Raw genomic sequence first — 115,343 nt, forward strand, 5'->3', positions numbered from 1 at the left:
TCCATCCTGAAGGTTTATCCGCTCGCGCTGCTGCGCTACAGGTGCCCGTCTAATCATGGCAGAATACACCGTTGAGACGTGATAATTCCTGAAGATCATTGGAGGTTTATATGTGCTTTCTACTATGGGCATCGAGCGGTGTAAGGTTTTAGAACTGTAAATGAAAGAAAAATTCGTTATGCATGCATAGTATAAATTTGTAATTTTATCTCAAAATTTGAAAAATGTACAAGAAGAGTTTTGAAATAAGGTGGAGTGATATCGATGCAAACAGGCATTTGGCCAACACTGCATATATAAATTTTATGAGTCATACCCGAATGGGTTTTCTAATGGAAAACGGGTTTGGACAAAAGGAAATGGCGCAGCACAACCTGGGGCCGGTGGTATTTTATGAACATATCTCCTACTTCAAAGAAGTTTTTGCAGGTAAGCCGGTAACCGTTACTTTACAATTAAAAGGCATTTCGGAAGACGGAATGTATTTTGAATTTATACATGATTTTTACGATCACAAGGGCAGGAACTTTGCCAGCTGTGAAATGATGGGCGGCTGGATAGACTTAAAAGAACGAAAATTGACTGGTCTTCCTAAAGAGCTGTTTGACAATATCAATCATCTTTCTCATACCGAAGATTTCAAGATCCTTACCCGTGAAGATACCAGGAGGTATGGTAAGAAGCCAAAAGATATTGATCCGGCTATATTGCAGGCTTAGGTTTAGGCTTTCGGGTTACCATATAAACCCCTGCAAAGACTAGAAGTGCCGCCACTATTTTGAGCATATTCAGGGAATCGGCCCCGGTTGAAACTGCGTAAATAATCGCAATAAGGGGCTGTAAGTACACAAAAGCGCTTATGGTGGAGGCGCTTAGCTGTCTAAGTGCATATACGTTAAGCAGGTAGGTGAGAAAAGTGGTTCCCACAACAACAAAGCTCATCCCTAAAATGGCTTCGGTAGGCAGGCTGCTCCATTCAACTTGGGTAAATTCCTTCAGGGTGAATGGCAAATTGATAATAACCGCCAGCGAAAAAAGCCATTTCATTAAGGTGACCGGGTGATACTTACCCGTAAGTGGCTTTACCAGGATGAGGTAAAGTCCGTAAGAAGTGGCATTAATGAGCACCAGGAAATTTCCCAGCGGGATATTACTGGCGTTCCTTACTTCGCTACTGCTAAAAAGTATGAGGCCAAGTGCCCCGGCAAGCCCTGTTATTATTCCTATCGTTTTTAGCAGGGTTATCTTTTCTTTGATAAGAATGGCAGCCAGCACCAGCACAATAATTGGCGTGATGGTGGTGATCACCGAGCTGTTGATTGGGGTAGTGAGATTAAGGCCTTTGAAGAAAAACAGCATATTAATACACATTCCCAGCACAGCGCAGCCAAGCAGTCGCGGCCAGTCACTGGTGGCGATTTTCTCTTTGGGTCCCAACGGACTAATAAGCCAGAAAAGAATGGCGGCTCCGGTTACCCGCAGCAGGATAAAACCAAATGGCTGGATGTAAACAGGCATCAAACCTTTGGCTACCGTGTGGTTAATACCATAGATAGTGCCGGCACCAATGGCTGCGAGAATTGCCAGCAGCCTCTTATTCACTTAGCGCAGCTTTTGCGGCAGAGACTTCCTTTTTGGAATTGCCAATAAAGATTTTTTGTCCGTTAATAATTACCGGCCGCTTAAGAAAAGTATAGTGTTCTAAAAGGAGGTTTTTGCAGTCCTCTTCCGAAAGTTGTTTATTCTTTAAATCCCGCTCCTGGTACATTTTCGCCCGTTTATTAAGAAGAGATTCATAAGTGCCCGCTCTGTGTTTTAATTCCTGAAGCTGGTCTAAAGTAAGAGGTGCTTTCTTAACGTCCTGCAGTTCATAATCAGCAGGTGGGTCGAGTTCTTTTAGAATCCTTTTGCAGGTATCGCAGGTAGACAGGTAATAGATTTTCTTCATGGGGTAAAATTATTCAATCTTCACGAAAGGCCGAACTTCTTTCAGCGGAATTTCCATTACGATATCCCCGGCTGCATAAGGAGCGATCTCATAGGAGTTGTATATAAGGATCACTTTTTCTTCGGAAAAGCCAATATTTTCGGGCAGGCTGAAGGTTTCATTTTCAAACCAGAAACCTGTGCTGTTGATGTTTTCATCTTCGGGAATTCCCTGTTCCTGCCGAAACCTTTGTTCTACGAATGGAGAAAAATCCTCTTCAAAAATGTCATTTTTGGATAACTTTTTCCCGGTGGCAGGATCAATATTAAGAAAGGTAAGGGTTTTATAGCCGTGGGCGCCGCCGCTAAAGATCTCGGTGGTTATACCAATAGAGATCAGGCTGTCAGATTGCATATACACCTTTTGATCTACGTATGCTTCCCATGGTGGTTCTTCCGAAAAATTTTCGGCAGCCTCGCGATAGTCTCTCAGGAATTTTTCAGCCAGTTCCTCGAGATTCGCAATATCAGGATTTTCCTGGGTAGCAACCAGTCCGATAGTGTGCTCGTCAAGCCTCCGGTTTATCTTTTCTGAAACTTCCGAAGCACCTTTGGCCCTCACCACGTCCAGCGCGATGATAGAACAATCATAATCGGCCGTATCACAGTGTTCTCCGGCCTTTCTAACCAGGCTCTCCTTTTGAAAGCTCAAAGGGGCTAAATATTTTACCGGTTTTTCTTCTTCTTTGTCTTGTTTACACCCTGTAAAGACCAGTGCCATAAAGAACAGGGATAATAAATTGCGGAACATAAATTCTTGATGTTAAACTGATCTGAAAGGTACGGGCTATTTTGGGAAAGCCCAAGGTCAATGCTACCTTTGTATCTTAAATAAAATGTAAAAATGAAGTTCAATACCAAAACCATTCATGGAGGCCAGGAGAATACAGACCCTGCTTATGGATCTGTAATGCCGCCCATTTACCAGACAAGCACTTACAAGCAAGATACTCCGGGAGGCCATAAAGGTTTTGAGTATTCCCGAAGCGGCAATCCTACCCGCGCTGCACTCGAGAGATCTCTTGCCAGTCTTGAAAATGGCAATTTTGGCCTTGCTTTTGGGTCGGGCCTTGCCGCTATAGATGCGGTGCTAAAGCTTTTTGACCCCGGTGATGAGATTATTTCTACAAATGATCTCTATGGAGGTTCTTACCGACTTTTTACAGGGATCTTTGAAAAGTTGGGCATTAAATTCCGGTTTGTAAGCATGCAAAATGCCGGTGATATTGAGCAGTATATCAATGAGAATACCAGGATGATTTGGGTGGAAACTCCAACCAACCCAATGATGAATATTATTGACATAGAAGCCATGGCCGGTATTGCTAAAAAGCACGGGCTGTTGCTGGCGGTAGACAATACTTTCGCAACCCCATATTTGCAGCAGCCTTTAGATTTGGGAGCCGATATTGTAATGCATAGTGCTACAAAATACCTTGGTGGGCATAGTGATGTGATCATGGGGAGCCTGGTGGTGAAAGATCAAAAACTTGCTGAAAAATTATATTTCATCCAGAATGCCAGCGGGGCTGTTTGTGGGCCGCAGGATAGTTTCCTGGTGCTGCGCGGTATCAAAACCCTGCACCTGCGTATGCAGCGGCATTGTGAAAATGGAGAAGCTGTAGCAAGATTTCTGAAGGCACATCCAAAGGTTGAAAATGTTTACTGGCCCGGATTTCAAGATCATCCTAATCACGAAATTGCAAAAAAGCAAATGAGCGGGTTCGGCGGAATGGTTTCGTTCACCACTGCTGAAGGAACTATGGAAAGCGCTGTGAAGTTCGTAGAAAAGCTGAAGGTTTTCACGCTGGCAGAATCCCTTGGTGGGGTGGAGTCTCTTGCAGGTCATCCAGCCACAATGACCCATGCCTCTATTCCGAAGAAAGAGCGGGAAAAAACTGGCGTGGTAGATTCCGTGATTCGACTAAGCGTGGGTGTTGAAGATGAAGAAGACCTCATCAACGACCTTAAGCAGGCTTTAGAATAAGCGGTCAAAAATGTCATTTTTGAAAGGTATTTCGAAATTTTGATATTCATTATCAGCCACAGTTTTTGTTAAACATTTTCGTTTATTTCGATTGTTTCGTTTATTTCGATTAAATTTATATTATATCATTCTCGTGAAGCAATGGAAGAATTAAAAAATATTAAGGGACCATCTAAGGAAGAACAATCTGCGGCATTTGAATCTTATAATGCGCTGGAAGCGGTGTTGAAAGAAATCAGAGATAAATCTCCTGAAATTGAGATAGAAGAAACTAAAGATAAAATAAGAATCCCTCTTAAAGCTTTAAAACTATTAGCCAAAATTTTAAAAGCCATGGGTGAGGGAAAACCTATTTCGGTAGTGCCTATCGCTGCTGAAATGACGACTCAGGCAGCAGCAGAATTTTTAAATTGTTCCAGACCTCATTTTGTAAAACTTTTAGAGGAAGGGGAAATCCCATTCACAAAGATTGGCAAACACCGAAGAGTAAAATTTGAAGATGTTTCTAATTATAAAGATCGAATGAAGAAAGAGCAGGAAGATTTAATTATTCAAATGATGAAATCAGACGAAGAATCTGGTCTATATGATTCATAGTGTTAGGTTTATTTGTGTTTTAGACACCAATGTAATTTATCCTTTATTAGTTAGGGACCTAATGTTTTGGTTTGCTTATTATGAATTGTTTACTCCTAAATGGAGTCAACATATTTTTGATGAATGGATTGATGTAATGGGAAGAAAAGGCATTCCAGAAGAAGAAATAACCAAACGAATTAATATAGCTAATAGAGCATTTCCTGACGCAATGGTTTATAATTATGAGCAACTAATAACAAGCTTAGAATTACCCGATGAGAAAGACAGACACGTTTTAGCTGCAGCTATAAAGACTAATGCTAATATAATTGTAACTGAAAACCTGAAGGATTTTCCTGAAGATTACCTGGCATCTTTTGGTTTAAGTGCTAAATCTAGTGATGAGTTTTTAACTGATATAATTGACCTAAATCCAGAAAAAGCAGTTGAAGCATTTAAAAAGCTTGTTCTGAATAGAACAAATCCTGATTTAGATGAATTTGAAATTCTTGATCGATTAAGAAATTTGGGCTTAAATAATACAGCAAACTATTTACACTCCTGTCTGTAATATTTGCTTCTAACTTTCAATAATTCTACCGTCTACCGTCTAATTAAAAATTCAGGTAATAAATATACCCGAAGTTTAACCAGAACATCATGTCGTTAAACTTGTTTTGGGGGTTGTCGTGATCAAGCCCATCCAGCCAGTCGGTGTCGTAATACCGCCACTGCATATTCATCACCAAATCGCTGGAGACTGCCAGTCTGTAACGGAATCCTGCGCCTACGGTCACGCCCCAGGTAGAGCCTTCTTCCTGGCTTACATAACCTTTAAAGGTGGGGAAAATATTTTCGTCAAGAGGCCCCAGGGTTGAATAAGTATTAGGGTCATAACCCACAAAGTTGAAACCAAGGCTTACATAAGGGGCAATGGGATAGGCAAAAGCTGTATAATCTCTAATGCTCAACGGATAATATTCAAGATGGGCGCCCATCTCATAAACCTTTACTTCTCCAATCATTGAACGCAGCTGTTTACCACCTGTGCTTGCTTTTTGAGCAAGAGGCCCATAGTGATTAAGTTCACCCTGGTGATAATCAATTTCGGCCCTAACTCTAAAATGATCGTTAAAATAACTGTAACGGGCATAACAATTACAATCGGCCCTATATGCGAAGTTGAGATAGTACACCAGGCCAATTCCAAGGCCTACGTTAGATGAATTTGTTTCAAGATTCCAGCGCAAACCGTAATCGGTGAAATAGGCTACCGGTCCCGCCACTATACCTATTTCCTGGCCTACCATTCCCACCTGTGCGGTAGCAGTTCCTTTTCCGAAGAAAAAAAGGAAGAAACCCAGCATTAAAGATTTGAGAATGTTGGTCATATAGAAAATTGCGATACGAGCAAATATATAAAAACATCTTAAGGAAAATTGGAATTATGGGGCTTTCAGAAAATGATTAATTATAAAAGGAATAACAAAAATTTCAAGGCTAAAATTTGCAGATAATGTATATTTGCATCGAATCGTATAAAACGTTTTCGTTAATGTAATTTTAGCCAAAACCATGGAACAAAATGTAAAAGAATTTCTAGATAGCGTTTCAAAAAGGAATAGTAATGAACCCGAGTTTTTACAGGCGGTTCATGAGGTTGCTGAAACTGTTATCCCATTCATTGAAAAAAATAAAAAGTACCAAAATAAAAAATTGCTGGAACGTATGGTCGAACCAGAGCGCGTGATCATGTTTCGTGTGCCCTGGATTGATGACAACGGGGAGGTACAGGTGAATCGTGGTTTCAGGATCCAGATGAACTCTGCCATTGGACCTTACAAAGGTGGTCTTCGTTTTCACCCTTCCGTAAACCTGTCTATCCTTAAATTCCTCGCTTTTGAGCAGGTGTTTAAAAACAGCCTTACTACCCTGCCTATGGGCGGTGGTAAAGGAGGATCAGACTTTGATCCCAAAGGAAAGTCAGATAACGAAGTGATGAAGTTCTGCCAGAGCTTTATGACCGAATTGCAGCGTCATATTGGTGCAAATACAGATGTGCCTGCAGGAGACATTGGAGTAGGTGGGCGTGAAGTAGGATATTTGTACGGGCAGTACAAGAGACTTCGTAACGAATTTACAGGAGTGCTTACCGGAAAAGGCCTTTCTTACGGCGGATCTTTAATTCGTCCTGAGGCAACAGGTTACGGTAACGTATACTTCGCCGAAAATATGCTGAAGACCAAAGAAGATACCATAAAAGGTAAGATCATTGTGGTTTCAGGTTCAGGTAATGTGGCGCAGTACGCTGCCGAAAAAGCGACCGAGCTGGGTGGTAAAGTAGTAACTATGTCCGATTCTTCAGGATATATCTACGATAAGACCGGAATTGACGCTGGGAAACTTGCTTTCATCATGGACCTCAAGAACGTGAAAAGAGGCAGGATCAAAGAATACCTCAACGAATATCCGGATGCCGAATACTTCGAAGGAGAAACTCCGTGGAATGTGAAGTGTGATATTGCGCTACCATGTGCAACACAAAACGAGCTGCAGGAAGATGACGCACGCGCTCTTGTGAGCAATGGATGTATGCTTGTTGGTGAGGGTGCTAACATGCCTTGTACTCCCGAAGCTATTGCAGTTTTCCAGGAGTCTAAGATCCTTTTCTCGCCGGGGAAAGCTTCAAATGCCGGTGGGGTTGCAACATCAGGACTTGAGATGTCTCAAAACTCCCTGAGGTTCAACTGGACTTCAGAAGAAGTAGATTCAAAACTTAAACAAATCATGAACGATATTCATGCCCAGTGTGTGAAATATGGTACAGATGAAGACGGTTACGTTGATTATGTAAAAGGAGCCAACATCGCCGGATTCGTAAAAGTAGCCGACGCCATGCTAGCGCAGGGAGTTGTATAAACTTTTGCTGAAATAAATTATGAAAAGGCCGCTTTTGCGGCTTTTTCTTTTTTTAGCTTACATTTATTGCTTCTGAAGAACAACTGCTAAAAATGCCATTTTTGACAGGTAAGCTGAAGTAATATTACCCTTCAAAAATGCCATTTTTGAAACCCGTTTTCTCCTGAAAGACCAGTAATACATGTTGATCACAACCAAAGGAATTGTTTTTAGCGCCTTAAAGTACGGGGAAGCCGATCTCATTGTGAAATGTTTCACCCTGCAAAGCGGTTTAAAGACTTACCTGCTACGCGGAGTGCTAAAGTCTAAAAAAGGCAAATTCAAGGCCTCACTTTTTCAGCCGCTCACCCAGCTTGAAATTGTGGCCAATCACAAAGACAAGGGTACGCTGGAGTATATGAAGGAAGCCAAGCTTGGTAAAGTTTATCAAAGCCTGCATACAAATGTGGTGAAGGCCAGTGTAGTGATGTTCCTTTCTGAAGTTCTAAAAAATGCCATTAAGGAGGAGGAAGCTAACCCGGCACTGTACAATTATCTCGAGACGAGCCTGGAATGGTTTGATACGCACAGCAGCACGGTAAATTTTCATTTGCTTTTCCTGCTGAAGCTTAGTCGCTATCTCGGGTTCTATCCCGATGATTATCAACAGGATGCGCCGGTTTTTAATCTTGTAGATGGTACTTTTCAGGATGTGGAAACCAATCCAGATTGCATAAATGATGAAAACGTGGTACTTCTACAGCGCCTGTTAGGCACAGACTTTGATGCGCTTTCTGCCATTAAACTTAACCAAACCACCCGTTCGGGATTTCTTTTAATGCTTTTGAAATATTACGAAATTCACCTTCAGGGTTTTCACAAGCCAAAGTCTCTTGCGGTAATGAATGAAATCTATAATTCCTGATGAGACTTTACTCTAGTTTAGCCCTGTTTTTCCTGCTTTTTTCTGTTTGTTCGGCTCAGGAAATTACGGTGCTTGATAAAGAAACAGGGGAGCCTGTTTTTAATGTTGCAGTTTTTAACAAGGATAAGTCGAAAAACCTTCTTACCGGTTTTAACGGGGAGGCCAATCTTTCAGATTTTTCATCTAACGAGGTCATCTTCTTCAGGCATGTTTCGCATTCAGATTTTCATGCGACCAAACGGCAAATCCTTCAGAAGAAAGGAAAAGTATATTTGGCATCTACTAAAAATGAACTTTCAGAAGTAGTGCTTTCGGTCTCAAAATTTGAGCAGAACCGAAACATGGTCCCCCAAAAGGTCATCACCATTAACCGGAAAGATATACTTACCGCGGCACCTCAAACTTCAGCCGATCTACTGGAGAGTACCGGGCAGGTATATGTTCAAAAGAGTCAGTTAGGTGGTGGGAGCCCCATGATTAGGGGATTTGCAACCAATAGGTTGTTGATCACTGTAGATGGGGTTCGTATGAATACTGCCATTTTTAGGGGTGGTAATGTGCAGAACGTGATCTCTATAGATCCTCTTTCGGTTGAAAGGACCGAAGTTGTTCCCGGCCCCGGATCTTTAGTTTTTGGGAGCGACGCTATTGGTGGCGTGATCAATTTTCTCACCCTTTCTCCTGCTTTTTCGATGGCAAAAGGAGGAAATCTTTCCGGTCGCGTTTACAGCCGGTATGCTACTGCCAATAATGAGAAAACCGGGCATCTCAATTTGTCTTACGGCCTCAAGGAATGGGCATTCTTAAGCAGTGCTTCTTATTCAGATTTTGGAAATATGCGCATGGGAAGCCACGGGCCCGAAGAATATTTGCGTCCCAACTATGTGGTGAGGCGAAACGGGCAGGATGTGATGGTAGAAAATGACAATCCGCAGGTGCAAAAACCTACGGGATATGAGCAGCTCAATCTACTTCAGAAAATAAGATTCAAACCCAATGAAGAATACAATTTTTCCCTCGGAATGATCTATTCAACTACTACCGATTATCCGCGTTACGACCGGCTTTACCGTAAAAAGAATGGAGTTTTAAGAGCTGCCGAATGGTATTATGGCCCACAGGAATGGCTGCAAACTAATTTTCAGCTTAATAAAGTTGGGAATGGAAAAATTTATAATGAAGCAAAATTGACTGCAGCATACCAAAATTTTGAAGAGAGCCGTAATGACCGTGCTTTTGGAGATGACATCTTTTATCATACGCAGGAAGAAGTCGATGCTTATTCTCTTAACCTTGATTTTGAAAAGAACTTCCACCTTACCACACTTTCTTACGGAGCAGAATATGTGTACAACAAAGTAGGGTCTAAAGGGAGTGAAAAGAACATCATCACCGGAGAGTGGTCTGCCGGCACTTCGAGGTATCCCGATGATGCCACCTGGCAATCTTTGGCTGCCTATGGTAATTTGCAGTGGGAAATTGATCCTTCCCTTACGTTGCAAACCGGGGCCAGATATAATTACATTCTTTTAGACGCTGTTTTTGATGAGGATATTTACGATTTTCCATTTTCAGATGCCAATTTACGAACTGGCGCTTTAACGGGAAGTGCCGGATTAAACTGGCAGCAAAATGACATTTTTGGATGGCAATTCAACCTTTCTACCGGCTTTAGATCGCCTAATATAGATGATGTAGGGAAGATCTTCGATTCGGCTCCGGGCCTTGTGGTAGTGCCCAATCCCGATCTTGAGCCCGAAAAAGCCTATAACGCAGAGCTGGGGCTTGCGTTGAACTTTGATAATGTGGTAAAGTTCGATCTTGCCGGCTACTACACACTTTTGGAGGATGCTTTGGTGCGGCGGGATTTTGACCTCAATGGTGAAACTACAATTGAATACCACGGCGAGCCCAGTAGGGTGCAGGCTATTCAGAATGCGGCTCGTGCGCATGTGTATGGATTCGAGGCCGGGGCAAAAATCAGGTTTAGCGAACAACTGAAGTTAAAGGCGCAATTAAGTATTACTGAAGGAGAGGAAGAGCAGGATGATGGTACAACAGCACCTTTGCGGCATGCAGCACCTCTTTTTGGAAATGCACACCTGGTTTGGGAGAAAGACAGGCTTAGGTTAGACCTTTTTAGCGAGTACAATGGAGAGATTAGTGCCGATGAGCTGGCGCCTTCAGAAAGGGACAAAGACTACCTGTATGCCATAGATGAAAACGGGGATCCTTATTCTCCTGAATGGTATACACTTAACTTTAGTTCTCAATACCAGGCAGGGAAAATGTGGCTGGTCACTGCCAGCCTTGAAAACATTACCGATCAACGCTACCGCACGTACTCATCGGGAGTGGCGGCTGCCGGCAGGAACCTTATCCTCGCGCTGCAGTACTCCTTCTAGTGTAAACTTCAGATTATAAATATTTTATAGCTGATAAAAATCAGGATGTTTTCAGGTTTTCCCATTTTAAACCACTCGATTTACTAAAAATCATTATTTTCGCGCAACTATTTTGAAAGAACAAGATGATGAGCGCAAAGTTCCCTGAATATAAAGGACTTGACCTGCCAAAAGTGGCCGAAGAAATTCTGCAATTCTGGAAGGAAAATGACATTTTTGAGAAGAGTGTAACTTCGAGAGATGGAGAAGAGCCGTTTATCTTTTTTGAAGGGCCACCTTCAGCAAACGGTCTGCCCGGAATCCACCACGTTATGGCGCGTGCCATTAAAGATATTTTTTGCAGGTTCAAAACCCAGAAAGGTTACCAGGTAAAGCGAAAAGCCGGATGGGATACCCACGGCCTGCCCATAGAACTTGGGGTTGAAAAGGAACTGGGCATCACTAAAGAAGATATTGGGAAGAAGATAAGCGTAGAGGAATACAACGAGGCGTGTAAAAATGCCGTGATGCGTTATACCGATGTCTGGAATGACCTTACCGAAAAAATGGGCTACTGGGTAGATATGGATGACCCGTATATCACCTACAAATCCAAGTACATGGAGACTGTATGGTGGCTGCTTTCCCAGATCTACAAAAAAGGCCTAATTTACAAGGGCTATACCATACAGCCATATTCTCCAAAAGCGGGAACAGGCCTTAGTTCACACGAACTAAACCAACCCGGTACTTATCAGGATGTGACCGATACCACGGTTACTGCTATGTTTAAGGCGAAGAAGGAAACACTTCCCGATTTTCTTTCAGAAATTGAAGGTGAGTTGTTCTTTATTGCCTGGACCACCACTCCTTGGACGCTCCCATCTAACACCGCCCTTACAGTTGGCCCCAGGATCGAATATGTGACGGTTAAAACTTATAACCAATACACTTTTGAACCTATTACAGTTATAGTTGCAAAAGACCTGGCCGAAAAGCAGTTCGATAAGAAGTTCCAAAAAGTAGATTCTGAAGAGGCTTTACAGGCGTACAAAGAAGGGGATAAGAAAATCCCATTTTTGACAGGTAAGTCTTTCACCGGTAAAGAAATTGCAGAAAGCAGGTATGAGCAGTTGATGCCTTATGTGCAGCCGTATGAACATCCCGAAAATGCTTTCCGGGTAATTCTTGGGGATTTTGTTACCACCGAAGACGGTACCGGAATTGTTCACACTGCCCCAACTTTTGGTGCCGATGATGCTATGGTTGCAAAGCAGGCAAACCCTGAAGTGTCACCAATGCTGGTAAAAGACGAGAATGATAATCTTGTTCCGCTGGTAGATCTACAGGGAAAATTCAGGCCCGAGCTAAAGGAGTTTGGAGGCAAATATGTCAAGAACGAATATTACAATGATGGTGAGGCCCCCGAAAAGTCGGTGGATGTTGAGATTGCCATCAAATTAAAAGAAGAGAACAGGGCTTTTAAAGTTGAGAAATATCTTCACAGTTATCCTAACTGCTGGAGAACCGATAAGCCTATTTTATATTATCCGCTTGATTCCTGGTTCATTAAGATCACAGAGGTCAAAGACCGGATGCATGAACTGAATAAAGAAATTAACTGGAAGCCAAAATCTACCGGGGAAGGCCGTTTTGGAAACTGGCTTGCCAACGCTAATGACTGGAACCTTTCAAGATCCAGATATTGGGGGATCCCGCTACCTATTTGGAGGACTGAAGACGGGAAGGAAGAAAAGATCATAGGATCTATTGAAGAGCTGAAGCAGGAAATGAGCAGGGCCGTAGAGGCCGGACTTATGGAAGCCGATCTTTTTGAAAGCTTCCAGCCTGGAGATTTCAGCGATGACAACTATGACAAAGTTGACCTGCATAAAAATGTGGTTGACGGGATTGTACTGGTATCAGGTTCAGGAAAACCCATGAAGCGCGAGGCCGATCTTATCGATGTTTGGTTCGATTCAGGTTCTATGCCTTATTCCCAGTGGCATTATCCTTTTGAAAATGCCGAAAAAGTTGAAAAAACCTGGCGTAAAGCCGATTTTATAGCTGAAGGTGTTGACCAGACCAGAGGATGGTTCTATACGCTGCACGCCATAGCAACCATGACCTTTGACGATGTAGCATATAAAAATGTGGTTTCTAACGGACTTGTACTCGATAAGAACGGGCAAAAAATGTCCAAGCGTCTTGGTAATGCCGTAGATCCATTTGAAACCCTGGCGGCTTTTGGGCCCGATGCCACCCGCTGGTACATGATCTCTAATGCCAACCCATGGGACAACTTAAAGTTTGATATTGAGGGAATTTCAGAAGTAAGACGTAAATTCTTCGGAACCCTCTACAATACGTACTCTTTCTTTAGTCTTTACGCAAATCTTGATAATTTCACTTATTCCGAAGCCGATGTGCCATTGGAGGAAAGACCAGAAATAGACCGCTGGATACTTTCAGAATTACACACGCTCATTGAGAATGTTGATAAATTCTATGCCGATTATGAGCCTACGCGGGCTACAAGGGCAATTTCAGAATTTGTACAGGAGAATTTGAGTAACTGGTATGTGAGATTGTGCCGAAGAAGATTCTGGAAAGGCGAGTACGGCACCGATAAAATCTCGGCTTATCAAACGCTTTACACCTGCCTTGAGACCGTAGCCAAGCTGGGAGCTCCCGTGGCACCTTTCTTTATGGACAGGTTGTACAGAGATCTTGAAAAAGCTACCCAAAAGGAGAGTTTTGAATCGGTACATTTAGCGAATTTCCCTGAGGTAGATCTCAGTTATGTGAATAAGGAGCTGGAGCGTCAAATGCAAAAAGCGCAAACCATCTCTTCCCTTGTACTTTCCCTTCGGAAAAAAGAGATGATCAAAGTGCGCCAGCCTTTACAGCGAGTGATGATCCCTATTCTGGATGAGCAGCAAAGGAAGGAAATTGCTGCAGTGGCCGATCTCATCAAATCTGAAGTGAATGTAAAGGAACTGGAACTTATTGATGATGCTTCGGGCATACTCGTAAAGCAAATCAAGCCTAATTTTAAAGTTCTGGGCCCACGCTTTGGAAAAGATATGAAGCAGGTTGCCGGTAAGATCAACAGTTTTTCAGCCGAAGACATCAAGAAAATTGAAAGTGACGGCACAATCGATGTTGAAATTAACGGGAATTCGCTTACATTAGAAAGCGGAGATGTAGAAATCACCTCTCAGGATATTGAGGGATGGTTAGTGGCAAACTCCGGGAATATTACTGTTGCTTTAGACATCACCATTTCTGATGAGCTTAAGAAAGAAGGAATAGCCAGGGAGCTGGTAAATCGCATTCAAAATATGCGTAAAGATTCCGGTTTTGAAGTGACAGATAAAATAGATGTGACCCTACAAAAGGACGGCACTGTCGAGGATGCTGTTCAACAAAATATTCAATATATTAAAACTGAAACCCTCACTGCAAATCTCGACTTAGCAGAAGAAGTGAACAACGGACTGGAAGTTTCTTTTGATGAAGTGACCACAAGGTTGTTAATTAAAAAACATTAAGAACTATGTCAACAGAAGTAAAAGAACGCTACAGCGACGCAGAGCTGGCGGAATTCAGGACATTGATCCTTGCCAAGATTGAAAAGGCAAAGGAGCAACTGGATCTTTACAAGAGCGCTTACATGAATGACGGGAACAACGGTACAGATGACACCTCTCCTACGTTCAAGGCTTTTGAAGAAGGCAGTGAAACAATGAGCAAAGAGGCTAACTCTCAATTGGCAATACGCCAGGAGAAATTCATTCGTGACCTGAAGAATGCCCTTGTGCGCATTGAGAGCAAAACCTACGGAATTTGCAGAGTTACCGGGAAGTTAATTGCCAAAGAGCGATTAAAACTGGTTCCTCATGCTACTCTAAGTATTGAGGCAAAAAACATGCAGCGATAAACTGTGATGTTATCTCATGATAAAAAACGCTCCTGCCGTTGGTTTGGAGCGTTTTTTGTTTTTCTCCCGCTATGAAATCTTATCTCGTTATCTTCTTCTTCATATTATCTCTTTCGGCAAGTGCGCAGAAGGTGACGCAGGATGTTTTAGCTTCAGCTCACCTTGACAAAATCGTTTTGTCAAGTGACGAGATTTACAGGATCAATATTAAAGCAAGCACTACAGAAGAGATCCAGATTAAGACCAAAACCGAAGGAGAATACTTCAACCAGATTAGTCTCGATACCAAACTTGAAGGCAATACTCTTCTTTTGAGCTCCCGCTACAGGGAAATTTTGCAGAGTGGCTATGACAAATTGAGTGCGCATAAAGTTTTTTCTATGGAAGTAGACCTGGAAATACCTGAAGGCATGGTGCTGCAGATAACTTCTAACACAGCCAGTGTCTATCTTTCGGGCAGGTATAAGTCGGTATTTATTGAGCTGAAGAATGGCTCCTGTTACCTTAGCGATTTCAGCGGGGAAGCAGTGATCAATACTTATGACGGTAACATCCTGGGAACGGTGAGCAAGGTGAATGTGGAGGCGAAAACAAGGCATGGCACTGTGAATTTACCACAAGTTCCCGATGGAATTCACAATATGGTATTAACCAGTATTAACGGGGATATAAAGCTTACTGAAACTAAATAATATTAGTATTTTTACTCCGTTTAAAAAACTCCCGATGTCCTTAAAACAAGCTTCTGCTCTTATAGTTGTGATCCTCTTAATTGATCAGGTTTCAAAATTCTATATTAAAACCCACTTTATGTTGGGAGATGAAATAAGGGTTTTTGACTGGTTCAGGATTCTTTTTGTGGAGAATAAAGGCATGGCGTGGGGCGCCCAGATTCCCGGCGAGTATGGGAAGTTACTGCTTACCACCTTCCGGTTAATTGCGGTACCGTTTATTGGCTACTGGTTATGGGATTCGGTGAGAAAAAATGGATCAAGTACTCTTATTACTGCCATAGCTTTGATCTTTGCAGGTGCCGTGGGTAATATTATAGATTCAGTTTTTTATGGAGTGATCTTCGAGCACAGCTACAATCAGGTAGCCGATTTTATGCCCGAAGCGGGAGGTTATGCTCCCCTGTTGTACGGTCATGTTGTAGATATGCTGTATTTCCCTCTCTGGTCTGGTTACCTTCCGGAGTGGCTTCCAATTTGGGGAGGTGAGTATTTTACCTTTTTTGAGCCTGTATTCAACATCGCCGACTCTGCCATTACTGTAGGATTTTTCCTATTGATCATCTTTAACAAGAAGGTTTTTCCGCAGGAGAAAAAAGAGCAGGAACAGTCTAAAGAAACCGTTAGTTAAGCGACGTCCTGATCAAAGATCTTTTCAAATTGTTTTAGCTCAATGGGCTTGATCAGGTAATCTGTAACCAGGTTAAAGGATTTTGCCCTTTGCAGGTCCCTGGGATCTATTGAAGAACTCACTACGTAAAGTGTGATCTTCTTATTGAAGTTGTTTTTAATTTTTACGAATTCACTTAGAAATTCCCAGCCGTCCATCACCGGCATATTGAGATCTAGAAAAATGATATCGGGAAGCCTGTTTTCACTTATGTTCCCGAGAATAGCTTTAAAATAATCAAGAGCTTCTTTGCCATTTTTGAAGATGATGAGGTTTTGCGAAAGCTTCTTGATCTCAATGATCTTCTTTACCAGATTGACGTAGATCCTGTCATCATCTATAATGCACGCAAGTTCTATTGGCTGGTCCATAGATTAGAATGTAATTTTAAAAGTGGTGCCAATATTCACTGTGCTGGTAACTGAAATTTTTCCACCCATGGTTTCTACCTGATTTTTGGTAATAAATAAGCCTATTCCGTTTGCTTCGGGATGCCGGTGGAAGGTTTTGTACATTCCGAACATTTTGTCCCCGTGCTCATCAAGATCAATTCCCATCCCGTTGTCGCTTATCTCAAGAATGTTTTCTCCATTCTCTTTGTAGGTCTGGATAAAGATGACCGGTTTTCGGCCCTCGAACCTGTACTTTATGGCATTTGTAATCAAATTTAGCAAAATACTTTCCAGATATTCCGGAATGTAATTTATTTCGTTCAACTGATTAAATTCGGCGATGATCTCCGCATTTTCTCTCTTGATAAGAGAATGGGCAGAGGCAATAACCACATCGAGAGCATCCTTAAATTTCACCACCCGGCGTTCTTTTTTAAGGTTGTTCTGTTTTGTGACTATTGTGTTGAGGTCAACAATCGCCTTTTCGAGATTTTTTGAAATGTCATTTACATTGATAAGCAGGTCAAGCTTATCTTCAGCAGTTTTTGACTCTTCAAGAAGTTGAGAGATGAGGCTTAGATTACTGCTATGGCAGCGTAGCTGGTGAGATACAATATGTGCAAAATTGAATAATCTGGAATTTTGGGATGCTATAATATCCAGGGAATTTTGAAGGTTCAATTCGTTGGTCTTCTGCTCATCTATATCCTGAAATACCCCGCGAATCCCAATGATTTCCTGGTCGTTATTGTAAACCGGCTTGCCAGTGGCCCTCACCCAGAACTCCCTGTTGTGAAGGGTGCGCATTTTTATCTCCACCTTGAAAGGGATCCCATATTTTGAACATTTATGGAACATGTTCGTTACTTTCTCCCGGTGATCTTCGGCATAGAAACGCATTTTATCTTCGGGCTTGGGCTCATGATCTAAAGGGCAGTCTAAAATCTTTTTCGTTACATTATCCCAGTAAACAGCGCCCGAAGTCACATCGTAATACCAGCCACCCGTAGAGGTCATTTCGGCAGTTTCGCGATAGTAGAAGAAATTTTCTTCAATGGTGTATTCGTCTCTCTTGGCCTGGTGAATGTTCACGAACAGGAGTATGGCTGTATCGCCAAAAGCACCTTCGTCGCTCTTTAAATTCCTGCATTCAAACCAACGGTATTTTCCGTTCTCCAGCTTGATGCGGACTTCAGCATTAAAGGGTTTAGAATGAGTGGTAAGATCTTCAAAATGCTCCCTGAAGTCATACCGGTAATCTTTGTGTAGAATGTTATTGAGAAAGTACTCAAAATGGTCACCTCCTGTATCTGGATCTCCTACGAGATGATTGAAGTGAGGAGACCAGGAAATCTTTTTCGAGAAGACATTGATTTTCCAATAAGCAACATCAAAGTCTTCTAAAATACTGTTTAACTGGAGATCGTTGAGCATTAAAATTCCAATAAGGGAGGTAATAAATGTAATTGAAAACCAGTAGGTTTACAAATTTTTGAAATTATATATTTTGTCGGGAGTTACGCAGTAGTCCAATGGAACGTCATGTTCGTTAATTTCTTCAATCTCTTCTTCAGCCGGAAATAACGATAATCCTACTTTTACTACTTCTTTTGTGCAAAGCGAAAGAAACCTGTCGTAGAACCCTTTTCCGTAGCCTATTCGGTTGCCTTTTTTGTCGAAAACCAGTAGCGGAATAAAAACCACATCAATCTTTGTCGCAGGAATCTCAATGCCATCTACGGGCTCCGGAATTCCCCAGTCGTTAACTTTAATAACGGTGGAGTCTGTGAGCAGGTAATTTGTTAGAGAGCCACTTTTGAAATCTGACTTTGAGAGTACGATATTCTTATCCTTGCCCTGCAGGATGTGTAAAATGAGCTGTGTATCAACTTCTTTTTTTTCTGAAATGCTCAGAAACAGGTGGTAATAAGAAAAGTTCCAGATAGGAAGATCCAGGAGGCGATTGGCGATCTCCAGGCTGCCTTCTTCAATATGTTCCGGGGTGAGGGAGTCTCTTAGTTCTTTGTACTCAAGCCGAAGCTGTTTCTTGTTCATATGATTCTTTTGAAAGAGAAATATGGAAAATGGCATCCCCCTGGTAAACAATGGGCGATTCATTCACATTAATAATGTAACCTGTATTTGGAGCTTTTACTTTGTGCCTCAGCTTTCCGTAAGGGTCGGTAATAGTAGCAATATATTCACCTTTTTCCACGTGTTTGCCGCAGGGTATCTTTACATGTAGAAGGCCACTATATTTTGCCCTCATCCAGCTGCTGTATTCTATGATAATTGTTTCTCCTGTAGGATCGGGTACATCGAATTTTGGCTTGAGCATTTCAAAATGATCCAGAATGCGCATCACACCTTCTACTCCCTGTTTTGCAATGGTTTTGTTGCTGTCCTGAGATTTTCCTCCTTCAAAGAGAAGCACCGGTTTGCCCTGTTTTGCACAGGTTTCCCGGTAAGATTTGGTAATGGTCTTGGAGATGATCGTAAAAGGAGCATTAAAGATCCTGGCGTAATGCATGGCCATTTCCTCCCCTTTTTTTATTCGAATTTGAGCTGCGTTAAAACGACTTGCCCCACCGGTATGGAAGTCCATACAAAAATCGGCTACCGGCAGTATCTTTTGTACAAACTGATAGGCAAAACGACTCGCCAAAGAGCCATTTTTGGAACCCGGGAAAACCCTGTTAAGATCGCGCCCATCAGGAAATTCGCGTGCCATGTTTAAAAATCCGAAGACATTTAGAATGGGAATACAAATAACGGTGCCCCTGGCAGGTTTGTTTATTTCCTTTACAATAAGCTGGCGCACCACCTCTACGCCATTGATCTCATCACCATGGATACCCGCTGTAATAAGTACCACCGGCCCCGGTTTTTTTGACCTTTCAATAATAATTGGCACTTCTACATGGGTAGTGGTGTAGAGTTTTGCCATGTTAAAGTTAATCGTTGCACTTTTACCGGGAGGTACTCTTTTCCCTAAGATCTCAAGAACATTGTTCTCATCTATAGATGCCATACACTAAACATTTCGCTCAATATAACGAATAATGGTTTTAGCTATATCTTTTCCAGTGGCTTCTTCTATACCTTCGAGCCCTGGAGAAGAGTTTACTTCAAGAATAAGCGGCCCGCGGGAGCTTTGAAGCATGTCTACTCCGGCAACACCCAGTCCCATTGCTTTGGCTGCTTTAATGGCTGCGTTCTCTTCGTCGTCTGTAAGCTGAATGATACTTGCAGTACCGCCACGGTGAAGGTTAGAACGGAATTCCCCTTCTTTTCCCTGTCTCTTCATGGCGCCCACTACATGACCATCCACAACAAACGCCCTAATATCGGCACCACCGGCTTCCTTTATGAACTCCTGTACAATTACCCTTGCCTGCAGCCCGTTAAAAGCTTCAATGACCGATTCGGCTGCATTTTTTGTTTCAGCAAGAACAACTCCGAGACCTTGTGTTCCTTCAAGCAGTTTAATAATTAAGGGTGCTCCGCCCACATGATCTATCACTTCCCCAACATCTTTAGAATAATTGGTGAACACAGTTTTGGGAAGCCCAAGACGGGCGCGGGAAAGTACCTGCAGGCTTCTCAGTTTATCGCGGCTCCTTACCAGAGACTGTGATTCGGTAGTAGAGAATACGCCCATCATCTCAAATTGACGTACCACTGCCGTACCGTAAAAAGTAACCGAGGCTCCAATTCGTGGAATTACCGCATCGGCGTCTTCAATATGTCGCCCTTTGTAGTATATACTCGGGTGTTTCTTTTCAATAATAAGGTCACACTTGAGAGGATCAATGATCTCAACGTCGTGATGTCTTTTTTTAGCTGCCTCTACAAGTCGCTGTGTAGAGTACAGGCTACTATTCCTGGAAAGGATCTTTATATTCATTCTTGTTTCTTCTTATGAGACAGATCGTAATACTCGGTATCTACGATATATTTTCTTGTTATAAATTTACGGCCCAAAAGTACGGGAAATCTCATCTCCTGCCGTGCCGAAAGGGACAGGGAAATTTTCCGGGTCTTTCCAAACAGGGTGATCGTGGTCTGGATTTGATATCGTTTTTGAACTATGCCATTGCTGCTTTTTACAAAGACGATGTCGTAATCTTTAAACCTATACGTCCTGCCGTTATACAGGGGGTGTTCTTCATCTAAAAAAGTGCATTTAAGCACTCCTTTTTCTTCAACGATGTGGTCGCAATGAATTGATGAGGTATAGGCTCCTGTATCTACCTTAACTGCTATGTCTTCGAGGTGTAGATCGGGAAAATCTGCCTTGTCAAAACGGCCAATGGTAATTTTTTCCATGAACGCAAGGTACTAAAAGCAGATTTTTAAAATCTTAACTATTTCTGAAAATATATTAAGCTGAAAATGAAGTAACTCCCCATCCGTTTTATGCTTCGGAAGTCACTTTAAACCCTCTTTATGATTCCGGTTTCTTCCGAAGTAATCCTTCTTTTTGACATTTTTGACACCTGAAGCTTCAGAAGAAATTTTTAACACTATACACCCGAAGCTATCCAAAAAGGCAAATTCTAATATTTTACCTTTGAAGCATGGAGGAAAATAAGCTGGAAGTACAATTAAAAACCCTCCCCGAAAATCCGGGAGTCTACCAGTACTTTGACAAAAACGGAAGGATCCTTTACGTGGGAAAAGCTAAAAACCTCAAAAAAAGGGTCACTTCATACTTTACCAAGAACAATGACAGCCATCGCATTCGCGTGATGGTGAAAAAAATCCATGAGATAAGGCATATCGTGGTTTCTTCGGAAACCGATGCGCTTCTCCTGGAAAATAACCTCATTAAGAAGCACCAGCCGCGCTTCAACGTAATGTTGAAAGACGATAAGACTTACCCGTGGATATGCATAAAAAATGAGAGATTTCCGAGGGTTTTTGCTACCCGCCGGTTAGTTAAGGATGGCAGTGAATACTACGGCCCTTTTACCAGTTTCAAGACCATCCACACGCTTATGGATTTGATTAAGGGCGTTTATCCTCTTCGCACCTGCAACTATGATCTTGCTGAAGATAAAATAAGGAACGGGAAGTACAAGGTGTGCCTGGAGTACCATCTTGGGAACTGCATGGGGCCTTGTGAAGCTTATGAAGCTGAAGCAGAGTACCAGAAAAAGATTGACGCAATACGCCAAATCGTCAAAGGGAATTTTAAGGACTCTTTACAGCAGTTTAGGCAGCAAATGAAAGACCACGCCGAAAAAATGGAATTTGAGGAGGCACAAAAAATCAAGACAAAAATTGACATTTTAGAGAACTATCAGGCGAAGTCTACGGTGGTGAACCCAAAGATCAATAATGTAGATGTGTTTTCAATTGTGAGCGATGAGGGGTATGGCTATGTGAACTTTTTGCAGTTGTCACATGGGGCCATTATAAGGTCTCATACTATAGAAATGAAGAAGAAGCTCAGCGAGACAGATCAGGAGCTACTGGAGCTGGGCATCACCGAGATCAGGCAAAGGTTCAATTCTCTCACCCGTGAAATATATGTTCCTTTTAAGGTTGATGTGGGTGAAGAAATTAAGGTGACTGTACCCGTCCTGGGAGATAAAAAACAAATTGTCGATCTCTCTACAAGAAATGCAAAATACTTTAGGCAGGAACGCTTCAAGCAAATGAAGATCGTAGATCCAGACCGTCATGTTAATCGGATTATGGCCCAGATGAAACAGGATCTCAGGCTAAACGAGGAGCCAAGGCATATTGAATGTTTTGACAACTCAAACATCCAGGGGAGTAATCCTGTGGCAGCCTGTGTGGTCTTTAAAGATGGTAAGGCCAGTAAAAAAGATTACCGCAAATTCAATATTAAAACTGTTGAGGGGCCTAACGATTTTGCTTCTATGGAAGAAGTGGTCTTCAGGCGGTACCGCAGACTTCTTGAAGAAGGTGAACCTTTGCCGCAGCTGGTGATAGTTGACGGTGGGAAAGGCCAGTTATCTTCGGGCGTAAAAGCTTTGGAGACACTCGGGCTAAGAGGAAAGATCGCCATTATTGGAATAGCAAAAAGGCTCGAGGAAATTTTTTATCCGGGAGATTCTATTCCTTTATACCTCGATAAAAAATCGGAAACCCTTAAGATCATTCAGCAGTTGAGGAATGAGGCGCACCGGTTTGGTATTACCTTTCACAGGCAAAAGCGCAGCAGTGTTGCCCTTAACACCGAACTTGAAGAGATTCCGGGAATTGGAGAAAAGACCGTGGTAGAGTTGCTCAAAAATTTCAGGTCTGTAAAAAGAGTGAAAGAAGCGTCGATAGAAAGTTTATCTTCGGTCATTGGGAAATCTAAGGCCACGCTGATCTATCAATTTTACCATTCAGAAAATGACTAAAAAACTGTGCATATTTTTCCTTTTTTTGGGACTCCTGCCGGGAATTGCCCAGGAACAGGAAGATCCAAAGGTAGGCTTGGTACTTAGTGGGGGCGGGGCCAAGGGCCTGGCTCATATTGGGGTGCTTAAGGTGCTCGAAGAAGCCGGGGTGCGCATTGATGTTATTGGCGGTACCAGTATGGGGGCTATTGTTGGAGCTCTTTATTCTGCAGGCTATTCGGCTCACCAGCTGGACAGTATTTTTCAAACCATCAACTTTAATATCCTGCTCCAGGACGAACTGCCCCGCAGTGCCAAGACTTTTTACGAGAAAAGGGATTCAGAAAAATATGCACTTACGCTGCCCTTCGATAACTTTAATATTAGTTTTCCGTCTGCGCTTTCAAGGGGGCAAAATGTCTACAACCTCATGTCTAAGCTAACGCTGCATTTGGAGGAAAATCAGGATTTTGAGACTTTGCCTATTCCTTTCTTTGCTGTTGCTGCCAACATTGAAACCGGAAAGGAAGTTTTGCTTGATGAGGGGCATCTACCGCAGGCCATTTCGGCAAGTGCAGCCATCCCAAGCCTGTTCAGTCCGGTGATCATTGACGGCCAATTGCTGGTAGACGGGGGAGTTGTAAATAATTATCCGGTAGAAGAGGTGAAGCGCAGAGGCGCAGATATCATTATTGGGGTCGACGTGCAGGACACTCTTATGAAGAGGGATGAACTCAGGTCGGTCTTTGATATCCTTACCCAGGTAAGTAACTTCAGGACCATCACCGATATGCGCGACAAAATTGAAAAGACCGATGTTTATATAGATCCTGACATCAAACCTTTCTCTGTAGTTTCGTTTGAAAAAGGTCGGGAGATCATTGATGAGGGCGAGGCCGCTGCGCGGGCAATGTTGCCCAACCTGAAGGAGATTGCGGCCAGGCAGAAAGAAAAGCCGGCGCCGCAGAATTACATTTCACCTGTTGAATCTTTGTACATCACCGGGGTTCAGATAGAAGGGAATACCTCTTATCCCAGGGCATATATTATGGGGAAATTGAAAATTCAGTCGCCCGATACTATTACCTACAAAGATTTAAACCTTGGGATCAATAACCTTTCGGCCACCAGGAACTTTAACCGGATAAATTACCGGCTTGTCCCTTCAAACGGAGGTCACGCCCTCGTGCTGCAGCTTGAGGAAAATTCAAGTAAAACTCTTTTGAGAATGGGAGTTCATTATGACAATGTCTATCACAGTGGTGTGCTCCTTAATATTACTCATAAAAGTTTACTTGTGGCTAATGATGTAAGTTCCCTTGATGTGGTTCTGGGAGATGACTTCAGGTATAATTTCAACTACTATATTGATAAAGGCTACTATTGGAGTGTGGGGTTTAGGTCAAGATACAATAGCTTTAGTAAAGGAGTTTCGTTTGACCTTGCTAATGAAAATTCGGGATTTGAAAGTGACGGGATCAATAAATTGGAGATAGACTATGAAGATTTTACAAATCAGCTTTATTTAGAGACGCTTTTTCAGCAGGTATTTTCTTTTGGGGTAGGCCTGGAGCACAAACATCTTAGTGTAACTTCAGAGACTGTTAATACCTCAGGTCCTGCACAGTTGTCAAATGGTGAGTTTGATGACAGTTCCTATTATGCTCCTTTCGGGTATTTGGTTTATGACAGCAGGGATTCTAAATATTTCCCCACACGCGGTGTTTATTTTGAAAGTGATTTTCACTGGCACCTCCTGTCCTCAAGAGATGATTTTTCACCATTTTCTGTTACAAAGGGAACTCTTGGAGCTGCTTTTTCTCCTGTAGAGCAGTTGGCGGTAAGAATTTCTTCGGAAGCTGGGTTCAGGATTGGTAGTCGTGCGAATAATATTTTTGACTTCTTTTTGGGCGGTTACGGTAATGACTTCATTAACAACTTTACCTCTTTCTACGGTTATGAATTTATAAACCTTTCGGGAGATAGTTTTACCAAAGGTCTGCTGGAGCTCGATTACAAATTTCTGGAAAACAGCCACCTCATTCTTAGTGCTAATTTTGCCAATGTTGAAAATAAACTTTTTGAAGGAGGGAATTGGATCAAATGGCCGGAGTATTCGGGATATGCTATAGGATATGGCCTGGAGACCTTTTTAGGCCCTGTCGAGGTAAAATATTCTATTTCACCCGAAAGGAAAGAAAGTCAGTGGTATTTTAGCCTGGGCTTCTGGTTTTAGAGGTCCTTTAACGGATATTTAGCTAAAAATTGTTCATATTTGTAGCTGTTCCTTCAGGAGTTTTGAGACTTATTACGGGAATTTACGAAAACGTTTTCATTAAAATACGCTAACATGCCTTTTTATCATACCCTCGGAAAAATTCCGCATAAAAGACATACCGTCTTTAGAAAGACCGATGGAAGTCTGTACTATGAACAGCTTTTTGGAACCATTGGCTTCGACGGAATGTATACCAATATGTATCATGAGCAGCGGCCTACGCAGGTAAAAGAGATTAAAGGAAGCTATGATGTACAGCCGAAAGTGGCTACTGAAAAGAATATACAGTCTTACAGGTTTAAAGGTTTCCAGGTAAAACCAGACCCAGATTACCTGAAGAGCCGAAGAGTGGTGCTTACCAATAGCGATGTAGATATAGCCCTGGCTGCGCCACAAAAATCTACAGAAGATTATTTCTATAAAAATGCAGATTCAGATGAGTTGCTTTTCATTCATAAAGGCAGCGGGAAGTTAAGAACCCACCTGGGAAATCTCGATTTTAAATACGGAGATTACCTGCTAATTCCCCGCGGAACCATTTATAAACTTGATTTTGATGATGAGGTGAACAGGTTGTTCATTGTAGAATCGAGAAGGCCAATTTATACTCCTAAACGCTACCGGAATTATTTTGGGCAGTTGCTGGAGCATTCGCCTTTTTGTGAAAGGGATATTAGAAGGCCTTATGAGCTGGAAACGAATGACGAAAAAGGGGACTTTTTGATCAAGATTAAGAAACAGGGGAAAATATTTGATATGGTATATGCGTCGCATCCGTTTGATGTGGTGGGTTACGATGGTTACAACTATCCCTATGCTTTTTCAATTCATGATTTTGAACCTATTACCGGCCGAGTTCACCAGCCGCCGCCGGTACACCAAACTTTTGAGACCGATGCCTTTGTGGTATGTTCTTTTTGCCCCCGTCTTTACGATTACCACCCCGAAAGTATACCTGCACCTTACAGTCACAGCAATATAGACAGCGATGAGGTGTTGTACTACGTAGACGGTGATTTTATGAGCAGGAACGATATTGAGGCCGGGCATATTTCTTTGCATCCGGCGGGTATTCCTCACGGGCCACACCCGGGAGCCGTGGAGCGAAGTATAGGCCAGACCGAGACCGAAGAGCTGGCAGTAATGGTAGATACTTTTAAGCCCTTAATGGTGACCGAAGATGCCATGGAGATCGCCGATGACTCTTACCATAAATCATGGCTTGACCATTAAAAAATAAAACCCTTCAAAAATGGCATTTTTGAGGGTTCATTAAATTACACCTTAAAGAAACATGTCGCGCAGCGGCCTAAAATATATTTATATATGTCTACAGAACACACAACAGAAATAAAAAAGACGGTGCCACAAGCCGAAGATTTCCTGCCTATATTGGGTACAGACTTTGTTGAACTCTATGTAGGAAATGCAAAGCAGGCAGCCTTTTATTATCAACAAGCCTGGGGCTTTCAGCCTGTAGCTTATTCGGGATTGGAATCTGGGAGCAAAGACAGGGTTTCCTATGTGCTGCAGCAGGGAAAAATTAGATTGGTGTTAACCAGTCCTTTGCAGCCGGGAGGCGAAATAAATGCACATATAGACAAGCATGGAGATGGCGTTAAAGTAGTAGCGCTGTGGGTAGATGATGCCCGTAAGAGCTATGAAGAGACTACAAAACGGGGTGCAAAATCTTACTTTGAGCCTAAAGAAGTGAGTGACGAACATGGGCATGTAGTGCTTTCGGGAATTCACACCTATGGCGAAACAGTGCACGTATTTGTTGAAAGAAAAAATTATTCAGGCCCATTTATGCCTGGCTACAAGGAATATAAACCTAATTTCCAGGTGAAAGATGTAGGTCTAAAATACATTGATCACATGGTAGGAAATGTGGGATGGAATGAAATGAACAAGTGGTGTGAGTTCTACGCTAAAGTAATGGGCTTTGCGCAAATGGTTTCTTTTGATGACAAGGATATTTCTACGGAATACACTGCTTTGATGAGTAAGGTGATGAGTAACGGAAACGGCCGGATCAAATTTCCTATCAATGAACCCGCCGAAGGAAAGAAAAAGTCCCAGATAGAAGAATACATCGATTTTTACAATGGTGCCGGCGTACAGCACATCGCTGTGGCCACTGATAATATCATTGAAACTGTCACTGCTTTGAGGGACCGGGGAGTAGAATTCCTTTATGTTCCCGAGGCATATTACGACGATGTTTTAGATCGTGTGGGAGAAATTGATGAAGAACTCGAGCCACTAAAGGAGCTTGGGGTTTTGATAGATCGTGATGATGAAGGTTACCTGTTGCAGATATTTACCAAGCCGGTTCTTGACAGGCCAACTATGTTTTTTGAGATCATTCAAAGGAAAGGAGCACAATCCTTTGGGAAAGGTAATTTTAAAGCCCTTTTTGAAGCTATAGAAAGAGAACAAAACTTGCGGGGAACGCTGTAATTTGGATACCAACTCATTGATTATTTAGATTAAGACTTAAAAAAATAGGTTTTTACAAGAAGTTGCGTTAAAGTTATTTTTTTAGTTGTGTAATAGCGACTTATGTAAGACTTTTGCACCGCAATTTTGGAGTGGTTACCAGGATTGGGAAAAAAAATTACTTTTTTTTCATAATTTAAGTTTTAGTTGGTTAATAAGATTAAAAGCCCCGTCATTCATTTGACGGGGCTTTTTGTTTTTAATACATTTGGAATAGAAATTGTAATTGTCATATCAAAAAAAACCTATTTGTATAAAATGAAGAAGATTACAGCGATTATAATTTCACTTATAGCTCTCAATGTTTCGGCTCAGTCTCATCAGGCTTTTGACGCCGGCGAATGGTTTAGGTTCCGTATTCACTACGGCATGTTCAACGCGAGCTTTGCGACCCTTGAAGTGAAGGAGACCACCCTAAGAAATAAACCTGTGTATCATGTGGTGGGGAAGGGAAAATCTACAGGTTTACTGCACCTGTTCTTTAAAGTTGATGATAACTATGAAACCTTTATGGATAAGAAGAGTGGTGCGCCACTCAGGTTTGTAAGGCAAATAGATGAAGGTGGCCATACCCGAGATCTACTTGTAGATTTTGATCATGACAGTAATACCGCCCATGTTTTTAATAGGAAACGCAACACCAGGAATACCTACTCTATCCCCGAGAATGTTCAGGATATGCTTTCTTCTTTCTATTACTTGCGTAATAATCTTGATGTAAGTGCTATTGAAAAGGGAGAGATGTTTAGCATCAAAATGTTTATAGATGACGAGAATCACGATTTTAAGTTAAAATTCCTGGGGAGGGAGGTCGTCAAAACAAAAATGGGTAATATTGCGGCATTAAAATTTCAGCCCTACGTGTTAGCAGGAAGGGTTTTTGAAAAGAAAGAAAGCCTTACAATATGGGTTAGTGATGATAAAAATCGCATGCCTCTTAAGATCAAAGCCGATCTTGCTGTAGGTTCTCTGAATGCTGATATTGATGCTTTTAAAGGCTTGAAATATCCGTTGAATATAATAATGAATTAAATATGAGCGTCATAAAGCCCGAGATAGCCGAAAAGGTGCGGCAGCTGGAAGAAAAATTCCGAAATTCTGGCCAGGACCTTGGCTCTTATCTCGATGGTCTACTATACGACAAATACCTTACCTACTGGGATTATATCGAACTCGATACCCTTTTGAGCCTGCAGAAACCCAAAACTCATTTTCCAGACGAGGAGATCTTTATAGGGTATCATCAAATTACAGAACTTTATTTTAAGCTGGTGCTCCATGAAATGAAGCAGCTGGTTGAAGCTGAAGAGCTCAAAGCCGATTTATTTACTGAAAGACTTAATCGTATCGTACGATACTTCCACATTCTAACCCATTCTTTTGATGTAATGATTAAGGGGATGGACCGGGAGCAGTTCCTTAAATTCAGGATGGCCCTTTTACCGGCCAGCGGATTCCAGTCTGCCCAGTTCAGGATGATAGAGATTTATGCAACTCCACTTCAAAACCTGGTGTTGCAGGCAAATCGGGAAGCATATTGCACTAATGATAACCTTCAGGAGGTGTATCAAAACATCTATTGGAAGCGTGGCGGGATTAGTTCAGATACGGGAGAGAAAACACTTACCCTTAGGCAGTTTGAACAAAAATATGATGATGAGTTCTTGCGGCTATCTCATAAGCTTCAGGGTAAAAACCTTCTTGCGCTATATGACAAACTTCCGCAGGAAGAAAAAAACAATAAAAATCTTATTTCGGCGTTGCGTAATCTGGATGTTGCAGTCAATGTAAACTGGCTTCTGGTTCATATTGGTGCAGCGCAACGTTACCTTGTAGCAAAGAAACATGCTGTAAAAGCTACGGGAGGTACAAACTGGAAAGAGTTTTTGCCACCCAGTTTCCAAAAGATTTTCTTCTTTCCCGAACTTTGGAGTGAAGAGGAAAAAAAGGAATGGGGTAGACAATGGGTAGAAGAAATGATAAATTAATAAAATATTGAAAGTGAAAAGACTTGGTTACCTGCTAATGCTGATGATGGTTATGACTGCCTGTAATAACCACAATGAAAAACCTGAAATAGCCGATAACACTGTTAAAGTAAAGGCGCCAGCTATTGTAAAAGAGTTTGGTTTTGTATTAAATGATTATGAAGTGGTGCGCGACACCATACGTTCTGGTGATAGTTTTGGACTTATTCTGGGTACGCATGGGGTAGACCCGAATAAGATTTTTGAAATCGTCAACAAAGTACGTGATACTTTTAATCCGCGTAAAATAGTTCTTGGCAAACCCTATGCCATTTTAAAGAGCCGGGATTCGGCTGCAACTCCAAATGTATTTATTTATGAGAATGACCTTGTAAATTATACCGTGGTAGATCTACGCGACAGCATTTCGGTATATACTGCCAAAAAGCCCGTTACCATTACAAAAAGATCAGTTTCTGGGGTTATAAATTCCAGTTTGACCGAGGCTATACAAGACGAGGGGCTAAGCTATCTCATTGCGCATGAAATGAGCAATATCTATCAATGGAGTATAGATTTCTTCAGGTTACAGAAAGGAGACAGGTTTAAGCTGGTCTACAACGAGCGTTACATTAATGACAGCATTTATGCCGGGATCGAGAATATTGAGGCTTCGGTTTTTTACCATGAAGATAAGCCTTATTACGCCTTTAATTTCATGGTAGATTCTACTTCGGGAGAACGCGACTACTACGATGAAAAGGCGCGGCCACTACAGAGTTTCTTTTTAAAGGCACCTCTTAATTTCACCCGTATTTCATCTCGTTTTAGCCCTAGAAGATTTCATCCGGTGCAGCAAAGATGGAAGGCTCATAAAGGTACAGATTACGCAGCACCTCATGGTACGCCAATCTGGAGTACAGCAAATGGTGTGGTTATCGCATCTTCCTACACTGCCGGAAATGGTAATTATGTCAAGATAAAACACAACGGCACCTATACCACCCAGTACCTGCACATGTCAAAACGTGCAGTAAAGCAGGGGCAGCGTGTAAAGCAGGGAGATATTATTGGCTATGTAGGTAGTACAGGACTGGCCACCGGGCCGCATGTTTGCTACCGCTTCTGGAAGAATGGCGTGCAGGTAGATCCATTCCGTCAAAACCTTCCGGCAGCCGAGCCTATTGAAGATAAATACATCCCGTCTTACTTTGCGGCTATTGAGCCTTTGAAGACGGAGCTGGGAAAAATTGAATTTAAAGAACCTATTTAAAATGACTAACACTAATCCAATCCATACCAAAGCCTGGAAAAAACTTCAGGCTCACTTTTCTGAAATAAAAGATCTTAACCTAAAGGAAGCTTTTCAAAAAGACCCTAATCGGGCCGATGCCTTTACTCTTAAGTGGGAAGATTTTTATGTAGACTACAGCAAAAATTTAATTACTGAAGAAACACGTGACCTCCTTACTGCTCTTGCTGAAGAAGTCGGATTAAAGGATGCTATAAATGCCCTTTTTGAAGGGGAAGAAATCAACAGGACCGAGGGGCGTTCCGTATTGCATACAGCCTTGAGAAGCAAAGCTGATGTCGATGTGAGAGTTGACGGTGAGAACGTAATGCCTGAAGTCTATGAGGTCAAAGAGAAGATCAGGGAGTTTTCTTATTCGGTTATTACAGGTGCCAAAAAAGGCTTTACAGGTAAGGCTTTCACCGATGTTGTGAACATTGGGATTGGGGGCTCAGACCTTGGCCCGGTAATGGTTACTGAAGCACTTGAGTATTATAAAAACCATCTGAAAGTACATTTTGTATCTAATGTTGATGGAGACCATGTACAGGAGGTAATTAAAGACCTTAATCCTGAGACTACCCTCTTCATTATCGTATCAAAATCTTTCTTAACTCAGGAAACTTTGGCAAATTCCACTACAATTAGAAAGTGGTTCACCAAAAAAGCACCGGCCGATGCTGTGGCTAAACATTTTGTAGCTGTTTCGAGTAATGTAAAGGCGGTAGAAGAGTTTGGGATTGAAACTCAGAACATTTTCCCCATGTGGGACTGGGTTGGAGGCCGTTTTTCTCTCTGGAGCGCTGTAGGGCTTTCTATAAGTCTTTCTATTGGGTATGATAATTTTAATTCGCTACTCGAAGGTGCCCGTAAAATGGATGAACATTTTAAGGAGACATCGTTCGAAAAAAATATTCCCGTTCAACTGGCACTTTTGACAGTCTGGTACAACAACTTCTTTAAAGCTGAAACCCAGGCAGTCATTCCTTATACGCAGTACCTTCACCGTTTCCCTGCTTACCTGCAACAGGCAATTATGGAAAGTAATGGAAAAGGTGTAGATCGCAATGGTAACGAGGTGAACTACCAAACCGGAAATATTGTTTGGGGTGAACCCGGTACTAATTCGCAGCATGCTTTCTTTCAGCTAATTCACCAGGGAACAAAACTTATTCCTGCCGATTTTATTGGCTTCAAAAAGTCACTCCATAACGAGCAGGAGCATCATAATAAGTTGATGGCAAACTATTTTGCGCAGACCGAAGCTTTACTGCAGGGGAAATCTTCAGAAGAAGTTCGAAAAGAACTGGAGGATAAAAATACTTCCGAAGAAAAGATTGAAAAAATATTGCCATTTAAGGTTTTTAAGGGGAACAATCCGACCACCACTATTCTTGTAGACCAACTTTCTCCTGAAAGCTTTGGAAAGCTAATTGCATTGTACGAACATCAAATTTTTGTACAGGGTATTATCTGGAACATATACAGTTACGACCAATGGGGGGTGGAATTGGGCAAGCAACTTGCAACTGCTATTCTTGATGAAATCGAGAAAAATGACGTGGGAGCGCATGATTCTTCCACCAAGAATTTGTTAAAATTTTATCTTTCAGAATAACAGTTAGTTAGCTAAATACGCATTTTTTAAGCAACCCTCTGGTAAACAGGGGGGTGTTTCTTTTTGTGCTTTGTTGAAAACCTTGCGGTTTTTGTGAAAAATTCTTAACCTTTAGTTAAAGGATATTTTTAAAGAAAGTTGTTCTTTTGCAGCAACTTTATAAACACAAACTAACAAATTACACAATGAGAAAATTTTTAGCGTTAGCGTTTTTTTTAACGTCAGCTACAATTTTTGCACAAGGAACTATTACCGGTACGGTAATCGATTCTGACATGGATGCGCCGCTGCCAGGTGCAAACGTACTGGTAGTGGGCACCAACGCAGGTGGCATGACCGATTTTGGTGGTAAATTCAGTATTCAAACCGATCGTACATCGGGAGTTGTTGAAATTACTTACGTAGGATTTGAAGCAATTCGCGTGCCATTTACAGTTCAGAATGGACAAACTGTTGATCTTGGCAGAATTTTAATTTCGCCAGATGCTGATGCATTAGAAGAAGTGATTATTACTTCTTATTCAATTGCGATTGATCGTAAAACTCCGGTGGCTGTTTCTACGATTAAAGCTGAAGCAATTGAGCAAAGATTGGGAAATCAGGAATTTCCTGAAATTTTAAAATCCACTCCGGGAGTTTACGCAACCAAAGGTGGTGGTGGTTTTGGTGATGCAGAAATTAGACTGAGAGGTTTCGATTCTGAGAACATCGCCGTGATGATCAACGGGATTCCGGTGAACGATATGGAAAATGGTCGTGTATACTGGAGTAACTGGGCTGGTCTTTCAGATGTTACAAGATTTATGCAGGTTCAGCGTGGGCTTGGAGCTTCAAAAGTTGCTGTGCCTTCTATTGGTGGAACAATTAACATTGTGACTAAAACTACCGATGCAGAAAAAGGTGGAAGCATTCTTTACTCTTTAGGAAATGACGGGTATAATAAAGTGGGCGCAACACTTTCAACCGGAAAAATGGATAATGGCTGGGCAGCAACTGTGTCTGGTTCCAAAACTGAGGGAGATGGATATGTTGATGGAACTCAATTCTCTGGTTTTTCATACTTTGTGAATATAGCTAAAGAACTTGGTGAAGATCATGAACTTTCCTTTACTGCCTTTGGTGCACAACAGGAGCATGGTCAACGTCAAAATGCTGAGCAGTTAATAACTTACAGACAAAGTGAAAGCGGTACCCGTTTTAACAGAGACTGGGGTTATCGTGACGGACAGGTGGTTAGTATTGAAGACAACTTCTTCCATAAGCCGCAAATATCTCTAAACCATTACTGGGATATATCAGATAACACAAAATTGTCTACAGTTGCTTATGCTTCCTTCGGTTCCGGTGGAGGTGGAGGTTTTGGTGGTGTCAACAAGTTTGGCCTTGATTCCAAATACAGAGACGGCTTTCTTCAGCCTGTAAACCTTGACCTTATTGTAGAAGAAAATGTGGAGCTTGGAGCTTTAGGTTCAGAAACTTACTTGAGGGCTTCAAGAAACAACCATGAGTGGTACGGACTTCTATCTACAATTTCTTCCGAAGTAGTAGAAAACCTTGAAGTAACGGGAGGTATAGATGTGAGATATTACGAAGGTGAGCATTATACTGAACTTACTGATTTATTAGGAGGTCAATATGTTTTTGATGATTCTAATGTAAACAATCCTTTAAATACAGCACAGGTTGGAGATAAGATTGATTACTATAATGACGGTCTTGTAGGGTGGCTAGGTGCTTTTGCACAGGCAGAGTATTCAAAAGATGCACTTTCTGCTTTTATTAATGTTGCTGCTTCAAACACTTCCTACAAAAGAATCGATTACTTTAGATATGAAGTAGGAAATCAGGAAACCGAATGGGTAGACTTCTTTGGTTACAGTGCAAAAGGTGGTGCTAACTACAACCTTACTGATACTCATAATGTTTTTGCAAACATTGGTTATTTTGAAAAAGCGCCTTTTATGAACGCTGTATTCCTTAACAACACCAATGATATCAATGAAGATGCTGAGAATCAGAAAATCTTTAGTGCAGAGTTGGGATACGGTTTTAGAAGTCGTAACTTTAGAGTAGACCTTAACGCTTACTACACGAAGTGGGATGACAAGACATTAACCGAGACTTTCCGTCAGGAAGATGGAACTTTTGGTTCTGCAAACATTCTAGGTCTTAATGCGCTTCACCAGGGTATAGAGTTAGAAGTTAACTATCGCCCATTTGAGAACCTTACTCTTAATGGTATGGCCTCTATTGGAGACTGGACCTGGGAGAATGACGTAACAGGAGTTGCCGTTATTGATGAAACCGGAGAATTTTTACGCGAAGTAAACCTTTACATCGGTGGTCTAAAAGTTGGTGGTTCTGCTCAAAACAGTTTTGCTGCCGGTGCCGATTTCGAGCCAATGGAAGGTACTCACATTCGTTTAAACTGGAATTACTTTGACAGTCTGTATTCCGATTTTGATCCTGCAAGACGTGATGATCCAACGCTTGGGCAGTCTTATGAAGTACCTGCTTACGGTTTGATAGATTTTGGTTTAACCTACAATTTCGACTTTGGCGGATTTGATGCTACATTGATTGGAAACGTAAACAACGTATTGGATACAGAATATATTTCTGTTGCGAGAGACAGTGGTTTCTTCTATGGTTTTGGAAGAACCTTCAACATCGGAACTAAGCTTAATTTCTAAAAAAAGGAAAAATGAAAAAATTAGTTTATTTATTAATGATGGTCATAGGTGCGACTTTTACAAGTTGCGATCCTATGGATGACATTCATGCAGAGATCGATGAAATCATCGCGACCGATCCTTTGGTAGGAACTCTCGAGTACACCCTTACCGAAGAAGATTATACGGCTATGGGTCTTGATAATGAATATTTTGCGTCAATAGACAGTGCAAATATTGAGATCCCTGCATACCTTGATGAAACCTATCCGCTTTGGGGTAACCAGTCTTTGGCTTCTATAACTGCTAATATTGCAAACCCTTTAATTGAGGTTGGTGAAGCAGTAGCATATACTGTTACCGAAGAAGATTATCTGGCGTTGAATTTCAAATACAAGAATTTTGACAGCTCCGATGATATGGTGAGGTTCCTAAATTATAAATTTCCACAGGCAGAAGGTGGTGATGCAGTTGAGCTTACATACAAGTACTACTCTTCGGGAAATACCAGTGATGAAACAAAGCTTTATGTAAAAGCTAATAATACCTGGGTGGTACCTTACACTTTAACCGATGAGGATTATGAGGAAATGGGACAGGGTCGTTATAAAAACTTCTCTAACCGTGAAGATGCAGAAGAGATTATTCCTAACTTTTTAAGATTGAAATATCCTTATGCTCTTAAAGGGGACACTGAGACTATTCTTTATAATCTTCACATAGGTAATGGTAATACCATTGAAGTAATTCAGATCTTTAACTACGATGGTCAAAAATGGTCAACTACTGCTGGTGTTGTAGAAATGGTATTGCAGTATGGTCACAATGGTACTGCATGGGAGCCAGACAATACAATTATCTATACATTGACTCCTGCCGACTATGCACTTACAGGAAATGAACAATATGGTAACTTCAACTATTGGGATCAGGATGATTATGATGCTGCATTTGAAAATATTGTTACCATACTTGAAGCCAGATTCCCAGAAGCTGAAACTGGCCAGAAGTTCCTCGTTTACTTTATAGGTTATGCAGGAGCACCTGCTACATATAGCGTAAATGTCATCGTAAATGATGAAGGGGAATTCGTCCTCAACGAATAACAGCTAAACAATCCAAACCGTCACTTTTAGTGGCGGTTTTTTTTTATCCATATTTACAAGAATGAAAAAATACATTTATTTACCATTAGTCAGTATTTTATTTCTAATTTCCTGTAGTACAGACGATGACAATAATAAGGTTCCTAATCCGCCGGTAGATCCCGAAGTTCCTGAGCAAGAAAGTATTTATGTGATTCCCGATGCACTTGTTGGGTATTATGACGGTGTAGATTTTACACTTTCTACTGAAGAGCTTTATGATGAACTTGCAGTTCTTACCATAGAGAAACATAAAAATATTCTTGGGTATACAGATCGTCATGTTCACCTCTATGATGCCGATGAAGATCCATCTAACCCTGCAAATGTCCTCTTACTATATTCGGGCGAAAGCAGAAGTAAAGATGAGTACCAATCTTCAGGTAATCCTAATGATGTTCAAACATTCAACACAGAGCACGTTTATCCAAAATCCCTTCTTGAAGGTGACGCCATTGCCGACCTGCACATTCTTCGGGTAGCCGATATTGAAATAAATGAATCAAGGTTGAACTTTCCTTATGTTGATGGAGATGGGAAGTATAAACTGGTAAATAATAACACTTTCTATCCCGGTGATGAATGGCGTGGTGATGTTGCCAGGATGATCATGTACATGAATCTGAGATACAATGAACCTTTTAACGAAGTTGGTGATCTTGACCTGTTTCTGGAATGGAATGCTGAAGACCCGGTTTCCAATTTTGAGATTCAGAGGAATGAGGTCATTTACGATGCCCAGGGTAACAGGAATCCTTTTATAGATAACCCTCACCTGGCAACCAACATTTGGGGTGGAGACGAGGCTGAAAACCGCTGGGATGGCGAAACCGATTCTACTGATGATGAAGCTCCATCTGTTCCTGAAGGTCTTACTTTAGATGAAAGAGGTTTTGAAAATATCAAGATCTCCTGGAATACTTCAACAGATAATGTTGCGGTAACAAAATATTACATTGAAGTAAATGGAGAGTACTATACAACTGTTACTTCAACAACTGCTAATATTATCGATCTGGAACCTGGAACAACTTACTCCATCACAGTAGCTGCTGGAGATTCTGCTGGTAACGATTCCGAGGAAAGTACAGCTCTTGAAGTAACCACCATTGCCGATGAAGAGGCACCATCTGTGCCACAAGATCTTGCTGTGACAGGATCCAGTTCTTCAAGTATCTCATTGTCCTGGACTGCATCCTCAGATAATGCAGCTGTTCAGGGTTATGATATCTACATTGATGGTGAATTCTATAAGAATGTAGAAACTGTAGAATATACTATTGCCGGTCTTGATGCCGATCAAACTTATTCATTTACTGTTGCAGCTGTAGATATCTACGCCAATACTTCAGCTCAGAGTACTGCTGTTGAAGGTACAACAGATGCTGATGTCGGTTATTCTGAAGATGCTTCTTCAATAATTATTTCTGAATACATTGAAGGTGCTTTTGGACACAATAAAGCACTTGAAATTGCCAACTTTTCAGAGGAATCTGTAGATCTTGCGGCTTATTCGCTTAAGAAGATCACTAACGCAGGTGAAACCTGGGATAATGAATTAAGCCTTGCCGGATATACTTTAGAGGCCGGTGAAGTGCTTGTTATTGTTAACCAGGATGCCGACAGGCAGGGACTACTTGATGCTGCCGATGTTCTTACAGACCATCAGGTCGTAAACTTCAACGGAAACGACCCTATCGGACTTTTCCTTGACGGTGTTCTGGTTGATATGCTGGGAGAAAAAGGAGGTGCCGATTTTGCAAAAGATGTGAATCTTAGAAGAAAACCTGGTTCTACACCCAATACTACCTTTGTGCCCGATGAGTGGGAAACCTTCAGCGATGAGAATACCGAAGGTCTTGGAACTTTTTAATTTGTAAATTCCACCATACAAGCCGCTCCCATAAGGAGCGGTTTTTTTATTTAAAAAACTTATCTTTACCCTCAATAAATCTACTATTATGTACGAAACTGTACTCTTTATCCACTCCTGGTGGGCATACCTGGTCTTACTGGTGCTTATAATTGCAACCGTTAATTTCATAATTGGGATCTCCTCAAAGAAAGAATATGCTGCAACAGATTTTCGCGTGGCTTTATTTTCGCTAATTGTGTCGCATATCCAGCTTCTTATTGGGATTGTTCTCTACTTTGTTTCTCCCTATTTTAAAGCCTTTGGGCAACTGGGAATGGGAGAGGTGATGAAAGATTCCACCTTGCGACTTTACCTTGTGGAGCACCCGCTTGTGATGGTTATTGCCGTGGCATTGATCACTATTGGATATTCAAAACACAAAAATAAGCGCCTGTCAAACCAAAAATTTAAAACACTCGGTATATTCTACGGTCTTGCCCTGGTTTTTGTGCTTTCGCGAATTCCATGGTCTGCCTGGTTCTAATCGGCTTCTTTGGTTAGGATGATGTACACCGGAAAGTGATCACTAAATCCACCCGTAAATCCTGACTGTCCAAAACTTCGGAAAGGATAATTCTTATAAGTCCCTTTAGAGGTAATAAGAAACGGCGGATTAAAAATATAGGCCCTGAAAAATGTCAGTTTTTCAGGGCTTTTTTCTATTAAAGATTTTGATACCAGAATCTGGTCAAACAAATTCCATTGGTCGCGATAAGCCGAAGTTCCGGCTCCTTCCGAAGCAATTGCAGCAAAAGGATTGTATAATCCTCCAAAGTCTACCTGCTCCTTCTTTGCCCTGGCTCCCAGGATTTTGTTCAGGCTGGCATTGGCTGGATCATCATTAAAATCTCCCATATTTACTATCATGGCATAAGGATCCTGCCTTTGTAGTGAGTCTATAATGTATTTATTAAGCCTCGCAGCCTCTGTTCTCTTATAACTGCTTAGTTTTTCCCCGCCACTGCGCGAAGGCCAGTGATTTACAATAAAGTGAATATCCTCGCTGTCTATAGATCCGCTCACTACCAGTTGATCTCGGGTAAAATCTCTTTTAGAAGTGTTTTTTGCCTCATAGATCAATAGCGCATGTTTGTTCCAGTCCTTCAGCTTAAAGGCATTGGCTCTGAATATGAGGGCGACATCAATACCCCTTTCGTCTGGAGATTCGCTGTGCACGATCTGGTAATCATAGGGTGCCAAAAGTGGCATTTTTACGAGGTCTTCCAGGACCTGTAGGTTCTCGATCTCACACAAACCTACAATTGCTGGGGGTGATGATAGCTCTTCTCTTCCCAGGCTGCTTATCACCCGCGCAAGGTTCTCCAGCTTCTTTTGGTATAGCCCGGCGGTCCATCTGTACTTCCCCGTGGGTGTGAAATCTTCATCAAAAGTGTCTGGGGAATCGTAAATATCGAAGAGGTTTTCAACATTATAAAAACCGATACTGTAAGCCTTATAATTCCTTTTTTCCTGTGCTTCTGCCAGTTGATAAGCAAGAATAGAGATGCTAAGGATCAATAAATTAAGTGATTTTTGCAGCACCGGATTTTCTTTTGTTAAAAATGATGTGAGTCAGATTAAAGATAGAATAAATAATGTATTATTGCGACATAAATGCCTCCCCTGTAATGTTTTATGAAAATATTTTCTTTAGGGAGGATTATATTTCCTTTCTTATTTCTGTCTGCAGCAGCTGCTTTTGGTCAGCAGGTTAGCGGGGTTGTGATCGATCAGGTTTCGGGAGAGCCTCTCAGCGGCGTTTCCGTAACTATTTCTAATGCGGTCGTGGAGAGATCTACAGATATTGAAGGTGTTTTTGTTTTTTCTGAAGGGCTTCCGCAGGGCGAACATATTCTTACGCTCTCCAAAAATGGCTTTTTCAGCAAACATTTTCCGCTTAAAATTACTTCTGAAGATATAAACCTCGGTCAGATTCCTTTAGTTCCCAACCTGCCCGAAATGCAGCGGCAAACCGAAATTATTTCCCTTGGTGACCACGAATTAGATGAAGAGCAAAGTGTATCCAATATTTCCGGGCTCTTGCAGGCTTCTAAAGATGTTTTTCTGAATGCGGCAGCTTTCGATTTTAGTCCTACCTTTTTTCGGCCGCGCGGTTACGACAGTGAGTATGGGAAAGTATTCATCAACGGTATAGAAATGAATAAAATCTTCTCCAGTAGGCCTTTGTGGAGCAATTGGGGCGGATTGAATGATGTACAACGGAACCAGGAATTCTCTAACGGCACCACCCCTTCTTCGGTCTCATTTGGAGGCCCTGCCGGCACCACCAATATCATCATGAGAGCTTCTCAATATACCCACGGCGGCAAATTTTCTTATGCCGTGGCCAACAGGTCATATTCCGGGAGGGTTATGGGCAGCTACCATAGTGGTTTATTGGCTTCAGGCTGGGCGTATTCTTTTTCTGTGGCAAGACGTTTTGCTGAAGAAAGTTTTGTTGAAGGGACTATCTATAACGCCAACTCATTTTTTGCTTCCGTAGAAAAGAAAATTAGTGATTCGCATAGCCTGAATTTCACCGGATTCTACACCCCAAACAAACGCGGCCGAAATTCGCCCAACACTCAGGAAGTTTTTGAGCTGAAAGGGAACAGCTACAATGCGTATTGGGGATGGCAGGATGGAGAGATCAGGAATTCCCGGGTGCAGGTTGTAGAGGAACCTGTATTTATGCTCAACCATTCCTGGACTGTGAATAAAGCGCTTGAAATAAATACCGGTGTCGCATACCAGTTTGGGAAGATTGGGAACAGCAGGATTGAATATGGCGGTAGCCGGTTATATAGTGAGGGTGCCAAAGATATCTTTCTGGGAGGGGGCAGTAATCCCGATCCTGCCTACTATCAAAAGCTGCCATCTTACTTTTTAAGATTCACAGATTCACCAAATTTCAGGGAAGCTTATCTGGCAGAGCAGGAATTCCGAAGCTTTGGGCAAATTAATTGGGATGAATTCTATCTTGCAAATGAATCGGCTACCGTAGCTGGCGGTAACGCGGTTTATGCCCTTTATGAAGACAGGGTCGATGACCGGCAAGTTTCTGCAGCCTCAAATTTCAGGTATGTGCTCTCTTCTCAACTTGCAATTACTGGAGGTGTAGATTTCAGGCAGCTTGAAAGTGAAAATTTTGCTTCGGTACTTGATCTCTTTGGTGCAGCCTCTTTTTTGGATGTCGATGCCTTTTCAACAGGATCAAAGGCGCAGAATGACCTGAAAAATCCCAATAAATTAGTCTCTGAAAATGACATTTTTAAGTACCATTACAACTTCAACGCAGCAAACGGCGGCGGATTCCTTCAGGCGGAGTTTAACCTTCAGAAAATAGAGGCTTACCTGGCTGTCGAAACTTCGGCTACGACTTACTGGCGAACCGGGCACTTTCAGAATGGCAATTTCCCCGACAATTCCCTGGGAGAAAGCGAAAAGCTCAACTTTGGGAATTACGGTGCTAAGGGCGGGTTCACTTATAAATTGAATGGCAGGAATTATTTAAGCACTAATCTTTCATGGTTCACCAAACCACCGGCACTGCGTAATAGTTTCTCAAATGCGCGTCAAAACAATGACGTAGTCCTTGGGCTCATGAGTGAAAAAATAATGACTGCCGATGCCGGTTACCAAATCCGTACTCCCTTTATTACCGGAAGGATCACCGGCTTTTATGGCCTTTTTGAAGATGCTACCGAAGTCTCATTTTATTATGCCGATGGTCTCTCGGGATCAGGTAGAGATGTTACCAATGCCTTTGTTCAGGAAATTATGACCGGCATAGATAAACGTCACGTGGGGTTGGAGTTTGGCTTTGAAATTCCGCTTACTACTACCCTAAAAATACGCTCTGCGGGTTCAATTGGTGAATACATGTACAAGAGTAATCCCAATATCTACCTCACTTCTGATGATTTTACTGATGTCCGGCATATGGGGCAGACTTTCCTGAAAGGATACAGGCTTCCGGGTGGTCCGCAGCGAGCTTTACAGGCCGGGTTTGAATATCGGGATCCTGCGTATTGGTGGATTTCAGCTTCTGCCAACTTCTTTTCTAAATCCTTTATAGATGTGGCCCCTCTTCCGCGAACCCAAAATTTTGAAACCGACCTTGATGGTTTGCCGCTGTTGAACTTTGATAAGACGATTGCACAAGAACTGCTACAGCAGGAAGAATTTGAAAGCTACATGCTGGTAAATGTGGTGGGCGGCAAATCCTGGAGAATTAAGAACAGGTTTTTGGGCATTTTTGCCAGCCTCAACAATATTCTCAATACCACCTACAAAACGGGAGGTTATGAACAATCCCGCAATGTAAATTACACGCTGCTTAAAGCCGATATGGAGAGAGATAAACCTCTTTTTGGATCTAAATACTGGTTTGGTCCCGGCACTACTTATTACGCTCACGTTTATTTAAGATTCTAAAAAAATGAAGAGAATTTTGCCATTTTTGAGCCTGTTGATTATTGTTTCCTGTGCTCCTGAAGATGATTTTACCGCACCTGCGGTGACGATTACTCCTGTAGAAACCAACATTGATCTACAGGCGGTGGTGGGAATGTTTATGCAAGATCAGGAAAGGGTTTTGAGCTTTGATAAAGATCTCGTGCTTGAGGCTTTTGTGGTTTCCAGCGATGAAGCCGGTAATTTTTATAAGGAAATGGTGGTGCAGGATTCGCCAGAGCAGCCAAGAGCAGGGTTAAATATCAAACTGAACATGTCTTCCTACTACCAGTTCTATAACTTCGGAAGAAAAGTGTACATTCACCTAAACGGCCTTAGTGTGGGGCAGGTGAACGGCATAGCAACGCTTGGCGTGGCCGAAGGAAACCAGATCGTAAATATCCCTGAATCGCAGGTTGCTTTTCACATAAGCAGAAGTGCAGAGGTAGCCCAAATCACTCCCAGGCTTATAAAAGCTTCAGATTTTGGTGATGCGCTTGAAAACCTGTACGTACAAATTGAAAATGTGCAGTTCAATAAACTGCTGGTAAATCCTCAAAATCCTGCAACTTATGCAGCAGAAGAAAATGATGAGTTTGACGGTGAAAGGCTGGTAGAAAGCTGCACAGGAGATTTCCCTTTTATCGTTAGCACCAGTACCTATGCCGATTTTGCTGCTTTAAAGCTGTCCGCAGGTTCGGGTAACGTGCAGGGAATTTTGACCAGGGATTTCTATGATGAAATTTATACCGTTTATATGAACCTTCCCGAAGACATCAGCTTCGGCAATAACCCGCGCTGTGATCCTGAAACTTATGATTGCGGCCTGGCTCCATCAAGAGGAAGCAAAATTTTGTTTGAAGATGATTTCAGTTTACAGAAGAACAACAAACCTGTTGATGGAAAAGGCTGGAAAAACATCATCCAGGAAGGTTCCCGCCCATGGGAAGCTTTTACTGCCACAGGGGCAAACGCATCCCTGGGCCGATCGGCGAGGATGAGACCGGCAGGTTCGGGTGATGCCCGCAGCCTTAGCTGGCTTATTACGCCAAAGATCAATTTCGATACCAATTCGGCAGAAGTACTCAGCTTTAAAACTTCTACAAGCATGGCAAACGGCAGTTTTATGGAAGTGCTTATTTCTACCGACTGGAATGGTTCCGAAGAAAACCTTTTAACAGCCGAATGGAAGGTTCTTCCGGCCGCAAACATAGCAGCAAAAAATGACTTCTTTGGCGACTGGATCTCTTCGGGACTGGTAGATCTTTCGTGCGTAACAGGTAAGGGTTTTATCGCCTTCAGGTATACCGGTAGTGACCATTCGTATTACAACGGCGTGTATGAGCTTGATGATGTTCTTATTACTGCTGATTAATACCTGATGAGAAAACTTATATTTGCGTCAAAATAAATACGGGTGCAACAAGAAATAAATTTTCAGGTTTCTCCTGAAACTGCCGCAAATACCGAAGCCTTAAAACATCATCTCTCACGGGAAAAGGGAATTCCTTTTTCTGAAATAAGACATGTAGAGATCTTAAAGAGAAGCATTGATGCCAGGCAAAAGAAGATCAAAGTTAATTTAAGGGTGCAGCTTTACCTGCAGGAAGACTTTGAAGCAGAGAAGATCAATAAACCGGAATATAAAGATGTTTCGGCTGCCCAACCCGTGATCATCGTGGGAGCCGGGCCTGCCGGATTATTTGCTGCCCTTCGTTGCATTGAGCTGGGTAAAAAGCCCATTGTTATTGAAAGAGGGAAAGATGTACGTGCCCGCCGCCGGGATCTCAAAAAGCTGAATATTGAGCATATAGTTAATGAAGATTCCAATTACTGTTTTGGAGAAGGAGGCGCCGGAACTTACTCTGACGGGAAACTCTACACCCGAAGCAAAAAACGCGGAGATGTTAACAGGATCCTGGAGCTTTTTGTTGCCTTTGGTGCCACTCGCGAAATTATGGTGGAGGCGCACCCTCACATTGGAACAAACAAGTTGCCTGCTATTATTGAGAATATCACAAAAACAATACTTGAACTTGGGGGAGAAGTACTCTTCAACGCCCGGGTAGTAGATTTTGAGGTGAAAAACAATGAGATGCAGGGCGTACAATTACTTGACGGAAGAAAAATAGCTGCGAAAAAGGTCATTTTAGCGACCGGACATTCGGCCAGGGATATTTTTACGCTACTGTACAACAAAAATATCTATATAGAAGCAAAGCCTTTTGCCCTGGGAGTAAGGGTGGAGCATCCTCAAAGCCTTATTGACCAGATTCAGTACCACACAGCGCATCGGGGAGAATTTTTGCCTCCTTCTGCCTACAGTATCGTAAAACAGGTTGAAGGGCGGGGAGTTTATTCCTTTTGTATGTGCCCCGGCGGAATTATTGCACCCTGTGCCACCTCCCCGGGAGAGATCGTGACCAATGGTTGGTCTCCCAGCAAGAGAGATCAGGCCACTGCGAATTCGGGAATTGTGGTGGAAATAAAACCTTCAGATTTTGCCATTTTTGGAGATTCCCCATTGGCAGCTCTCAAATTTCAGCAGGAAGTGGAGAAAAAAGCCTGGCTCGCCGGCGGAAAAACTCAAACCGCACCTGCCCAAAGGTTGGTGGATTTTAGTAAAGGCAAAACCTCCAAAAATCTTCCGCAGACCTCTTATAAACCCGGAATTACTTCAGTAGAGTTAGGAGAAGTGTTGCCAGATTTTGTTCATAAAAGCCTTCAGAAGGGATTTGTTGAGTTTGGAAAAAGTATGAAAGGTTATTTTACAAATGAAGCTGTAGTGCATGCTACCGAGTCCCGGACTTCTTCCCCTGTGCGTATTCCGCGAGATCCTGCGACTCTTGAGCATGTGCAAATAAAAGGTCTTTATCCCTGTGGTGAAGGTGCAGGCTATGCCGGGGGAATAGTTTCGGCCGCTGTTGATGGAGAAAAATGCGCTGAAAAAGCCGTTTTAGCCTTAAACAATTAACAGTGACCAATTAGTAATAGTCAATAGAAAATATTCAATAATCAATTTCCTGTTTCAGGTTCGGTTTTCCAGGTTTTCCCTTTCGTTTGTTCCTTCCGAAGTGTTGTGATACAGTTTTTCCAGGGGCACGCTGGTCAATCCGTGTACTACTGTAGAGGCTACAACAATAAGGCTGGGAATGATCCAGACTTCATCAAAATTAGCTTTGTCTTTAGTAAGTATTGCATAGTAAAGGGCTGCGACGCCTATAGGTCCAAACCAGCCCATTATGAGAACGCTATAAATTTTTTTCCTGAACTGAGGCATGAAGGGCATTAAAATGAGCAGTGCCGGCAAACGCCTTAAAAAGAGAATGAGGATGACGATCCAAACTGCTGTCCAGCCCAGGTTGTACCACTCCTGCCACGGCAGCATTAGCCCCAGGATGAAAAATACGGGTACAGTGGTCATCCTCTCCATGGGTTCCTGTATCCTCTCTTCTTTAAGGTCTTCAGCTGCCGTGATATCTTTTGCAAAAGCAAAACCGCCGGCAAAAACTGCAATAATGGGATTCATGTGCAGGAGCTCAAAACCGGCCAAAAGCAGCAGGGCAACGGATGTTGAAAACGATAAAAGCGTTTTGCGGTTCAGGTAACCCGCCTTGTGAGTTCTTTTAAGAAGATAACCACAGCCGTAGCCCACGCCATAAGCCAAAATTGCGCAGAGAATGCTCTCATACAATAGAATTTTTACGAACCATTGCCCCAGGTCACCATTGCCTTCGGCGTTTAACAGGTAAAGTGCCAGAAAAACAAAAGGAAAGGCCAGCCCGTCATTTACACCGGCTTCAAAAGAGAGCGTATCCCTAAGTTTTGCAGGTAAAAATTTTTCAGCTTTTCTTCCGGTAACCAGCGTAGAGGCTACCACAGGATCGGTTGGGGTGATTATAGCACCCAGCAGGAGACATTCAAAAATGCTGAAATTCGGCATTAATAAGTAAAAGACTCCGCTGCCAAACATCCACATAAGAATCATTCCAAAGATCACCAGGTTGGAAAGGCTAGTGGCATTTTTTCTGAAAATGTGGCTTGGAAGTCGCAAAGCTGTTGCCATCAAGGCCATGGCAATAGTGAATTGGCAGGCGATTTCAAGGATGTGGAATTCAGCTTGAGAATTAGAAGTTTTAATGACGTTGAGAAGATCGGGCCCCAGCAGTACGCCCAGGCACAGGGCAAGAAGAGGCTCGGTTACCGAAATGTCCTGAATTTTTCTGAAAAACGCACCTGCCAAAATGATCAATAAACTGATAAAAAATATGACAGTCATAGCATCCATGGTTCCTGTTTTGGCGCCTGTTTTAAAGATAAACAGTTGCTATTCCTATTTTCTTAATTATTTTCTAAAATGTAAATATGAAAAGCTTCTTTTCTTGCTGTGTTTCCTGCTGAACCCTTAAAGTTCCCTTAATGGCATGGCACAGTTAAATGCTTTCAATTATCTTGTATATCAGGCCTTTGTTTTTTGGCTTTGTTTCCCACAAAAAACCCGAAGTGTTACGCGATGAGACAACTTATTCTTAAAATTTCCAAGGGACATAAAGATGAAGTTCTTGATATAGTTGAAGAATTTGAAGGGAAAAATTCCATTTTCCTGCCCAATGAAGAAAATGACGTTTTTATTATTTATTTGCCTAACAGGAAGGTGAACAACTTCCTGAAACGTATAGACGAATTTGAGGAGCCCGAAATAAGTCTCATCCCGCGGGGGGTGATCACTCTTTACCCTCCCGCATCGGAATCTCCTGACCAGGTGGCCGATGTACAGCCCAAAAGTTCGTTGGAAATTTACCTGGGCGGCATTCAGAGTGTAGGTTCTGTAAAAGGGCTTATTGGCTACTCTTTTGCCGCAGGGCTGCTCGTTTGGATTGGCCTTTACACCACCACCGTTTACCTGCTGGTGGCGGCCATGCTGGTGGCCCCGTTTGCCGGGCCGGCCATGAATGCTGCCCTGGCTACAGCTGCCGGTAAGAAACCTTTGCTTAAAAGCAGCCTGCAACGCTACGGGATTGCAATTGGCACAGGCGTAATTGCCAGTTTGTTGATGACCCTTATCTTCCCGCTAAACACTTTAACGCCGCTCATGGTAGAAATTAGTCATGTCTCAAAAGTGGCAATTTTTCTGCCTATTATTTCCGGATTTGCGGGTGCAATTAACATCATCCAGTCAGAAAGGGACAGCCTGGTGTCGGGCGCGGCAGTGGGAATCCTGGTAGCAGCTTCCCTGGCGCCACCGGTTGGGCTTATTGGCGCGGGCATTTATTTGCTCGACTGGGAAGTGGTTTCGAGTAGCGTGTTCAGGATCATTTTGCAGCTGCTGGGCATACATCTTTCCGCCACGCTGGTGTTTTATTTCTTCGGAAAAGTCACCCCCAGCGGAGTACGATTTTTAAAAGGAAATAAAATGCTTACCTACATCACATCGGGCATTGTGGCCCTTGCTATTGGGGGCATGATGGTTTGGCAATACAGCCAGCCTCCTTTTCTTCGGAAAGCCAGCATGAATACCGAACTTACTGAAGAGTTTGACAAAAAACTCCATAAGCTCGACTTCATTGAAGTTATTAATAAAGATGTAAGCTTTACCAATACCAAGATCAATGGAAATCCTACCGTTAGCTATTCAGTGACAGTACTTCCTAAGAATACAGATGTTTCTGAAACAGTCCTCAAAAAAAGGATCATTGAATATTTAAAAGAGAACCTGAAGTATCACGACGACGATATTTACCAGGTCTATCAGGTCAATATAGCTGAAGATTAGAAATATTCTAACGCAAAAAAGAATGGACGATACAACATTTCTATGGAACGGCATTCAACCCATTATAAGGATTGTACTGGTGGGAATCACAGCCTACCTGGCAATTGTTCTTATTCTGAAGATTTCGGGAAAGAGAACCCTGGCCAGTATGAGCGCCTTCGATTTTGTGATAGCGGTAACTATAGGCGCTGTCTTTGGGCGGACGCTTACCACAAAGGATCTTTCAATTTCTGAAGCGCTAACCGCCTTTGTCCTGCTGGCGCTGCTACAGTTCATTTTTTCATATCTGGAGAATAAATCAAGAACCTTTAAGCGCATTTTTAATACCACCCCTACGCTTTTGTATTACAACGGCGAGTTTATTCAGAAGAATTTGCACAAGGAAAGACTCGATAAAAGTAAAATTATCGGGGCCGCCCGTAAGAAAGGTTTTGGTAGTATGGATGATATTTCCGCAGTAATTCTTGAGATTGACGCCACCCTGTCGGTCATCGGGAAATCAAAGGAAGGTGAAAACTCAACTTTTCAGGAACTGGTAGAGAAAAATGATCTTTAAAAATGTAAGAAAGCATCTTCTATGTGCTCCAGCCTGGTGCCTGCCTTGTTTTTAATTATGGCAACAATATCAAACCGCACTTCTACATCTAGTTGGTGTTCGTTTACAAAATAATCGATGGCTTTGACAAGCTGATTGATCTGTTTCTTCTTTACGAAATCCTGCGGATCTCCAAAATCGGGCGTACTGCGGGTTTTTACTTCAACAACAGCCAGAATGTTGTCTTTACGGGCAATGATATCAACCTCCGCTTTTTGGTACATGAAGTTTCGGGCCACAATTTCATAGCCGGTGGCCAGAAGATGAGCTACAGCAAGTTCTTCGCCCCGTTTACCTAATTCATTGTGCTGTGCCATCCGTTTTAAATCTCCTGGAAAACAGGGTGTCAAAAATGTCATTTTTGGCACCCTGTTTAGATATATGTTATTTCAATTTAAGACCTGCTTTCCTTTTGATAGATCACGGCTCTCACCTTCAGGTCAAGGTTGATAATATCTTCTGGGTTGGCTTCAATGATATGATCTCCGTAAAAGCTTTTTGGAGGTGCATCTACCGGGGTTAAGAAAACTCTTACATTAGAATCACTCATCTTCCCGTCCTTCCAGTCTACAGCCCCGCTGTAGTCCCAGCCAAACCCGTAGAAATCTATGGGCCCGTTGTTGATCTCTACCAGGTCTTCATAGCGAGTGCCAACGGTAATCCCTTCACCTGTATGCCAGCGGCCATCTTTTTCAACGTAGATTTGATGCGGCAGGTTTTGGGTTTTATCTTCCCAGATAATAAGGAGTTCGTCATCGGTTCCCGGATAAAGAATACTGTAAGCCCGCTCTACCGTACCCTCGTCAAAAAGGTCAATTCCTTCAGAAATTTCTGCTTCAGGATAAATGGTTTCTAACCGGTTTTCGCTAATGACTTCAGCTAAATTTTCAAGCTGAAATCTTTCCGAAGAAGTCGCTGTGAGTTTTCGGCTTTTACAACCTGAAATTGAAATTATGAGTGCAAGGATGAACAGTTTCTTCATTTCTACTTTTTTACTAAAATGCAGAACATTTGTCGCATCGGCATTGCCTTTTACTAAAATTTAACGTGTAATCCCCTGCACTTGCTTAACTTTACAGCCTTTAATTTTGAGAATGGAATTACCAAAAAGATATACGATTACGGCTGCCCTGCCGTATACAAACGGGCCTATACATATTGGACATTTGGCAGGCGTTTATGTACCTGCCGATATATACGCGCGCTTCATGAGAATGCAGGGGCGCGAGGTGGCCTTTGTGTGCGGGAGTGATGAACACGGGGTGCCTATTACCATAAAAGCAAAAAAAGAAGGCATTTCTCCACAAGATGTGGTAGATAAATACCATAAAGTGATTAAAAGGAGCTTTGAAGACTTCGGAATTTCGTTTGATAACTATTCCAGGACTTCGGCTAAAGTTCATCATAAAACTGCTTCAGAATTTTTTAAAAAGCTGTACGATGCCGGAAAGTTTACTGAAGAAACCACGCAGCAACTCTACGACCCTGAAGCTGAACAATTTTTGGCAGATAGGTTTGTGGTGGGTACCTGCCCAAAATGTGGTTTTGAAGAGAGTTATGGCGACCAGTGTGAAAAATGTGGAACCAGTCATAACGCTACAGATCTTATTAATCCAAAGTCGGCTATCACCGGATCCACTCCGGTGTTGAAGGAAACGAGACATTGGTTCTTGCCGCTAGATCAATACGAAAGCTGGCTTAAGGAATGGATCCTTGAAGGACATAAAAAAGACTGGAAATCTAATGTATACGGACAGGTAAAATCCTGGATTGATGACGGGCTGCGACCACGTGCGGTGACCCGCGATCTTGACTGGGGAATTCCTGTACCTGTAGAAGGTGGTGAAGGAAAAGTGTTGTATGTATGGTTTGATGCGCCTATAGGCTATATTTCGTCTACTAAAGAATGGGCAGAGAAAACCGGCAGAGACTGGGAACCGTTCTGGAAAGATGAAGATACCAAGCTTGTGCATTTTATAGGAAAAGACAATATTGTATTCCATTGCGTTATTTTCCCGGCCATGCTTAAGGCTGAAGGCAGTTATATTTTGCCGGAAAATGTACCCGCAAACGAATTTTTGAACCTGGAAGGCAACAAGCTTTCCACTTCAAAGAACTGGGCGGTATGGTTGCATGAATACCTTGAAGAATTTCCGGGTCAGCAGGATGTGTTGAGGTACGCCTTAACCGCAAACGCACCGGAAACTAAAGACAACGATTTTACCTGGAAAGATTTTCAGGCAAGAAATAACAACGAACTGGTTGCCATTTTTGGAAACTTTATCAACCGGGTGGTAGTGCTTACCAACAAGTATTACGAAGGAATAGTTCCTAAACCCGGTGCATTTTCCGAAGTTGATGAACAAACTTTAGCCGAATTAAAAGCTTATCCTGCAGTAATTACAAGTTCTATTGAACGTTACAGGTTTAGGGAAGCCCAGGGCGAGCTCATGAACGTGGCCCGTCTCGGAAATAAATACCTGGCCGATGAAGAGCCATGGAAGCTTATCAAGACCGATGAGGAAAGGGTGAAAACCATCATGTATGTGGCGTTGCAGATAGCTTCGGCACTGGCCAGTCTTAGTGAACCCTTTTTGCCATTCAGTTCACAAAAGCTGAAGAACATATTAGATTATAGCCGCTCTACTTCGGAAGCAGTGATCAACACTAGCGGAGTTGTTTTTGGGGAAGAGCAGGAGGAAAGCGAATGGAACAAGATTAGCGCCGGAAAGGAACTTTTAGAACCCGGACATGCTATTGGAAAAGCCGAATTGCTTTTTTCAAAAATAGAAGACGAACAAATTCAGAAGCAATTGGATAAACTGGAAGCAACAAAGGCAGCAAATAAAGCCGAAAACAAAAAAGCCGAACCCCAGAAGGAAATTGCCACTTTTGAAGACTTTTCAAAAATGGACCTGCGGGTGGGAACAATAGTCGAAGCCGAAAAGATGCCAAAAGCCAACAAGCTTTTAGTGCTAAAGGTAGATACCGGTATTGATGTACGTACCATAGTTTCGGGTATTGCTGAAAGCTTTAAACCTGAAGATATTGTAGGAAAAAAAGTAACTGTACTGGTTAATCTTGCGCCAAGAAAACTCCGTGGAGTGGAAAGTGAAGGCATGATCCTCATGACCGAAAATGCCGAAGGAAAGCTGGTCTTCCTCAATCCCGATGAAGAGGGAGTGAAAGAGGGTACGGTGATTTCGTAGGTCTCGACTCCGCTCGACCTGACATTACGTTGTCTCCCCGAGCGGAGTCGAGGGGTTTCTTTCTAGAACGATCTTCAATTTGAAAAGATGAAACTGTATTATGTCTATATCCTGGAATGTTCCGATAAACTCCTTTATACGGGTATAACAAATGATATTTCCAGAAGACTGGAAGAACATAATGCGGGATTAAATAAAAACAGCTTCACCTACAAAAGGAGGTCAGTAGAAGTAATATTTTACCAGGAGTTCACTAATGTAATTCAGGCAATATGGTTTGAAAAGAAGATCAAAAAATGGAGCGCTCAGAAGAAAAGAGCTTTGGCTAATGAAGATGAGATACTTCTGAAACTTTTGGTTGAGTGCCGGAATGAAAGTCATTCTAAAAATAGGAATATTAATAATTAGGAGATTGCCAGTGAGCTTATCCTAAATAATATTTAGAAGGGCTTGAGGTCTCGACTCCGCTCGACCTGACATTACGTGGTTTCCCCGAGCACCTCGGTTGCGCTCGGCACAGGCTCTGTCGAGAGGTTGCTTCTGAAAACGAATTAAAAAATTTAAAAGGAGGTCTCGACCTTACACGATGCTCAAAATCGCTTTCCATCCAATTTACGTTTTGCCTTTGCCCAAAGGCCACCGTTTCCCGATGGAAAAATATGAGCTGGTGCCGCAGCAACTTCTTCACGAAGGCACCTGCACCCAGGAAAACTTTTTTGAACCCGTATTCCCAAATGAAGCAGATATTCTTGCCGTTCACGATAAAAATTATGTAGAGGCGCTAAAGAATCAGACGCTGAGCTACCGCGAAGCCAGGAGCATTGGCTTACCTCTGTCTAAAAAGCTGGTGGAACGGGAATTTCTAATTACCTCGGGGACTATTAAGGCGGCAGAATACGCTCTGCAACATGGTATTGCAATGAACATTGCCGGTGGCACCCATCATGCTTATTCGAATCAGGGGGAAGGATTTTGTATGTTTAACGATCAGGCGGTGGCGGCGAAATGGCTGCAAAAGGAAAACCTTGCAAAGAAGATTCTTATCGTCGATCTCGATGTACACCAGGGAAATGGAACGGCAGAAATCTTCCAGGATGATCCTTCGGTCTTTACTTTTTCTATGCACGGGAAAAATAATTATCCCTTTAAAAAGGAAAAATCTGATCTCGATATAGAGCTGGAGAACAATACCGGCGATGAAGAATATCTAAAGATCCTGAAAGAAACCCTGCCCCGACTTATCGAACAACAAAACCCCGATTTCATCTTCTACTTAAGCGGAGTAGACATCCTAACTACAGATAAACTTGGAAAACTGGGTTGCACTGAAGCCGGTTGTAAGGAAAGAGACCGATTTGTATTGCAAACCTGCCATGACCTAAAAATTCCGGTAGAAGTGAGCATGGGCGGCGGCTACTCACCTCACATTAAAAATATTGTGGAGGCACACGCCAACACTTTCCGGCAGGCACAGGAGATCTACTTCTAAAGAACAACAAGCGCAGGAGGTTCCTGCACTTGTTACTCAAAAATGGCATTTTTCACACCTATTTTTCCGGCAGGATCAATTCTCTGCATACAACTTCCGTTACATATTTTTTGATGCCGTTCTTATCTTCATAGCTTCGGCTGTTTAGTTTTCCTTCGAGCTCAATTTCCCTGCCTTTTGGAACCTGTTGCTCCACCATCTCGGCCATTTTGCCCCACGCGACGATATTATGCCATTGGGTGTCGGTCACTTTTTCTCCTTTATGATTGGTGTAGGTCTCTCGTGTGGCAAGGGAGAATTTGGCCAGTTTTCGGCCGGTACTTAAGGTGATGATCTCTGGCGCTTTGCCTACGTTGCCCGACAGCTGTACGTTATTTTTTAGCGTGTTCATAATTGTATGAATTATCGTTAGTAGATCCTTATTTTCCGAGAAGCAGTACTTCATTGCAAACCACTTCTGTTACGTATCTTTTTATGCCGTCTTTATCCTCGTAGCTGCGGCTGGTAAGTTTACCTTCCACACCTATTTCTTTACCTTTAGGCACGTAGTTTTCAATAAGATCGGCAGTTTTGCCCCAGGCAACAACGTTGTGCCACTGCGTATCGGTCACTTTTTCGCCTTTGTTGTTCTTATAGGTTTCATTGGTGGCGATAGAAAATTTGGCAAGCTTCTTACCCGATTCCATGTTTACGATCTCTGGTGCGTTCCCTACGTGTCCAATAAGCTGTACTTTGTTTCTTAGTGTGTTCATGATGTCAAAATTTATTTTAGCTGAAATTCATTTGTTCATTTCAACGAGACAAACCTACTACCGGTCTCAAATGTTATTCGGTTGATACTGATTTGTTTTCGTTTACATCCGTTTGTAAGTGTTTGTAAACGAATAATTTTTGCAGCATAAATTTTTGTATTATTACAAAACTGCTGTGTTATCAACTATTTGAGACCAACCAAGAATGAATCAAAGAGCCTTCTGGAAATACTACCGGGATTTCAATTTTTTCAACCTCATTTTCTCTGTGATCTCGGGAATATATTTTGGAGCGGTAAGCGGTACGCTCATTTTTCTTAGCTTCGGAATGCTTATTGGCTATCTTGGTTACGAAACCTTCAGGAAGAATGAATATTACCTGTATTACAACCTCGGATTTTCCAAAAGATTCCTTCTGAAGAAGGTGTGGATCTGCAATCTCATTTTTGTGACTCCGCTTCTAATTATTCTATTCCTTTTTCTATGAAACAGCTCGAAGTAAGTAAGCTGAGCCATAGCTTCGGAAAAAAGCAGGTACTCAATAACATATCTTTCAGCTGTAAAACGGGAGAGATTATTGGCCTTTTTGGGAGGAATGGTTCAGGTAAATCTACTTTGCTTAAAGCGGTAATGGGAATTATAAGTGTAGATGCTGTAAGTTTAACGCTTGATGGTGTGAAGGTGAAAACTTCCGAAGTAATTCCGAAGAAAATGACAGGCTATTTGCCTCAGGACAGTTTTCTACCCAAAGAGCTGAAGGTGCGAGATGTGATTCCCCTTATTTTTCCTGAAGGAGAAGGGCAGGACAGGATCTTTTACTCACCGGGAGTCGCTGCTTTTGAAAACAAAAAGGTTGGCAAGCTCTCTGCCGGACAATTAAAGTACCTGGAATTGCTGTTGCTGGCCCACCTGCCGCATCCTTTCCTGCTGCTAGACGAGCCTTTTTCTATGGTGGAGCCGCAGTATATCGAAAAGATCAAAGAGCTGCTGCTTTCGCTTAGAGCAACTAAAGGAATTTTGGTTACAGATCATTATTACCGCGATGTGCTGGAGATTGCAAATCGTAATTTTATTCTCAAAAATGGAAAATTACATAAGGTGGAGAACGAGGAAGACCTGGCAACGCACAAATATTTAAAAGTTAGAAATCAATGAAACCTGCTTCGGCAAAAGAAATAAGAGACGAATTAAAACACCAGGACCGGGAGGAGCTTTTGCAAATTGTGCTTCGCCTGTCGCGTTTTAAAAAGGAAAATAAAGAACTGCTTACCTATCTCCTGTTTGACGCACAGGATGAAGAGGAATACAAGCAGAAGGTGAAAATGGAGATGGATGCAGAATTTGCCTTAATCAACCGCAGCAATACCTATTACACAAAGAAAGGCATCCGTAAGATTCTCAAAAATGTCAAAAAATACAGTCGATATTCCGGGAAAAAGGAAACCGAAGTAGAATTGCTGATCTATTTTCTTCAGAAGATGAATGACTTCAAACCTTCCATCCGTCGGAATAAGATCCTGAAAAGACTTTATGAACGGCAGCTGGACCTGGCAAAAAAGAATATGGAAAAGCTGCACGAAGACCTGCAGTACGACCTGAACCTGGAGCTGGAGAAACTTGAGTAGTAGTTAGTATTTAGTATTGAGAATTGAGATTCTGCCCATAGCCAATAGTTAAAATAGTTATTAAATCATTGAGTAAAATGGATTTTCCGCATTTTGAAACAGACCGGCTGCGGTTAAGGCAGATCACAGAAGATGACCTGGAAAATATCTTTTCGGGCCTCTCACATCCCGAGGTGATCAAATACTACGGAGTTAATTACAAGAATCTTGATGACACCTGGGAACAGCTGGAGTGGTATGCAGAACTGGAAAGGACCCGAGCGGGCATATGGTGGGCAATTACTTCGGCAGAAGATAATAGCTTCTGCGGTGCAATTGGGTATAACAACCTGAGCAGGGAACACAAAAAAGCTGAACTGGGATTTTGGCTGCTTCCGGAGTATTGGGGAAAAGGATATGTGCAGGAGGCGCTGGATGTGGTGCTGGAATATGCTTTTCAAAAATTACATCTTCACAGGATCGAAGCCTTTGTGGAAACTGAGAACATCAGTAGCCAAAATACCCTCCAAAAATGCCATTTTCAGCAGGAAGGAATTTTGAGAGATTCAGAAATAAAGAACGGCAGGTTTATTAGTGTGGCAATTTTTTCAATTATCAATAACCAATGGGCAGAAATTAAAAGGCTGAGTGAGAAGTTCTGAGTAGAGAAAAATTATCTGTGCATCTGTGGCCTTTTTTTAATTAGCGGTTATCAATAAATAATTAAAGATTTGAGTGAGAAGGTCTAAGTGTAGAGAAACAATTCGTGTATTCGTGGCTTTTTTTAATGAGCAATTATCAATAACCAATAAACAGGATTAAACCAGCTTTGAGTGAGAAGATCTGAGTAGAGAGAAACAATTCGTGTATTCGTGGTCTTTTTTACAATGAGCAATTATCAATTATCAATAAACAATTAAAGGTCTGAGTGAGAAAGTCTGAGTAGAGAGAAGTTATCTGTGCATCTGTGGCCTTTTTTTAATGAGCAGTTATCAATAAACAATAAATAGGAGTAAACAGATTTGAGTAAGAAGATCTGAGTAGAGAGAAATCATCTGTGCATCTGTGGCCTTTTCATTGAGAGTGCAAGCCCAGCAAATCAAAATCATCTTTGTATCAGCGACAAAAAACCTCTCAGCAAAAATTAATCAAAAATCACTATTTTTAAAAGTATGGAAAAAGCCTGTCTTGAATGTGGGGAAAAAATTGTTGGGAGAACAGATAAAAAGTTCTGCAGCGATTACTGTCGCAATGCATATAACAACAATCTCAACAAAGACAGCAAAAACCTGGTGCGTAACGTTAATAACCAGTTGCGCAAAAACTATCGTATCCTGGAAGAATTAAATCCCGACGGGAAAATCAAACTCTCAAAATCAAAGCTTCTTGCCAAAGGTTTTAATTTCGATTATTTCACCAGCATCTACACTACAAAGACCGGGAATACCTACTACTTCGTTTATGATCAGGGTTACCTGCCGCTTGAGGGAGATTTTTATGCACTTGTAAAAAGGATCTAAGAGCCCCAGCTTTGTCCTTTCAGGGCAAGTGCTGCCCTAAGAACGTCACTCTGGCTTAATTGCCCTACAAGTTTGCCGTTGCTCACTATAGGAAAGCGACGAAACCTATGTTCAATGAATTTTTTTGCTGCTTCGAGCACATTCATTTCAGCATCTATAGTAATAGCGTCGCAGGTCATTCGTTTTTCCACAAGGTTGTCATCCATCGGCAGATTATAATACCTGCTGTCTGATATATGTTTTATACAATCTCCTTCAGAGATCACTCCCTGCAAATTATAATCCTCATCCACCACACAGGCACCCGATATCTTATGATGCATTAGTTGCTCCATCACTTCGATAACAGTTTGATGTTTTCTGAAGGTCACCAGATCTGTCGTCATATAATCTTTTACGCACATTGGAGTACTTGCAGCTTTTTCGGGCTCGGCCCTTCTTCCTTGAAAACTCTTTATTCCCATAGCACAAGTATTTGATTGTTAGCTCTTAAAATATGAATTTCCTGCAATAATATAAAGGGAGTTGGCAATACTTTAAGATTTTTGGACAGCCACCTTAGTTGTTGAACTGCTTTTGGATATATTTGAATATGGCTAAAAATATTCAGGCACTTATTGCGCTTCTGGTTCTTATTGCGGGTATCACCTGGAGTGTGCAGGGAACACGCCCCTATGTAGATTTAAATAAAGAAGTACCAGTTAATGAATTCTCTACGGCCCGGGCTTTTAACCACGTCCAGGCACTGGCGCAGCAGCCTCACTATGTGGGGAGTGCAGCCCATTCTCATGCCCGTAACTATATTGTAGATCAACTCGAAAGTCTGGGCCTTCTCATTGAAATGCAGGAAGGTTTTACCCTTAATAAAACTGGTACTTTAGTGCGTTCGCAAAATATCCTGGCGCGAATAGCAGGCAAGGGAGAGGGGCCGGCGCTGCTTCTTATGTCACACTACGACAGTGCAATGCATTCGTCGCCGGGCGCCAGTGATGCAGCCAGCGGCGTGGCAACTATACTCGAAGCTATCAGGGCGTATCGTGCTTCAGGGAATGTTCCCGATAATGACATCATTCTTCTTTTTACCGATGCCGAAGAGCTGGGCCTCAACGGTGCCGAATTGTTTGTAAAAGAACACCCATGGGCTGCAGATGTTGGGCTGGCACTCAACTTTGAATCTCGTGGTAGTGGAGGGAATTCTTTCATGCTGCTTGAGACCAATGGAGGGAATAAAGCTTTAATTGATCTTTTTACTGAAGCCGAAGTCCCTTATCCTGTGACAAATTCCCTGGCTTACAGCGTTTATAAAATGCTGCCCAACGATACCGATCTTACTGTGCTGCGCGAGCAAAGGAATATTAATGGACTCAATTTTGCTTTTATCGATGATCATTTCGACTATCACACGGCTACAGATATTCCTGAAAATCTTGATGCACGTACGCTGGCCCACCAGGGAAGTTATTTAATGCCCTTGCTGAAGTATTCGGCTTCGGCACCACTCAGCAGTTTAAATTCCGAAGAAGATGTGCTGTTTTTTGATATTCCCGGGCTTAATTTAGTAACGTATCCATACAGCTGGATCTTTCCCCTGTTGTTCATTTCGCTTCTTTTGCTACTTGCTGTCATTATCTTTGGGATACTGAAGAAAAAGCTAAAGGTCAAGCCAATACTTAAGGGATTCATGCCATTGCTGCTATCGCTTTTTATGGCTGGGTTGGCAGGTTATTTTTTTTGGGAATTTGCTCTCTGGTTTTACCCGCAGTACCAGGAAATGGAGCACGGTTTTACCTACAACGGTTACTGGTACCTTGCAGCCATCATCTTCCTGGCCCTCGCCATTTGTTTATACGTTTATCACAGGTTCCGGAAGCCTCAAAATACGCATGAACTCTTGGTAGCCCCGCTTATTTTGTGGTGGATAATTAGTGCCCTGGCTGCAGTCTACTTAAAAGGGGCGGCATATTTCGTGATTCCGCTTATGTTTGGAATTGTACAGCTATTCATTTTGATCCTCGATTTAAAATGGAAGTTGATCCTCCTGGCCTTTTTGAGTCTCCCAGCTATTTTTATTCTCATGCCGTTCATCCTTTCGTTCCCGGTTGCATTGGGGCTTAAAATGCTCTTTCTGTCGGCTGTTCTGGTGGTGCTTTTATTCGTGCTGTTGTGGCCGATTTTTGGAGCGCTAAGGAGTAATCAGCTTTTTGGATTCGTGAATTTTGTGATTTTTATAGGACTCTTCCTTGTTGCACATTTTCAATCGGAATTCAATGAGGCACGGCCACGGCCAAACAGCCTGGTCTACGTGGCCGATAAGGATAGGAATATAGCCACCTGGAACACTTATGATGCCGGGCTCGATACCTTTACCGCAGCTTATTTTGAAGATGCTGAAGCTGCACAACAAGAGTATTGGTTTGGGAGCAAGAACGGCAGCAGTTTTAGCAAAACCGCCCCGGCACCACAAATTATGTTGCCTGCACCCTATATCTCTGTTCAAAAAGCCAGTAACGAAGCTGAAGGAGAGGATGTGTACCACGTAAAAATCGCTCCAAACCGGGAGATCAATCGAATAGCCCTTTTTGCCGATAAAACGATTAATTTCAAATCTTTTAAAGCCAACGGACTGGAAGCAGGCTATCTTCAACCCGGCCAGAGTGAGCTACACGTTCACAAAAACAGGTGGTGGGACCAGTTGTTGTCTTATTACGCTGTGAGCAAAGACACCCTGCGCCTGGAAATGACTGTTGAAGAGGGACTGCAGCCCGAAATTACCCTTTTGGAGGGGTCTTATGACCTGTTCGAGAATCCGCAGTTGCAGGTGCCTGCCCGCGATGAGGCTATGATTCCGCGGCCTTTTGTGCTGAATGATGCGATTGTGGTGAAGAAAACGTTTATTTTAAAGTAAAGCACCAAATTTCAAGCACCAAATTCCAAAATAGACATAAAACAAATTACAGATATTAATGTCATCGATCGTAAAATATTTTTTTCCTCACGTCACACGTCTGTTCTAACTTCGTACTTCTAAAATCTAACTTTTCATAATTTGGAAAACATCTCCATACTCGGAACCGGCTGGCTGGGATTACCGCTGGCTAAAATGCTTCTTGCTGAAGGTTTTTCGGTAAAGGGCTCCACAACTTCTGCTGAAAAACTTCCGGTTTTAAAACAAGCAGGGATTGAGGCTTTTCAAATAAAAGTTACTGCGGAAGGTGTTGAGGGAAACATTGAAGATTTCCTTTCCAAAAATGGTATTTTGATCGTGGATTTTCCCCCGGGACTTCGAAAGAACCCGAAAGTGAATTATTCCGAAGCAATAAAAAAGCTGGCTGAAGCTATTGAGGCTTCAGATGTCAAAAAGGTCATTTTTGTGTCCTCAATTTCCGTTTATGAAGAGACAGAAAGCTTTCCTGTCTATACCGAAGATACGCTTCCCAATGCGACTTCAGCTTCTGGGAAAGAGATCATTTCCGCAGAAAAAATTCTTCTTGAAAATGCCATTTTTGACACTACAGTAATTCGTTTTGGCGGACTAATTGGTGCGGGGCGCCACCCTGTGAAGTACCTTGCCGGCAGGAGCGGACTAGCAAATCCGTTAGGGCCAGTTAATCTCATTCACCTCGAAGATTGCCTGCAGGTGATAAAAAAGGTACTCAAAAATGCCATTTTTGGAGAGGTATACAATGCTGTTTTTCCGCTGAATCCGCCGAAAGAGCAATATTATCTGCAAAAAGCACGGGAAATGGAATTGGAACCTCCGCAGTTCGATCATTCCCGGCCATCTGTGGGGAAAGTGATTTCAGCTTCAAAAGTGATGCGGGAGCTGGGAGTGGAATTCAGCGCAGGAATTTAATAAGCACCGGCGGCACGGATTGCAAATCTGCGCGCTGATGATTGCCATTTCACAATGAGGTTTGTTGGTTGAGATTTGTGTCCGGTATTTTTATTCATATGATTGCTGCTGGTCAGTATCGGCACGGATTGCAAATCCGCGCCAGCTAATTAAGTACTCTTTAGAAATTGGAATTTGACATTTGGTGCTTGAAGATTGGAATTTGGCTCTTCTTAATGGATATTTTAATCTTAATAACTTTTGAAACTTTGCAGTGGCATCATACCTCCGTTTTTTTAGATTTGAGGTTTTGAAAAATTCGAGGATAGCCTATGAGCGCATTTGTGATAAGTAAAAGAGACAATGGAAATTATAAGTTCACTTTTGCCTCCCGGAAGGGAAAAACCATCTTCACCAGCATTGCCTGCAGGGAAAAAACCGACTGTGAAAAGATCATTGAAACAATTCAGGGAGAGCTGGATTCTTTTACATTCAGGAAGGCCAGAACGGGTTCGGGAAAGTATTTTTTCAGAATTACCCGCGGCGGATTTGTGCTCGCCACCAGCCGAAAATTCTCTACGGAATTAATGCTTCAAAAAGGTATTGATCAATTCTTGAAATATGTCCCGGAAGCCGAAACACTGGATTTTTCTCTGAATGATGATATTTTTGCTGAGGTTGAAGAAGAAGAATGATGTTTCTTCTTAATTAAATATTTTGGAGGGGGGATTGCTGTGGAAATTGCTTTAGAAATTGCTGTGGAGACGTTGCATGCAACGTCTGTACTTCTCCATTTCATTCATTTCATCCATTTCTTTCCCCATTCTTTTCTCTTCTATTCTATCTTCTCTCCCTCATTCTTTCTGCATTTTCTTATTCTCTTCCTCATTTTTCTTTCCTTTTTCTTCTCTATTTTCTTTAGAATATTTCCGGGTGGTGAAAAAGGTGCCTAAAATGTCATTTTTGAGAGGTATGTTTCTTCTGAAGAAAAGCAATTGGCTTCGAAATATCTTTCCGCAGTAAAATTTAGATTTTAAGCTTCGAGAACAGGGGATTCACTTTCCTTTTTCACGAGGAACATCACATAAACCAGCAGGCCACAGGCAATTAAAGAAAGCAGGATCATGAAGTTCCATGTGGGGGCATACCCGAATTTGTTGATCATCTGCATTCCTGAATTATGGCCAAAAATATGGCCTATAGAAAAGGCTATGCTGTATAAAGCCATATAGGAACCTTGTTTTCCACCTTCGGCTCTTTTGAGGGCAAAGCTGTTTGAAAACGGAAATGCGATCATTTCGCCAAGGGTCAAAATGATCATTCCTACAAGGAGGATTCCCACCCATCCCGTAAGATTGATGAGCAGAAAACTGATGGCGACAAGTATAGAGCCCGTTATCACGTGGAAAAGTGTGGAACGGACTTTTGCTTCCAGGTATTTGATGAGGGGCATTTCAAACAGGAAGATGAGGAAGCCATTTAAGCCTAGTAATACCCCAATCTCGAACTCGCTTAGAAAATGCACTTCGGCGTAGTATAAAGGGATGGTGGAGAAATATTGCAGGAAAACAAACCCAAACAAGATCATGGCGCCTATAAAGACCAGGTATGGTTTGTCTTTCATCATGGATTTCGGAATGCTGAGGATCTCTTTTGGATTTTCAACAGCTTTCTTAGGATGAAGCAGTTTTAGCAGCAGAAAACCCGCTGTGATGCAGGTGATGCCATCTACCCAAAAGAGTCCGCCGTAACCGGCACCTGCGATGATCAATCCGCCAACTGCGGGCCCTGCTGAAAATCCGAGGTTAATAGCGAGCCTTATTAGTGTGATAGATCGAGTTCGATTTTGAGGTTTACTGTAGGCGTTGATGGCGACAAAAACTGCGGGCCTAAAAGTATCGGCTACCAGCATCACGATAAAGATTCCGCCGCAAATTCCCCAGAAAGTGGTAGGAAACTGCAAAAAGATAAATAGGACGCCCGAAATGAACAGGCTAAAGGCCATTGTTTTGTAGTGGCCAATCCTGTCGACAAGTTTGCCGCCCAGCCAGGAGCCGGCAACAGAGCCCAGGCCAAAGAAAGTGAGGATCCAGCCTACTTCTTCGAGAGAAAAGCCGCGGTTTTTAGTCAAGTACAGCGAAAGAAAAGGGATCACCATGGTACCCGCACGGTTGATGAAGGTAATGAACGCCAGCAGCCATACCTCCCGCCTCAGGTCGCTGAATGATCCTATATACGCCTTAAATAATCGCTGTAACATTGCTGAAAATAAAAGGCTGAAATTAAATTAAAAATGGATTGGTTTGGTTGCTGCTGCAAGTATTTTTTTGGGTAGCCGCAGTTTACAGTTTCGAGAGTCCCTGCTACTGGATGATCACTACAAGTAGCTATATCTGCTTCTTACTCAATTCAAATAATTTTAGGATGGTTTTCCAGTTCCTGGTGGTAGCTCCAACTTTCAATTTCTTCTCAAAAAAATTGTTGTTCAGTTTTGTTTGGTGGTATTTGCCTTCGCAAAAAATGAATACCTCTTTTTCTTCGATTTTAAATTTATCGGGCTCGTAGTTGAAGGTTTGTATTTTTTCTAAGTTTTCTTTTGAAGGTTTTTTCTTTAAAAATGTAAGATGTAATTGATTGATGTCTGCATTTTTATCATAAAACGGATTCTTACGAATAGAAGTTTGTAGTTCTTCTGAATCCCGAACAATGACAGGTATTTCAAACCCAAATCTTTCTTTAATAGATTTTTCTAGTAAATCTTCCAGCTCAGCATTTTCTAGTTGAGAATTGAAAAGGAGATTGCCACTTTGTATATAAGTGTCTATTTGTTCCAATTCCAATTTTTCACATAAGGCTTTAAGATCGGCCATCAGGATCTTTCTTTTTCCACCTACATTTATTCCTCTTAAGATTGCAATTTTTCTATTCATGGGGATGGTGAATGTGATAGTAAAATATCATTTTTGAAAGGTAAAGGTTTCTTTAGGTAATTTTTTTATGATCAATGGAATTTATCTTCTTTCCATTTTGCCGGATTATTTTTGATGTAATTGAAAATGTTTTGAAAAGAAATTTCATTCCGGATGATGATATCATAGAAGCGGGTTTGCCATTCAAAATCAAATCCCAGCCGGTGGGCATGTTTTGTAGTGGCCGATTTATATGATCTTATTATTGTTGAGATGGAATTGGATTTTGGGGAAATCTTTGCCATTTGGGGGTGTTCCTGAGACGTTGCATGCAACGTCTGTACGGAATCTTTTAAATGATTCCTGGGGGAATCATTTTCTTCTTTCGGGATTTCCGGATTATTAAGGATCAGAATGCCGTGGATGTGGTTGGGCATCACCACAAAATTGCCTAATTTCACATAGGATGCATGGTGCGGAATTTCATGCCATAAGATATCTGCAATCACACCTGTAGGAGAGAATTCCATCTTTCCGTTTTTGATTTCTCCGAAGTAGTGTTTTCTATTGGCCGTGCAGATGGTAATAAAATACGCGGCATTCCATCTGTAATCCCAGCTTTCTAGTCGGGCAGATTTTATCCGGTATTTGTTTTTAAAAAGATCGGCCATCGGGGCATTTGCTTACGGGATGTGTTGCTAAATCCGGTTTAATTGAATCTTCTTCCGAAGAGGTTTTAAGATATAAAAATTTAAATATTAATTTTTTGTAAAATCGAAGTTCCTGCAAAAAGAGTTGTTTAAAATGCCATTTTTGAGGATTGTTGGTTTGGGATGGTGTGGTTGCGGAGACGTTGCATGCAACGTCTGTACCTTTTCTTTTTGAATAATTCCTGGGGGAATTATTTTTAATCCCTGCGGGCTTAATATTCTTTTTTTCCCTTTGGGAAAAAGAAAAACCCCTCCGGAAGAGGGGCTTGAAGTGTCATTTTTGAAAGATATTACCAGATCTTCACTCTGTTTTCAGGAGCTACGTACATTGAGTCTCCTTCCTTAATATTGAAGGCTTCGTAGAAAGCATCAATATTTTGTAATGGAACGTAGGCTCTGTATTCTCCCGGAGAGTGTGGATCTGTCTTGATCCTGTTTCGAAGTGCTTCTTCTCTCATCTTTGTTCTCCAAACTGTAGCCCAGCTCATAAAGAATCTTTGCTCGGGCGTGAATCCATCTATTTCTCCCGGATTTCCGTGTTCCTTCAGGTGAATCTGGAGTCCGTCGTAGGCAGCATTCACACCTCCAAGGTCACCAATGTTTTCACCAAGTGTGAATTTTCCGTTGATATAAACTGAATCCAGCACTTCAATAGCGCTGTACTGGTCAGCCAGACTTCCGCCAAGGGTTTCAAACTGCTCCAGGTCTTTCTCGCTCCACCAGTTGTTCAGGTTTCCATCAGCATCAAATCGCGAACCGCTGTCGTCAAAGCCGTGAGAGATCTCGTGGCCTATTACCGCTCCAATTCCGCCGTAGTTCACGGCAGCATCGGCTTTATAATCGTAGAAAGGTGGTTGTAGAATGGCCGCCGGGAATACGATCTCGTTGTAAAGCGGGTTATAATAAGCGTTCACAATTTGTGGCGCCATGAACCATTCGCTCTTGTCTACAGGTTTTCCAAGTTCGGAGATTTCTTCTTCAACCCTCCATTTTGCAATGTTGAGCATATTCTGAAAATAAGAACCGTCATTTGCAGGTTCTTTAATATCTATGCTGCTATAGTCTTTCCAGGTATCAGGATAACCTACCTTGATCTTTGTGGTACCCAGTTTTTGCTTGGCCTTTACCTTGGTGCTGTCGCTCATCCAGGTAAGGTTATCAATTCGGTTTTCAAATGCTTTAACCACGTTCTCGATCATTTCTTCAGCTTTTTGTTTTGCTTCAGCCGGGAAATGCTCTTCTACGTAAAGTTTACCCAGTGCTTCTCCCACAGTTTGGTTGATTGTGGCAAGGGCACGCTCGTTACGTGGCAGTTGTTTTTGTGCTCCGCGAAGGGTCTTTTCGTAAAAGTCCCAGTTAGCATCTTCAATCTCGGTAGTAAGCATTCCTGCTGCATCATTGAAAAGAGCCCATCTAAGGTATTCTTTCCACTCCTCAACATTTTGAGAAGCCAGGGTTTTTTGAACGGCTTCCATATAGCGCGGCTGGCTTACAATGATGGTGTCTATGTTGGCAGCACCAATAGATTCGAAATATTTGTTCCAGTTCACTGCAGAAACTTTCTTCTGAAGTTCGGCAACGGTCATTGGGTTATACGTATTTCGGGCATCACGACGTTCTACCTTGTCTAACATTGGTTGTGCAAGGGCAGTCTCAAATTCGAGAATAGTTTCTGCCTTTTTTGCAGCCTCTTCTTCAGAATCTCCCAAATACTGAAGCATTTTGGTTACGTGAGCAACATACTTCTCACGCTTTTCTTTAGAATCGGCATCTTCAGCAAGATAATAGTCCCTGTCGGGCAGGCCAAGACCTCCCGGAGAAAGGTAAGATGCGTTCATGTTAGAATTCTTTGCATCGGCACCTACACCAAAGCTAAAGAATCCGCCGCCGCCATACATTTGCATCTCCTCAAGATAAGTCTGCACGTCTTCTTTGGTCCTGATAGCCACAATCTTGTCGAGGTAAGGCTGAATAGGCTCAATTCCCTGCTCGTTACGGGCAACGGTATCCATAATAGTTTTGTAGAGGTAAACTGCTTTAGCCTGATCGCTGTTCCCGTCAAGGGTGTCGCTTTTTGCTGCAGCTTCTAAAAGGGCAAGTGCATCGGCATCTGTTTTTTCGCGGAGTTCGTTAAAACTTCCCCATACGGTCTTGTCTTCGGGAATCTCGTTGGTGTCCAGCCAGCGGCCGTTTACATACCTAAAGAAATTCTCCTGCGGCGTCACGGTAGTGTCCATGTAGGCAAGGTTGATGCCGCGAGGCTCTTCGGCTTCAACTTCTTTGTCGTTCTTACAGCTTGTGAAAGCTGCTGTAGCCATAAAAGAAAGTAGAAAACCTTTACTTATTCTATTCATGTTAAAATTTGTTTTTATTGCAGCGAAATTTAATAAAAAGTAATGGATTTGCAGCTTTATCACTGCAGCTTAGTTTGCTCTTAATTTAGTGATCAATTCGCGATCAAAATCCTCTTTTAGAGAGGTTAGGGAATCTACATGTTCATTGGGTACAGCAATTGACAGCACATAGTGTTTTACTTTCCATGTGTCACCTTCTTTTACTGCGACCCCGCTCCCGCGGCAAATACCCATTTGTGTATCCAGTAGCTCGTCAAACCAGGCTATTTTGGCATCTTCGGCGAAGAAAACATTCCGTTCCAGGGTGCTAAAGCTCCAGGCTGTGCCACGGTCAAAATATGGTTTGGCCCATTCCATGAATTCCTGTTTGTTCCAGTTCTCGGTAGGATCGGTGCCTATAAAGACAGATTCTTCAGCCATTAAACTGAAATAATCTTCATAGTTGGCTTCGGCAGCAGCTTTATGCCATTGTTCGAGAAGATTGTTCACGTTGCTCTTTTCGGACTGCCCAAAGGCAAAGCTTCCGAAGAAAAACAGGAGTGTCAAAAAAGGTGTTTTTTGCATAGGTTTTTATAGTTTATAGTCTTTAGTGGGTAAACGGGATAAAAATTGATAAATAATTAAGTTCTTATAAATTTTCCTTTTCGGTATCGAGTGCCACAAAGTTTTTAATCGCTTTATTGGGTTCAATGATGTTATACCCGCTCCAGAAATCTGGGTTGTATGTTTTAAAGGTTTTATACTCAAAATCATCGGTGGCAGAAATATTATCGAGGCTTCCGGGAGCCATACCTTCGGTTTGATATACTACCAGCTGTAGCTTCACGATTTCGCTCACCCTAAGATCAAGATCAAGATCGAGTTCATTTTGTTTGCGGCGGCCTTTAACGTGTTTGTTTTTCTCAATAATGGTTAGTGGCCGCTTAATTCCCACGGTCTCCCCGGTTTCGCGCTCCAGGTAACTCAGGTTGTATTTTCCGGCTTCGTCTTTTACAAAGATCATCTTGCCGCGGTAAACATCATCGGCAGTACTAATTCCGAAGAGACGGAATTTCTTTAATGGCTTCACATTTTCGTACTCCAAACGATGTACTCCATAATCCAGCGTATTGACGTACATCCTGCCTTTAAAATCGGCTCCTCTTTTTGGTTCAAAATCTATGACGTACACGGTGTAATTGTCAATATACGCGTAGCCGTTGAGGTTGTATTTGTACTTGTTCGACTTGTCAAAAAGGTTAAAAGTAATGTCCTCTTTCCAAAACATACCGTTCATAAGCCTTTTCACATTAGCACCTGAACTCTCCTGTAGATACTTTCTGCTTTTAACCCTGGCCTTTTCTTTTTCTTCGGGAGTTTTTTCTTCCTTTTTTTCGGATACTACCAGTCCTTCTTTCAACTCATCTTCATCTACCTTAAACCCTATGATCCCCGATTTTATCTTCAGGTAAGAACGTTCTTTTAAGGTGTTCATGAAGAGCGTGTTAAAATTTTCTGTAATCTCCTCCAGGTTTTTCATGCTCTGCGGATTGTAGAGGTTTGCCGCTTTAATGATGTTGACCTTCTGGGTGTCATAGTTCCCGTACATGTCGGCCAAAACTTCTTTATACGAATCGGAAACTTTAGGGATTTTTGCAGAGATCTCGTCCATGAGGTCCTGATCAATCCCTTCAATCGTGCTTTTATCAACCTCCATATTAAACCGGCGCACGTAGCTGGTGCCCGATTGTCTTAAAAAGATCCTCTTTTTGCTGTTTTCAAAGTTGTAGTTGTTATTAACCTCTTCTTTGACTTTTTCGATAATTTCTTTTGCTGAAAGGTTCTTGTTAGAAAGAAAGACTTCGCCCAGTTCAATAGATGCGGACTTCAGATAAATAATTCCTTCGGAAATTTCAGCGGGGGCAATTTCCAGGAGTTCGTATCCCAGAGAGGAGATCTTCACTATTTCGGGAAGTTTATCTTCTTCGGCATTATAGCTGAAGTAGCCTTCTTCATTGGTGACGAGTCCGCGGTTTTCACCAAAAACAACATTCGCGTAAGGTATAGGTTGTTTAGTGCCAGCATCAAGCACCCTGGCTTTGATTTCCTGGGCCTGAACAAACGCAGCCTGGAGAAACAGAAAAAATATCAGGAAGAATTTCATTGAGAATGTTTTGTTTATAGACGGCATTCCGAAGCAATTGTTACAAAATTTAAGAGAAGTAAGGATTAACAAAATACTAACTTAAAACAATTGGCAGGAGGATGAGTGGTTATTAACTTTATTAAAAAGACCTTTTCTATGACACGATCTATCTGGAAATCAACCGCTCCAAAGAGAAATTTTCCCCGCTTAAATGAACATATTAATACTGAGATAGCGATTATTGGTGGAGGTATCACGGGAATTACAACTGCATACCTTTTGGCAAAATCGGGTAAAAAGGTAGTACTTCTTGAAGCCGGTACTATAAGTGGCGGGACCACAGGCGACTCTACAGGGAATCTCTACGCCATGGTAGATAAGCGCCTGCATCACATTCAAAGCAAATGGAATGAAGATACAGCTTCAAAAGTGGCACAATCACGGGGGCAGGCAGTAAACCTGGTGGAGGAACTAGTGAATAAATACCAGATAGATTGCAGTTTTAAACGCGTGCCGTGGTATCTATTTAGCGAGACAGAAAAGAAAGACGAGACCATAGAGAAGGAGATCAAAGCTGCAGCTCATTACGGGTTGCCGGTAGAAGAAGTACAAAACTTGCCCATACCTGTAAAAGTAAGTAAAGCGATAAAGGTAGAGGGGCAGGCCCAGTTTAATCCTGCTGCGTTTGTGAGGGGGCTTGCCGAAAGTATTGACAGTGCAAATTGCAGGATCTTTGAAAATTCGGAGGTTCACCACATCGAAAAGGAGGAAGATCTTGTACTTTCAACCGATAGCGGTAAAGTAACTGCCAAAAAGGTCATTTTAGCCACCCATACTCCCAAGGGGATCTATGGCTTGCAAACCGCACTTTATCCTTACCGGGAATATGCAATTGCAGCTAAATTAAACTCAGGTGATTTTCCCGATGGCATTTACTGGGATACAGAGGCCGACTTTCATACTTCAATGCGCACCTACAGCAAAGGAGAAGATAATTATGTGCTGGTGTTAGGAGGCCACCACAAAGTTGGCCAGGAAGATGATTACAGCCGTTTCTTCAGAAAGCTCGAACAGAATGCCAGAAGACATTTTGATGTAGCTTCAATAGATTTTGAGTGGAGCGCACAGCATTACAAACCTGCAGATGGATTGCCCTATATAGGTGAAAGTTCTGATGATAATATTTTCGTTGCCACAGGTTTCTCTACTGACGGATTAACTTATGGGGTGCTTTCGGCTATGATCTTAAATGACCAGCTTAATGACCGGGAAAATGAGTGGAGTGATCTCTATAAAGCATCCAGGTTCACCCCTGTAAAGTCGGCAAAGAATTTCATCAAGGAAAACCTCAATGTTGCCAAACAATACATTAAGGATCTGCCTGGAAAAGCCGAAGCCGGTTCATTTGATGAAATTGCTGCCGGCCAGGGAAAGGTAGTGGAAGTAGAGAATGAAAAATGGGCAGTTTTTAAGGATGAAAAGGGACAGGTACACTGCCAGTCGGCTGTTTGTACCCATATGGATTGTATAGTAGACTGGAACGATGCCGAGAAAAGCTGGGATTGCCCCTGCCATGGGAGCAGGTTCAAGGCTACGGGAGAAGTGATTGAAGGTCCTGCCTTTTCACCGCTGGACAAGAGAAGTATGAATCCTAAAAAGTAATTTGAGATGGTCATTACCGCTGTTATCTTAATTGGGATTGCTGTTTTTTTAGGTGCATATCTGCTTAGTTACGTACTTCAGCAAAAAATACCTCCAAAGGGAATAGCCATAGCACATGGTACTGCTGCAGTTTTAGGAATAATAGTACTGCTCATCTTTGCGCTCACCACCCAGCAGCATCACAAGCACTGGGACAGCCTGATGATTTTTGCCATTGCTGCTGTGGTTGGGCTCTATCTTTTTTCGAGAGATCTAAGGCATAAAGCTGTTCCCAAATGGCTGGCCTTAATACACGGAGCCGTAGGCCTTGGAGGCCTGGCCTGGATACTAATTCATGTACTGCATTAAAAAATATTGATCAATGATACGTTGGACCTATCCTGTTTTCGCTCTTTTTATTCTTCTTATACTTAGCTTCGGAATCCTCCTGACTATCAAGGAGGGCGTAGAAGTGGCCGGGCTTGTTGAGCTGCATCACAATCCGGAGGAGAGCAGGCTTACCATGCATCTTAAAAATACTACTTATCTAAACGGAAGTGCTTCTGATGTTTTTTCGCAACTACAAGAGAGCATTCAGTATGAAGAGGCAAGATCGGCCGTATTTGTTCCTACGCAGCAAAACTGGAGGGAATTTGTAAAACAGAGTATTAAGGTTGATCCGGAGGTAAATCACGTGATAGTAATTTCGGCTGAAGAACAGGGGGCACTGCAGCAGGCTCTTCCGGCGATCTTTTATGCGAAGTACAATAACTCCCCGCTTTTGTTTGCTGATGAAATTGCAAATAACCGTAATCGGCTGCAGGGTAAAAAGATCTTTGCCGTAGGCACAGGAAGTTTTGAACAGCTGCAGGGACTGGAAAATGTGGTTAAGATTACCGCTCCAACTCCGGCAGAACTGGCTGTGAAACTGGCGAAATACCGGGATGAGGAAACAGAATTTGGCTGGGGGAGAGATCACGGCCGGCGCAATGGATATTTCCACTACGTGGTAACCACACCTTCCGAAGCTTTGAGCGGCCTGGCAGCTTTACCGCTGGCTAAATCTAATGCTGCAGCGGTCTTGTATGCCGGTGAAGATGGCGGCCTGCCCGCAATAACTGATTCTTACATCTGGTCGCAGCGTGCCGATTGGTTCACCACTCCTTCCGAAGGTCCTTTTCGCCATTTTTGGGTGGTCACGGGGCAAATGAGCTATAAAGCTCTTGGGCGGTTAGACTTTTCGGTAGAAAAAGCACCGTATGCCGACATGGGTGCGGTAGCGCTTGGTCCCATGGAAGCCATAGTTATAATTTTTATGGCCCTGGGAATTGCAGGAGCAATTTTCATTCTAATCCATTCCTCTTACACCCTGCCGGGGGTGATGTCACCAATAAAGATCGCCTGGACCCTGGGTGCAGCTCTCTTGCCAATTTTGGGGGTAATACTATATTTTAATGCCTACCGCCGCCCAGTTTATTTTGAAGGAATGATGACCCGCTGGTTAAGACCGCCGGGAATTCAGGCTGCTTCAGCTACGATGATGGGCTTTGGGTATGGAGCTCCCTCCATGATTGCCGTGGCTTACCTTTTCGCTTATTTTGGCTTTCCCATATTTTTTTCTGAAGGAATAAATGAGACCCTCTTTTGGGCAGGAGCAGGAATGCCTATCATGATGTTCGGGATGTACCTGGGAGCCTTGCTGCTTGTGATATTTCTCGTGCAGTATCCCATGAAGAATGCTATGATGGAGCTCAAGGATGGCATGCTGCTATGGAAGGGGTTAAAAGTGGCATTTTTGAGTATGACTGCCGTGAGTTTGGGCATGATGACCATGAGCTGGTGGATGATGATGGTACACATCCCCATGATGCCCAAAGAAGATGACATCTTGTGGTTTGGAACTATGTGGATTGCTTCCTTTTTAGGATTCCTGGTAGCCTGGCCTTTAAACTCTCTAATGATAAGAAACAATATTAAACATGGTAATCGCTAGAAATACAATTTTGATCGCCTTTATTTCGATTTTTATTTTCTCCTGCGGAAAATCTGAAGGTCCGCCGGTAGAGGCTGCTTTTCCCTTACAGGAAGAGGCCAGTGTAACAGCGTACACGGTAAGGCTGCCGGGTAATGATCCCGAAACTCAGGCTATCATTTTATCTCAGACGGTGTATGCAGCGACAAGGGAAGATAATGCCGTGGGAGCTATTATTTTGGTGCCACAAGATGAAAAAATGGCTTTTACTGCTATGCACAGGGTGACCCATATGCCTGTTAATGCCCCTATGCTATATCTTGATGGCAATAGAAAAATATCTGACGCCACTTTTGAAGAGATGAAGCGTCTCAAACCCGACGGGGTGATGCCCGATGGCAGAAACCAGGTTTATGCAGTAAACGTGCCGCCAGCTGAAGTTGAGCGGATAAGAAAAGAACTTAACTATAAAGTGCGGACCTTTAATGAAGAAGATCCCATTCTTCTGGCCGAATTGCTCGACAGGTGGCAGGCAGCCCTAAAATCAGATCATCCCGATGAAGTGGTGATCTCGGCTATTGATCATGAAGATGGTATTAAACACGGAATGGGCGCTATGGGATGGAATGCCCATATGGGTAAGGGTTTTGCATGGGTGTATAAAGACAGTATTCCCGCAGCTACAAAAGAGATCCTCAAAAGAAGGTATGGAGATCATGGTGCTTATATGTATGTAACAGGAAATCCAGATATCATTTCAGCTAAGGTGGTAAAGGAACTGGGGCGTTATGGCCTGGTTCGCCGAATTACAGGGGCAAATGTTTTTGCTTCAAACACTGTTAATGCCGGATACAAAGACTACGGAAGGAATTTTGGCTGGGGCTGGGATTGGGCAGCTCGCGATTTTGGTTGGGGAATTGCCCAGGCAGGTCACAACTACATCTTTTCAAGCGCTGAAAATGTGTTGGGAACCATTCCTGCTGCTGTATTGGGACATATGGGTAAACACGGCCCCATCCTGCTGGTAGAAGAGGATAGCCTGCCGGGAGCAGTGAAGAGTTACCTGGAGATGGTGAAACCTTTTCAAACAAATCCGCAGGAGACCATTCTTAATTTTGGATGGATTATAGGAGATGAGCAAATATTAACGAGAGAGGTGCAAATGGAAATAGATTATTACCTGTCTCCATTCCCTCTGCGGGAAACACAGGAAACGCTTACCGACAGTACTAACGCAAATCTTGAACAATGAAAGAGACAAAAAAGAGAGAAGAAGATCTCAAAGCAGGATACGCCAATGACGGGCCGCAGGCAGTAATCTATCGTCCTGTAATTCTGTATGCCGCTTTACTTGGAGCTTTGATATTTGGTATTGCCCTGGCAATTGCAGGGTATCTTATTGCAGAAGGAACCTGGGCTATCGTAGACCTGGGGCAGATATCTGCCCCGTTTTCGGGAACTACAGCTGTTACTTTTGGAGGAGTAGGGGTTGCATTAGGTGGACTAATAGGAGGGCTTTACGGTCTTTCAAAAATGCTTAAAGACCAGAAGAAAAGCCATAAGTATTAAGTCCTCGGTATACTAAAGGATTCTTATATTCCGCTATCTCTAAACAGGGGTATGGTTCCGGTGCTGTCGGGTTCCAGGGGCTCTTGAAATTCCCGGTCGAGTTCCGTTTCAAAGTTTTCGGGGGTCTTCAGGAAAAGTTCGTTGAGCTGCAACTTAAAATTATCAAATTCGGTGATCATATCTTCGGCAAGATCAAGTATTTCGTCGGGGTTCTTTTGTTTTTTATTTGAAAGTTGGTGAAGTAACTGCGCTTTGGTATAAAGAACATTGGCACGGGCTTCAACCGCTGTGCTTTTTAAGGAATCAGGAATAGTGGTACGCAGGTTTTCCATGATCTGTACAAGATTATTTGCCGAGCTGAGTATTTCCTGTCCGGTACTGTTTTCCAAATTCTGAATTTCGTTCTGTGCAGTGGCATATGCGAGCCACTCTCCGGCAACCTCCCGGGCTTCGGGTAAAAGATTTACCGAGCGGGTAGTGTTTACTTCCAAAGGATCTAAAAATGATTTTTCAGAATTAATCGGAGAAACCGGTTTTTCCTGTTTTTCTCCGCAGGAAAAGAAGGAGACCAAACTCACTAATAGAACAATTTTTCTCATTTTCTAAAGATATGCTTTTCGTGCAGTTTTTTTAAGTCATTATATCCAAAATGGCCCATGATTTAGCACCAGGGAATTTCTCATCTTTCCTGAATTGAATATCTTTGCTTCTACTTAAAAAAAGAAACTTTTATGGCTTCAAAGATATTGATAATTGGTGCTTGCGGGCAAATAGGAACCGAACTTACTATGGCCCTGCGGGAAAAACAGGGGAAAGAGAATATAATTGCCTGTGATATTAGGGAAGGAAGCAAAGAGCTGATGGCTTCGGGCCCTTTTGAGATAGCCGATGCTACCAACTATCATCAAATTGAGGATCTTGTTATTCAATATGAAATAGATGAAGTATATCTTATGGCAGCAATGCTAAGTGCTACAGCCGAAAAGTTCCCCATGAAAGGCTGGGCATTGAATATGGATTCTTTGTTTCACGTTCTTAACCTTGCAAAAGATGGAAAAGTGAGCAAAGTTTTTTGGCCGTCAAGTATTGCCGTCTTTGGGCCTACCACGCCCAAACAAAATACTCCTCAAACCACTATTATGGAGCCAACCACGGTTTATGGAATAAGCAAACAGGCTGGGGAGCGCTGGTGTGAATATTATCACAGGAAATTTGGAGTTGATGTAAGAAGTATCCGTTATCCTGGGTTGATTAGTTATAAGACACTGCCCGGCGGTGGTACTACAGATTATGCTGTAGAGATTTACCATGAGGCCCTGAAAACCGAAAAATACACCTCTTTCCTAAAAGAGGATACCGAGCTGCCTATGATGTTTATGGATGATGCTATTAGAGCCACTATTTCTTTAATGGAAGCACCGGCTGAGAAAGTGAAAATAAGATCTTCTTACAATCTTTCTGCTCTTAACTTCACCCCAGAGACACTTGCTGCTTCAATACAAAAACATATTCCTGATTTTGAAATTTCTTACGATCCCGATTTTAGACAGGCAATAGCCGATTCGTGGCCATCAAGCATTGATGATTCTGCTGCCCGCGAAGACTGGGGCTGGAGGCATGAATTTGACCTGGAGAAAATGACTTCCCAAATGCTGGAAGGAATCAAGGAAGTACATCATGTATAAACCAAAAAAAAGTCCTGCACAGTGTGCAGGACTTTTTGATTGAGCTAAAAACTAATATGATTAGTTGATTACGCGCACTCTAGTTGCGGTCAATCCTTTTCTTCCTTCTTCTTCCTCATACTCAACTTTGTCTCCTTCATTAAGAGTTTCTCCGTTAAGTCCTGTAACGTGAACAAAGATGTCTCTTCCTGTGTCGTCGTTGGTGATGAATCCGTAACCTTTTGATTCATTGAAAAATTTAACTGTACCTTCCATTGTAAAAAAATAATAATTAATAAAGTACAAACATAATCCAATTATTGAAACAGGGGTTAATCAAATTGTTATTTATTTCTAAAAATTTTAAAACGTGGCAGTTACTTCTTTTTCCGATCATTCATTTTCTTCAAATTTTCATCGGAAAGCGTGTAATCTTTTAATTTTTTTCCGCGCCAGCGAAGTACCAGGAACATAGGTAAGAGAAAGAAAACTGTCGCAAGCACAGAGAGCCCAACAATCCTGTCTCCTAATGTCTGATCATCCTGCATTATATAAAATCCCGCTAAAAAGGAGATCCCGATTAAAATGGCTACTATTTGGGTAAGAATGGATAAAACTTTCATACTGTTACTTCTATTAACTTCTTCCTGTAGGCAGTAAGAAGCTTAGATTTTGATACAAACCCAAGATACTTATTCTTTCGCACTACCGGAAGGTTCCAGGCATCAGTTTCCTGAAATTTTTTCATTATGGTTTTTGGGCTGTCTTTTTCTTCATCAATGATATCGGGTGCTGCCTGCATAAGTTCTTCAATCTTTACGCTGTCGTAAAGTTTTTTGTCAAACATTATTGGCCTTATGTCATCCAGCAATAGCACACCCATAAAGTTATTGTCGCTATCTACAACTGGAAAAATATTCCGTGATGATTTTACCACACCTTCCTTCACAATTTCACCCAAAGTCATGCCTGTCTTTAAAGTAACAAAGTTCCTTTCTATAACCTGCTTTATATTCATAAGGGTAAGCACTGCATGATCTTTATTATGTGTGATCAGCTCTCCGCGTTTTGCCAGTTCACTGGTGTATACTGAATGTGGCAGGAACCTGGTAGTGATCATAAAAGATATTGCTGAAGTGATCATGAGCGGCACAAAAAGTTCGTATCCATGAGTGAGCTCAGCAATCAGGAAGATGGCTGTAAGAGGTGCCTGAAGCACTCCCGCCATTAGTCCGGCCATTCCCACCAGAGTGAAATTACTTACTGACAATGGACTTCTTAATACATTAATGTGATTCATGAACAAAGCAAAGCAATGCCCCATAGTGCTCCCCATAAATAGAACGGGAGCAAATATCCCTCCAATACCTCCTGCGTTAAAAGTAAGCGAAGTCGCTACGATTTTGAAGATCACCAGCCCGGCCAGAAGGGCAATGATCACCCAAAAATTGTCGAGGTATTCATTGAACAAGCTACTGCCCAGCGCTTCAAGATAATCTTCTTGCAGCAAATTATTTATTACGTTGTAACCTTCACCATAAAGTGGCGGAATGAGAAAAAGAAGCGCTCCCAGTAGTCCTCCTCCCACAAGTAAACGATGAAACGGAGATTCAAGCTGCTTAAATAATTTATTGATCCAGAAATAAACTTTTGTAAAGTAGATGGAGCAGAGGCTTGCCAGTACGCCCAGGAGGATGTAATAAGGCACATCACTCATTTCAAAGCTGTCTTTAAGGCTAAAAGGCAAAATAATATCTGAACCAAAGAAAAAGTACGAAGTAAGTATAGCAGAAACTGAAGCCAGTAACAAGGGCAGAAGCGATGCAAGAGTGAGGTCCAGGCTAAAAACTTCAATGGCGAATATAATTGCCGCAATAGGAGCCTTGAAGATACTTGACATGGCACCGGCTGCCGCACAACTTATTAATAAGGTGCGGGTTGCCTGGTTCATATTAAAAGCTCTCGAAATATTTGAACCCAGGGAAGCTCCTGTTGCTACTGTTGGGCCTTCCAGCCCTACCGATCCTCCAAACCCTACTGTGATAGGCGCTGTGAGTATGGAAGCATACATTTGCATGGGCTTCATAAGCCCTTTTTTCTTTGAAATGGCGTACAAAGTTGAAGGGATACCGTGCCCTATAGGATGTCTTATCCCATATCTTGCTATGAGTAGGGTGAGTGCCAACCCAACTATAGGGAAAATGAAATAAAAGGCATGATGATAGTTTACAATTAATTCCCCTTCAAGTAAACGCTGAATAAAGTGGGTGAGGTTCTTGATCACCACGGCTGCCAAACCTGCAGTAAAACCTATGAGTGCCGCCAGTATCATTACGAACTGTTGCAAAGAAAGGTGTTTGGTTCTCCAAATCAAAAACCTTGTAAATAAAGGATTCCTGCTCTTAGTACTCATAGTAATAAAGAAAAAAATGTCCTGCCAGGCAGGACATCGATATTAGGAGTTAACTTGTAACTTTAAATTTAGTTCTTTAAGCTGATCTTCACTTATTCTTGCCGGAGCATCGATCATCACATCGCGGCCCGAGTTATTCTTAGGGAAAGCGATGTAATCACGTATAGTTTCCTGTCCACCCAGTATGGCAACCAGCCTGTCAAAACCAAAGGCTATACCACCATGCGGTGGTGCGCCAAATTGGAATGCATCCATGAGAAACCCGAATTGTGCTTTAGCTTCTTCGGGTGTGAAACCAAGATGGTTGAACATCATTGCCTGCGTATTCTTATCATGAATTCTTATGGAGCCTCCTCCAATCTCGTTTCCATTGAGCACCAGGTCATAGGCATTGGCTCTAACTTTCCCCGGTTCGGTGTCAAGTAACTTGATGTCTTCGGGTTTGGGGGAAGTGAAAGGGTGGTGCATGGCGTGATATCTTTCTGTTTCTTCATCCCACTCCAAAAGTGGAAAATCAACCACCCATAGTGGTGCAAATTCATCGGCTTTCCTTAATCCCAATTCATTACCCAGGTGCATTCTTAGAGCACTTAACTGGGTTCGGGTTTTATCAGCATCACCGGCCATTACCAGGATAAGGTCTCCTGCTTTTGCTCCAGTTCTCTCTGCCCATGCTTTAAGGTTTTCTTCCGAATAAAATTTGTCAACTGAAGATTTCAGAGATCCGTCTTCGTTGTATTTTGCCCAAACCAAGCCGTTAGCACCAATCTGAGGTCTTTTTACCCACTCAATAAGTTTATCGATCTCTTTTCTTGTATAGGAAGCAGCACCCGGAACCGCGATTCCTACTACCAGTTCCTGTTGGTCAAAAACATTGAAGCCTTTGTTCTTGGCCAGGTCATCAAGTTCGCCGAATTCCATTCCAAAACGAATGTCGGGCTTGTCATTTCCGTATTTCTTCATGGCCTGCTCATAGGTCATGCGCGGAAATTCTGTAATCTCAACGTCTTTAACTGCTTTGATGAGGTTACGTGTAAAATCTTCAAACATGTTTAAGATATCTTCCTGCTCCACAAAAGCCATTTCACAGTCTATTTGTGTGAACTCCGGCTGCCTGTCTGCACGCAGATCTTCATCTCTAAAACATTTTACGATCTGGAAATATTTATCCATCCCGCCTACCATAAGCAGTTGCTTAAAAGTTTGTGGCGACTGCGGTAAAGCGTAAAATTGTCCTTCATTCATGCGGCTGGGAACCACAAAATCTCTGGCACCTTCGGGCGTAGATTTAATTAGTACAGGAGTTTCAACCTCAATAAATCCTTTTTCTGATAAAAGTTTACGCACTTCCATAGCCACTTTGCTGCGGAAGATGAGTTTGTTCTTCACCGGGTTACGTCTTATGTCGAGGTAACGATACTTCATCCTGAGGTCTTCCCCTCCATCAGTTTCATCTTCTATAGTAAACGGCGGAAGTTGAGCCGAATTAAGAATATTTAGCTCTGAAACCAGGATCTCCACATCACCAGTCGGCATGTTAGGGTTTTTGGATTCCCGCTCAATGACTTCTCCTTTCACCTGAACCACAAACTCGCGACCCAGCTGTGAAGCTTTTTCTATGATCTCTTTAGGAGTTCGTTTCTCGTCAAAAATAAGCTGGGTAAGTCCATACCTGTCCCGTAGATCAACCCACACCATAAATCCCTTATCCCTGGTCTTTTGTACCCATCCTGAGAGGGTTACTTGCTTTCCTTGGTCTTCTATTCTTAATTCCCCGCAGGTATGACTTCTGTACATAATCGTTTTGATCTTTTAGAGGGGCAAAAATAAGAAGAACTCACGGGATTGAAAGAAGATTGGAAAAAGTAATCGAGAAAATTTGAATCTAAATGTAAAGAGGTGCCAAAAATGGCATTTTTGAGAGGCTCTTCCTGAAAATGTTTTGAGTTACAGGCTTTTGACTTTATTGTGGAGTCAAGTACCTATGATTATAACTTTTTCCCGCTGATCTCATGGACTTACGCATATCATATTTAGCAGCACGTTGACGCGGATTTGCTATCCGTGCCGGGCACAAACCTTATTTTGCCCCAAATCCACGAATACTATCTTTTTTTCTGAAGGATTGAAGATTTACAACAAAATTTTCCCCACTGGTCAAGGATTTACTCAGATTATATTTAGCAGTACGTTGGCGCGGATTTGCAATCCGTACTGTTCACAATCAATTTTTTCGCCACAAATCCACGAATGTTTTTTCTAAAGTATTGATAATTTACAACACGATTTTTCCCGCTGATCTCACAGATTTACGCAGATCATTTTTAGCAGCACGTTGGCGCGGATTTGCAATCCGTACTGTTCACAATCAATTTTTTCGCCACAAATCCACGAATGTTTTTTCTAAGTATTGATAATTTACAATACGATTTTTCCCGCTGATCTCACAGATTTACGCAGATCATATTTAGCAGCACGTTGGCGCGGATTTGCAATCCGTGCCGTGCACAACCAACTTTGACCCACAAATCCACGAATTTCTCTGTTTTTCTGAAGGATTGAAAACTCATAAAGCATGATTTTTTCCCCGCTGATCTTATGGATTTATGCAGTTCATATTTAGCAACAAGTTGGCGCGGATTTGCAATCCGTGCCGTACACAATCAATTTTTCGCCACGAATCCATGAATTTCATCTGTTTTTTTCTGAAGTATTGAAGATTACAACACGATTTTTCCGCTGATCTCACAGATTTACGCAGATCATATTTAGCAGCACGTTAGCGCGGATTTGTAATCCGTGCCGGGCACAAACCTTATTTTGCCATAAATCCACAAATTTTTTTCTAAAGGATTTTTTTCAGCTAAAATTTCAGCATAAAAAAAGCTGCACATCGCTGCGCAGCTTTTCTATGAATATCAATATAGTCTAGTGATGAATTCTTGTAAAGTGTACCTTATCGTTAATAGCATTAAGGATAAAGTTGTCATCAAGACCATTCACGATCCAGGTTTCAATCTTGGCTTTTTGAGTGATCTCGGCAGCCGAAACTTTGGATTCCATCCCGCCGGTACCGTGGGTAGATTTTGTCTCGCTCATTACTTCTTTCTTGAGCTCTGCCAAATCACTTACTTTACGGATTGTTTCCGGAGTTTTAGCTTCAATTGTACCTTTTTTGTAGACACCATGCGTGTTAGTGGCAATGATAAATAAATCTACGTCAAGTAAAGCTGCTGTTTGTGCAGCAAGATTGTCATTGTCGCCAAACTTTATAGCATCGGTAGAAGAGGTGTCATTCTCATTAATAATAGGAATGTAATCATTCTTTACCAGCACATTTACAGTGTTGACGATGTTTTGTCGGGAATCTTCATTGCTAAAGTCGTTTGGCGATAGCAAACACTGCCCTATCAACAACCCAAGTTCCCTGAAGCTTTCCTGGAAAATACGCATAAGGTGCGGCTGGCCAATAGATGCTAAAGCCTGCTTTACATCTATATTCTCGCCACTGCGTTCCAGGTTCACAAATTGCTTGGCTACAGCTACAGCCCCTGAACTGATGATCACGAACTCGTAATCATCTTTTAAGGTGGCGATCTGCCGGCCTATATCTTCAATTTTTCCTCTCGAAATATGGTCGGTTTCTTTGGTTAGCGTATTAGAACCTAATTTTAAAAGTATCCTCTTTTTCTTCTTTGGAGTTTCCATTTGTATATTATTCTGTTCTAAAATTTTATCGAGTTTGTCCATTTCCGTGAATATACCATTTGTTGGTTACCAGGTGCTGAAGCCCTATTGGCCCCCGCTGGTGTAATTTATCTGTACTAATGGCAAGTTCTCCACCAAGTCCTAATTGTCCGCCATCAGTAAATCTTGTTGAAGCATTATGGTAAACCGCTGCATTATCAACATTTTCCATGAATTTTTGTGCTTCCTTGTCATCTTTTGAAATAATAGATGCCGAATGCCCGCCAGAATACTTGTTGATCTTGGCAATAGCTTCGGTTACAGAATCTACTTCCCCTATCAATGCTTTATAGTCGAGAAATTCTTCATACCATTCATCTTCACTGTTAAGAGGTCGGGTGCCATTTAAATCTTCAAGAGATTTGTCGGCAATTACTTCTACATTGTGCTCCTTCAGGGTATTTAAAAGTTCCTTTATGAACTCTTTTTTATTCGGAAGCCTTGAATCGATCAATACTTTATCTACGGCGTTACAGGCAGAAATTTTCCCTGTTTTTCCGTTTAAGATCACATCGATAGCAATATCTGTATCGGCATTTTCGTGAATGTAGACAAAGTTGTTCCCGCGTCCGCTCACAATCACCTGTGCCGAAGAATTTTCTTTAACGAATTTGATAAGGCGTTCTCCGCCACGTGGTACCACAAGGTCTACACGCTGATTTGGGTTAGCGAGAAATTCCTGAGTTTGTTTTCTGTCAAACTGAAGGTATTCTACCCAGTTTGGAGAAATATTGTTCTCTTCAAGAGCCTGGTGCCAAAGTTTTACAATTTCCAGGTTTGAATTAAGGGATTCTTTTCCTCCTTTAAGAAGGATCTTGTTTCCCGATTTAAAGGCGATCCCTGCAGCTTCAACAGTTACATCGGGTCTTGATTCATAAATGATCATTACGGTACCAAAAGATGCGGTTCTGTTGTATACCTGCATGCCGTTCTCATGCTTAAAGTTGAATCTTTCCACTCCTACCGGGTCTTCCTGGGAAGCCAGGTGCTTTAAGGAGCTTATCATGCCTTCAATTTTGGCATCATCCACTTTTAATCGGTCTTCCATGGCCAAATCTTCCCCAGAATAGCTGTCGAGGTCGATCTTATTTGCTTTTAAAATATTGTCTTTTTCCTTTTCCACAAGATTTGCCATTGAGACCAAAACTGCGTTACGTTCATCAATGGTTAACTGAGTGTTCATTCGTTGAATTTTAATTAATAATTAAATTGTTCCTGCCCTAAGTGTCCAAACACTTTGCCAGACTCCCCATATAGAAAAAAACCTCCAGATTTATCCAGAGGTTTATAATATTCAGGTTCAAAAATGGCATTTTAAGCAGTTAATTTTCTCTCTTATTCCTCACTTTTACGCGGCCTCTGTTCACCAGATAAAGCATTGCGGGAACAACCACGAGTGTTAGGAAGGTGGCGAAAATAAGGCCGAATATAACCGTCCAGGCCAGTGGCCCCCAGAAGATTACGTTATCTCCCCCAATGTATATTTGAGGATCGTAATTTGTGAAAAGGGAGAAAAAATCTATGTTGAGTCCTATAGCGAGAGGAATGAGACCTAACACTGTCGTAATGGCAGTTAAAAGTACAGGCCGCAATCTTGACTTGCCTCCTTCAACAATCGTCTCAAAATACTGGCCTTTTGTCAGTAGGTCTTTATCGTCAATTCCAAGACTGTCTTTTTTACGGTCAATAAGTATCTGGGTATAATCTACCAGTACAATAGCATTGTTCACCACAATTCCCGCCAGTGAAATGATCCCCATCATGGTCATAATAATGATAAAATCCATCTGGAATACTACCAGCCCAAGAAAGACTCCTGCCAAAGACAGGAATACTGCTATGAGAATGATCAATGGTTTTGGAATAGAGTTGAACTGGGCAACCAGGATGAGGAGAATTCCGCCTAAGCCAATTAAAAGGGCTTTTAGGAGGAATGACATATTTTCCTGCTGTTTTTCCTGTTCTCCGGTAAATTCAAGAGAAACCCCTTCTGGAAGATCGTAAGAAGCGAGTTCCTTTTGAAGCTGCTCTACAATGGCGTTTCCATTATAACCTTCCAGTACATTGGAATATAAGGTGATCACACGCTTTAAATCTTTACGTTTTATGGCACTAAAGGAGGAAGTGAGTTCAGTTTTTGTCACCGAAGATATCGGTACCTGTACTATGTTTCCGGTGCTTTGGTTTTTAAAAGTGATGGGCTGGTTAAAAAGGGCATTTTCATTATACCTTAGATCTTCATTGAACCGCACATTAATTGGGTAATCTTCATCACCTTCTTTAAAGGTAGAGATCTCTTCGCCATAAATTGCCCTTCGCAAGGTTTGTCCCACTGTACCTGTAGAGACGCCAAGCTGCCCTGCTTTAACACGATCAACCATTACGTTAAGTTCAGGTTTTGATTTGTTCACATCTATTTGCAGCTCTTCAATACCCGGGATGTTCATTTCCCCAATTTGCTTCCTCAGGTTTTCGGCAGTGATAAGCATTTGCTCATAATCTTCGCCTTTTAATTCGATGTTGATAGGATAACCTACAGGTGGACCTGCAGCATCTTTTTCAACAATGATCGAAGCCCCGGGAAAATCCTGTACGGCATCGCGAACCTCCGAAAGTACATGGCTACTCTTCACCCCTCGGCGGTCTTTAAACTCCCGCATGGTGAGGGTAACTTTCCCCTTGTGAGGCATATCGTTCTGCTGGCCCCCGTCAGTCTGCGGATTTCCGGCACCGCGGCCCACTTGTGAGATGGCCGACTCTACCATGAAGTTGTACCCGTCTTCATCTTCATATTTTTCGATTACCTCATAGACCTGCTGCTCAATTTGTTTGGTGATCTCATTGGTCTTTTTGATATCGGTTCCTTCAGGTAGTTCTATATAGGTAATGATCTGGTTAGGCTCATTTTCAGGAAAAAAAAGCACCTTCGGCTGTACAATACTGACCAAAATAAACGACAGGATGAGCATGGCTACAGTTCCGAAGAAAACCAGGTAAGAATTCTTTCCGCGGAGAGAAAAACGCAGGGTAGCTTCATATTTTTTCTCCAGTTTCTTCAAAGCCCTGTACTGGAAAAAATCTACCCAGCTGCTTAGAAAATATTTATAAGCCCACAGCAAAATAGCGGCAAGAATAGAGAGATTTCCAGCTGCCCTAAGGCCGCCCATGTCAAGCACAAATCCGGCAATGAGAAGTATTATTCCCACACCGGTAAAAATTGCACTTATGCGAATAAGCTTCTTTTTTGTGAGTTCCTTTTCTTCAGTCTTCATAAATTCTGAAGTCAGCATGGAATTAATAATTAATGCCACGAAGAGGGAAGAACCCAGTACAATAGATAAGGTGATGGGGAAGAAGACCATGAACTTTCCTATGGTTCCCGGCCACAATGCCAGCGGGAAAAAGGCTGCAAGAGTTGTTGCGGTTGAAGCAATAATAGGCCAGGCAATTTCACCCACCCCTTGTTTTGCCGCTTTTATTCTTGGCACACCCTGGTCCATAAGGCTGTACACGTTTTCAACCACCACAATCCCGTTATCTACCAGCATTCCCAGCCCCATTACCAGCGCAAAAAGCACCATGGTGTTCAGTGTAAAGCCTATGCTTGACAGAATAATAAAGGAGAGGAACATGGAAAGAGGGATTGCAAACCCCACAAAAAGGGCATTCCGGAAACCCAGAAAGAACATGAGCACCACCACTACCAGGATGATCCCGAATATAATGTTGTTCACCAGGTCGTCTACCATATTTTCTGTAGTGGTAGACTGGTCGTTAGTAAAGGAGATATGAAGATCGTCGGGAAGGCTTGTTTCCTGCTCTTCTTTGACTATGGCCTTAATATTTTCAATGGCCTCGATCATGTTCTTACCGCCACGCTTCTTGATATCTAGCATCACCACGGGTTCTCCATGCTCGCGTGCAAAGGTGGTGGGTTCCTGTTCCTGGAACCTGATCTCTGCTATATCCCGTAAAAAGACATTTCCATCTTCCCTTTTTACAATGACATTCTTAAGTTCATCGGGATCGGTTATTTCTCCAAGTATGCGAATATTCTTTTGAATTCCTCCTGTAATCACATTTCCGCCAGAGATGGTCTGGTTTTCCGTACTCACGGCACTAATAATGTCCTGGAAGCTCACTTTTGAAGCGGTCATCTTGTAAATGTCTACCGCGATCTCTACCTCTTTCTCCTCGGCACCCCTAACAGAAGCTTCTTTTATCTGCGGAAGAAGTTCGATCCTGTCCTGCAGGTATTCTGCATATTCTTTTAATTGTTGCACCGGATAATCTCCCGTAAGGTTTACGTTGAGAATGGGCATTTCTTCGGAAATATTCAGGTCGAAGACGTTTGGTTCTACTTTGGCGCCATTATCAAGTGTGGGCCAGGTGGTTGCTGCTTTTTGCTGGTCAACCTTATCTTTCACCTTTTGCTTTGCTGCATCTACTGAAATATCCTCGTCAAATTCCACGATCACCAGGGAGTAATCCTGAAGGGTGGTAGAAGAGATGTCCTGCACACCGGCAATGTTGTTGAATTCTTCCTCGAGAGGCTCGGTGATGAATTTCTCTACATCTTCTGCGGAATTTCCGGGGTTCACCGAACTCACGTAGATCTTGGTTTCGACAACTTCGGGGAAAGACTCCCGCGGCATGCTGTAGTAAGACATCAGGCCGCCAATAAGAATGATGGCGACGATGACATACACCGTCATGCGGTTATCTATAGCCCAGGAAGAAAGTTTAAATTCTTTATCTAATTTCATCTTAATTCAATGCTTTGCGGTTAGCGATCTCTACCTGTTCCCCTTCCTGAATGCTGCGAGCGCCACTGGTAATTAGTAGATCTCCCACCTGTAGGCCAGAAAGTACTTCTACAGCATTGTCATAGGCCATTCCTGTTTTTAATACTCTTTTCTGGGCTACTCCTGTACTGTCACTTTCTTTTTGAACAACGAAAGCAACATTCTCGCCGGCAGAATTCTTCTGAATCAGGTTTTCAGGAATAATAATAGCATTTTCCGAAGTGTAATCGTTGATCCTTACATTGGCAATGAGGTTGGGTTTTACCTGCTCCTGGCTGGGTGTTACTGCGATCTGGATCTCGAAGGTCCTGTTGTTAGGATTCACAAAATTTCCTACCTGCCTCACCGTGCTGGTAAAGGAAGTGCCGGTGGCCGCTATGTCTACCATTACTTCTGTTCCTTTTTCAATGGTGCCCAGGTAAGATTCAGGTACTGCGGCGGTGATGTACATATCAGACAAATTAATGAGCCTGAAAAGACTGTTTTGCCCCGGATTAACTACTTCTCCCTGTTCTGAAAAAATTTCATCTATTACTCCGCTAAAAGGAGCTCTTACTACTGTCTTAGCCAGTTGCGAGCGCATTTGTTGCACCGAGTTTTGTAGTGCCTCATAGTTGGTTTTTGCTTCCAGGTATTGTATTTCACTACCTATGTTCTGGTTCCACAATCTTTGTTGTCTCTCAAAAGTGGTTTTGGCAAGGGATGCCTGGGCTTCCATTTGTGCCAGCTGGCTTGACAGGCCACCTTCATCAATGCGTGCCAAAATTTGCCCTTTTTGAACCCTGTCGCCTTCCTCGACAGTTATGTTTTCAAGGATTCCGGAATATTCGGGGTAAATGATGATATTCTGGCGGGTTTCAACATCGCCCGGCAGTTCAACATAATGTTTAAAGAGGGAATCGGAGACTTTTCTTGTGCTTACGAGGGTAAAACCGTTATTCCCGGCCAGTTTTTCTATGGCGGCATCCAGTTTCGTGATCTGGGAAGACAGTTCACTTTGCCTGGCACTTAAATCGGCTTTTTTGGCCCTTATTTCGCTGAGGTCGCCATTTTCAATAATTCCTTCGACAGAATCACTTTTTCCGCAGGAAATTAGGAGTAGTAAGATTACGGGTATCAGGTTTATCTTTTTCATTTTTTTGACTGTTCGTTGTTGTTTATTCTTCTTCAGAATAAGTTTTTGTGCTCAGCACATTTTCAAGTTCTACTTTAGCATTGATCACCTCAAGCATGGCCTGTAACAGGTTTTGTTGTGCAGTGTATAGTTGCCGCTGCGCCTCGCTGAGCTCAAAGCTACTGGCAAGGCCTTCAAAGAATTTGATCTGGTTCTTGTTCTCAATTCGTTCGGCCAGGGCCAGGCTCTCCTGCTGTGTTTCGAAACTTTCAAGACTGTAGCGGTAATCGGCTTTTGCGGCATCTATTTCTAAAGAGATCCTGTTCCTGGTCTCCTCAAGGTCAAGCATGGCCTGGTCGTATTCCAGCTGTTTCTGCTTGGTGCGGGCGTTTCTCATCCCGCTGCTAAACACCGGCACGTTAAGGCTTACCCCTAAAATAGACTGCTGGTAGTATATCTGATCATCATTAAAGAAGGTGAAGGAGTCGCTGTTGCCGGTGGTGCCGTAGTTAATAAAACCGGTGATGCTTGGCAGCGCCTTGGCCTTTTCGAGTCTCACATTGATCCTTGCGGCTTCTGCGGAATTTTGAGCGATGCGCACATCGATATTTTCTTCTACCGGAATGCTTTCTTCCAGTAATTGTAAATCATAAAACTGAAGTGCAAGCGTGTTAAGGTTATCTGTAGGAATTATCTCCCGTTCTACCGGAAGACCCATGGCCATATTAAGCAGCTGGAGGGAAATACTTAGCATGCGCCTGTTACGGTTTAGATTGTTTTCAAGGCTAAGCCGGGTGATCTTTAGCTGTTCCACATCTTCTTCTTCAGTAAGGCCATTCTCAAAGATTTTTTGGGTATCATTGAGATTCTTTGTCACATTCTCGAGATTGTTCTCAAGGATCTCAACACTTTCGCGAGCCATGAGCACATTGCCGTAGGCGTTGATGACAGCCTTTCTCACCTCTAGATCGGTCTTGATTTTGGCATTTTTGGAAATTTGAAGCAGGGTGCGGGCAGATTGCACGCCGACAATATAGGAGCCGTCAAAAATAAGCTGCTGCCAGGTAGCAGTGGCACTCAGGTTTTGTTTGGTGCCAAAGCGCACCGGGACAAATGTTCCCGATTCACCCCCGCCAATCTCCCCCGGAATAAGGGTAACCGGTTGCTTGAGGAAGTTCTGATAATCGGCGTTAGCCGATATTTGTGGTAAACCCTGTGAAATGATCTCCCATTTTTGAGCGAGAGCCTTTTCAACCTCTTTTTCAGACTTCAGGGAAGAATAGTTATTTTCCAGGCCAATAGCAATGGCTTCTTCCAGCGAAAGGGGCAGCGGCTGCGCGGGGGGTTCCTGAGCCCAGGCTTGAATATAGAGCAGACTGCTGAATAAGTATATCAAATGTTTCATGTTGTGCTGCTTGCGGTTATATAGGTTTCCAGTTTTTTAAGGCCTTTTGGGCTTACAATGGCCCTTAGGTGGTACTCTAAATGCATATTTGTAAGTTGATGTGGAGAAAATTGAGGTTCAGGAAAAAACTCATGATCCTTTGTTCCAAGAATACCTACAAAGTAAATTCGGCTAATGAACTCTACGGGAAGGTCGCTGCGATAAATGCCTTTTTCAATACCTTTTTTGAGGTTGTCTCTCGTAATTTCCTTGAGCATTTCACCTTGCTTCTCCCTTACTTTTAAGAAAACACTTGGGTAGTATTTTTGTAGCTGATGTTGCGGAGATGTTTTCTCGTGTTTTAAATGAGTACAGGCAAACTCTTTAATGGAATACAACTCGGCTATGGGATCATTGTTTTCAGATTTTATTCTTTCAATGCCTGCAGCAATATTTTGAAATACAAAATCGGCTGTAGCGTCAATTAGTTTTATTTTGGTGGGAAAATGGGTGTAAATGGTCTTCTTGGAGATACCAAGCTCGGCAGCAATCTCGTCCATAGTCACGCTTTTCACTCCCAGGGTGATAAACATGTCGGCCGCTTTTTCTACAATTTTATTTTTCAATAGAGGATATTATGAAGCCGCAAAGATACTGATGGAAACTTTAAAAACAGTTAAAGTTTCCTTAGTTTACAAATGGTCTTTGCCGGGACAGAAAAGTAAATTTTCCGGCTATTGATATTTTTCTTCTTGTTTTGGTATTTTAGCACAAAATCTATTTATGCTCACAGTAGACCGCTATCGTCAGGAATTTGAAGATTACTTATCCCAAAACATCCTTAAACAGGAACCTGCAAATTTGTATGATCCTATGGTCTACATTTTAGGGTTGGGAGGAAAAAGGGTAAGACCTGTACTGGTTTTAATGGCGGCAGAGATTCTTGGCAGTGACAGTAAAAAAGCACTTGATGCTGCTTTGGCTATAGAAGTTTTTCATAATTTTTCCCTGGTACACGACGATATTATGGATGATGCTCCCCTGAGAAGGGGAGAGCAGACGGTGCACGAACGCTGGGATATTAATACCGGTATACTTTCAGGCGATGCCATGCTTATTAAGGCTTACCAGTTATTCGAAAAATATCCGGGAGAAACCTTCAGGCAGCTGGCAGAGTTGTTTTCGAGCACAGCCATAAAAGTTTGTGAGGGCCAGCAGTATGATATGGATTTTGAAGTTCAGGAGAAAGTCAGCATCGACGACTACCTTAAAATGATAGAGTACAAGACCGCTGTACTTGTAGGGGCTTCTTTAAAAATGGGAGCTATTGTTGCTGAAGCTTCCGCAGAAAATTGCGACAGGATCTATGAATTTGGACGTCTACTGGGCATCGCATTTCAATTACAGGATGACTATCTCGATGCTTTTGGAGATCCCGATTCTTTCGGGAAACAGGTTGGGGGCGATATTATTGAGAACAAAAAGACCTTTCTGTACCTCTCTTCGCTACAACATGCAGCTTCACGTGAAGCTATGCAACTGGAACATCTTTATTCGATAAATCCGCCAGACCCCAGCTCAAAAGTCGAGACTGTAAAAGGCCTTTTTGAGAGTAGTGGTGCGGCTGAACTTACGCGTAAAGAAATTGAGAAGTACACTACAAAGGCATTTGAGGTACTCGAGGAATTGCAAATTCCGGAGGAAAGAAAAAAGCCGCTCTACAATTTCGGAAAAGGCCTGATGGATCGGCAGGTTTAAAAATATCAGAAATATACGGTGATAAATGGCATTAACGCGTTTGCGTAAATACTTTTTTCATCATTGTGCAGCACATCATATCGTACGCCTATGCTCACGGGGCCTGTAACATAGCCCAAACCCAGGAAAAGCCCCGGATACCAGTAGGAATCGCTTTTATTTGCCCCGTCCAGCTCAAAATTTCGCGAGACATAATGTTCTTCAAATTCTGCGGAAAGCTGTAACGGGTTTAAAGGCCGAAGTAAGCCAATAAGGCTGCCGCCGGTTGTATAAGAGGAGTAGCGGGAAGTTTTGTTATAAGAACCCAGAAGGCCAGCTCCTGCAGAAACATAAGAATTAAAATCATAGATGGCTTTTGGAGCTATGTATCCGCTGAAGTAGCCATTATTAACATTTAGGCCCAAACTTCCTCCAAAACGAACATCTTCCAAAAATGCCTTTTTTGGCACCTCTCTCTCCTGTGCAACCAAATATGAATGAGTGGAATAAGCGTTATAATTAAAAGCAAAAGCTTCTTTTTGTTACTGAGAAAGAAGTTCATAATGTTAAAAGTTTTTAAGGTATAAGGTAAATATATTAAATGCTCCTGTGCTTCTTTTTTAAAAATTGTACTTTTGTAACGTTTTACAAAAAAGAAACAGGTAGTTTCATATTATGGATAAATTTTCATTTTTAAATGCCGCACATACAGCATATTTCGCTGAACTTTACGACCAGTACCTACAATATCCCGACAGTGTAGAACCCAGCTGGAGAGCTTTTTTCCAGGGTTTTGACTTTGGTTTGGAGACTTCGGGGAATGGGCAGACATACGTTGAACACCCCGAAAGCGGTGAGCCAGTAGAAATGTCCGATTCTGTACTCAAGGAATTCCGGGTGGTAAAGTTGATCGAAGGGTATCGCAGTCGCGGCCACCTTTTTACAAAGACCAACCCGGTACGGGAAAGAAGAAAATATAGCCCCACGCTAGATATTCAGAATTTTGATCTCAGTGATAGTGACCTCGATACTGTTTTTAATGCGGGCGATATTTTAGGATTAGGACCCTCTACCCTTAGAGAGATTGTAGCGCACCTTCGCAAGGTGTATTGCGATTCTATTGGCGTAGAGTATATGTTCATTAGAAATCCAGAACAGGTAAAGTGGATACAGGACAGGTTAAATATAAATGAAAATCAGCCCGCTTTTACTGCGCCGCAAAAGAAGCATATTCTAAAGAAACTCAATGAAGCAGTTTCTTTTGAGAATTTTCTTCATACCAAATATGTTGGGCAGAAAAGGTTTTCCCTCGAAGGAGGAGAAAGTTTAATCCCGGCGCTCGATGCTATCATCGAAAAGGCAGCCGACCTGGGTGTGAAAGATTTCGTGATGGGAATGGCCCACAGAGGGCGACTTAGTACCCTCACCAATATCTTCGGAAAAAGTGCAAAAGACATTTTCACTGAATTTGATGGGAAAGATTACGAAGAAGATGTTTTTGACGGGGATGTGAAATATCACCTGGGATGGACTTCCTGTCGCAAGACCGACAATGGGAAAGAGATCAACATAAATATCGCCCCCAACCCTTCCCACCTGGAAACAGTAGGGGCCGTGGTGCAGGGAATTACCCGTGGCAAGCAAGACCGTCACTACCAAAATAAGGCCGATGCTGTTCTGCCTATTATTGTACATGGTGACGCAGCAATTGCTGGGCAGGGTATAGTCTATGAAATTGTTCAAATGTCGCAGCTGGAAGGTTATTCTACCGGCGGGACCATTCATATTGTAGTGAATAACCAGATAGGTTTTACTACAAATTATCTTGACGGCCGCTCATCTACTTATTGTACAGATGTGGCTAAGGTTACCAAGTCTCCTGTATTGCACGTTAATGCCGATGATGTGGAAGCTGTGGTGCATGCCGTACTTTTTGCATTAGACTTTAGGATGCAATTCGGGAAAGATGTCTTTATAGATCTTCTGGGATATAGAAAATACGGGCATAACGAAGGGGATGAGCCTAGATTTACACAGCCAAAACTTTACAAAGCCATAGCAAGCCATAGTAATCCGCGGGATATTTATGCTGAAAAACTTCAGGAACAGGGAATTATTGATGATTCTCATGTGAAGAAGCTGGAAGAAGAGTATAAGGCAAAGCTGGAAGAGAATCTGGAAGATTCCCGTAAAGAAGAAAAGACCAGGGTCACTCCTTTTATGCAGGATGAGTGGGAAGGTTTTGAGCATGTAGATGAATCTCGAATGATAGAAGAGGTAGATACTACCATTGATATGGAAGTGCTTACCGAAGTAGCTCAGGCAGTGTCAGAGCTTCCTTCAGATAAAAAATTCCTTAGAAAAATAAAGAAACTGGTAGAACTTCGCCGCACCATGTTCTTTGAAAACAATAGCCTTGACTGGAGTATGGCCGAATTACTGGCTTATGGTACGCTTATTAAGGAGGGCTATTATATTAGAATGAGTGGGCAGGATGTTGAACGAGGAACTTTTTCTCACCGTCACGCCGTAGTTAAGGTAGAAGACAGTGAAGAAGAGATCATCCTGTTGAACCAGATCAAAGGCACGATCTGCGATACCAGAAAAGGTTCGTCCTGTGACTTTAAAGTATATAATTCCCTTTTATCTGAATATGGGGTTGTAGGGTTTGATTATGGTTATGCCATGGCAAGTCCTAACTGCTTAACTATTTGGGAAGCACAGTTTGGAGACTTCAGTAATGGGGCCCAAATTATGATCGACCAGTATATTTCGGCAGCCGAAGATAAATGGAAGCTTCAGAATGGATTGGTGATGTTCCTGCCTCATGGTTATGAAGGTCAGGGTGCAGAGCATTCTTCAGGAAGAATGGAGCGATACCTGCAATTGTGTGCTAAAGACAATATGTTTGTAGCCGATGTTACCACGCCTGCGAATATGTTTCACCTGTTGAGAAGGCAGATGAAGGTGAACTATAGAAAACCATTAATTATATTTACTCCAAAAAGTTTGCTTAGGCATCCAAAAGTAGTCTCTACAAAAGAAGAGTTTGCTAACGGAACTTTTCAGCCGCTTATAGATGATGCTGAGGCTAAAGCCGATAAAGTAAAATCTTTAGTATTTTGTACCGGTAAATTCTACTATGATCTTCTTGAGCGTAGAGAGGAATTAGAACGGGATGATGTGGCACTGGTTAGAATAGAGCAGTTGTTCCCACTACCGGCAGAACAAATAAAGGCTGTAATTGGCAAGTACAAAAATGCCGATGATGTAGTATGGGCACAGGAAGAGCCAAGAAACATGGGGGCTTATAGCCATTTGTTGCTGCATTTAGATGAGACAAAGAACTTTAGAGTGTGTAGCAGGAAGTTTTACGGCTCGCCGGCGGCAGGAAGTTCGGTGAGGTTTAAAAAACGTCACGAAAAAGTAATAGAATCTGTTTTTGATAAGACCTTAGTGGTCACTGTTAAGTAATTAGAAAATTTGCCAACAGTTGTTGGTGTATAAAAATAAAAAAGAAGAAATCATGGCTTTAGAAATGAAAGTCCCTTCTCCGGGAGAATCAATTACCGAGGTTGAAATCGCACAGTGGCTGGTTTCAGACGGAGATTATGTAGAAAAAGATCAGGCAATTGCCGAAGTAGATAGTGACAAGGCAACCCTTGAACTTCCGGCAGAAGCGAGTGGGATCATTACCCTTAAGGCAGAAGAAGGAGATGCTGTGGCTGTTGGGCAGGTGGTTTGTCTAATTGATACCGATGCTCCAAAACCCGGAGGTGGAGAGAGTGATTCTAAAGAAGTGGTAAAAGAGGAGAAGGAAGCGACTTCGGCTAAAGAGGAAGAGTTAGAATCTTCTGAAGAAAAGAATAAAAAAGCTGAATCTAAAACCGAAGCTCCATCAAAGCCAAGTACTCCGGCTCAAAAGCAGGATACTTATGCTACAGGGAGTCCTTCGCCGGCTGCTAAAAAGATCCTCGATGAAAAAGGAATGGACGCGAAGTCTGTTAAGGGAACCGGTCGTGACGGCAGGATCACCAAAGAAGATGCGACCAACGCAAAGCCTTCAATGGGAACTCCCGGGAATGGCAAGCGCGGGGAAGAGCGTAAGAAAATGTCTATGCTGCGCCGCCGTGTAGCCGAACGTTTAGTAGAGGTTAAGAATGAAACAGCCATGCTTACTACTTTTAATGAAGTAGATATGTCTGCAATCTTCTCGCTTCGCAAGCAATATAAAGATGAGTTTAAAGACAGGCACGGGGTAAGCCTTGGTTTTATGTCTTTCTTTACTCTTGCCGTGGTTCGTGCACTTGATCTTTATCCCGGAGTGAATTCAATGATTGACGGAGATTTCCAGGTGAAGTACGACTATAAAGATATCAGTATTGCTGTGTCTGGCCCAAAAGGTCTTATGGTACCGGTGTTGAGAAATGTCGAAAATATGAGTTTTAGAGCTGTGGAAGCTGAGATCAAACGCCTTGCAATAAAGGTGCGTGATGGGCAGATCACTGTAGATGAAATGACCGGCGGAACGTTTACCATTACTAACGGTGGAGTGTTTGGATCTATGCTTTCAACTCCAATTATCAATCCTCCGCAAAGTGGAATTTTAGGAATGCATAATATTGTAGACCGTCCGGTGGCAATTGATGGTCACGTAGAAATTCGTCCTATCATGTACGTTGCTCTTTCTTATGATCACAGGATTATTGACGGTAAAGAATCAGTAGGATTCCTTGTGGCAGTGAAAGAAGCTCTGGAAAATCCTGAAGAACTTTTAATGGATAATGACATAAAGAGAGCTCTCGAGCTGTAAGAGTGTCAAAAATAGCAAAAAAGAGAGGCAATGATTTCAGGATCACTGCCTCTCTTTTTTTTGTGCTACTACGCCAGTAAAATGTAGATGTTGAGTAGCAGTACAAAAATAATGAACATTGCCATTAACGCCGGAAACACCGGCAGGTGCTTTAGGTTTAAAAAATTCATAGCTGTAGATTTTTTCGGTAAATGAAAATTAGAAAAAATTCTACCGCCTGCATATGGGTAAAAACCCCTATTTTGAGTTATTTAAGATAGAGATTCATGGATTTATAGTCAATAATTGCTTTTCCTTTTTTCAGAATATCGGCACCTATAATTCCCTGTACCTTTTCGGCTTTGTGTTTTACCAGGGCATCATTTACATGCCTTAAATCGAACAGTACCAGGTCAACCTTCTTTTTTTTCCATCCCTTAATTTCAATAATGTTCTTTTGGGCAATCTGGGTCATCATGTTGGTGGCACCTGCGCCTGCAGCTTTTATATCACTGTCTTCGGCCAGGAGTTCAAAATGAGAGACTGCTTCCAGGCCTATGCAGGTGCTTGATGCGCCTGTGTCAAGAATGAAATTTCCTTCTATTTGATTTATTTTAGCCTTTAATTCTAAATGCTGAGTGGCGGTATAGGTAAGTGGAATTTTTTTATATCCTTTTTCCTTAAGTAACTTCTTGAGAGATGCCATTCTTTTCTTTTTTTGACAAAGATAGCTGTATAAAATAAATTAATTTTGCCGTTATGACAATTACCGATACACATACACACCTCTACAGTGAATCATTTGATGAAGACCGCAAGGAAATGATTGAAAGAGCTATAGCTGCCAATATCACCAGGTTCTTTATTCCGGCAATAGATTCTACGTATATTAAAGATATGTACTCCCTGGAAAAGGCATTTCCGGAGCATATTTTTCTCATGGCCGGTTTACATCCTACGCATGTAAAGGAAAACTTTCGGGAGGAGCTGGCAATAGTCGAAAAGCAACTTGAGGAAAGAAAGTTCTATGCCGTGGGCGAGACCGGTGTTGATCTTTATTGGGATAAATCTACACTAAAAATTCAGCAGGAAGCCTTCAGGTACCAGATTCAGCTGGCTAAAAAGCATAAGTTGCCGATAGTTATTCACTGCCGCGAAGCTTTTGATGAGGTTTTTGAAGTCCTGGAACAGGAGAAGGGAGAAGACCTTTTTGGTATCTTTCATTGCTTTACCGGAACCTATGAGCAAGCGCAAAAAGCCCTTTCTTACAATATGAAGCTGGGTGTTGGCGGGGTATTAACCTTCAAAAATGGCAAAATTGACAGGTTCTTAAGTGAAATTCCGCTTAGTGAAATTGTGCTGGAAACCGATGCACCATATCTGGCACCGGTACCTTACAGAGGAAAAAGGAATGAAAGTCTGTATATTGTTGAAGTGCTTAAAAAAGCGGCAGAGGTTTACAACACGAGTCCCGAAGAAATAGCTGAAGTTACTACCCGTAACTCCCGGGAGATTTTTGGGATATAGCAGAGACTTGTGCTTATATTTTTGTTTTTTTGCTAACTCTAATGATGAAACAGTGACAAATTACGACGATATTCGGTTTTATAATGATGACGAAGTGCAGGATGCTCTAAAAGATTATGTTAGGCATCCTATGATAAAAGGGCTATTAACTTTTACTTTTCCGAATGTTGCTTATGAAAAAATAGAGGAAAAGGTTGTACAGTGCAACTCCATCAGGGATTTTCAAACAGAAATTATTTATCACACCGTTCAAAAGGTGTTGAGTAAAAGTTCTGAAGGTCTAACTTACTCCGGCTTCGATGCCCTTGATAAAGAAGAGTCTTACCTTTATATCTCTAATCACCGCGATATTGTTCTTGATACTTCCCTGTTAAACTGTGTGTTGTACGAGAGTGATCTTAAAATGACTGCTTCAGCTATTGGAGATAACCTGGTGAAAAAACCTTTTTTACTGGCACTATCTCGACTCAACCGTAACTTCCTGGTGAAACGCGGAGTTAGTCCGAGGGAAATGTTGAAAAGCTCTCAAAAACTTTCAGAATATATAAAAAAGCTTCTGCTTGAAGATAAGCGTTCGGTATGGATGGCGCAGCGGGAGGGACGAACCAAAGACGGGAACGACAATACCCAGCAGGGAGTGCTGAAAATGCTGGCCATGGCGAAAGGCGATGACTCTGTAGCCGAATATTTTACAAAACTGAAGATAGTCCCTGTGGCGATCTCTTATGAATTTGATCCTACAGATGTGCTTAAACTGCCCGAAATTCTAGCAAAAAGAATGGAGCAGATCTATATTAAATCGGCAAATGAAGATTTTAAATCTATCCTGAAGGGTGCTCTGGGGAATAAGGGAAGAATACATATTTCGGCGGGAGAGCCTGTAAGTGTAGAGGCACTGGGTGAAATTGAAGCAAAGGCTGGATCAATGAACGAGCAGCTTCAAAAGATCACGGCGAGTATAGATCATCGTATCCACCACAACTACAAACTTTGGCCTGCAAACTATATTGCTTTTGACTTGTTGAATGGCAGCAGTATGTTTGAAGAGGAATATACAGCAAAACAAAAACGACAATTTGAAAGACGTCTTACCAGGAGAGTGAACTTTAAAAATGCTCTTGAGGTAAACAGTTACCTTCTCATGTATGCGAATCCTGTAATAAACCAGAAGAACCATCATGAAGAACAGCGCTAATATTCTCCTTATTTACACCGGGGGAACCATTGGTATGGTAAAGGATTTTGAGACAGGAGCTCTTAAAGCCTTTAACTTTAGTGAGCTGCTTCAAAATATCCCTGAATTAAAACTTCTTGAACATAACATAGATACCATAAGTTTTGAGCGTCCTATAGATTCTTCTAACATGAACCCGGCTTCCTGGCTGCAGATGGCCGAAATCATTGAAGAAAAATTTGAGATGTATGACGGGTTTGTGGTTTTGCATGGTAGTGATACCATGTCTTACAGTGCCGCGGCCCTGAGTTTTATGTTTGAAAATCTTTCTAAACCCGTAATTTTTACCGGTTCACAATTACCTATTGGAGACCTGCGGACAGATGCTAAAGAAAATCTTATTACCAGCATACAAATTGCCGGGCTTCAGAAGAACGGTAAGCCGGTCATAACCGAGGTAGGCCTTTATTTTGAGTACAAGCTTTACCGCGGTAACCGCACTTCGAAGATCAATGCAGAACACTTTCAGGCTTTTGCTTCACCAAATTATCCGCCGCTGGTAAATTCCGGTGTGCATTTGGCTGTGAACGACGCTTATCTATGGCAGCCGCACAATCGCCGAAAGATGAAACTCCACAAGGGGCTTAACGATGAGATTGCTTTGATAAAGATATTTCCGGGTATTAACAGGAGCCTGCTGGAGCACATATTGGCCAAAGAAGGCTTGAAAGGGGTGATCCTGGAAACTTATGGTAGTGGAAATGCGCCTACTCAAGACTGGTTTGTTCAGCTTTTAAAAGATACCATCTCCCGCGGGGTGGTCATTGTTAATGTTACGCAGTGTATTGGGGGCAGTGTGGCCATGGGGCAGTATGAAACCAGTACGCAGCTTAAAAAGATTGGAGTAGTGTCGGGTAAAGACATTACTACTGAGGCAGCTGTGACTAAAATGATGTACCTCCTGGCGAAGGAACTTAGCCCAAAAGTTTTCAGAACAATTTTTGAAACATCTTTACGTGGGGAAATGTCGTAATTTTTGCTGCTGTTACTTGACCAGCTTCTCTTTTTTTTCGTTATTTGGCGAACTGTTCAGAAAAAGTTAAAAAAGCACTGGATTGTATATTTACTAGAGAGGTGGCCGAGTGGTCGAAGGCGCACGCCTGGAAAGTGTGTATACCCCACAAGGGTATCGAGGGTTCGAATCCCTTCCTCTCTGCTAGTTATTTTTATTTGAATAAATATTTATATCTTTAACCCGTTAACTAATTAAATTAAGACAAAAAGTAATGAAAAGATTATTTTCAATTTTGGTGATCGCTACAATTATGGTGTTCGGAGCCGTAGATGTGAATGCGACAAATAACGTGAATGCCCTGCCGGCTACCATGGTGAACTTTGTTCAGGATGAAGATCAGGCTGTTGCTGAAGAAGCAGAAACCGAAGATGTAGGATTTCACCAGGAGCTGAAAAGGCGCTTCATTGAAGGTGGGCCTGGCTTTATGGGAATTGTACTTCTTTGTTTGATCCTAGGTCTGGCAATTGCAATTGAAAGAATTATATACCTTAACCTTGCTACTACCAATACAAAAAAATTGGCGCAAGATGTTGAGGATGCACTAAACACAGGTGGTATTGAAGCTGCTAAGGATGTTTGTCGTAACACAAAAGGTCCTGTTGCTTCTATCTACTATCAAGGTCTTGACCGTGCCGAAGAAGGTACAGAAGCTGCTGAGAAAGCGGTTGTAGCTTACGGTGGTGTTCAAATGGGACTTCTTGAGAAAAACGTATCATGGGTATCTCTGTTTATCGCTCTTGCTCCTATGCTTGGGTTCATGGGTACGGTAATTGGTATGATCGAAGCTTTCGATAGAATTGAAGCAGCGGGAGATATGCAGCCTTCACTTGTTGCAGGTGGTATTAAAATCGCACTTCTTACTACAGTATTTGGTTTGATCGTAGCTATTATTCTTCAAATCTTCTACAACTACATCATTGCTAAGATTGACCGTATTGTAAACGATATGGAAGATGCTTCTATCACTTTGATGGATATACTTGTAGAGTACAAGAATAAAAGAAGAGTATAATAATACCAACATTTAATTATGACCTTACATAAAATATTAAAATATCTAGCGCTCGTCATCGGAGTGGTTGGGCTCATCCTTTGGGGGAGAGTTCTCTTAGCTGGTGATGATGCTATAGAAAATTCAGCCGATGTACAGGCAAGCGTGGTATCTCCATTCTTATATGTTGCATATCTTGTGTTTGCTATAATTGTACTACTGGTTTTGTTCTTCGTAATAAAAGGATTGTTTTCAGGGGATATTAAAAGAACCCTTATCGCAGTCGGATCTTTTATTATCGTAGTGGCAATTGCCTATGTACTTACAGATGGTACCGAGAAACCTCTTAGTGATGGAACAATGCTTTCAGCAAGTGCAGACCACTGGGTTGGAGCAGGTCTTGTGACCTTCTATATCCTTGCCGGAGCTGCAGTATTGCTAATGCTTCTTTCGGGAGTAAGAAAACTTATAAACTAAAATAACTATGGCCAGACGATCTACACCTGAAGTTAATGCCGGTTCATTGGCCGACATCGCCTTCTTGCTTTTGATCTTCTTCCTGGTGACCACAACTATTGAAACAGATAGCGGTATCAGCAGAAAGTTGCCTCCAATGCAGGATGAAAATGTGGAACCGCCAATTATCAAAGAAAAGAACATTTTCAAGGTAATTGTAAACCGAAATAATGATCTGTTAGTAGAAGATGAGCTGATGGAGCTTAAAGATCTTAGAGAATCTGCTATTGCCTTTCTAGACAATGGTGGCGGGGTAGGCCCCGAGGCATGTAACTATTGCCAGGGCTCCGGAGATCCTACTTCTTCAGATAATCCTATCAAAGCAGTAATTATGCTTGTAAATGACAGGCAAACCGAATATGGTACTTACATTGCAGTTCAAAACGAACTGGTAGGGGCATATAACGAGTTGCGTGATCGTTCAGCCCAAAGGTTGTACGGTAAGTCTTTTACTCAAATGGAAGCTGATTACAACAGTGTCAATTATACCGGAAATAAAGATAGGTTGAAGGAACAAATTGAGGAAGTTAAAGATATGTGGCCTCAAAAACTTTCTGAAGCCGATCCTAAAAATTAATCGCGAAAATTAAGAACTATGGCAAAATTCAATAAGAAAAAAGGTAGTGAACTGCCCGCGATCAATACTTCGGCTCTGCCTGATATCGTATTTATGCTGCTTTTCTTCTTCATGGTTGCTACAACAATGAGGGAGACCACGCTGAAAGTGCAAAACACATTGCCTTATGCCGATCAGGTGGAAAAGCTTGATAAGAAAGATCTTGTGATGTACATTTATGCAGGTAAACCGAGTTCCAGGTTTCAACAAAATTTTGGTACCGAAGCCAGGATACAGCTAAATGATAACTTCGCAGAGGTTACTGATATTCAACAGTTCATTTACGCCGAAAGAGAAACTAAGAGAGAGGAACTTATTCCTTTCCTTACAACAGCGCTTAAAGTTGACCACGAAACCAATATGGGGCTTGTATCTGATATAAAAATGGAGCTTAGGAAAGCTGAAGCTCTTAAAATCAACTACACTACCCGTTCCGGTCAGGCGTCGCAAAACTTTGACTAAAATCAATTCATTATTTTTTGATAATCCCCTTTCAAGTCTATTGAAAGGGGATTTTTTTTGAATGCTGTTTTGCTTCGTATTATCTTTGGTTAAAATTCTTCAATGCACTACATCCAAAAATGGCATTTTCTTCTCTTAATTTTCTTTCCGCTTTTTTTACAGGCCCAGGAAAGGAATGAGATCCCTTCTGTTGTAGATAGTTTGTATCGGGAAGACCAGATCTATTTTGGCTTTACGTATAACATTGTTACCGGTGGCCCTTCAGAAGTAAAGAGTTCTCAGTTTTCAGGAGGTTTCCATGCCGGTTTTATAAGAGATTTTCCGCTTAACGCCCGTCGAAATATTGGTGTTGGAGTGGGGCTGGGCTGGTCAATTGATACTTTTGGACAAAATCTTTTTATAGGAGAAGAGCCAGGAGGCGAAGCTACCCGTTTTGTGGTACTTAACAGGGACAGGGTAGACTTTGATGCCAATCGATTTACCACGCAGTCTATTGATCTCCCTGTGCAGTTTAGATGGCGTACATCCACACCCGGGAGTTACAAATTCTGGCGCATATACACCGGGATACGTCCATCATATGTCTATTACTTCCAGTCAAAATTTGTTCAGGATGGAAATACCTTTAAAGAAACCAATGTGTCTGAATTTGAGCGATTGCGGTTAGGGGCAACCTTTACTTTTGGATATAACACCTTTAATTTTTCCTTTTACTACAGTCTAAACTCCTTCTTTAAAGACGTTACAGTAAATAATGAGGATCTCGATCTTAAAACATTTCAGGTGGGGCTCACTTTTTACCTGCTATAGCCAAACCAGAGCAGCTATAACCTGGGGCAGTAAACCAAGAATAAACCCTATACTTAACTCGTTATACGAGTGGGCGGCATAAAGGAGTCGGGATGAAGCTGTGAGGCCGGTAATGGCTATCAGGAAGCTTACGCTGTAAACCAGGTTGAGATTAAAATGTAAACTTAGCAGGATCAAAAACCCCAGTAAACCTGCCAGGCCCATCATGTGCAGGCTTACCTTGACCTTTGCCAGTAGAAAGAACAGCCCAAGTATCGCAGAGGCCATGATACCGGCAAAGAAGTAATACAACGCAGGGTAATCAAAGGTATTGAGTACATATTTGAGCACCACAAAATCCAGCCCCGCATAGAGTAATAGCGGCCATTTTCTCTCCCTTATATCCCTTAGATGATGATCTGTTACCTTGCCTAAAGTTTTTAGCATGTAAACATAGACAATAGGAATGAAGATGGTAATAATGGCTACGGCCAGTAACTTGGCTTTTACCACTTCTATCGGGAAAAACCTTGGTGTTATCAGGAAATAGATCAAAGTACCCGCAAAAGGCATCCAAATGGGGTGAAAGAGGAAGGAAGCTGACCTTACGAGTAGCTTCATCAAATTTCTTTTCGAAGGCGGGCAACGGGAATATCCAGTTGCTCCCGATATTTAGCTACGGTACGTCGCGCAATAGGGTATCCCTTTTCTTTCAGCATCTTCGCAAGTTTCTCGTCTGTAAGGGGTTTTCTCTTGTTTTCATCGTCAATGGTCATCTCAAGAATTTTCTTGATCTCCTTTGTCGAAACATCCTCTCCCTGATCGTTCTTCATAGATTCAGAAAAGAAATCCTTTATCAGCTTTGTTCCGTAGGGAGTATCTACGTATTTACTGTTGGCAACACGGGAAACCGTAGAGACATCCATATCGATCTCATCGGCAATATCCTTTAAGATCATTGGTCTTAAATTTCTTTCATCGCCGGTGAGAAAATACTCTTTTTGATAGTTCATGATGGCACTCATCGTAACAAAGAGTGTGGTTTGTCGCTGTTTTATGGCTTCTATGAACCACTTTGCAGCATCCAGCTTTTGTTTGATGAACATGACCGCATCCTTCTGGGCTTTACTCTTCTCCCGTGATTCCTTATAGCCTTTGAGCATCTCACTGTAATCTTTGGAGACATGCATTTCGGGGGCATTTCGGCCGTTAAGGCTCAACTCAAGTTCGCCTTCTGCTATTTTAATTGTAAAGTCGGGGATCACATGTTCCACAGCCCTGGTGTTACCGGCATAGGCGCCACCGGGTTTAGGGTTGAGATGTTCAATGACCTCTATGGCATTTCGAAGGTCTTCTTCAGAAATATCGTGCTTTGAAAGAAGTTTCTGGTAGTGTTTTTTACTAAACTGGTCAAAGGACTTCTCAATAATGTCTTTTGCCAGGCTTACAGGTCTTGTCTGGTCCCTTCTGTTTAACTGTATCAACAGGCATTCCTGAAGACTTCTGGCGCCTACCCCTGCAGGGTCGAGCTCATGAACATACTTAAGTACTTTCTCTACAGTTTCCTCGTCGGTATATACATTTTGTGTGAAAGCGAGATCATCAACAATATCCTGAACAGATCTTCTTATGTAGCCGCTCTCATCAACACTTCCTACAAGAAATTCAGCAATCTCTTCTTCAGATTCGTCCAGTCTAAGCGTACTTAACTGGGTTTTCAAATATTGGGTGAAAGAAGTTCCGGAAGCATAGGGTACCTGTCTGTCTTCGTCGTCTGCACTGTAATTGTTTGCCTGCAAACGATAATTGGGTATCTCGTCATCACTCAGGTACTCATCAACATCAATATCGGCTTCAATGCTCTCATTGCCCGGGTCTTCATCCTGGTAATCGTCTGTCTTGAAATCTTCTTCGTACTCGTCACTCTCCTCTTTCCCGCCTTCAAGGGCGGGGTTTTCTTCCATCTCCTGCTTAAGCCGTTGCTCAAAAGCCTGTGTAGGCAGCTGGATAAGCTTCATCAACTGTATTTGCTGAGGAGAAAGCTTTTGAGATAATTTAAAATTTAACTGCTGTTTTAGCATATTCTTACTGGCTTTTTATAAAAATAAAAAAAACAATCTACAAACGTAAACGAACGCAGATTGTTTTATGAGTACTTTAGGATGAAAGGCTTTTTAGAACTCGGCGTTTAGAGGTGTTCTCGGGTAAGGGATCACGTCTCTAATGTTCCCCATACCGGTAGCAAACTGCACCAGTCTTTCAAATCCAAGTCCAAACCCACTGTGTACACAGGTTCCAAACTTTCGGGTATCAAGATACCACCAAAGTTCTTTTTCATCTATATCAAGGGCCTGCATCTTTTGTTTTAAGACATCAAGGCGTTCTTCCCGTTGCGAACCACCCACAATCTCTCCAATTCCGGGGAAAAGGATGTCCATGGCACGTACGGTCTTTCCGTCTTCATTTAAACGCATGTAAAACGCTTTTATGTTGGCAGGGTAATCAAATAATATTACAGGACATTTAAAGTGCTTTTCAACAAGGTAGCGTTCATGCTCACTTTGAAGATCGGCTCCCCATTCTTCAATGATGTAATTGAATTTTTTCTTCTTATTGGGCTTAGAACTCTTTAAGATATCGATAGCCTCGGTATAGCTTACTCTTTTGAAGTTGTTCTCTACCACAAATCTCAGCTTATCGCTAAGGCTCATGGCACTTCTTTCGGCTTCCGGTTTTGCCTTATCTTCATTTGCCTGGCGTTCTTCAAGAAAAGCAAGATCATCCTTGCAGTTGTCCAGCACATACTTCAGCACATATTTGATGAAGTCTTCAGCAATGTCCATATTTCCGGCAAGGTCACAAAATGCCATTTCTGGCTCTACCATCCAAAACTCGGCAAGGTGGCGCGATGTGTTTGAATTTTCAGCTCTAAAAGTAGGGCCAAAAGTATAGATCTGGCCTAAACCTAAAGCATAAGTCTCCCCTTCGAGTTGGCCAGATACGGTAAGATTGGTTTCTTTTCCGAAGAAATCCTCTTTATAGTTAATAGAACCATCTTCGTTACGCGGCACATTATCAAGATCAAAAGAAGTTACTCTAAACATTTCTCCCGCACCTTCAGCATCACTTCCGGTAATAATTGGAGTGTTCACATAGTGAAAATTGTTTTGCTGAAAATAGCTGTGAATGGCAAATGCCAGTTTAGACCTTAGCCTCATCACGGCTCCAAAAGTGTTGGTTCTCACCCTAAGGTGCGCCTGCTCCCTAAGTTTTTCGAGAGAATGCCTTTTTGGAGAAAGAATGGTGTACTTCACTTCTTCGGGATCTGCATCTCCAAGAATTTCTACGGCGTTTGCCTGTACTTCCACTTTTTGCCCGCTACCCTGACTCTCTACCAGGGTTCCTGTCACCTTTATTGCAGCACCTACAGTAATGCGTTTTAAGGTATTTTCGCTTAGCTTTTCATAGTCTACCACACATTGCATGTTGTTGATGGTAGAGCCATCATTTAAAGCTATAAACCGGTTGCTCCTAAAGGAACGTACCCAACCTTTTACTTCAACTTCCTGCAAATACTGAGTGCTTTCTAAAAGTTCTGCAACTTTTCCTGTGATCATCTTTTTCTATTTGAAGAGCAAAGATAATTTTTCCGCACTTGCCTTACAAGTAATAAAATAAAGGCTTCTGACAAAATTAGGTGTCAAAAATCACATTTTTGGATCCTTTTCTTCTGAAATTTCTTCGGAATCCTCTTCCTGCGGAATGATATTTATCGTTGGCTCCCGCAGTACATCTTTGTTAGCGATTTCCTTCTGAAGTGAAAGAAGTAAAGCCGGAAGCAGTAGCAGGTTAGAAAGCATGGCGAATAAAAGAGTTGCCGAAACCAGTCCGCCAAGTGCAACAGTGCCTCCAAAACTACTTATCATAAAGACCGAAAAGCCAAAGAAAAGCACAATTGAGGTATAGAACATGCTTACACCTGTCTCCCGCAGTGCCGCATAAACCGATCTTTTTACCTTCCAGTTATTCGCCTTAAGCTCCTGCCGGTACTTGGCGAGAAAATGTATGGTATCATCTACCGAAATTCCAAAGGCAATACTAAATACAAGAATAGTCGAGGGTTTTATAGGTACACCAAGAAAGCCCATCATTCCGGCAGTTACCAGCAACGGCAGTAGATTGGGGATTAGAGATACTAAAATCATTTTAAACGAACGGAACATCCAGGCCATGATCACGGCAATCAGAAAAATAGCCAGGCTTAAGGAGATGACAAGATTCTTTACAAGATAATTGGTCCCTTTCTGAAATATTAATGCCTTCCCGGTCATTTCTACCGAAAATCGGTCTTCAGGAAAAATCTCCCTGATCTTTGGCCACAGGTCTTCTTCGATCTCCTCCATCTCCTGGGTGCCAATATCTTTCATAAAGCTGGTCATACGGGCGTAGCGGCCTGTGCTGTCTACAAAAGAGGTGAGCAGGTTATCACCGCTGGCATCCAGCCCTTTTGCATAGGGCAAGATAAAAGTTCTTTCTTGTGAAGTGGGCAGCTGGTAGTATTTTGGGTTGCCATTGTAGTACGCTTGCTTGGCATACTTCACCAGGTTGACTATAGAAAGGGGAGGGGAAAGTTCATCTTCTTCGGCAATAAGTTCCTGGAGTTCCTCCATTTTCTTTAAAGTTGGCAGCTTCATCACTCCCTGCTCCCGCTTGGTGTCAATAACAATTTCTAATGGCATTACACCGTCAAATTCTTCTTCAAAGAACTTGATATCCTTAAAGAATGCTGCCTCCTGGGGCATGTCTTCCAGCAGGCTTCCCGAAACTTTTATGGTATAAATTCCAATGATACTCGATACGAGTAAAATAAGGGAGATAATGAAAATGGCAATGCGGTGGTGCTTCACCATTCTTTCCATCCAGTTTACAAAGCCACCAATCCATCTTTTATTGAGGTGCTTAAGGTGTTTTTCCCGCGGCACATTCATGTAACTGTAGATAATGGGGATGATGAGCAGACTTAGAATAAAGATCGCAATGATGTTTATTGAAGCTACTATCCCAAATTCCTTGAGCAGGGTGCTTTCAGTAAGAATAAAGGTGGCAAATCCCGAGGCTGTGGTAAGATTGGTCATCAAAGTGGCATTTCCCACTTTGGTAATTACCCGCTGCAGTGACTTTGCCTGGTTGCCGTGTTTCTGGATCTCCTGCTGATATTTATTGATGAAGAAAATGCAGTTGGGAATTCCTATTACAATAATTAATGGCGGAATGATAGCGGTAAGCACGGTGATCTCATAATGTAAAAGCCCCAGCACGCCAAAAGCCCACATTACACCTATAACTACAGTAATCATTGAAATTACGGTAGCGCGCACACTTCTAAAGAAAAAGAAGAAGATAAGGGAGGTCACCAGCAGGGCTGCGCCAATGAACAATCCTATTTCATCAATAATATTTTGGGAGTTGAGGGTGCGTATATACGGCATGCCCGATACATAAACATTTAGCCCATACTCCTCTTCAAACTTTTCTACTAGCGGGATAAGTTCTTCTACTACAAACGTCTTGCGCTGGCCGGTGTTTACTATTTCCTGGTCAAGGTATACTGCAGTTTGTACCGTATTGGAATGCCTGCTGTAAACGAGACCTTCGTAAAATGGCAAATCCTGAAACAATTTTTCCCGGTATTCTTTGACCTGCTGGTCATCTGGATTGGCCTCTTTGATAAACGGAACCATCTCAAAACGCCCCGGATCTTCAAATTTTTCCAGCTTTTGTAAGTTGCCTAAGGCTACAGTGAACTCAACTTCCTGAAAATTGTTTAAGCTGTCGGCCAGTTCATTCCAGGCGGTAAAATTCCTGGGGGTAAAGAGTGCTGTATCATTAACAGCCATGACAATAACATTCCCTTCTTCCCCAAATTTATTCAGGAATTCCTGGTACTGGAGGTTAATGGGGTCATCATCGGGCAGGAGGTTGGCTTCAGTATAGGAAAACCTCATGTTCTTCCACTGTAAAGCGAGAAAAACGGTGCAGGCAGCAATTAATACCAGGATGAGGATCCTGTTCCGAAGAATAGTGCGTGCAACAGTATTCCAGAACTCAAAGCCGAGGATTTTAGACATGGGAAAAATTTGTTTTGCAAAGGTATGAAAGCATGTAAACTTTTTCCAGCGTAGCGATCCCGAAAAAGGACAAAAAAAAGCGACTTATAAAGCCGCTTTTTGAAAGGTATGTTTCAACTGTCTTATTAGACGGTCATGATCTCTTTTTCTTTTACGGCCAGCACCTTCTCAATCTTCTCGATATAGGTATCTGTAAGCTTTTGGATTTCGGCTTCTCCCGTTTTTTGAAGGTCTTCAGAAATATCCAGCTTTTTAATGTCCTGATTGGCATTTTTGCGGTCGTTTCTTACTCCAATTTTTGCATCTTCAGCTTCGGCCTTGGCCTGTTTTGCCAATTCGCGACGACGCTCCTCTGTTAATGGGGGAACGTTAATGATCACGCTGTCTCCGTTATTCATGGGATTGAATCCGAGGTTTGCCTGCATAATGCCTTTTTCAATGGCAGTGATCATGTTCTTTTCGAATGGCTGAATGGTAAGGGTACGCGCATCGGGTGTATTTACGTTGGCCACCTGGTTAAGAGGGGTCTGGCTTCCGTAGTAATCTACTCTTACGCTTCCAAGCATTGCCGGTGTGGCTTTCCCGGCCCTAATGTTGAGTAATTGTTTCTCAAGGTGAAGAATGGCTTGATCCATTGCTTCTTTTGTGCTATCGATAATAAAATCTAACTCGTCGTGCATTTCTAAAAATTAATTTTTAAAAATTATATAAGTCTTGTTCGTCTAAAAATTTACTTTGGTACCAATTTTTTCTCCGATTACTACCTTTTCAAGGTTGCCCGGTTTGTTCATGTCAAACACGATAATTGGCAATTTATTTTCCTGGCTAAGGGTGAAAGCCGTAGTGTCCATCACCTTTAACCCTTTTGTAAGTACATCGTCAAAGCTAATAAAGTCAAATTTCTTTGCCTTTTTATCAATTTCAGGATCTGCCGTATAGATTCCATCAACGCGTGTACCTTTTAGGATAACGTCTGCGTCTATTTCGATAGCACGTAAAACTGCTGCCGAATCTGTTGTGAAGTAGGGATTACCTGTGCCACCTCCAAAAATGACTACCCGGCCTTTCTCAAGGTGTCGCATAGCTTTTCTTCGGATAAAAGGCTCGGCCACTTCGTTGATCTTTATGGCCGATTGTAACCTGGTTTGAATACCGGCATCTTCGAGGGCCGATTGCAGAGCCAGGCCATTTATTACTGTGGCCAGCATTCCCATGTGGTCTCCGGTTACGCGATCCATTCCACGGCTCGCACCTGCCACCCCTCTAAAGATATTACCACCTCCAATGACAATAGCTACTTCAACTCCCCTGTCAGTCACTGCTTTTATTTCTTTGGCATATTCGGCTAAACGTATTGGGTCGATTCCGTATTGGCGGGTTCCCATGAGAGCCTCGCCCGAAAGTTTTAATAAAATTCTTTTGTAATGCATCTACGTGATTTGATGGGTTGTGCAAAACTAAGGAATTTATTAATGTGATATAGCGATAAAAAAGATTATTGGCACGTGCCGGCAGGGAAGAGGATTTTCCTATTTTTAACCATGAAGAAATAATTACTTCAAATTAAATTTCACAATGAAGAAAACAGTTGTTTTAAAGACCTTGCTGGTCTTGAATATTTTTTTAGGATTTTCCTGTGATAAGAATGATGCTATTGAGGGAACCCTGCCGGGTACATGGATTGAGGTGCAACCTGTATATGAACGCACCACTCTTTTGTTTTCTTCGGAAAATAAAATGGTAAAAATAGATGGAGAGGGTAATGAAGAGAATTTCTCTTATGAAATTAAAGGAGATTCAATTCATTTGATTAAAACCGGACAGGAAGATGTGCGTAGATTCTTTTTTAAGAAACTTGATCCTGCCAGGTTCCAGATAGGAAATTTTTATACCACCAATCCTGAGGTTGAGGGTGCATTCATGATCTTTGAACGACAATAGTGGGGTATCAAAAAAGGCAAAAAACCCGCTCCTTTTTGGAAGCGGGTTTTTTATTGTATAAAAAGTTTATGCTTATCCTAAAGCAACTCTTTCAAAAGCAACTACAGAAAGATTGGCATTTTCAGACTTTACATATTCAGCAACAGACATTTTACTGTCTTTGATGAAATCCTGGTTTACAAGAGTATTGTCTTTAAAGAAACGCTTGATCTTACCTTTAGCGATATTGTCAAGCATACCTTCTGGCTTACCTTCCTGTCTTAGTTGATCTTTAGCGATCTCTATTTCTTTCTCGATTACAGACTGGTCAACCCCTTCTTCGTTCAAAGCAACAGGGTTCATGGCAGCTGCCTGCATAGAAACGTTCTTAGCAATTTCGTCAGCGCTTTCTGTTTGTTCAGAAAGTCCTGTTAGAACAGCAATCTTGTTACCTGCGTGGATATAAGAACCTACGAAAGGAGCTTCAAGAGTCCTGAAGTCACCAATCTCGATTTTCTCACCAATAACACCAGTTTGTTCAGTTAATTTCTCCTGTACAGTGATGCCTTTGTAATCTTTTGCAAGTAATTCTTCTTTTGAATTTACGTTCAAAGCAAGATCAGCGAAGTCTTGAGCAAGTTGAATGAAAGATTCATTCTTAGCAACGAAATCTGTCTCACAGTTAAGGGAAACGATCACACCTCTGGTGTTGCCTTCGTTCACTGTAGCAATCACGGCTCCTTCAGAAGATTCTCTGTCGGCACGATTGGCAGCAACTTTTTGGCCTTTCTTACGAAGTACTTCAATAGCTTTTTCGTAATCCCCTTCGGCTTCAACCAATGCCTTTTTACAGTCCATCATACCGGCACCGGTTGCTTTTCTCAATTTATTTACTTCTGCGGCGGTTATATTAGCCATAGTCTTAAATGTATTTTATTAAAAAAAATAAGTCGTTTAGTTAAATTCAAATGAATGCAACCAAACGACTTACAGATCAATATTATTAACTTCTATTCTTCTTCGTCGTTAGAGCTTGCATTAGCTAAAGTCTCTTTTTTAGACTCCAGCTTTACATCCTGCTGAGCTTCTTTCATGTCTTTTTTATCCTGTGGATCTGTAGACGGAACTTCAGCTTCTACTCTTGGCTTTCTTGCCTTAGGAGCTTTTTTTGCAGGTTTGTCTTCTGCAGAATCTTCTTCTTTACCTTCTTTTCCTGAAGCTTTTCTTTCAGAAAGGCCTTCTACGATAGAGTCGGCCACGTAAGAAACAACTTTACTAATTGATTTAGAAGCATCATCGTTTGCAGGGATAACATAATCCACATCTCTTGGATCTGAATTGGTGTCAACCATTGCAAAAATTGGAATGTTTAATTTTTGAGCTTCTTTAACCGCGATGTGTTCACGAGTGATGTCTACTACGAATAGGGCACCTGGAAGGCGGCTCATATCGGCAATAGAACCTAAGTTCTTATCCAACTTAGCTCTTAAACGATCTACTTGTAAGCGTTCTTTCTTAGAAAGTGTGTTGAAAGTACCGTCTTTCTTCATTCTGTCGATAGAAGCCATTTTCTTAACAGCTTTACGAATAGTAACGAAGTTGGTCAACATACCACCAGGCCATCTTTCGGTGATGTAAGGCATGTTAGCTCTTTCGGCTTGTTCAGCAACAATTTCTTTTGCTTGTTTCTTGGTAGCTACGAAGAGTATTTTTCTACCGCTGGCTGCAATTTTGCTAAGAGCCTCACCGGCTTCCTGCATTTTAGCAGCACTCTTGTATAGGTTGATGATGTGAATCCCATTGCGCTCCATGTATATGTAAGGCGCCATGTTCGGGTTCCATCTTCTTGTGAGGTGTCCAAAATGTACACCTGCATCAAGTAATTCTTTTACTTCTACTTTGTTTGCCATTTTTGTAATAGTTTACGTTCTGTTGAGATAGCAACAACCAGGTGGCGATACGATATCAGGCCCTGACTGTTTAGATGCTAAACTAACCACCGGCACTTCGACGAGCTTAGTGTGATCCCGGAGTAACAACAAAAATCTAATGATTTAAATGAACTTTTAGTGTCTTTAAACACCAAATAATATTAACGTTTAGAGAACTGGAATTTCTTACGAGCTTTCTTCTGACCAAATTTCTTACGTTCAACCATTCTTGGGTCTCTTGTAAGTAATCCTTCTGGCTTAAGCGTAGTTCTGTTCTCGGCGTCTAACTCTACCATAGCTCTTGAAAGAGCAAGGCGAATAGCTTCGGCCTGTCCTGTGATCCCACCACCGTACACATTTACTTTGATATCAAAGCTTTCGTTGTTTCCGGTCATGTTAAGAGGCTGTCTTACCTTGTACTGAAGCGTGCTTGTAGAGAAGTAATCCTTAACGTCTTTTTTGTTTACAGTGATGTTTCCGCTTCCTGTAGAAACGTATACACGTGCAACAGCCGTTTTTCTACGGCCAATTTTGTGAATAACTTCCATTACTTAAGATCGTTTAAGTTAATAGTTTTTGGCTTTTGCGCCTGAACGTCATGTTCAGATCCTGCAAAAACTCTTAGGTTTCGGTAAAGATCTGCTCCAAGTTTGTTCTTTGGTAGCATTCCTTTTACTGCATTTTCCACAAGTCTCTCTGGACCTTTAGTGAATAATTCCGAAGCAGTAAGGCTTCTTTGACCCCCAGGATAGCCGGTGTGGCGAATGTACTCTTTAGAGTCCCATTTCTTTCCTGTTAAGTTGATCTTCTCGGCATTGATAACAACTACGTTATCACCGCAATCAACGTGTGGGGTAAAATTAGCTTTGTACTTTCCTCTTAGTAGCTTTGCTACTACAGAAGAAAGGCGGCCTAGGGCCTGTCCTTCAGCGTCTACAACAACCCACTCTTTATTTACAGTGGCTTTGTTGGCAGAAACCGTTTTGTAGCTTAATGTGTCCACACTAATTAAATTTACTTAATAATTAAACATTCCATTCCCTGCATAAAACAGGGGTGCAAATGTACAACTATAAATTTATATTACAAATGGCACTTTCATTAATTTAAAAGGTTTAAATAAACTGATTTTCAGGAGTATTTACTTTTACGTAATAAGAGCCTTTTTTCTCCTCATTATGAGGTTGCCGAAACCACCTGCACAACTTTCTTTCTTCCATAAACTTTTTTTGAATGAATTTTCCCTTGCTCTGGCCGCGTAGTTAAAGGGCTTAGTCGTTAAAGAGCGCATAATCACCGACTAACGGATCATTTTATGTTAAAAAATTATTAAAAAAGATTAACTGCTTTTATCTTTGCACCCTGTTATAATGAAAAAGAAAAGGATAAGAAATGAAAAAATTGTTACAAAGAATGATGATTGGCGGAGTAGGAGTAGGTATGCTAATTTCCTGTTCTGCAGATAGTGTGAATGATGATGCACTATCACTTAATGCCACAACCTCTACAGTACCTACACAAAATCTTACTATGAATGATTTGGCCGGTACGTGGAACATGTATTCCATGACCTCTATTGGAGAAGGAAAAACCGTTGATTTTGACCTGGATGGGAATTCCACTTATGATCTTCTAGCAGAGACAGATTGTTTTGACAGCATGTTTTTTGTTTTTGAAACCGATGGTGATGTTTTAACCGAACAGGCCAGATTATTTTTTGACGGTACTTCAGGGAAATTTACCTGTGCAACCACAGGCCAGTACGCTGCGACATATCAAATAAGTGGTAATGACCTTACCGTTACCT

General features: G+C 42.1%; 105 protein-coding genes and 1 tRNA gene (2 of these 106 only partly in view). 59 read left to right on the top strand and 47 right to left on the bottom strand.

Annotated elements, in window-relative coordinates; all coding sequences use genetic code 11:
- Positions 1-132, bottom strand: partial view of a YheT family hydrolase gene (locus ACQ93I_RS00290; protein WP_431696624.1) — the 5' portion only. It extends 828 nt beyond the left edge of the window; only the first 132 of its 960 coding nucleotides appear in the window; its start codon is at positions 130-132; its stop codon lies off the left edge, out of view.
- A 92-nt stretch (positions 133-224) separates the two neighbouring features.
- Here ACQ93I_RS00290 and ACQ93I_RS00295 point away from each other — a divergent pair, with 92 nt between their 5' ends.
- Positions 225-719 (top strand): acyl-CoA thioesterase, encoded by a 495-nt coding sequence (locus tag ACQ93I_RS00295; RefSeq protein WP_431696625.1) that lies wholly within the window; start codon positions 225-227, stop codon positions 717-719.
- Here the strand turns inward: ACQ93I_RS00295 and ACQ93I_RS00300 are convergent.
- Genes ACQ93I_RS00300 through ACQ93I_RS00310 form a run of 3 tightly spaced genes read right to left on the bottom strand, consistent with a single transcriptional unit; the run spans position 703 to position 2,737 of the window.
- Entirely contained in the window at positions 703-1,602 is a 900-nt protein-coding gene (locus ACQ93I_RS00300) for a DMT family transporter (protein ID WP_431696626.1), read from the bottom strand. The genes ACQ93I_RS00295 and ACQ93I_RS00300 overlap by 17 nt on opposite strands.
- Positions 1,595-1,948, bottom strand: a complete 354-nt coding sequence (locus tag ACQ93I_RS00305; RefSeq protein WP_431696627.1) for an arsenate reductase family protein — start codon at positions 1,946-1,948, stop codon at positions 1,595-1,597. Before ACQ93I_RS00305 ends, ACQ93I_RS00300 begins: the two co-directional genes overlap by 8 nt.
- Before the next feature lie 9 nt (positions 1,949-1,957).
- A complete protein-coding gene (locus ACQ93I_RS00310) occupies positions 1,958-2,737 on the bottom strand; it encodes a DUF3298 domain-containing protein (RefSeq protein WP_431696628.1) in 780 nt (259 codons plus the stop codon).
- Positions 2,738-2,830: 93 nt separating this feature from the next.
- Between ACQ93I_RS00310 and ACQ93I_RS00315 the strand changes: the two genes are divergently transcribed.
- The 3 genes from ACQ93I_RS00315 (at position 2,831) to ACQ93I_RS00325 (ending at position 5,123) form a co-directional block, all read left to right on the top strand.
- Positions 2,831-3,973, top strand: a complete 1,143-nt coding sequence (locus tag ACQ93I_RS00315) for a cystathionine gamma-synthase (RefSeq protein WP_431696629.1) — start codon at positions 2,831-2,833, stop codon at positions 3,971-3,973.
- 141 nt (positions 3,974-4,114) lie between these two features.
- Positions 4,115-4,570 (top strand): helix-turn-helix domain-containing protein, encoded by a 456-nt coding sequence (locus ACQ93I_RS00320; protein WP_431696630.1) that lies wholly within the window; start codon positions 4,115-4,117, stop codon positions 4,568-4,570.
- The gene (locus tag ACQ93I_RS00325; protein WP_431696631.1) at positions 4,560-5,123 is read left to right on the top strand and encodes a PIN domain-containing protein; all 564 of its coding nucleotides are present in this window, start codon (positions 4,560-4,562) and stop codon (positions 5,121-5,123) included. Before ACQ93I_RS00320 ends, ACQ93I_RS00325 begins: the two co-directional genes overlap by 11 nt.
- Positions 5,124-5,166: 43 nt before the next feature.
- Here the strand turns inward: ACQ93I_RS00325 and ACQ93I_RS00330 are convergent, their stop codons facing one another.
- Positions 5,167-5,943 (bottom strand): THC0290_0291 family protein, encoded by a 777-nt coding sequence (locus ACQ93I_RS00330; RefSeq protein ID WP_431696632.1) that lies wholly within the window; start codon positions 5,941-5,943, stop codon positions 5,167-5,169.
- Positions 5,944-6,127: 184 nt separating this feature from the next.
- Here ACQ93I_RS00330 and gdhA point away from each other — a divergent pair, with 184 nt between their 5' ends.
- The 7 genes from gdhA (at position 6,128) to ACQ93I_RS00365 (ending at position 16,064) form a co-directional block, all read left to right on the top strand.
- Positions 6,128-7,471, top strand: coding sequence for an NADP-specific glutamate dehydrogenase (gene gdhA, locus ACQ93I_RS00335; RefSeq protein ID WP_431696633.1), 1,344 nt, complete (start codon positions 6,128-6,130; stop codon positions 7,469-7,471).
- Between the two features lie 181 nt (positions 7,472-7,652).
- Positions 7,653-8,375, top strand: coding sequence for a DNA repair protein RecO (gene recO, locus ACQ93I_RS00340; protein WP_431696634.1), 723 nt, complete (start codon positions 7,653-7,655; stop codon positions 8,373-8,375).
- On the top strand, positions 8,375-10,780 hold the full coding sequence (locus tag ACQ93I_RS00345; RefSeq protein WP_431696635.1) for a TonB-dependent receptor: 2,406 nt from the start codon (positions 8,375-8,377) through the stop codon (positions 10,778-10,780). The genes recO and ACQ93I_RS00345 overlap by 1 nt, the downstream gene beginning before the upstream one ends.
- A gap of 128 nt (positions 10,781-10,908) precedes the next feature.
- On the top strand, positions 10,909-14,313 hold the full coding sequence (gene ileS, locus ACQ93I_RS00350; RefSeq protein WP_431696636.1) for an isoleucine--tRNA ligase: 3,405 nt from the start codon (positions 10,909-10,911) through the stop codon (positions 14,311-14,313).
- Positions 14,314-14,318: 5 nt separating this feature from the next.
- Positions 14,319-14,702 carry a TraR/DksA family transcriptional regulator gene (locus ACQ93I_RS00355; RefSeq protein WP_268135575.1) on the top strand — a complete coding sequence of 128 codons (384 nt, stop codon included), beginning with the start codon at positions 14,319-14,321 and terminating at the stop codon, positions 14,700-14,702.
- Between the two features lie 71 nt (positions 14,703-14,773).
- Positions 14,774-15,394 (top strand): hypothetical protein, encoded by a 621-nt coding sequence (locus ACQ93I_RS00360; RefSeq protein WP_431696637.1) that lies wholly within the window; start codon positions 14,774-14,776, stop codon positions 15,392-15,394.
- A gap of 34 nt (positions 15,395-15,428) precedes the next feature.
- Entirely contained in the window at positions 15,429-16,064 is a 636-nt protein-coding gene (locus ACQ93I_RS00365) for a lipoprotein signal peptidase (RefSeq protein ID WP_431696638.1), read from the top strand.
- Here the strand turns inward: ACQ93I_RS00365 and ACQ93I_RS00370 are convergent.
- Genes ACQ93I_RS00370 through ACQ93I_RS00395 form a run of 6 tightly spaced genes read right to left on the bottom strand, consistent with a single transcriptional unit; the run spans position 16,061 to position 20,824 of the window.
- Positions 16,061-16,474 carry a response regulator gene (locus tag ACQ93I_RS00370; protein ID WP_431696639.1) on the bottom strand — a complete coding sequence of 138 codons (414 nt, stop codon included), beginning with the start codon at positions 16,472-16,474 and terminating at the stop codon, positions 16,061-16,063. The genes ACQ93I_RS00365 and ACQ93I_RS00370 overlap by 4 nt on opposite strands.
- A 3-nt stretch (positions 16,475-16,477) precedes the next feature.
- Positions 16,478-17,929: a PAS domain-containing protein gene (locus ACQ93I_RS00375; RefSeq protein ID WP_431696640.1), complete on the bottom strand. Its 1,452-nt coding sequence runs from the start codon at positions 17,927-17,929 to the stop codon at positions 16,478-16,480.
- Positions 17,930-17,977: 48 nt separating this feature from the next.
- Positions 17,978-18,550 (bottom strand): 5-formyltetrahydrofolate cyclo-ligase, encoded by a 573-nt coding sequence (locus ACQ93I_RS00380; protein WP_431696641.1) that lies wholly within the window; start codon positions 18,548-18,550, stop codon positions 17,978-17,980.
- A complete protein-coding gene (locus ACQ93I_RS00385; RefSeq protein WP_431696642.1) occupies positions 18,525-19,526 on the bottom strand; it encodes a succinylglutamate desuccinylase/aspartoacylase family protein in 1,002 nt (333 codons plus the stop codon). Before ACQ93I_RS00385 ends, ACQ93I_RS00380 begins: the two co-directional genes overlap by 26 nt.
- Positions 19,527-19,529: 3 nt before the next feature.
- Positions 19,530-20,402: a 30S ribosomal protein S6--L-glutamate ligase gene (gene rimK / locus ACQ93I_RS00390; protein ID WP_265162311.1), complete on the bottom strand. Its 873-nt coding sequence runs from the start codon at positions 20,400-20,402 to the stop codon at positions 19,530-19,532.
- Positions 20,399-20,824, bottom strand: coding sequence for an ATP-dependent zinc protease family protein (locus ACQ93I_RS00395; protein ID WP_431696643.1), 426 nt, complete (start codon positions 20,822-20,824; stop codon positions 20,399-20,401). The genes rimK and ACQ93I_RS00395 overlap by 4 nt, the downstream gene beginning before the upstream one ends.
- A gap of 251 nt (positions 20,825-21,075) precedes the next feature.
- On the opposite strand from ACQ93I_RS00395, the gene uvrC reads away from it, so the two are divergent.
- The 12 genes from uvrC (at position 21,076) to ACQ93I_RS00455 (ending at position 38,726) form a co-directional block, all read left to right on the top strand.
- Complete coding sequence (gene uvrC, locus ACQ93I_RS00400; RefSeq protein ID WP_266068080.1) at positions 21,076-22,875, top strand: excinuclease ABC subunit UvrC; 1,800 nt, start codon at positions 21,076-21,078, stop codon at positions 22,873-22,875.
- Entirely contained in the window at positions 22,868-25,090 is a 2,223-nt protein-coding gene (locus ACQ93I_RS00405; protein WP_431696644.1) for a patatin-like phospholipase family protein, read from the top strand. Before uvrC ends, ACQ93I_RS00405 begins: the two co-directional genes overlap by 8 nt.
- A 114-nt stretch (positions 25,091-25,204) precedes the next feature.
- Entirely contained in the window at positions 25,205-26,365 is a 1,161-nt protein-coding gene (locus ACQ93I_RS00410; protein ID WP_431696645.1) for a homogentisate 1,2-dioxygenase, read from the top strand.
- A gap of 93 nt (positions 26,366-26,458) precedes the next feature.
- Entirely contained in the window at positions 26,459-27,595 is a 1,137-nt protein-coding gene (gene hppD / locus ACQ93I_RS00415) for a 4-hydroxyphenylpyruvate dioxygenase (RefSeq protein WP_431696646.1), read from the top strand.
- 297 nt (positions 27,596-27,892) lie between these two features.
- A complete protein-coding gene (locus ACQ93I_RS00420) occupies positions 27,893-28,666 on the top strand; it encodes a DUF3108 domain-containing protein (RefSeq protein WP_431696647.1) in 774 nt (257 codons plus the stop codon).
- Between the two features lie 2 nt (positions 28,667-28,668).
- Positions 28,669-29,622: a tryptophan 2,3-dioxygenase family protein gene (locus ACQ93I_RS00425; RefSeq protein ID WP_431696648.1), complete on the top strand. Its 954-nt coding sequence runs from the start codon at positions 28,669-28,671 to the stop codon at positions 29,620-29,622.
- Positions 29,623-29,635: 13 nt separating this feature from the next.
- On the top strand, positions 29,636-30,874 hold the full coding sequence (locus ACQ93I_RS00430) for a peptidoglycan DD-metalloendopeptidase family protein (RefSeq protein ID WP_266068074.1): 1,239 nt from the start codon (positions 29,636-29,638) through the stop codon (positions 30,872-30,874).
- Between the two features lies 1 nt (position 30,875).
- Entirely contained in the window at positions 30,876-32,510 is a 1,635-nt protein-coding gene (gene pgi / locus ACQ93I_RS00435) for a glucose-6-phosphate isomerase (RefSeq protein WP_431696649.1), read from the top strand.
- A 185-nt stretch (positions 32,511-32,695) separates the two neighbouring features.
- Positions 32,696-35,203, top strand: a complete 2,508-nt coding sequence (locus ACQ93I_RS00440) for a TonB-dependent receptor (protein ID WP_431696650.1) — start codon at positions 32,696-32,698, stop codon at positions 35,201-35,203.
- Positions 35,204-35,214: 11 nt separating this feature from the next.
- Positions 35,215-36,288: a hypothetical protein gene (locus tag ACQ93I_RS00445; RefSeq protein ID WP_431696651.1), complete on the top strand. Its 1,074-nt coding sequence runs from the start codon at positions 35,215-35,217 to the stop codon at positions 36,286-36,288.
- A gap of 61 nt (positions 36,289-36,349) precedes the next feature.
- On the top strand, positions 36,350-38,200 hold the full coding sequence (locus tag ACQ93I_RS00450) for an endonuclease (protein ID WP_431696652.1): 1,851 nt from the start codon (positions 36,350-36,352) through the stop codon (positions 38,198-38,200).
- A gap of 88 nt (positions 38,201-38,288) precedes the next feature.
- On the top strand, positions 38,289-38,726 hold the full coding sequence (locus ACQ93I_RS00455; RefSeq protein ID WP_431696653.1) for a hypothetical protein: 438 nt from the start codon (positions 38,289-38,291) through the stop codon (positions 38,724-38,726).
- On the opposite strand, the gene ACQ93I_RS00460 is transcribed toward ACQ93I_RS00455, so the two are convergent.
- On the bottom strand, positions 38,723-39,784 hold the full coding sequence (locus ACQ93I_RS00460) for an endonuclease/exonuclease/phosphatase family protein (RefSeq protein WP_431696654.1): 1,062 nt from the start codon (positions 39,782-39,784) through the stop codon (positions 38,723-38,725). The genes ACQ93I_RS00455 and ACQ93I_RS00460 overlap by 4 nt on opposite strands.
- A 93-nt stretch (positions 39,785-39,877) precedes the next feature.
- On the opposite strand from ACQ93I_RS00460, the gene ACQ93I_RS00465 reads away from it, so the two are divergent.
- The 3 genes from ACQ93I_RS00465 to ACQ93I_RS00475 are packed head-to-tail and all read left to right on the top strand — an operon-like array spanning position 39,878 to position 45,671.
- Complete coding sequence (locus ACQ93I_RS00465) at positions 39,878-42,679, top strand: carboxypeptidase-like regulatory domain-containing protein (RefSeq protein WP_431696655.1); 2,802 nt, start codon at positions 39,878-39,880, stop codon at positions 42,677-42,679.
- 4 nt (positions 42,680-42,683) lie between these two features.
- Positions 42,684-44,072 carry a DUF5689 domain-containing protein gene (locus ACQ93I_RS00470; protein WP_431696656.1) on the top strand — a complete coding sequence of 463 codons (1,389 nt, stop codon included), beginning with the start codon at positions 42,684-42,686 and terminating at the stop codon, positions 44,070-44,072.
- Positions 44,073-44,114: 42 nt separating this feature from the next.
- On the top strand, positions 44,115-45,671 hold the full coding sequence (locus tag ACQ93I_RS00475; protein WP_431696657.1) for an NAD(P)/FAD-dependent oxidoreductase: 1,557 nt from the start codon (positions 44,115-44,117) through the stop codon (positions 45,669-45,671).
- A 54-nt stretch (positions 45,672-45,725) separates the two neighbouring features.
- Here ACQ93I_RS00475 and ACQ93I_RS00480 read toward each other — a convergent pair whose 3' ends face one another.
- Positions 45,726-46,976, bottom strand: coding sequence for a cation:proton antiporter (locus tag ACQ93I_RS00480; protein WP_431696658.1), 1,251 nt, complete (start codon positions 46,974-46,976; stop codon positions 45,726-45,728).
- A 234-nt stretch (positions 46,977-47,210) separates the two neighbouring features.
- Here ACQ93I_RS00480 and ACQ93I_RS00485 point away from each other — a divergent pair, with 234 nt between their 5' ends.
- Together ACQ93I_RS00485 and ACQ93I_RS00490 are read left to right on the top strand one after the other, a co-directional pair.
- The gene (locus ACQ93I_RS00485) at positions 47,211-48,470 is read left to right on the top strand and encodes a DUF389 domain-containing protein (protein WP_431696659.1); all 1,260 of its coding nucleotides are present in this window, start codon (positions 47,211-47,213) and stop codon (positions 48,468-48,470) included.
- A 22-nt stretch (positions 48,471-48,492) separates the two neighbouring features.
- Entirely contained in the window at positions 48,493-49,026 is a 534-nt protein-coding gene (locus tag ACQ93I_RS00490; RefSeq protein WP_431696660.1) for a DUF421 domain-containing protein, read from the top strand.
- Here the strand turns inward: ACQ93I_RS00490 and ACQ93I_RS00495 are convergent.
- Both ACQ93I_RS00495 and ACQ93I_RS00500 read right to left on the bottom strand, forming a co-directional pair.
- Complete coding sequence (locus tag ACQ93I_RS00495) at positions 49,023-49,382, bottom strand: YraN family protein (RefSeq protein WP_431696661.1); 360 nt, start codon at positions 49,380-49,382, stop codon at positions 49,023-49,025. The two genes, ACQ93I_RS00490 and ACQ93I_RS00495, sit on opposite strands and share 4 nt — an antisense overlap.
- Before the next feature lie 77 nt (positions 49,383-49,459).
- Positions 49,460-50,047: a hypothetical protein gene (locus ACQ93I_RS00500; RefSeq protein WP_431696662.1), complete on the bottom strand. Its 588-nt coding sequence runs from the start codon at positions 50,045-50,047 to the stop codon at positions 49,460-49,462.
- Between the two features lie 112 nt (positions 50,048-50,159).
- Here ACQ93I_RS00500 and metG point away from each other — a divergent pair, with 112 nt between their 5' ends.
- The 3 genes from metG to ACQ93I_RS00515 all read left to right on the top strand — a co-directional run bounded on the left by metG (position 50,160) and on the right by ACQ93I_RS00515 (position 53,763).
- Positions 50,160-52,274: a methionine--tRNA ligase gene (gene metG, locus ACQ93I_RS00505; protein WP_431696663.1), complete on the top strand. Its 2,115-nt coding sequence runs from the start codon at positions 50,160-50,162 to the stop codon at positions 52,272-52,274.
- 87 nt (positions 52,275-52,361) lie between these two features.
- Positions 52,362-52,682, top strand: coding sequence for a GIY-YIG nuclease family protein (locus tag ACQ93I_RS00510; RefSeq protein WP_431696664.1), 321 nt, complete (start codon positions 52,362-52,364; stop codon positions 52,680-52,682).
- A gap of 178 nt (positions 52,683-52,860) precedes the next feature.
- Positions 52,861-53,763 (top strand): histone deacetylase family protein, encoded by a 903-nt coding sequence (locus ACQ93I_RS00515; RefSeq protein ID WP_431696665.1) that lies wholly within the window; start codon positions 52,861-52,863, stop codon positions 53,761-53,763.
- Positions 53,764-53,821: 58 nt separating this feature from the next.
- On the opposite strand, the gene ACQ93I_RS00520 is transcribed toward ACQ93I_RS00515, so the two are convergent.
- Both ACQ93I_RS00520 and ACQ93I_RS00525 read right to left on the bottom strand, forming a co-directional pair.
- A complete protein-coding gene (locus ACQ93I_RS00520) occupies positions 53,822-54,154 on the bottom strand; it encodes a single-stranded DNA-binding protein (RefSeq protein WP_345596686.1) in 333 nt (110 codons plus the stop codon).
- 28 nt (positions 54,155-54,182) lie between these two features.
- Entirely contained in the window at positions 54,183-54,515 is a 333-nt protein-coding gene (locus ACQ93I_RS00525; protein ID WP_266068055.1) for a single-stranded DNA-binding protein, read from the bottom strand.
- Positions 54,516-54,720: 205 nt separating this feature from the next.
- Between ACQ93I_RS00525 and ACQ93I_RS00530 the strand changes: the two genes are divergently transcribed.
- The 5 genes from ACQ93I_RS00530 (at position 54,721) to ACQ93I_RS00550 (ending at position 57,639) form a co-directional block, all read left to right on the top strand.
- Positions 54,721-55,002, top strand: coding sequence for a hypothetical protein (locus ACQ93I_RS00530; RefSeq protein ID WP_423817908.1), 282 nt, complete (start codon positions 54,721-54,723; stop codon positions 55,000-55,002).
- A complete protein-coding gene (locus ACQ93I_RS00535) occupies positions 54,999-55,670 on the top strand; it encodes an ATP-binding cassette domain-containing protein (protein ID WP_431696666.1) in 672 nt (223 codons plus the stop codon). The genes ACQ93I_RS00530 and ACQ93I_RS00535 overlap by 4 nt, the downstream gene beginning before the upstream one ends.
- Positions 55,667-56,140: a hypothetical protein gene (locus ACQ93I_RS00540; RefSeq protein WP_431696667.1), complete on the top strand. Its 474-nt coding sequence runs from the start codon at positions 55,667-55,669 to the stop codon at positions 56,138-56,140. The genes ACQ93I_RS00535 and ACQ93I_RS00540 overlap by 4 nt, the downstream gene beginning before the upstream one ends.
- Before the next feature lie 77 nt (positions 56,141-56,217).
- Complete coding sequence (locus tag ACQ93I_RS00545; protein WP_431696668.1) at positions 56,218-56,781, top strand: GNAT family N-acetyltransferase; 564 nt, start codon at positions 56,218-56,220, stop codon at positions 56,779-56,781.
- A gap of 510 nt (positions 56,782-57,291) precedes the next feature.
- Positions 57,292-57,639 carry a hypothetical protein gene (locus tag ACQ93I_RS00550; protein ID WP_431696669.1) on the top strand — a complete coding sequence of 116 codons (348 nt, stop codon included), beginning with the start codon at positions 57,292-57,294 and terminating at the stop codon, positions 57,637-57,639.
- Here the strand turns inward: ACQ93I_RS00550 and ACQ93I_RS00555 are convergent.
- A complete protein-coding gene (locus ACQ93I_RS00555; RefSeq protein ID WP_266068048.1) occupies positions 57,636-58,103 on the bottom strand; it encodes a CBS domain-containing protein in 468 nt (155 codons plus the stop codon). The genes ACQ93I_RS00550 and ACQ93I_RS00555 overlap by 4 nt on opposite strands.
- Before the next feature lie 128 nt (positions 58,104-58,231).
- On the opposite strand from ACQ93I_RS00555, the gene ACQ93I_RS00560 reads away from it, so the two are divergent.
- The 3 genes from ACQ93I_RS00560 (at position 58,232) to ACQ93I_RS00570 (ending at position 62,166) form a co-directional block, all read left to right on the top strand.
- Positions 58,232-60,544: a M20/M25/M40 family metallo-hydrolase gene (locus ACQ93I_RS00560; protein ID WP_431696670.1), complete on the top strand. Its 2,313-nt coding sequence runs from the start codon at positions 58,232-58,234 to the stop codon at positions 60,542-60,544.
- Positions 60,545-60,685: 141 nt separating this feature from the next.
- Positions 60,686-61,492, top strand: a complete 807-nt coding sequence (locus ACQ93I_RS00565; RefSeq protein ID WP_431696671.1) for an NAD(P)H-binding protein — start codon at positions 60,686-60,688, stop codon at positions 61,490-61,492.
- A 311-nt stretch (positions 61,493-61,803) separates the two neighbouring features.
- On the top strand, positions 61,804-62,166 hold the full coding sequence (locus ACQ93I_RS00570; RefSeq protein WP_431696672.1) for a DUF1508 domain-containing protein: 363 nt from the start codon (positions 61,804-61,806) through the stop codon (positions 62,164-62,166).
- A 338-nt stretch (positions 62,167-62,504) separates the two neighbouring features.
- On the opposite strand, the gene ACQ93I_RS00575 is transcribed toward ACQ93I_RS00570, so the two are convergent.
- The 6 genes from ACQ93I_RS00575 to ACQ93I_RS00600 form a co-directional block, all read right to left on the bottom strand.
- Positions 62,505-63,731: an MFS transporter gene (locus tag ACQ93I_RS00575; RefSeq protein WP_431696673.1), complete on the bottom strand. Its 1,227-nt coding sequence runs from the start codon at positions 63,729-63,731 to the stop codon at positions 62,505-62,507.
- A gap of 127 nt (positions 63,732-63,858) precedes the next feature.
- On the bottom strand, positions 63,859-64,401 hold the full coding sequence (locus tag ACQ93I_RS00580; protein ID WP_431696674.1) for a DUF1697 domain-containing protein: 543 nt from the start codon (positions 64,399-64,401) through the stop codon (positions 63,859-63,861).
- A gap of 71 nt (positions 64,402-64,472) precedes the next feature.
- Positions 64,473-65,051, bottom strand: coding sequence for a transposase (locus ACQ93I_RS00585; protein ID WP_431696675.1), 579 nt, complete (start codon positions 65,049-65,051; stop codon positions 64,473-64,475).
- A 329-nt stretch (positions 65,052-65,380) separates the two neighbouring features.
- On the bottom strand, positions 65,381-67,444 hold the full coding sequence (locus tag ACQ93I_RS00590; RefSeq protein ID WP_431696676.1) for a M13 family metallopeptidase: 2,064 nt from the start codon (positions 67,442-67,444) through the stop codon (positions 65,381-65,383).
- A gap of 69 nt (positions 67,445-67,513) precedes the next feature.
- Positions 67,514-68,008, bottom strand: a complete 495-nt coding sequence (locus ACQ93I_RS00595) for a nuclear transport factor 2 family protein (protein ID WP_431696677.1) — start codon at positions 68,006-68,008, stop codon at positions 67,514-67,516.
- A gap of 64 nt (positions 68,009-68,072) precedes the next feature.
- Positions 68,073-69,587: a carboxypeptidase-like regulatory domain-containing protein gene (locus ACQ93I_RS00600; RefSeq protein WP_431696678.1), complete on the bottom strand. Its 1,515-nt coding sequence runs from the start codon at positions 69,585-69,587 to the stop codon at positions 68,073-68,075.
- Between the two features lie 138 nt (positions 69,588-69,725).
- Here ACQ93I_RS00600 and ACQ93I_RS00605 point away from each other — a divergent pair, with 138 nt between their 5' ends.
- The 5 genes from ACQ93I_RS00605 to ACQ93I_RS00625 are packed head-to-tail and all read left to right on the top strand — an operon-like array spanning position 69,726 to position 74,751.
- Positions 69,726-71,231 carry an FAD-dependent oxidoreductase gene (locus tag ACQ93I_RS00605; RefSeq protein ID WP_431696679.1) on the top strand — a complete coding sequence of 502 codons (1,506 nt, stop codon included), beginning with the start codon at positions 69,726-69,728 and terminating at the stop codon, positions 71,229-71,231.
- 6 nt (positions 71,232-71,237) lie between these two features.
- Positions 71,238-71,579, top strand: coding sequence for a hypothetical protein (locus ACQ93I_RS00610; RefSeq protein ID WP_431696680.1), 342 nt, complete (start codon positions 71,238-71,240; stop codon positions 71,577-71,579).
- Between the two features lie 13 nt (positions 71,580-71,592).
- The gene (locus tag ACQ93I_RS00615) at positions 71,593-73,203 is read left to right on the top strand and encodes a DUF4396 domain-containing protein (protein ID WP_431696681.1); all 1,611 of its coding nucleotides are present in this window, start codon (positions 71,593-71,595) and stop codon (positions 73,201-73,203) included.
- On the top strand, positions 73,190-74,434 hold the full coding sequence (locus ACQ93I_RS00620; protein WP_431696682.1) for a hypothetical protein: 1,245 nt from the start codon (positions 73,190-73,192) through the stop codon (positions 74,432-74,434). The genes ACQ93I_RS00615 and ACQ93I_RS00620 overlap by 14 nt, the downstream gene beginning before the upstream one ends.
- Positions 74,431-74,751 (top strand): hypothetical protein, encoded by a 321-nt coding sequence (locus tag ACQ93I_RS00625; protein WP_431696683.1) that lies wholly within the window; start codon positions 74,431-74,433, stop codon positions 74,749-74,751. The genes ACQ93I_RS00620 and ACQ93I_RS00625 overlap by 4 nt, the downstream gene beginning before the upstream one ends.
- Positions 74,752-74,774: 23 nt before the next feature.
- Here the strand turns inward: ACQ93I_RS00625 and ACQ93I_RS00630 are convergent, their stop codons facing one another.
- A complete protein-coding gene (locus ACQ93I_RS00630) occupies positions 74,775-75,350 on the bottom strand; it encodes a hypothetical protein (RefSeq protein WP_431696684.1) in 576 nt (191 codons plus the stop codon).
- Positions 75,351-75,482: 132 nt separating this feature from the next.
- Here ACQ93I_RS00630 and ACQ93I_RS00635 point away from each other — a divergent pair, with 132 nt between their 5' ends.
- Positions 75,483-76,436 (top strand): NAD-dependent epimerase/dehydratase family protein, encoded by a 954-nt coding sequence (locus tag ACQ93I_RS00635; RefSeq protein ID WP_431696685.1) that lies wholly within the window; start codon positions 75,483-75,485, stop codon positions 76,434-76,436.
- Positions 76,437-76,496: 60 nt separating this feature from the next.
- Here the strand turns inward: ACQ93I_RS00635 and ACQ93I_RS00640 are convergent, their stop codons facing one another.
- From ACQ93I_RS00640 to ACQ93I_RS00685, 10 genes are all read right to left on the bottom strand, one after another.
- Positions 76,497-76,691 (bottom strand): cold-shock protein, encoded by a 195-nt coding sequence (locus ACQ93I_RS00640; protein ID WP_228914110.1) that lies wholly within the window; start codon positions 76,689-76,691, stop codon positions 76,497-76,499.
- Positions 76,692-76,792: 101 nt separating this feature from the next.
- Complete coding sequence (locus tag ACQ93I_RS00645) at positions 76,793-77,038, bottom strand: hypothetical protein (protein WP_431696686.1); 246 nt, start codon at positions 77,036-77,038, stop codon at positions 76,793-76,795.
- Positions 77,035-78,828: a chloride channel protein gene (locus tag ACQ93I_RS00650; RefSeq protein ID WP_431696687.1), complete on the bottom strand. Its 1,794-nt coding sequence runs from the start codon at positions 78,826-78,828 to the stop codon at positions 77,035-77,037. The genes ACQ93I_RS00645 and ACQ93I_RS00650 overlap by 4 nt, the downstream gene beginning before the upstream one ends.
- Before the next feature lie 42 nt (positions 78,829-78,870).
- On the bottom strand, positions 78,871-80,625 hold the full coding sequence (gene aspS, locus ACQ93I_RS00655; protein ID WP_431696688.1) for an aspartate--tRNA ligase: 1,755 nt from the start codon (positions 80,623-80,625) through the stop codon (positions 78,871-78,873).
- Between the two features lie 1,131 nt (positions 80,626-81,756).
- Positions 81,757-82,578, bottom strand: coding sequence for a glutamate 5-kinase (gene proB / locus ACQ93I_RS00660; RefSeq protein ID WP_431696689.1), 822 nt, complete (start codon positions 82,576-82,578; stop codon positions 81,757-81,759).
- Positions 82,562-83,758 (bottom strand): glutamate-5-semialdehyde dehydrogenase, encoded by a 1,197-nt coding sequence (locus tag ACQ93I_RS00665; protein WP_431696690.1) that lies wholly within the window; start codon positions 83,756-83,758, stop codon positions 82,562-82,564. The genes proB and ACQ93I_RS00665 overlap by 17 nt, the downstream gene beginning before the upstream one ends.
- A 139-nt stretch (positions 83,759-83,897) precedes the next feature.
- Positions 83,898-87,341 (bottom strand): efflux RND transporter permease subunit, encoded by a 3,444-nt coding sequence (locus ACQ93I_RS00670; RefSeq protein ID WP_431696691.1) that lies wholly within the window; start codon positions 87,339-87,341, stop codon positions 83,898-83,900.
- Between the two features lies 1 nt (position 87,342).
- Complete coding sequence (locus tag ACQ93I_RS00675) at positions 87,343-88,515, bottom strand: efflux RND transporter periplasmic adaptor subunit (RefSeq protein ID WP_431696692.1); 1,173 nt, start codon at positions 88,513-88,515, stop codon at positions 87,343-87,345.
- A 22-nt stretch (positions 88,516-88,537) separates the two neighbouring features.
- Positions 88,538-89,899 (bottom strand): TolC family protein, encoded by a 1,362-nt coding sequence (locus tag ACQ93I_RS00680; protein WP_431696693.1) that lies wholly within the window; start codon positions 89,897-89,899, stop codon positions 88,538-88,540.
- Positions 89,896-90,504 (bottom strand): TetR/AcrR family transcriptional regulator, encoded by a 609-nt coding sequence (locus tag ACQ93I_RS00685; protein WP_431696694.1) that lies wholly within the window; start codon positions 90,502-90,504, stop codon positions 89,896-89,898. The genes ACQ93I_RS00680 and ACQ93I_RS00685 overlap by 4 nt, the downstream gene beginning before the upstream one ends.
- 157 nt (positions 90,505-90,661) lie before the next feature.
- On the opposite strand from ACQ93I_RS00685, the gene ACQ93I_RS00690 reads away from it, so the two are divergent.
- Positions 90,662-91,636, top strand: coding sequence for a polyprenyl synthetase family protein (locus ACQ93I_RS00690; RefSeq protein ID WP_431696695.1), 975 nt, complete (start codon positions 90,662-90,664; stop codon positions 91,634-91,636).
- 5 nt (positions 91,637-91,641) lie between these two features.
- On the opposite strand, the gene ACQ93I_RS00695 is transcribed toward ACQ93I_RS00690, so the two are convergent.
- Complete coding sequence (locus tag ACQ93I_RS00695) at positions 91,642-92,067, bottom strand: alpha-ketoglutarate decarboxylase (protein ID WP_431696696.1); 426 nt, start codon at positions 92,065-92,067, stop codon at positions 91,642-91,644.
- Positions 92,068-92,290: 223 nt separating this feature from the next.
- Here ACQ93I_RS00695 and ACQ93I_RS00700 point away from each other — a divergent pair, with 223 nt between their 5' ends.
- Together ACQ93I_RS00700 and odhB are read left to right on the top strand one after the other, a co-directional pair.
- Positions 92,291-95,089, top strand: coding sequence for a 2-oxoglutarate dehydrogenase E1 component (locus ACQ93I_RS00700; protein WP_431696697.1), 2,799 nt, complete (start codon positions 92,291-92,293; stop codon positions 95,087-95,089).
- A 52-nt stretch (positions 95,090-95,141) separates the two neighbouring features.
- Complete coding sequence (gene odhB, locus ACQ93I_RS00705) at positions 95,142-96,428, top strand: 2-oxoglutarate dehydrogenase complex dihydrolipoyllysine-residue succinyltransferase (protein WP_431696698.1); 1,287 nt, start codon at positions 95,142-95,144, stop codon at positions 96,426-96,428.
- A 247-nt stretch (positions 96,429-96,675) separates the two neighbouring features.
- Here odhB and ACQ93I_RS00710 read toward each other — a convergent pair whose 3' ends face one another.
- A complete protein-coding gene (locus ACQ93I_RS00710) occupies positions 96,676-97,113 on the bottom strand; it encodes a retropepsin-like aspartic protease (RefSeq protein WP_431696699.1) in 438 nt (145 codons plus the stop codon).
- A 53-nt stretch (positions 97,114-97,166) separates the two neighbouring features.
- On the opposite strand from ACQ93I_RS00710, the gene ACQ93I_RS00715 reads away from it, so the two are divergent.
- The 9 genes from ACQ93I_RS00715 to ACQ93I_RS00755 all read left to right on the top strand — a co-directional run bounded on the left by ACQ93I_RS00715 (position 97,167) and on the right by ACQ93I_RS00755 (position 103,578).
- Positions 97,167-97,934, top strand: a complete 768-nt coding sequence (locus tag ACQ93I_RS00715; protein ID WP_431696700.1) for a TatD family hydrolase — start codon at positions 97,167-97,169, stop codon at positions 97,932-97,934.
- Between the two features lie 52 nt (positions 97,935-97,986).
- Positions 97,987-99,129 (top strand): 1-acyl-sn-glycerol-3-phosphate acyltransferase, encoded by a 1,143-nt coding sequence (locus ACQ93I_RS00720; protein ID WP_431696701.1) that lies wholly within the window; start codon positions 97,987-97,989, stop codon positions 99,127-99,129.
- On the top strand, positions 99,113-100,141 hold the full coding sequence (locus ACQ93I_RS00725) for an asparaginase (protein ID WP_431696702.1): 1,029 nt from the start codon (positions 99,113-99,115) through the stop codon (positions 100,139-100,141). The genes ACQ93I_RS00720 and ACQ93I_RS00725 overlap by 17 nt, the downstream gene beginning before the upstream one ends.
- Positions 100,142-100,236: 95 nt before the next feature.
- Positions 100,237-100,324: transfer RNA gene (locus ACQ93I_RS00730), tRNA-Ser, on the top strand.
- Positions 100,325-100,394: 70 nt separating this feature from the next.
- On the top strand, positions 100,395-101,195 hold the full coding sequence (locus tag ACQ93I_RS00735) for a MotA/TolQ/ExbB proton channel family protein (protein WP_266068013.1): 801 nt from the start codon (positions 100,395-100,397) through the stop codon (positions 101,193-101,195).
- A gap of 18 nt (positions 101,196-101,213) precedes the next feature.
- Complete coding sequence (locus tag ACQ93I_RS00740; protein ID WP_431696703.1) at positions 101,214-101,651, top strand: hypothetical protein; 438 nt, start codon at positions 101,214-101,216, stop codon at positions 101,649-101,651.
- Between the two features lie 7 nt (positions 101,652-101,658).
- The gene (locus tag ACQ93I_RS00745) at positions 101,659-102,267 is read left to right on the top strand and encodes an ExbD/TolR family protein (RefSeq protein ID WP_431696704.1); all 609 of its coding nucleotides are present in this window, start codon (positions 101,659-101,661) and stop codon (positions 102,265-102,267) included.
- Between the two features lie 18 nt (positions 102,268-102,285).
- On the top strand, positions 102,286-102,768 hold the full coding sequence (locus tag ACQ93I_RS00750) for an ExbD/TolR family protein (protein WP_431696705.1): 483 nt from the start codon (positions 102,286-102,288) through the stop codon (positions 102,766-102,768).
- Between the two features lie 102 nt (positions 102,769-102,870).
- The gene (locus tag ACQ93I_RS00755) at positions 102,871-103,578 is read left to right on the top strand and encodes a porin family protein (protein WP_431696706.1); all 708 of its coding nucleotides are present in this window, start codon (positions 102,871-102,873) and stop codon (positions 103,576-103,578) included.
- Here ACQ93I_RS00755 and ACQ93I_RS00760 read toward each other — a convergent pair.
- The 6 genes from ACQ93I_RS00760 to pyrH form a co-directional block, all read right to left on the bottom strand.
- Positions 103,573-104,178: a hypothetical protein gene (locus ACQ93I_RS00760; protein ID WP_431696707.1), complete on the bottom strand. Its 606-nt coding sequence runs from the start codon at positions 104,176-104,178 to the stop codon at positions 103,573-103,575. The genes ACQ93I_RS00755 and ACQ93I_RS00760 overlap by 6 nt on opposite strands.
- Positions 104,178-105,638, bottom strand: coding sequence for an RNA polymerase factor sigma-54 (rpoN, locus tag ACQ93I_RS00765; protein WP_266068007.1), 1,461 nt, complete (start codon positions 105,636-105,638; stop codon positions 104,178-104,180). The genes ACQ93I_RS00760 and rpoN overlap by 1 nt, the downstream gene beginning before the upstream one ends.
- A 93-nt stretch (positions 105,639-105,731) precedes the next feature.
- The gene (gene asnS, locus ACQ93I_RS00770) at positions 105,732-107,174 is read right to left on the bottom strand and encodes an asparagine--tRNA ligase (RefSeq protein ID WP_266068006.1); all 1,443 of its coding nucleotides are present in this window, start codon (positions 107,172-107,174) and stop codon (positions 105,732-105,734) included.
- A 90-nt stretch (positions 107,175-107,264) separates the two neighbouring features.
- Complete coding sequence (locus ACQ93I_RS00775) at positions 107,265-109,685, bottom strand: efflux RND transporter permease subunit (protein WP_431696708.1); 2,421 nt, start codon at positions 109,683-109,685, stop codon at positions 107,265-107,267.
- Positions 109,686-109,810: 125 nt separating this feature from the next.
- Entirely contained in the window at positions 109,811-110,365 is a 555-nt protein-coding gene (gene frr / locus ACQ93I_RS00780; protein WP_431696709.1) for a ribosome recycling factor, read from the bottom strand.
- 42 nt (positions 110,366-110,407) lie between these two features.
- Positions 110,408-111,115, bottom strand: a complete 708-nt coding sequence (pyrH, locus tag ACQ93I_RS00785) for a UMP kinase (protein WP_431696710.1) — start codon at positions 111,113-111,115, stop codon at positions 110,408-110,410.
- Positions 111,116-111,260: 145 nt separating this feature from the next.
- Here pyrH and ACQ93I_RS00790 point away from each other — a divergent pair, with 145 nt between their 5' ends.
- Positions 111,261-111,626 (top strand): hypothetical protein, encoded by a 366-nt coding sequence (locus tag ACQ93I_RS00790; protein ID WP_431696711.1) that lies wholly within the window; start codon positions 111,261-111,263, stop codon positions 111,624-111,626.
- 72 nt (positions 111,627-111,698) lie between these two features.
- On the opposite strand, the gene tsf is transcribed toward ACQ93I_RS00790, so the two are convergent.
- The 4 genes from tsf to rplM form a co-directional block, all read right to left on the bottom strand.
- On the bottom strand, positions 111,699-112,523 hold the full coding sequence (gene tsf, locus ACQ93I_RS00795) for a translation elongation factor Ts (protein WP_431696712.1): 825 nt from the start codon (positions 112,521-112,523) through the stop codon (positions 111,699-111,701).
- Between the two features lie 92 nt (positions 112,524-112,615).
- Positions 112,616-113,515: a 30S ribosomal protein S2 gene (gene rpsB / locus ACQ93I_RS00800; RefSeq protein ID WP_266068000.1), complete on the bottom strand. Its 900-nt coding sequence runs from the start codon at positions 113,513-113,515 to the stop codon at positions 112,616-112,618.
- Between the two features lie 182 nt (positions 113,516-113,697).
- Entirely contained in the window at positions 113,698-114,084 is a 387-nt protein-coding gene (gene rpsI / locus ACQ93I_RS00805) for a 30S ribosomal protein S9 (RefSeq protein ID WP_029038257.1), read from the bottom strand.
- Positions 114,084-114,539, bottom strand: coding sequence for a 50S ribosomal protein L13 (gene rplM / locus ACQ93I_RS00810; RefSeq protein WP_431696713.1), 456 nt, complete (start codon positions 114,537-114,539; stop codon positions 114,084-114,086). Before rplM ends, rpsI begins: the two co-directional genes overlap by 1 nt.
- A 389-nt stretch (positions 114,540-114,928) precedes the next feature.
- Between rplM and ACQ93I_RS00815 the strand changes: the two genes are divergently transcribed.
- A protein-coding gene (locus ACQ93I_RS00815; RefSeq protein ID WP_431696714.1) for a lipocalin family protein crosses the window boundary here: on the top strand, positions 114,929-115,343 show its 5' portion. Its footprint extends 191 nt past the window's final position; only the first 415 of its 606 coding nucleotides appear in the window; it begins with the start codon at positions 114,929-114,931; its stop codon lies off the right edge, out of view.

The organism is Salinimicrobium sp. WS361, from assembly GCF_050750585.1.
Taxonomy (GTDB): domain Bacteria; phylum Bacteroidota; class Bacteroidia; order Flavobacteriales; family Flavobacteriaceae; genus Salinimicrobium.

Excerpts from the sequence above, each read along its gene's own strand:
- ACQ93I_RS00295 (WP_431696625.1), top strand. The coding sequence starts at position 225 with ATGTACAAGAAGAGTTTTGAAATAAGGTGGAGTGATATCGATGCAAAC.
- ACQ93I_RS00305 (WP_431696627.1), bottom strand. The coding sequence starts at position 1,948 with ATGAAGAAAATCTATTACCTGTCTACCTGCGATACCTGCAAAAGGATT.
- ACQ93I_RS00310 (WP_431696628.1), bottom strand. The coding sequence starts at position 2,737 with ATGTTCCGCAATTTATTATCCCTGTTCTTTATGGCACTGGTCTTTACA.
- ACQ93I_RS00315 (WP_431696629.1), top strand. The coding sequence starts at position 2,831 with ATGAAGTTCAATACCAAAACCATTCATGGAGGCCAGGAGAATACAGAC.
- ACQ93I_RS00320 (WP_431696630.1), top strand. The coding sequence starts at position 4,115 with ATGGAAGAATTAAAAAATATTAAGGGACCATCTAAGGAAGAACAATCT.
- ACQ93I_RS00325 (WP_431696631.1), top strand. The coding sequence starts at position 4,560 with ATGATTCATAGTGTTAGGTTTATTTGTGTTTTAGACACCAATGTAATT.
- ACQ93I_RS00330 (WP_431696632.1), bottom strand. The coding sequence starts at position 5,943 with ATGACCAACATTCTCAAATCTTTAATGCTGGGTTTCTTCCTTTTTTTC.
- gdhA (WP_431696633.1), top strand. The coding sequence starts at position 6,128 with ATGGAACAAAATGTAAAAGAATTTCTAGATAGCGTTTCAAAAAGGAAT.
- recO (WP_431696634.1), top strand. The coding sequence starts at position 7,653 with ATGTTGATCACAACCAAAGGAATTGTTTTTAGCGCCTTAAAGTACGGG.
- ACQ93I_RS00345 (WP_431696635.1), top strand. The coding sequence starts at position 8,375 with ATGAGACTTTACTCTAGTTTAGCCCTGTTTTTCCTGCTTTTTTCTGTT.
- ileS (WP_431696636.1), top strand. The coding sequence starts at position 10,909 with ATGAGCGCAAAGTTCCCTGAATATAAAGGACTTGACCTGCCAAAAGTG.
- ACQ93I_RS00355 (WP_268135575.1), top strand. The coding sequence starts at position 14,319 with ATGTCAACAGAAGTAAAAGAACGCTACAGCGACGCAGAGCTGGCGGAA.
- ACQ93I_RS00360 (WP_431696637.1), top strand. The coding sequence starts at position 14,774 with ATGAAATCTTATCTCGTTATCTTCTTCTTCATATTATCTCTTTCGGCA.
- ACQ93I_RS00365 (WP_431696638.1), top strand. The coding sequence starts at position 15,429 with ATGTCCTTAAAACAAGCTTCTGCTCTTATAGTTGTGATCCTCTTAATT.
- ACQ93I_RS00370 (WP_431696639.1), bottom strand. The coding sequence starts at position 16,474 with ATGGACCAGCCAATAGAACTTGCGTGCATTATAGATGATGACAGGATC.
- ACQ93I_RS00375 (WP_431696640.1), bottom strand. The coding sequence starts at position 17,929 with ATGCTCAACGATCTCCAGTTAAACAGTATTTTAGAAGACTTTGATGTT.
- ACQ93I_RS00380 (WP_431696641.1), bottom strand. The coding sequence starts at position 18,550 with ATGAACAAGAAACAGCTTCGGCTTGAGTACAAAGAACTAAGAGACTCC.
- ACQ93I_RS00385 (WP_431696642.1), bottom strand. The coding sequence starts at position 19,526 with ATGGCATCTATAGATGAGAACAATGTTCTTGAGATCTTAGGGAAAAGA.
- rimK (WP_265162311.1), bottom strand. The coding sequence starts at position 20,402 with ATGAATATAAAGATCCTTTCCAGGAATAGTAGCCTGTACTCTACACAG.
- ACQ93I_RS00395 (WP_431696643.1), bottom strand. The coding sequence starts at position 20,824 with ATGGAAAAAATTACCATTGGCCGTTTTGACAAGGCAGATTTTCCCGAT.
- uvrC (WP_266068080.1), top strand. The coding sequence starts at position 21,076 with ATGGAGGAAAATAAGCTGGAAGTACAATTAAAAACCCTCCCCGAAAAT.
- ACQ93I_RS00405 (WP_431696644.1), top strand. The coding sequence starts at position 22,868 with ATGACTAAAAAACTGTGCATATTTTTCCTTTTTTTGGGACTCCTGCCG.
- ACQ93I_RS00410 (WP_431696645.1), top strand. The coding sequence starts at position 25,205 with ATGCCTTTTTATCATACCCTCGGAAAAATTCCGCATAAAAGACATACC.
- hppD (WP_431696646.1), top strand. The coding sequence starts at position 26,459 with ATGTCTACAGAACACACAACAGAAATAAAAAAGACGGTGCCACAAGCC.
- ACQ93I_RS00420 (WP_431696647.1), top strand. The coding sequence starts at position 27,893 with ATGAAGAAGATTACAGCGATTATAATTTCACTTATAGCTCTCAATGTT.
- ACQ93I_RS00425 (WP_431696648.1), top strand. The coding sequence starts at position 28,669 with ATGAGCGTCATAAAGCCCGAGATAGCCGAAAAGGTGCGGCAGCTGGAA.
- pgi (WP_431696649.1), top strand. The coding sequence starts at position 30,876 with ATGACTAACACTAATCCAATCCATACCAAAGCCTGGAAAAAACTTCAG.
- ACQ93I_RS00440 (WP_431696650.1), top strand. The coding sequence starts at position 32,696 with ATGAGAAAATTTTTAGCGTTAGCGTTTTTTTTAACGTCAGCTACAATT.
- ACQ93I_RS00445 (WP_431696651.1), top strand. The coding sequence starts at position 35,215 with ATGAAAAAATTAGTTTATTTATTAATGATGGTCATAGGTGCGACTTTT.
- ACQ93I_RS00450 (WP_431696652.1), top strand. The coding sequence starts at position 36,350 with ATGAAAAAATACATTTATTTACCATTAGTCAGTATTTTATTTCTAATT.
- ACQ93I_RS00455 (WP_431696653.1), top strand. The coding sequence starts at position 38,289 with ATGTACGAAACTGTACTCTTTATCCACTCCTGGTGGGCATACCTGGTC.
- ACQ93I_RS00465 (WP_431696655.1), top strand. The coding sequence starts at position 39,878 with ATGAAAATATTTTCTTTAGGGAGGATTATATTTCCTTTCTTATTTCTG.
- ACQ93I_RS00470 (WP_431696656.1), top strand. The coding sequence starts at position 42,684 with ATGAAGAGAATTTTGCCATTTTTGAGCCTGTTGATTATTGTTTCCTGT.
- ACQ93I_RS00480 (WP_431696658.1), bottom strand. The coding sequence starts at position 46,976 with ATGACTGTCATATTTTTTATCAGTTTATTGATCATTTTGGCAGGTGCG.
- ACQ93I_RS00485 (WP_431696659.1), top strand. The coding sequence starts at position 47,211 with ATGAGACAACTTATTCTTAAAATTTCCAAGGGACATAAAGATGAAGTT.
- ACQ93I_RS00490 (WP_431696660.1), top strand. The coding sequence starts at position 48,493 with ATGGACGATACAACATTTCTATGGAACGGCATTCAACCCATTATAAGG.
- ACQ93I_RS00495 (WP_431696661.1), bottom strand. The coding sequence starts at position 49,382 with ATGGCACAGCACAATGAATTAGGTAAACGGGGCGAAGAACTTGCTGTA.
- ACQ93I_RS00500 (WP_431696662.1), bottom strand. The coding sequence starts at position 50,047 with ATGAAGAAACTGTTCATCCTTGCACTCATAATTTCAATTTCAGGTTGT.
- metG (WP_431696663.1), top strand. The coding sequence starts at position 50,160 with ATGGAATTACCAAAAAGATATACGATTACGGCTGCCCTGCCGTATACA.
- ACQ93I_RS00510 (WP_431696664.1), top strand. The coding sequence starts at position 52,362 with ATGAAACTGTATTATGTCTATATCCTGGAATGTTCCGATAAACTCCTT.
- ACQ93I_RS00515 (WP_431696665.1), top strand. The coding sequence starts at position 52,861 with ATGCTCAAAATCGCTTTCCATCCAATTTACGTTTTGCCTTTGCCCAAA.
- ACQ93I_RS00520 (WP_345596686.1), bottom strand. The coding sequence starts at position 54,154 with ATGAACACGCTAAAAAATAACGTACAGCTGTCGGGCAACGTAGGCAAA.
- ACQ93I_RS00525 (WP_266068055.1), bottom strand. The coding sequence starts at position 54,515 with ATGAACACACTAAGAAACAAAGTACAGCTTATTGGACACGTAGGGAAC.
- ACQ93I_RS00530 (WP_423817908.1), top strand. The coding sequence starts at position 54,721 with ATGAATCAAAGAGCCTTCTGGAAATACTACCGGGATTTCAATTTTTTC.
- ACQ93I_RS00535 (WP_431696666.1), top strand. The coding sequence starts at position 54,999 with ATGAAACAGCTCGAAGTAAGTAAGCTGAGCCATAGCTTCGGAAAAAAG.
- ACQ93I_RS00540 (WP_431696667.1), top strand. The coding sequence starts at position 55,667 with ATGAAACCTGCTTCGGCAAAAGAAATAAGAGACGAATTAAAACACCAG.
- ACQ93I_RS00545 (WP_431696668.1), top strand. The coding sequence starts at position 56,218 with ATGGATTTTCCGCATTTTGAAACAGACCGGCTGCGGTTAAGGCAGATC.
- ACQ93I_RS00550 (WP_431696669.1), top strand. The coding sequence starts at position 57,292 with ATGGAAAAAGCCTGTCTTGAATGTGGGGAAAAAATTGTTGGGAGAACA.
- ACQ93I_RS00555 (WP_266068048.1), bottom strand. The coding sequence starts at position 58,103 with ATGGGAATAAAGAGTTTTCAAGGAAGAAGGGCCGAGCCCGAAAAAGCT.
- ACQ93I_RS00560 (WP_431696670.1), top strand. The coding sequence starts at position 58,232 with ATGGCTAAAAATATTCAGGCACTTATTGCGCTTCTGGTTCTTATTGCG.
- ACQ93I_RS00570 (WP_431696672.1), top strand. The coding sequence starts at position 61,804 with ATGAGCGCATTTGTGATAAGTAAAAGAGACAATGGAAATTATAAGTTC.
- ACQ93I_RS00575 (WP_431696673.1), bottom strand. The coding sequence starts at position 63,731 with ATGTTACAGCGATTATTTAAGGCGTATATAGGATCATTCAGCGACCTG.
- ACQ93I_RS00580 (WP_431696674.1), bottom strand. The coding sequence starts at position 64,401 with ATGAATAGAAAAATTGCAATCTTAAGAGGAATAAATGTAGGTGGAAAA.
- ACQ93I_RS00585 (WP_431696675.1), bottom strand. The coding sequence starts at position 65,051 with ATGGCCGATCTTTTTAAAAACAAATACCGGATAAAATCTGCCCGACTA.
- ACQ93I_RS00590 (WP_431696676.1), bottom strand. The coding sequence starts at position 67,444 with ATGAATAGAATAAGTAAAGGTTTTCTACTTTCTTTTATGGCTACAGCA.
- ACQ93I_RS00595 (WP_431696677.1), bottom strand. The coding sequence starts at position 68,008 with ATGCAAAAAACACCTTTTTTGACACTCCTGTTTTTCTTCGGAAGCTTT.
- ACQ93I_RS00600 (WP_431696678.1), bottom strand. The coding sequence starts at position 69,587 with ATGAAATTCTTCCTGATATTTTTTCTGTTTCTCCAGGCTGCGTTTGTT.
- ACQ93I_RS00605 (WP_431696679.1), top strand. The coding sequence starts at position 69,726 with ATGACACGATCTATCTGGAAATCAACCGCTCCAAAGAGAAATTTTCCC.
- ACQ93I_RS00610 (WP_431696680.1), top strand. The coding sequence starts at position 71,238 with ATGGTCATTACCGCTGTTATCTTAATTGGGATTGCTGTTTTTTTAGGT.
- ACQ93I_RS00615 (WP_431696681.1), top strand. The coding sequence starts at position 71,593 with ATGATACGTTGGACCTATCCTGTTTTCGCTCTTTTTATTCTTCTTATA.
- ACQ93I_RS00620 (WP_431696682.1), top strand. The coding sequence starts at position 73,190 with ATGGTAATCGCTAGAAATACAATTTTGATCGCCTTTATTTCGATTTTT.
- ACQ93I_RS00625 (WP_431696683.1), top strand. The coding sequence starts at position 74,431 with ATGAAAGAGACAAAAAAGAGAGAAGAAGATCTCAAAGCAGGATACGCC.
- ACQ93I_RS00630 (WP_431696684.1), bottom strand. The coding sequence starts at position 75,350 with ATGAGAAAAATTGTTCTATTAGTGAGTTTGGTCTCCTTCTTTTCCTGC.
- ACQ93I_RS00635 (WP_431696685.1), top strand. The coding sequence starts at position 75,483 with ATGGCTTCAAAGATATTGATAATTGGTGCTTGCGGGCAAATAGGAACC.
- ACQ93I_RS00640 (WP_228914110.1), bottom strand. The coding sequence starts at position 76,691 with ATGGAAGGTACAGTTAAATTTTTCAATGAATCAAAAGGTTACGGATTC.
- ACQ93I_RS00645 (WP_431696686.1), bottom strand. The coding sequence starts at position 77,038 with ATGAAAGTTTTATCCATTCTTACCCAAATAGTAGCCATTTTAATCGGG.
- ACQ93I_RS00650 (WP_431696687.1), bottom strand. The coding sequence starts at position 78,828 with ATGAGTACTAAGAGCAGGAATCCTTTATTTACAAGGTTTTTGATTTGG.
- aspS (WP_431696688.1), bottom strand. The coding sequence starts at position 80,625 with ATGTACAGAAGTCATACCTGCGGGGAATTAAGAATAGAAGACCAAGGA.
- proB (WP_431696689.1), bottom strand. The coding sequence starts at position 82,578 with ATGGACAAACTCGATAAAATTTTAGAACAGAATAATATACAAATGGAA.
- ACQ93I_RS00665 (WP_431696690.1), bottom strand. The coding sequence starts at position 83,758 with ATGAACACTCAGTTAACCATTGATGAACGTAACGCAGTTTTGGTCTCA.
- ACQ93I_RS00670 (WP_431696691.1), bottom strand. The coding sequence starts at position 87,341 with ATGAAATTAGATAAAGAATTTAAACTTTCTTCCTGGGCTATAGATAAC.
- ACQ93I_RS00675 (WP_431696692.1), bottom strand. The coding sequence starts at position 88,515 with ATGAAAAAGATAAACCTGATACCCGTAATCTTACTACTCCTAATTTCC.
- ACQ93I_RS00680 (WP_431696693.1), bottom strand. The coding sequence starts at position 89,899 with ATGAAACATTTGATATACTTATTCAGCAGTCTGCTCTATATTCAAGCC.
- ACQ93I_RS00690 (WP_431696695.1), top strand. The coding sequence starts at position 90,662 with ATGCTCACAGTAGACCGCTATCGTCAGGAATTTGAAGATTACTTATCC.
- ACQ93I_RS00700 (WP_431696697.1), top strand. The coding sequence starts at position 92,291 with ATGGATAAATTTTCATTTTTAAATGCCGCACATACAGCATATTTCGCT.
- odhB (WP_431696698.1), top strand. The coding sequence starts at position 95,142 with ATGGCTTTAGAAATGAAAGTCCCTTCTCCGGGAGAATCAATTACCGAG.
- ACQ93I_RS00710 (WP_431696699.1), bottom strand. The coding sequence starts at position 97,113 with ATGGCATCTCTCAAGAAGTTACTTAAGGAAAAAGGATATAAAAAAATT.
- ACQ93I_RS00715 (WP_431696700.1), top strand. The coding sequence starts at position 97,167 with ATGACAATTACCGATACACATACACACCTCTACAGTGAATCATTTGAT.
- ACQ93I_RS00725 (WP_431696702.1), top strand. The coding sequence starts at position 99,113 with ATGAAGAACAGCGCTAATATTCTCCTTATTTACACCGGGGGAACCATT.
- ACQ93I_RS00735 (WP_266068013.1), top strand. The coding sequence starts at position 100,395 with ATGAAAAGATTATTTTCAATTTTGGTGATCGCTACAATTATGGTGTTC.
- ACQ93I_RS00740 (WP_431696703.1), top strand. The coding sequence starts at position 101,214 with ATGACCTTACATAAAATATTAAAATATCTAGCGCTCGTCATCGGAGTG.
- ACQ93I_RS00745 (WP_431696704.1), top strand. The coding sequence starts at position 101,659 with ATGGCCAGACGATCTACACCTGAAGTTAATGCCGGTTCATTGGCCGAC.
- ACQ93I_RS00750 (WP_431696705.1), top strand. The coding sequence starts at position 102,286 with ATGGCAAAATTCAATAAGAAAAAAGGTAGTGAACTGCCCGCGATCAAT.
- ACQ93I_RS00755 (WP_431696706.1), top strand. The coding sequence starts at position 102,871 with ATGCACTACATCCAAAAATGGCATTTTCTTCTCTTAATTTTCTTTCCG.
- ACQ93I_RS00760 (WP_431696707.1), bottom strand. The coding sequence starts at position 104,178 with ATGAAGCTACTCGTAAGGTCAGCTTCCTTCCTCTTTCACCCCATTTGG.
- rpoN (WP_266068007.1), bottom strand. The coding sequence starts at position 105,638 with ATGCTAAAACAGCAGTTAAATTTTAAATTATCTCAAAAGCTTTCTCCT.
- asnS (WP_266068006.1), bottom strand. The coding sequence starts at position 107,174 with ATGATCACAGGAAAAGTTGCAGAACTTTTAGAAAGCACTCAGTATTTG.
- ACQ93I_RS00775 (WP_431696708.1), bottom strand. The coding sequence starts at position 109,685 with ATGTCTAAAATCCTCGGCTTTGAGTTCTGGAATACTGTTGCACGCACT.
- frr (WP_431696709.1), bottom strand. The coding sequence starts at position 110,365 with ATGCACGACGAGTTAGATTTTATTATCGATAGCACAAAAGAAGCAATG.
- pyrH (WP_431696710.1), bottom strand. The coding sequence starts at position 111,115 with ATGCATTACAAAAGAATTTTATTAAAACTTTCGGGCGAGGCTCTCATG.
- ACQ93I_RS00790 (WP_431696711.1), top strand. The coding sequence starts at position 111,261 with ATGAAGAAAACAGTTGTTTTAAAGACCTTGCTGGTCTTGAATATTTTT.
- tsf (WP_431696712.1), bottom strand. The coding sequence starts at position 112,523 with ATGGCTAATATAACCGCCGCAGAAGTAAATAAATTGAGAAAAGCAACC.
- rpsB (WP_266068000.1), bottom strand. The coding sequence starts at position 113,515 with ATGGCAAACAAAGTAGAAGTAAAAGAATTACTTGATGCAGGTGTACAT.
- rpsI (WP_029038257.1), bottom strand. The coding sequence starts at position 114,084 with ATGGAAGTTATTCACAAAATTGGCCGTAGAAAAACGGCTGTTGCACGT.